The sequence below is a fragment of the Microbacterium sp. Y-01 genome, assembly GCF_003856715.1.
Lineage (GTDB): Bacteria > Actinomycetota > Actinomycetes > Actinomycetales > Microbacteriaceae > Microbacterium > Microbacterium algeriense.
In genome coordinates this window covers 1,591,187-1,702,672 of the sequence record NZ_CP024170.1, presented here as the reverse complement: position 1 = coordinate 1,702,672, position 111,486 = coordinate 1,591,187, and the positions used below count along the sequence as shown (strand labels likewise).

At 69.4% G+C, this 111,486-nt stretch carries 109 protein-coding genes, 3 tRNA genes and 1 other RNA gene (2 of these 113 only partly in view); 39 read left to right on the top strand and 74 right to left on the bottom strand.

Annotation, left to right across the window (positions count from 1 at the left end):
• The 4 genes from CSX12_RS07950 to leuC all read right to left on the bottom strand — a co-directional run.
• Window positions 1-373, bottom strand: partial view of a lysophospholipid acyltransferase family protein gene (locus CSX12_RS07950; RefSeq protein WP_124895439.1) — the start only. It extends 383 nt beyond the left edge of the window; the window shows 373 of its 756 coding nt (coding positions 1-373); it begins with the start codon at window positions 371-373; the stop codon falls past the left edge of the window.
• Between the two features lie 5 nt (window positions 374-378).
• Complete coding sequence (gene murA / locus CSX12_RS07945; RefSeq protein WP_124895438.1) at window positions 379-1,746, bottom strand: UDP-N-acetylglucosamine 1-carboxyvinyltransferase; 1,368 nt, start codon at window positions 1,744-1,746, stop codon at window positions 379-381.
• Between the two features lie 65 nt (window positions 1,747-1,811).
• A complete protein-coding gene (gene leuD, locus CSX12_RS07940) occupies window positions 1,812-2,408 on the bottom strand; it encodes a 3-isopropylmalate dehydratase small subunit (protein ID WP_124895437.1) in 597 nt (198 codons plus the stop codon).
• Window positions 2,409-2,410: 2 nt separating this feature from the next.
• Window positions 2,411-3,847, bottom strand: a complete 1,437-nt coding sequence (gene leuC / locus CSX12_RS07935) for a 3-isopropylmalate dehydratase large subunit (protein WP_124895436.1) — start codon at window positions 3,845-3,847, stop codon at window positions 2,411-2,413.
• Between the two features lie 187 nt (window positions 3,848-4,034).
• Here leuC and CSX12_RS07930 point away from each other — a divergent pair, with 187 nt between their 5' ends.
• The gene (locus CSX12_RS07930; protein WP_124895435.1) at window positions 4,035-5,330 is read left to right on the top strand and encodes a PLP-dependent transferase; all 1,296 of its coding nucleotides are present in this window, start codon (window positions 4,035-4,037) and stop codon (window positions 5,328-5,330) included.
• Complete coding sequence (locus tag CSX12_RS07925) at window positions 5,327-6,640, top strand: LLM class flavin-dependent oxidoreductase (protein ID WP_124895434.1); 1,314 nt, start codon at window positions 5,327-5,329, stop codon at window positions 6,638-6,640. Before CSX12_RS07930 ends, CSX12_RS07925 begins: the two co-directional genes overlap by 4 nt.
• Before the next feature lie 24 nt (window positions 6,641-6,664).
• On the opposite strand, the gene CSX12_RS07920 is transcribed toward CSX12_RS07925, so the two are convergent.
• Window positions 6,665-7,669 (bottom strand): TerC/Alx family metal homeostasis membrane protein, encoded by a 1,005-nt coding sequence (locus CSX12_RS07920; RefSeq protein WP_124895433.1) that lies wholly within the window; start codon window positions 7,667-7,669, stop codon window positions 6,665-6,667.
• A gap of 262 nt (window positions 7,670-7,931) precedes the next feature.
• Between CSX12_RS07920 and CSX12_RS07915 the strand changes: the two genes are divergently transcribed.
• From CSX12_RS07915 to CSX12_RS07900, 4 genes are all read left to right on the top strand, one after another.
• Window positions 7,932-8,489 carry an RNA polymerase sigma factor gene (locus tag CSX12_RS07915; protein WP_017204475.1) on the top strand — a complete coding sequence of 186 codons (558 nt, stop codon included), beginning with the start codon at window positions 7,932-7,934 and terminating at the stop codon, window positions 8,487-8,489.
• Window positions 8,486-9,622 carry a DUF4349 domain-containing protein gene (locus tag CSX12_RS07910; RefSeq protein WP_124895432.1) on the top strand — a complete coding sequence of 379 codons (1,137 nt, stop codon included), beginning with the start codon at window positions 8,486-8,488 and terminating at the stop codon, window positions 9,620-9,622. Before CSX12_RS07915 ends, CSX12_RS07910 begins: the two co-directional genes overlap by 4 nt.
• Before the next feature lie 116 nt (window positions 9,623-9,738).
• A complete protein-coding gene (locus tag CSX12_RS07905) occupies window positions 9,739-10,287 on the top strand; it encodes a helix-turn-helix domain-containing protein (RefSeq protein WP_124895431.1) in 549 nt (182 codons plus the stop codon).
• Window positions 10,287-11,528 carry an MFS transporter gene (locus CSX12_RS07900; RefSeq protein WP_124895430.1) on the top strand — a complete coding sequence of 414 codons (1,242 nt, stop codon included), beginning with the start codon at window positions 10,287-10,289 and terminating at the stop codon, window positions 11,526-11,528. The genes CSX12_RS07905 and CSX12_RS07900 overlap by 1 nt, the downstream gene beginning before the upstream one ends.
• Window positions 11,529-11,588: 60 nt before the next feature.
• Here CSX12_RS07900 and CSX12_RS07895 read toward each other — a convergent pair.
• Window positions 11,589-11,661 (bottom strand) — tRNA-Glu (locus CSX12_RS07895).
• 151 nt (window positions 11,662-11,812) lie between these two features.
• Between CSX12_RS07895 and CSX12_RS07890 the strand changes: the two genes are divergently transcribed.
• Both CSX12_RS07890 and CSX12_RS07885 read left to right on the top strand, forming a co-directional pair.
• Window positions 11,813-12,451, top strand: a complete 639-nt coding sequence (locus CSX12_RS07890; RefSeq protein WP_124895429.1) for an MBL fold metallo-hydrolase — start codon at window positions 11,813-11,815, stop codon at window positions 12,449-12,451.
• A 2-nt stretch (window positions 12,452-12,453) separates the two neighbouring features.
• The gene (locus tag CSX12_RS07885) at window positions 12,454-13,356 is read left to right on the top strand and encodes an aminoglycoside phosphotransferase family protein (RefSeq protein WP_124895428.1); all 903 of its coding nucleotides are present in this window, start codon (window positions 12,454-12,456) and stop codon (window positions 13,354-13,356) included.
• Here the strand turns inward: CSX12_RS07885 and pepN are convergent.
• Both pepN and CSX12_RS07875 read right to left on the bottom strand, forming a co-directional pair.
• Entirely contained in the window at window positions 13,328-15,814 is a 2,487-nt protein-coding gene (gene pepN, locus CSX12_RS07880) for an aminopeptidase N (RefSeq protein WP_124895427.1), read from the bottom strand. The genes CSX12_RS07885 and pepN overlap by 29 nt on opposite strands.
• 50 nt (window positions 15,815-15,864) lie before the next feature.
• The gene (locus CSX12_RS07875; RefSeq protein ID WP_124895426.1) at window positions 15,865-18,309 is read right to left on the bottom strand and encodes a tetratricopeptide repeat protein; all 2,445 of its coding nucleotides are present in this window, start codon (window positions 18,307-18,309) and stop codon (window positions 15,865-15,867) included.
• A 128-nt stretch (window positions 18,310-18,437) separates the two neighbouring features.
• Between CSX12_RS07875 and CSX12_RS07870 the strand changes: the two genes are divergently transcribed.
• Both CSX12_RS07870 and CSX12_RS07865 read left to right on the top strand, forming a co-directional pair.
• Window positions 18,438-18,935 carry a hypothetical protein gene (locus tag CSX12_RS07870; protein ID WP_124895425.1) on the top strand — a complete coding sequence of 166 codons (498 nt, stop codon included), beginning with the start codon at window positions 18,438-18,440 and terminating at the stop codon, window positions 18,933-18,935.
• 2 nt (window positions 18,936-18,937) lie between these two features.
• Window positions 18,938-19,942: a hypothetical protein gene (locus CSX12_RS07865; RefSeq protein WP_241160587.1), complete on the top strand. Its 1,005-nt coding sequence runs from the start codon at window positions 18,938-18,940 to the stop codon at window positions 19,940-19,942.
• Here the strand turns inward: CSX12_RS07865 and CSX12_RS07860 are convergent.
• The 3 genes from CSX12_RS07860 to CSX12_RS07850 all read right to left on the bottom strand — a co-directional run bounded on the left by CSX12_RS07860 (window position 19,908) and on the right by CSX12_RS07850 (window position 22,892).
• A complete protein-coding gene (locus CSX12_RS07860; RefSeq protein ID WP_017204462.1) occupies window positions 19,908-20,921 on the bottom strand; it encodes a DNA topoisomerase IB in 1,014 nt (337 codons plus the stop codon). The two genes, CSX12_RS07865 and CSX12_RS07860, sit on opposite strands and share 35 nt — an antisense overlap.
• Window positions 20,922-21,011: 90 nt before the next feature.
• A complete protein-coding gene (locus CSX12_RS07855) occupies window positions 21,012-21,503 on the bottom strand; it encodes a hypothetical protein (RefSeq protein WP_017204461.1) in 492 nt (163 codons plus the stop codon).
• 9 nt (window positions 21,504-21,512) lie between these two features.
• The gene (locus CSX12_RS07850) at window positions 21,513-22,892 is read right to left on the bottom strand and encodes an MFS transporter (RefSeq protein WP_346773347.1); all 1,380 of its coding nucleotides are present in this window, start codon (window positions 22,890-22,892) and stop codon (window positions 21,513-21,515) included.
• A gap of 18 nt (window positions 22,893-22,910) precedes the next feature.
• Between CSX12_RS07850 and CSX12_RS07845 the strand changes: the two genes are divergently transcribed.
• Both CSX12_RS07845 and CSX12_RS07840 read left to right on the top strand, forming a co-directional pair.
• Complete coding sequence (locus CSX12_RS07845; RefSeq protein ID WP_017204459.1) at window positions 22,911-23,195, top strand: metalloregulator ArsR/SmtB family transcription factor; 285 nt, start codon at window positions 22,911-22,913, stop codon at window positions 23,193-23,195.
• Window positions 23,192-23,584 carry a VOC family protein gene (locus tag CSX12_RS07840; protein WP_164479551.1) on the top strand — a complete coding sequence of 131 codons (393 nt, stop codon included), beginning with the start codon at window positions 23,192-23,194 and terminating at the stop codon, window positions 23,582-23,584. Before CSX12_RS07845 ends, CSX12_RS07840 begins: the two co-directional genes overlap by 4 nt.
• Window positions 23,585-23,645: 61 nt before the next feature.
• On the opposite strand, the gene CSX12_RS07835 is transcribed toward CSX12_RS07840, so the two are convergent.
• The 9 genes from CSX12_RS07835 to CSX12_RS07795 all read right to left on the bottom strand — a co-directional run bounded on the left by CSX12_RS07835 (window position 23,646) and on the right by CSX12_RS07795 (window position 33,382).
• A tRNA-Gln gene (locus tag CSX12_RS07835) sits at window positions 23,646-23,717 on the bottom strand.
• 99 nt (window positions 23,718-23,816) lie between these two features.
• Complete coding sequence (gene gltX, locus CSX12_RS07830; RefSeq protein WP_124895423.1) at window positions 23,817-25,322, bottom strand: glutamate--tRNA ligase; 1,506 nt, start codon at window positions 25,320-25,322, stop codon at window positions 23,817-23,819.
• Window positions 25,323-25,468: 146 nt separating this feature from the next.
• Window positions 25,469-26,233: a class I SAM-dependent methyltransferase gene (locus tag CSX12_RS07825; RefSeq protein WP_124895422.1), complete on the bottom strand. Its 765-nt coding sequence runs from the start codon at window positions 26,231-26,233 to the stop codon at window positions 25,469-25,471.
• Window positions 26,233-27,489: an MFS transporter gene (locus tag CSX12_RS07820; RefSeq protein WP_124895421.1), complete on the bottom strand. Its 1,257-nt coding sequence runs from the start codon at window positions 27,487-27,489 to the stop codon at window positions 26,233-26,235. The genes CSX12_RS07825 and CSX12_RS07820 overlap by 1 nt, the downstream gene beginning before the upstream one ends.
• Window positions 27,486-28,262: a fumarylacetoacetate hydrolase family protein gene (locus CSX12_RS07815; protein ID WP_124895420.1), complete on the bottom strand. Its 777-nt coding sequence runs from the start codon at window positions 28,260-28,262 to the stop codon at window positions 27,486-27,488. Before CSX12_RS07815 ends, CSX12_RS07820 begins: the two co-directional genes overlap by 4 nt.
• A gap of 125 nt (window positions 28,263-28,387) precedes the next feature.
• The gene (locus CSX12_RS07810; RefSeq protein WP_124895419.1) at window positions 28,388-29,368 is read right to left on the bottom strand and encodes a hypothetical protein; all 981 of its coding nucleotides are present in this window, start codon (window positions 29,366-29,368) and stop codon (window positions 28,388-28,390) included.
• A 190-nt stretch (window positions 29,369-29,558) separates the two neighbouring features.
• Window positions 29,559-30,659: a branched-chain amino acid aminotransferase gene (locus CSX12_RS07805; RefSeq protein ID WP_017204452.1), complete on the bottom strand. Its 1,101-nt coding sequence runs from the start codon at window positions 30,657-30,659 to the stop codon at window positions 29,559-29,561.
• A 62-nt stretch (window positions 30,660-30,721) separates the two neighbouring features.
• Complete coding sequence (locus tag CSX12_RS07800) at window positions 30,722-31,765, bottom strand: 3-isopropylmalate dehydrogenase (RefSeq protein WP_124895418.1); 1,044 nt, start codon at window positions 31,763-31,765, stop codon at window positions 30,722-30,724.
• 81 nt (window positions 31,766-31,846) lie between these two features.
• Window positions 31,847-33,382, bottom strand: a complete 1,536-nt coding sequence (locus tag CSX12_RS07795; protein WP_124895417.1) for an MFS transporter — start codon at window positions 33,380-33,382, stop codon at window positions 31,847-31,849.
• A 96-nt stretch (window positions 33,383-33,478) separates the two neighbouring features.
• Between CSX12_RS07795 and CSX12_RS07790 the strand changes: the two genes are divergently transcribed.
• A complete protein-coding gene (locus tag CSX12_RS07790; protein ID WP_124895416.1) occupies window positions 33,479-34,021 on the top strand; it encodes a TetR/AcrR family transcriptional regulator in 543 nt (180 codons plus the stop codon).
• 61 nt (window positions 34,022-34,082) lie between these two features.
• Here CSX12_RS07790 and serA read toward each other — a convergent pair whose 3' ends face one another.
• The 3 genes from serA to CSX12_RS07775 all read right to left on the bottom strand — a co-directional run bounded on the left by serA (window position 34,083) and on the right by CSX12_RS07775 (window position 36,625).
• Complete coding sequence (serA, locus tag CSX12_RS07785; RefSeq protein ID WP_124895415.1) at window positions 34,083-35,687, bottom strand: phosphoglycerate dehydrogenase; 1,605 nt, start codon at window positions 35,685-35,687, stop codon at window positions 34,083-34,085.
• 141 nt (window positions 35,688-35,828) lie between these two features.
• Entirely contained in the window at window positions 35,829-36,167 is a 339-nt protein-coding gene (locus CSX12_RS07780) for a hypothetical protein (protein ID WP_017204447.1), read from the bottom strand.
• Window positions 36,164-36,625 carry a hypothetical protein gene (locus CSX12_RS07775; RefSeq protein ID WP_017204446.1) on the bottom strand — a complete coding sequence of 154 codons (462 nt, stop codon included), beginning with the start codon at window positions 36,623-36,625 and terminating at the stop codon, window positions 36,164-36,166. The genes CSX12_RS07780 and CSX12_RS07775 overlap by 4 nt, the downstream gene beginning before the upstream one ends.
• Window positions 36,626-36,709: 84 nt before the next feature.
• Between CSX12_RS07775 and CSX12_RS07770 the strand changes: the two genes are divergently transcribed.
• Window positions 36,710-37,639 carry a hypothetical protein gene (locus tag CSX12_RS07770; RefSeq protein WP_017204445.1) on the top strand — a complete coding sequence of 310 codons (930 nt, stop codon included), beginning with the start codon at window positions 36,710-36,712 and terminating at the stop codon, window positions 37,637-37,639.
• A gap of 13 nt (window positions 37,640-37,652) precedes the next feature.
• Here CSX12_RS07770 and CSX12_RS07765 read toward each other — a convergent pair whose 3' ends face one another.
• A complete protein-coding gene (locus CSX12_RS07765; protein ID WP_124895414.1) occupies window positions 37,653-38,321 on the bottom strand; it encodes a GntR family transcriptional regulator in 669 nt (222 codons plus the stop codon).
• 72 nt (window positions 38,322-38,393) lie between these two features.
• On the opposite strand from CSX12_RS07765, the gene CSX12_RS07760 reads away from it, so the two are divergent.
• A complete protein-coding gene (locus CSX12_RS07760) occupies window positions 38,394-41,228 on the top strand; it encodes an FAD-binding and (Fe-S)-binding domain-containing protein (RefSeq protein WP_124895413.1) in 2,835 nt (944 codons plus the stop codon).
• 72 nt (window positions 41,229-41,300) lie between these two features.
• Here CSX12_RS07760 and CSX12_RS07755 read toward each other — a convergent pair whose 3' ends face one another.
• The 6 genes from CSX12_RS07755 to CSX12_RS07730 all read right to left on the bottom strand — a co-directional run bounded on the left by CSX12_RS07755 (window position 41,301) and on the right by CSX12_RS07730 (window position 48,345).
• Complete coding sequence (locus tag CSX12_RS07755) at window positions 41,301-42,641, bottom strand: alpha-L-fucosidase (protein WP_124895412.1); 1,341 nt, start codon at window positions 42,639-42,641, stop codon at window positions 41,301-41,303.
• Window positions 42,638-44,182: a M81 family metallopeptidase gene (locus CSX12_RS07750; RefSeq protein ID WP_346773349.1), complete on the bottom strand. Its 1,545-nt coding sequence runs from the start codon at window positions 44,180-44,182 to the stop codon at window positions 42,638-42,640. The genes CSX12_RS07755 and CSX12_RS07750 overlap by 4 nt, the downstream gene beginning before the upstream one ends.
• 80 nt (window positions 44,183-44,262) lie before the next feature.
• Entirely contained in the window at window positions 44,263-45,231 is a 969-nt protein-coding gene (locus CSX12_RS07745; protein WP_124895410.1) for an ROK family protein, read from the bottom strand.
• 2 nt (window positions 45,232-45,233) lie between these two features.
• Window positions 45,234-46,142: a carbohydrate ABC transporter permease gene (locus tag CSX12_RS07740; protein WP_017204438.1), complete on the bottom strand. Its 909-nt coding sequence runs from the start codon at window positions 46,140-46,142 to the stop codon at window positions 45,234-45,236.
• Complete coding sequence (locus CSX12_RS07735) at window positions 46,132-47,037, bottom strand: sugar ABC transporter permease (RefSeq protein ID WP_017204437.1); 906 nt, start codon at window positions 47,035-47,037, stop codon at window positions 46,132-46,134. Before CSX12_RS07735 ends, CSX12_RS07740 begins: the two co-directional genes overlap by 11 nt.
• Window positions 47,038-47,088: 51 nt before the next feature.
• Window positions 47,089-48,345, bottom strand: a complete 1,257-nt coding sequence (locus CSX12_RS07730) for an extracellular solute-binding protein (RefSeq protein ID WP_225855806.1) — start codon at window positions 48,343-48,345, stop codon at window positions 47,089-47,091.
• 200 nt (window positions 48,346-48,545) lie between these two features.
• Here CSX12_RS07730 and CSX12_RS07725 point away from each other — a divergent pair, with 200 nt between their 5' ends.
• Window positions 48,546-49,697, top strand: coding sequence for an ROK family transcriptional regulator (locus tag CSX12_RS07725; RefSeq protein WP_124895409.1), 1,152 nt, complete (start codon window positions 48,546-48,548; stop codon window positions 49,695-49,697).
• Window positions 49,698-49,716: 19 nt separating this feature from the next.
• Here CSX12_RS07725 and CSX12_RS07720 read toward each other — a convergent pair whose 3' ends face one another.
• The 8 genes from CSX12_RS07720 to CSX12_RS07685 form a co-directional block, all read right to left on the bottom strand.
• The gene (locus tag CSX12_RS07720; protein WP_124895408.1) at window positions 49,717-50,982 is read right to left on the bottom strand and encodes an alpha-L-fucosidase; all 1,266 of its coding nucleotides are present in this window, start codon (window positions 50,980-50,982) and stop codon (window positions 49,717-49,719) included.
• A 101-nt stretch (window positions 50,983-51,083) separates the two neighbouring features.
• The gene (gene ilvC, locus CSX12_RS07715; RefSeq protein WP_017204433.1) at window positions 51,084-52,112 is read right to left on the bottom strand and encodes a ketol-acid reductoisomerase; all 1,029 of its coding nucleotides are present in this window, start codon (window positions 52,110-52,112) and stop codon (window positions 51,084-51,086) included.
• Between the two features lie 60 nt (window positions 52,113-52,172).
• Window positions 52,173-52,682 carry an acetolactate synthase small subunit gene (gene ilvN, locus CSX12_RS07710; RefSeq protein ID WP_017204432.1) on the bottom strand — a complete coding sequence of 170 codons (510 nt, stop codon included), beginning with the start codon at window positions 52,680-52,682 and terminating at the stop codon, window positions 52,173-52,175.
• A 2-nt stretch (window positions 52,683-52,684) separates the two neighbouring features.
• Window positions 52,685-54,487: an acetolactate synthase large subunit gene (locus tag CSX12_RS07705; protein WP_017204431.1), complete on the bottom strand. Its 1,803-nt coding sequence runs from the start codon at window positions 54,485-54,487 to the stop codon at window positions 52,685-52,687.
• A gap of 71 nt (window positions 54,488-54,558) precedes the next feature.
• Window positions 54,559-56,277: a dihydroxy-acid dehydratase gene (ilvD, locus tag CSX12_RS07700; RefSeq protein WP_017204430.1), complete on the bottom strand. Its 1,719-nt coding sequence runs from the start codon at window positions 56,275-56,277 to the stop codon at window positions 54,559-54,561.
• 9 nt (window positions 56,278-56,286) lie between these two features.
• On the bottom strand, window positions 56,287-57,084 hold the full coding sequence (otsB, locus tag CSX12_RS07695; protein ID WP_124895407.1) for a trehalose-phosphatase: 798 nt from the start codon (window positions 57,082-57,084) through the stop codon (window positions 56,287-56,289).
• A 51-nt stretch (window positions 57,085-57,135) separates the two neighbouring features.
• Window positions 57,136-58,542: a trehalose-6-phosphate synthase gene (locus CSX12_RS07690; protein WP_124895406.1), complete on the bottom strand. Its 1,407-nt coding sequence runs from the start codon at window positions 58,540-58,542 to the stop codon at window positions 57,136-57,138.
• Between the two features lie 62 nt (window positions 58,543-58,604).
• Complete coding sequence (locus CSX12_RS07685) at window positions 58,605-59,870, bottom strand: MFS transporter (RefSeq protein WP_124895405.1); 1,266 nt, start codon at window positions 59,868-59,870, stop codon at window positions 58,605-58,607.
• Window positions 59,871-60,074: 204 nt separating this feature from the next.
• Here CSX12_RS07685 and CSX12_RS07680 point away from each other — a divergent pair, with 204 nt between their 5' ends.
• Together CSX12_RS07680 and CSX12_RS07675 are read left to right on the top strand one after the other, a co-directional pair.
• Entirely contained in the window at window positions 60,075-61,280 is a 1,206-nt protein-coding gene (locus CSX12_RS07680; protein ID WP_241160585.1) for a PLP-dependent aminotransferase family protein, read from the top strand.
• Between the two features lie 9 nt (window positions 61,281-61,289).
• Window positions 61,290-61,589, top strand: coding sequence for a hypothetical protein (locus CSX12_RS07675; protein WP_017204425.1), 300 nt, complete (start codon window positions 61,290-61,292; stop codon window positions 61,587-61,589).
• A 21-nt stretch (window positions 61,590-61,610) separates the two neighbouring features.
• On the opposite strand, the gene CSX12_RS07670 is transcribed toward CSX12_RS07675, so the two are convergent.
• From CSX12_RS07670 to CSX12_RS07660, 3 genes are read right to left on the bottom strand one after another with little or no spacing between them, the layout of a single operon-like run.
• Complete coding sequence (locus CSX12_RS07670) at window positions 61,611-62,795, bottom strand: acetyl-CoA C-acetyltransferase (RefSeq protein WP_124895404.1); 1,185 nt, start codon at window positions 62,793-62,795, stop codon at window positions 61,611-61,613.
• Window positions 62,788-63,456, bottom strand: coding sequence for a CoA transferase subunit B (locus CSX12_RS07665; RefSeq protein WP_124895403.1), 669 nt, complete (start codon window positions 63,454-63,456; stop codon window positions 62,788-62,790). Before CSX12_RS07665 ends, CSX12_RS07670 begins: the two co-directional genes overlap by 8 nt.
• Before the next feature lies 1 nt (window position 63,457).
• On the bottom strand, window positions 63,458-64,231 hold the full coding sequence (locus CSX12_RS07660; RefSeq protein WP_026049985.1) for a CoA transferase subunit A: 774 nt from the start codon (window positions 64,229-64,231) through the stop codon (window positions 63,458-63,460).
• A 104-nt stretch (window positions 64,232-64,335) separates the two neighbouring features.
• Here CSX12_RS07660 and CSX12_RS07655 point away from each other — a divergent pair, with 104 nt between their 5' ends.
• The 4 genes from CSX12_RS07655 to CSX12_RS07640 all read left to right on the top strand — a co-directional run bounded on the left by CSX12_RS07655 (window position 64,336) and on the right by CSX12_RS07640 (window position 67,385).
• Window positions 64,336-65,124: an IclR family transcriptional regulator gene (locus CSX12_RS07655; protein WP_124895402.1), complete on the top strand. Its 789-nt coding sequence runs from the start codon at window positions 64,336-64,338 to the stop codon at window positions 65,122-65,124.
• A gap of 35 nt (window positions 65,125-65,159) precedes the next feature.
• Window positions 65,160-65,597, top strand: a complete 438-nt coding sequence (locus CSX12_RS07650) for a MarR family transcriptional regulator (RefSeq protein WP_124895401.1) — start codon at window positions 65,160-65,162, stop codon at window positions 65,595-65,597.
• Entirely contained in the window at window positions 65,594-66,829 is a 1,236-nt protein-coding gene (locus tag CSX12_RS07645; protein ID WP_124895400.1) for an MFS transporter, read from the top strand. The genes CSX12_RS07650 and CSX12_RS07645 overlap by 4 nt, the downstream gene beginning before the upstream one ends.
• Before the next feature lie 73 nt (window positions 66,830-66,902).
• The gene (locus CSX12_RS07640) at window positions 66,903-67,385 is read left to right on the top strand and encodes a YbaK/EbsC family protein (RefSeq protein WP_206427147.1); all 483 of its coding nucleotides are present in this window, start codon (window positions 66,903-66,905) and stop codon (window positions 67,383-67,385) included.
• Between the two features lie 19 nt (window positions 67,386-67,404).
• Here CSX12_RS07640 and CSX12_RS07635 read toward each other — a convergent pair whose 3' ends face one another.
• Together CSX12_RS07635 and CSX12_RS07630 are read right to left on the bottom strand one after the other, a co-directional pair.
• Window positions 67,405-68,160, bottom strand: coding sequence for an alpha/beta hydrolase (locus CSX12_RS07635; RefSeq protein WP_124896836.1), 756 nt, complete (start codon window positions 68,158-68,160; stop codon window positions 67,405-67,407).
• A gap of 111 nt (window positions 68,161-68,271) precedes the next feature.
• Window positions 68,272-68,344, bottom strand: a tRNA-Lys gene (locus tag CSX12_RS07630).
• 155 nt (window positions 68,345-68,499) lie between these two features.
• Here CSX12_RS07630 and CSX12_RS07625 point away from each other — a divergent pair.
• Both CSX12_RS07625 and CSX12_RS07620 read left to right on the top strand, forming a co-directional pair.
• Window positions 68,500-69,297 carry an inositol monophosphatase family protein gene (locus CSX12_RS07625; protein WP_124895399.1) on the top strand — a complete coding sequence of 266 codons (798 nt, stop codon included), beginning with the start codon at window positions 68,500-68,502 and terminating at the stop codon, window positions 69,295-69,297.
• Between the two features lie 18 nt (window positions 69,298-69,315).
• Window positions 69,316-69,885, top strand: coding sequence for a hypothetical protein (locus CSX12_RS07620; RefSeq protein ID WP_124895398.1), 570 nt, complete (start codon window positions 69,316-69,318; stop codon window positions 69,883-69,885).
• Between the two features lie 13 nt (window positions 69,886-69,898).
• On the opposite strand, the gene CSX12_RS07615 is transcribed toward CSX12_RS07620, so the two are convergent.
• The 3 genes from CSX12_RS07615 to CSX12_RS07600 form a co-directional block, all read right to left on the bottom strand.
• Window positions 69,899-72,745 carry an HAD-IC family P-type ATPase gene (locus tag CSX12_RS07615; protein WP_124895397.1) on the bottom strand — a complete coding sequence of 949 codons (2,847 nt, stop codon included), beginning with the start codon at window positions 72,743-72,745 and terminating at the stop codon, window positions 69,899-69,901.
• A gap of 82 nt (window positions 72,746-72,827) precedes the next feature.
• A complete protein-coding gene (locus CSX12_RS07610; protein ID WP_241160584.1) occupies window positions 72,828-73,472 on the bottom strand; it encodes a VanZ family protein in 645 nt (214 codons plus the stop codon).
• A 139-nt stretch (window positions 73,473-73,611) separates the two neighbouring features.
• Window positions 73,612-74,076 (bottom strand): HIT family protein, encoded by a 465-nt coding sequence (locus tag CSX12_RS07600; RefSeq protein ID WP_124895394.1) that lies wholly within the window; start codon window positions 74,074-74,076, stop codon window positions 73,612-73,614.
• Between the two features lie 119 nt (window positions 74,077-74,195).
• Here CSX12_RS07600 and CSX12_RS07595 point away from each other — a divergent pair, with 119 nt between their 5' ends.
• The 3 genes from CSX12_RS07595 to CSX12_RS07585 all read left to right on the top strand — a co-directional run bounded on the left by CSX12_RS07595 (window position 74,196) and on the right by CSX12_RS07585 (window position 75,514).
• Complete coding sequence (locus CSX12_RS07595; RefSeq protein WP_017204413.1) at window positions 74,196-74,522, top strand: hypothetical protein; 327 nt, start codon at window positions 74,196-74,198, stop codon at window positions 74,520-74,522.
• Between the two features lie 43 nt (window positions 74,523-74,565).
• The gene (locus tag CSX12_RS07590) at window positions 74,566-75,018 is read left to right on the top strand and encodes an acetyltransferase (RefSeq protein ID WP_124895393.1); all 453 of its coding nucleotides are present in this window, start codon (window positions 74,566-74,568) and stop codon (window positions 75,016-75,018) included.
• Between the two features lie 73 nt (window positions 75,019-75,091).
• Window positions 75,092-75,514: a DUF732 domain-containing protein gene (locus CSX12_RS07585; RefSeq protein ID WP_124895392.1), complete on the top strand. Its 423-nt coding sequence runs from the start codon at window positions 75,092-75,094 to the stop codon at window positions 75,512-75,514.
• Between the two features lie 84 nt (window positions 75,515-75,598).
• Here CSX12_RS07585 and ssrA read toward each other — a convergent pair.
• Window positions 75,599-75,968, bottom strand: a transfer-messenger RNA (tmRNA) gene (gene ssrA / locus CSX12_RS07580).
• Window positions 75,969-76,109: 141 nt separating this feature from the next.
• Here ssrA and CSX12_RS07575 point away from each other — a divergent pair.
• A complete protein-coding gene (locus CSX12_RS07575) occupies window positions 76,110-76,775 on the top strand; it encodes an SIMPL domain-containing protein (RefSeq protein WP_124895391.1) in 666 nt (221 codons plus the stop codon).
• 6 nt (window positions 76,776-76,781) lie between these two features.
• Here CSX12_RS07575 and hflX read toward each other — a convergent pair whose 3' ends face one another.
• On the bottom strand, window positions 76,782-78,293 hold the full coding sequence (gene hflX / locus CSX12_RS07570; protein ID WP_124895390.1) for a GTPase HflX: 1,512 nt from the start codon (window positions 78,291-78,293) through the stop codon (window positions 76,782-76,784).
• Between the two features lie 68 nt (window positions 78,294-78,361).
• Between hflX and CSX12_RS07565 the strand changes: the two genes are divergently transcribed.
• Window positions 78,362-79,003, top strand: coding sequence for a methyltransferase (locus CSX12_RS07565; RefSeq protein ID WP_124895389.1), 642 nt, complete (start codon window positions 78,362-78,364; stop codon window positions 79,001-79,003).
• Window positions 79,004-79,025: 22 nt separating this feature from the next.
• Here CSX12_RS07565 and dapF read toward each other — a convergent pair whose 3' ends face one another.
• The 14 genes from dapF to dapA form a co-directional block, all read right to left on the bottom strand.
• A complete protein-coding gene (dapF, locus tag CSX12_RS07560; RefSeq protein WP_124895388.1) occupies window positions 79,026-79,898 on the bottom strand; it encodes a diaminopimelate epimerase in 873 nt (290 codons plus the stop codon).
• 9 nt (window positions 79,899-79,907) lie between these two features.
• Window positions 79,908-80,456: a dihydrofolate reductase family protein gene (locus tag CSX12_RS07555; protein ID WP_124895387.1), complete on the bottom strand. Its 549-nt coding sequence runs from the start codon at window positions 80,454-80,456 to the stop codon at window positions 79,908-79,910.
• A 36-nt stretch (window positions 80,457-80,492) separates the two neighbouring features.
• Entirely contained in the window at window positions 80,493-81,407 is a 915-nt protein-coding gene (gene miaA, locus CSX12_RS07550) for a tRNA (adenosine(37)-N6)-dimethylallyltransferase MiaA (RefSeq protein WP_124895386.1), read from the bottom strand.
• The gene (miaB, locus tag CSX12_RS07545; RefSeq protein WP_124895385.1) at window positions 81,404-82,951 is read right to left on the bottom strand and encodes a tRNA (N6-isopentenyl adenosine(37)-C2)-methylthiotransferase MiaB; all 1,548 of its coding nucleotides are present in this window, start codon (window positions 82,949-82,951) and stop codon (window positions 81,404-81,406) included. Before miaB ends, miaA begins: the two co-directional genes overlap by 4 nt.
• A gap of 48 nt (window positions 82,952-82,999) precedes the next feature.
• Window positions 83,000-83,425: a regulatory protein RecX gene (locus CSX12_RS18710; protein ID WP_225855803.1), complete on the bottom strand. Its 426-nt coding sequence runs from the start codon at window positions 83,423-83,425 to the stop codon at window positions 83,000-83,002.
• Between the two features lie 425 nt (window positions 83,426-83,850).
• Window positions 83,851-84,897, bottom strand: a complete 1,047-nt coding sequence (gene recA / locus CSX12_RS07535; RefSeq protein ID WP_124895383.1) for a recombinase RecA — start codon at window positions 84,895-84,897, stop codon at window positions 83,851-83,853.
• Window positions 84,898-85,166: 269 nt separating this feature from the next.
• Entirely contained in the window at window positions 85,167-85,391 is a 225-nt protein-coding gene (locus CSX12_RS07530; RefSeq protein ID WP_017204409.1) for a DUF3046 domain-containing protein, read from the bottom strand.
• An 18-nt stretch (window positions 85,392-85,409) separates the two neighbouring features.
• Window positions 85,410-85,718, bottom strand: a complete 309-nt coding sequence (locus tag CSX12_RS07525) for a helix-turn-helix transcriptional regulator (RefSeq protein ID WP_026049981.1) — start codon at window positions 85,716-85,718, stop codon at window positions 85,410-85,412.
• Between the two features lie 141 nt (window positions 85,719-85,859).
• Complete coding sequence (locus CSX12_RS07520; protein WP_124895382.1) at window positions 85,860-86,342, bottom strand: CinA family protein; 483 nt, start codon at window positions 86,340-86,342, stop codon at window positions 85,860-85,862.
• Window positions 86,339-86,914, bottom strand: coding sequence for a CDP-diacylglycerol--glycerol-3-phosphate 3-phosphatidyltransferase (gene pgsA / locus CSX12_RS07515; protein WP_017204406.1), 576 nt, complete (start codon window positions 86,912-86,914; stop codon window positions 86,339-86,341). Before pgsA ends, CSX12_RS07520 begins: the two co-directional genes overlap by 4 nt.
• Window positions 86,914-89,631 carry a DNA translocase FtsK gene (locus CSX12_RS07510; RefSeq protein WP_124895381.1) on the bottom strand — a complete coding sequence of 906 codons (2,718 nt, stop codon included), beginning with the start codon at window positions 89,629-89,631 and terminating at the stop codon, window positions 86,914-86,916. Before CSX12_RS07510 ends, pgsA begins: the two co-directional genes overlap by 1 nt.
• Before the next feature lie 73 nt (window positions 89,632-89,704).
• The gene (locus CSX12_RS07505) at window positions 89,705-90,199 is read right to left on the bottom strand and encodes a GNAT family N-acetyltransferase (RefSeq protein ID WP_017204404.1); all 495 of its coding nucleotides are present in this window, start codon (window positions 90,197-90,199) and stop codon (window positions 89,705-89,707) included.
• 73 nt (window positions 90,200-90,272) lie between these two features.
• On the bottom strand, window positions 90,273-91,949 hold the full coding sequence (locus CSX12_RS07500) for a ribonuclease J (RefSeq protein WP_124895380.1): 1,677 nt from the start codon (window positions 91,947-91,949) through the stop codon (window positions 90,273-90,275).
• Window positions 91,950-92,002: 53 nt separating this feature from the next.
• Entirely contained in the window at window positions 92,003-92,980 is a 978-nt protein-coding gene (dapA, locus tag CSX12_RS07495; protein WP_017204402.1) for a 4-hydroxy-tetrahydrodipicolinate synthase, read from the bottom strand.
• 64 nt (window positions 92,981-93,044) lie between these two features.
• Between dapA and CSX12_RS07490 the strand changes: the two genes are divergently transcribed.
• On the top strand, window positions 93,045-93,596 hold the full coding sequence (locus CSX12_RS07490) for an NUDIX hydrolase (protein WP_017204401.1): 552 nt from the start codon (window positions 93,045-93,047) through the stop codon (window positions 93,594-93,596).
• 9 nt (window positions 93,597-93,605) lie between these two features.
• Here the strand turns inward: CSX12_RS07490 and CSX12_RS07485 are convergent, their stop codons facing one another.
• Genes CSX12_RS07485 through CSX12_RS07475 form a run of 3 tightly spaced genes read right to left on the bottom strand, consistent with a single transcriptional unit; the run spans window position 93,606 to window position 95,649 of the window.
• Window positions 93,606-94,367 (bottom strand): SDR family oxidoreductase, encoded by a 762-nt coding sequence (locus CSX12_RS07485; protein ID WP_124895379.1) that lies wholly within the window; start codon window positions 94,365-94,367, stop codon window positions 93,606-93,608.
• Window positions 94,367-94,843 (bottom strand): dihydrofolate reductase, encoded by a 477-nt coding sequence (locus CSX12_RS07480; protein ID WP_017204399.1) that lies wholly within the window; start codon window positions 94,841-94,843, stop codon window positions 94,367-94,369. The genes CSX12_RS07485 and CSX12_RS07480 overlap by 1 nt, the downstream gene beginning before the upstream one ends.
• Complete coding sequence (locus tag CSX12_RS07475) at window positions 94,840-95,649, bottom strand: thymidylate synthase (protein ID WP_124895378.1); 810 nt, start codon at window positions 95,647-95,649, stop codon at window positions 94,840-94,842. Before CSX12_RS07475 ends, CSX12_RS07480 begins: the two co-directional genes overlap by 4 nt.
• A gap of 117 nt (window positions 95,650-95,766) precedes the next feature.
• Here CSX12_RS07475 and CSX12_RS07470 point away from each other — a divergent pair, with 117 nt between their 5' ends.
• The 3 genes from CSX12_RS07470 to CSX12_RS07460 all read left to right on the top strand — a co-directional run bounded on the left by CSX12_RS07470 (window position 95,767) and on the right by CSX12_RS07460 (window position 97,277).
• On the top strand, window positions 95,767-96,180 hold the full coding sequence (locus CSX12_RS07470) for a thioredoxin family protein (RefSeq protein ID WP_017204397.1): 414 nt from the start codon (window positions 95,767-95,769) through the stop codon (window positions 96,178-96,180).
• A gap of 21 nt (window positions 96,181-96,201) precedes the next feature.
• Window positions 96,202-96,768, top strand: coding sequence for a DUF4395 domain-containing protein (locus CSX12_RS07465; protein ID WP_124895377.1), 567 nt, complete (start codon window positions 96,202-96,204; stop codon window positions 96,766-96,768).
• Between the two features lie 83 nt (window positions 96,769-96,851).
• Complete coding sequence (locus tag CSX12_RS07460; RefSeq protein WP_124895376.1) at window positions 96,852-97,277, top strand: OsmC family peroxiredoxin; 426 nt, start codon at window positions 96,852-96,854, stop codon at window positions 97,275-97,277.
• A 29-nt stretch (window positions 97,278-97,306) separates the two neighbouring features.
• Here CSX12_RS07460 and CSX12_RS07455 read toward each other — a convergent pair whose 3' ends face one another.
• The 5 genes from CSX12_RS07455 to CSX12_RS07435 form a co-directional block, all read right to left on the bottom strand.
• Window positions 97,307-97,741 carry a hypothetical protein gene (locus CSX12_RS07455; protein WP_017204394.1) on the bottom strand — a complete coding sequence of 145 codons (435 nt, stop codon included), beginning with the start codon at window positions 97,739-97,741 and terminating at the stop codon, window positions 97,307-97,309.
• Entirely contained in the window at window positions 97,741-98,481 is a 741-nt protein-coding gene (gene dapB / locus CSX12_RS07450) for a 4-hydroxy-tetrahydrodipicolinate reductase (protein ID WP_017204393.1), read from the bottom strand. The genes CSX12_RS07455 and dapB overlap by 1 nt, the downstream gene beginning before the upstream one ends.
• Window positions 98,482-98,597: 116 nt before the next feature.
• The gene (locus CSX12_RS07445) at window positions 98,598-99,200 is read right to left on the bottom strand and encodes a histidine phosphatase family protein (RefSeq protein WP_017204392.1); all 603 of its coding nucleotides are present in this window, start codon (window positions 99,198-99,200) and stop codon (window positions 98,598-98,600) included.
• A 69-nt stretch (window positions 99,201-99,269) separates the two neighbouring features.
• A complete protein-coding gene (locus CSX12_RS07440; protein WP_017204391.1) occupies window positions 99,270-100,199 on the bottom strand; it encodes an aldo/keto reductase in 930 nt (309 codons plus the stop codon).
• A 316-nt stretch (window positions 100,200-100,515) separates the two neighbouring features.
• Window positions 100,516-102,792 carry a polyribonucleotide nucleotidyltransferase gene (locus CSX12_RS07435; protein WP_124895375.1) on the bottom strand — a complete coding sequence of 759 codons (2,277 nt, stop codon included), beginning with the start codon at window positions 102,790-102,792 and terminating at the stop codon, window positions 100,516-100,518.
• A 358-nt stretch (window positions 102,793-103,150) separates the two neighbouring features.
• Here CSX12_RS07435 and CSX12_RS07430 point away from each other — a divergent pair, with 358 nt between their 5' ends.
• Window positions 103,151-103,615, top strand: coding sequence for a hypothetical protein (locus tag CSX12_RS07430; RefSeq protein WP_124895374.1), 465 nt, complete (start codon window positions 103,151-103,153; stop codon window positions 103,613-103,615).
• Between the two features lie 12 nt (window positions 103,616-103,627).
• Here the strand turns inward: CSX12_RS07430 and CSX12_RS07425 are convergent, their stop codons facing one another.
• Window positions 103,628-105,568, bottom strand: coding sequence for a GDSL-type esterase/lipase family protein (locus CSX12_RS07425; RefSeq protein ID WP_124895373.1), 1,941 nt, complete (start codon window positions 105,566-105,568; stop codon window positions 103,628-103,630).
• 194 nt (window positions 105,569-105,762) lie between these two features.
• Here CSX12_RS07425 and CSX12_RS07420 point away from each other — a divergent pair, with 194 nt between their 5' ends.
• The 3 genes from CSX12_RS07420 to CSX12_RS07415 all read left to right on the top strand — a co-directional run bounded on the left by CSX12_RS07420 (window position 105,763) and on the right by CSX12_RS07415 (window position 107,239).
• Window positions 105,763-106,293 (top strand): VTT domain-containing protein, encoded by a 531-nt coding sequence (locus CSX12_RS07420; protein ID WP_241160583.1) that lies wholly within the window; start codon window positions 105,763-105,765, stop codon window positions 106,291-106,293.
• A gap of 31 nt (window positions 106,294-106,324) precedes the next feature.
• Complete coding sequence (locus CSX12_RS18480; RefSeq protein ID WP_017203061.1) at window positions 106,325-106,501, top strand: DUF5302 domain-containing protein; 177 nt, start codon at window positions 106,325-106,327, stop codon at window positions 106,499-106,501.
• A gap of 72 nt (window positions 106,502-106,573) precedes the next feature.
• On the top strand, window positions 106,574-107,239 hold the full coding sequence (locus CSX12_RS07415) for a phosphoribosyltransferase family protein (protein WP_124895371.1): 666 nt from the start codon (window positions 106,574-106,576) through the stop codon (window positions 107,237-107,239).
• Window positions 107,240-107,304: 65 nt separating this feature from the next.
• Here CSX12_RS07415 and CSX12_RS07410 read toward each other — a convergent pair whose 3' ends face one another.
• Together CSX12_RS07410 and CSX12_RS07405 are read right to left on the bottom strand one after the other, a co-directional pair.
• Window positions 107,305-107,949, bottom strand: a complete 645-nt coding sequence (locus tag CSX12_RS07410) for an FMN reductase (RefSeq protein WP_017203063.1) — start codon at window positions 107,947-107,949, stop codon at window positions 107,305-107,307.
• A gap of 1 nt (window position 107,950) precedes the next feature.
• The gene (locus CSX12_RS07405) at window positions 107,951-109,177 is read right to left on the bottom strand and encodes an LLM class flavin-dependent oxidoreductase (protein ID WP_017203064.1); all 1,227 of its coding nucleotides are present in this window, start codon (window positions 109,175-109,177) and stop codon (window positions 107,951-107,953) included.
• A gap of 113 nt (window positions 109,178-109,290) precedes the next feature.
• Between CSX12_RS07405 and CSX12_RS07400 the strand changes: the two genes are divergently transcribed.
• Together CSX12_RS07400 and CSX12_RS07395 are read left to right on the top strand one after the other, a co-directional pair.
• Window positions 109,291-110,439 carry an acyltransferase family protein gene (locus CSX12_RS07400; protein ID WP_124895370.1) on the top strand — a complete coding sequence of 383 codons (1,149 nt, stop codon included), beginning with the start codon at window positions 109,291-109,293 and terminating at the stop codon, window positions 110,437-110,439.
• Window positions 110,436-111,317: a serine hydrolase gene (locus tag CSX12_RS07395; RefSeq protein WP_124895369.1), complete on the top strand. Its 882-nt coding sequence runs from the start codon at window positions 110,436-110,438 to the stop codon at window positions 111,315-111,317. Before CSX12_RS07400 ends, CSX12_RS07395 begins: the two co-directional genes overlap by 4 nt.
• 3 nt (window positions 111,318-111,320) lie before the next feature.
• On the opposite strand, the gene efeB is transcribed toward CSX12_RS07395, so the two are convergent.
• Window positions 111,321-111,486, bottom strand: partial view of an iron uptake transporter deferrochelatase/peroxidase subunit gene (gene efeB, locus CSX12_RS07390; protein WP_192576744.1) — the final stretch only. 1,139 nt of this gene lie beyond the right edge of the window; 166 of the gene's 1,305 nt are visible here — the last part of the coding sequence; its start codon lies off the right edge, out of view; it ends in the stop codon at window positions 111,321-111,323.

Genomic DNA, 111,486 nt, shown 5'->3' with positions numbered 1-111,486 from the left:
CGATGACGCCGCGGCCGTGCTCGACGAGCTCCTCGGACTGCTTCATCGTCTGGCGCGCCGACGAGGCGGAGGAGGTGCGGGCCACGGGGATCATGCCGGTGCGGCGCAGGAACCAGCCCAGCACCGGAACACGGAACAGGCTCTCCTTGGCCATGAACCGCGGTGCACGCCCCATCCGCCACACGGCGACCGCGACGATCAGCGGATCGAACTCGGAGTAGTGGTTCGGCGCGAGGACGAAAGCCCCCTCTTTCGGCAGCTTCTCCGCACCCGTCACCCGGATCTTCGCGATCAGCGACATCGGCGGGATCACGAGCGCGGCGAGCGGCCAGAACACGCTCGGCCGCGTCGTCTCCGACGACCGCGATGACATCGGGGTCACCGGATGACGTCGAAGTCGGCGCCGAGGGCGTCGAGCTTGGCGAGGAACTTCTCGTAGCCGCGGCTGAGGATGTCCACTCCTGAGACCTTCGACTCGCCCGTGGCGGTGAGGGCCGCGATGATGTGGCTGTAGCCACCGCGGAGGTCGGGCACCACGATGTCTGCGCCGTGCAGCGGAGTCGGTCCGGTGATGACGGCGGCCTGCTCGAGATCGCGACGGGGAACCCGGCGAGGTCCGTCCTGGAGTCCGCGCGGGTGCACGACGATGTCGGCACCCATCTTGACCAGCGCCTCGGTGAAGCCCATCCGGTTCTCGTACACGGTCTCGTGGACCACCGATCGTCCGTGCGCCTGCGTCAGCGCGACCACGAGCGGCTGCTGCCAGTCGGTCATGAAGCCGGGGTGGACGTCGGTCTCGATCACGACCGGCTTGATGTCCCCGTCACGGCGGAAGAGGATCCCGTCCTCCTGGATGTCGAACCAGCCGCCCGCCTTGCGGAAGACGTTGAGGAAGGTGAGCATCTCCTGCTGCTTGGCGCCGCCGACGAAGATCTCGCCGTCGGTGGCCAGCGCGGCCGAGGCCCAGGATGCGGCCTCGTTGCGGTCGAAGATGGACCGGTGGTCGTAGCCGCGGAGCTTCTCGACGCCCTCGATCACGATGACGCGGTTGGGCTCGTAGGAGATGATCGCGCCCATCTTCTGCAGCACGGCGATCAGGTCCATGATCTCGGGCTCGATCGCGGCGTTGCGCAGCTCCGTGACGCCTTCGGCGCGGACGGCCGTGAGGAGCACCTGCTCGGTCGCGCCCACGCTCGGGTACGGCAGGTGGATGTTCGCCCCGTGCAGGCGGCTGCCCCCGGTGGACAGGCGGATGCCGCTCGGGAGCTTCTCGACGATCGCGCCGAACTTCCGCAGCGCGTCGAGGTGGAAGTCGATCGGGCGGTCGCCGATGCGGCAGCCGCCGAGGTCGGGGATGAAGGCCTGTCCGAGACGGTGCAGCAGCGGCCCGCAGAACAGGATCGGGATGCGCGAGGCGCCCGCGTGGGCGTCGATCTCCTCGAAGTGCGCGGATTCCACGTCGCTCGGGTCGAACACGACCGAGCCGGGCTCGTCGCCCTCCGAGACCCGGACGCCGTGCACCTCGAGCAGCGAGCGCACGACGGCCACATCGCTGATCGCCGGCACATCGCGCAGCGTGCTCACCGTCTCGCCGAGGAGCGAGGCGACCATCGCCTTGGTCGCGAGGTTCTTCGCGCCCTTGACGTCGACGCGACCGCGCAGCGGACGGCCGCCTCGAATGGCGAGGACGTCTCCGGTGAGTGCAGGGACTCCGCCCGGAAGAGCATCGCGCACAGGTGTCGTCATTCGGAGCCTCACTTCATCAACGGATTTCGGGGGCGGGTTGCCCCTGGCTCCCCCGCCCCCACCGTCTACTGAACGGGAAGGGTTCGGGGCCGCCACGACTCGCGACGGGCCTCGAACTGCGCGATCTTGTCTTCGTTGCGCAGCGTGAGCCCGATGTCATCGAGCCCTTCGAGGAGCCGCCATCTAGTGTAATCGTCGATACCGATCTCGGCCTGGATGTCGCCGATGACCGCCACCCGCGCCTCGAGGTCGACCGTCATGGAAACCCCGGGATTCCGCTCGATCTCGGCCCAGATCTGCTCGAGATCCTCTTCCGAGATCGTCGCGGCGAGCAGGCCCTGCTTGCCCGAGTTGCCACGGAAGATGTCCGCGAACCGGGGACTCAGGACGACCTTGAATCCGAAGTCGCGCAGCGCCCAGACGGCGTGCTCGCGGCTCGATCCGGTGCCGAAGTCGGGGCCGGCGACGAGGATCGACGCGCCCTGGTACGGCGCCTGGTTCAGGACGAACTCCGGGTCCTGACGCCAGCCGTGGAACAGCGCATCCTCGAAGCCGGTCTTGGTGACGCGCTTGAGGAACACCGCGGGGATGATCTGGTCGGTGTCGACGTTCGAGCGCTGCAGCGGCGCCGCGATGCCCGTGTGGGTGGTGAACTTCTCCATGGTCAGGCCTCCAGATCGCTCGGGCTGGACAGGGTTCCGCGGATGGCGGTCGCCGCGGCGACCAGGGGCGACACCAGGTGGGTGCGGCCGCCCTTGCCCTGCCTGCCCTCGAAGTTGCGGTTCGAGGTGGAGGCGCAGCGCTCCCCAGGGGCGAGCTGGTCGGGGTTCATCCCGAGGCACATCGAGCAGCCGGCGAACCGCCACTCCGCCCCGAAGTCCTTGATGACCTGGTCCAGTCCCTCCGCCTCGGCCTCCAGACGAACGCGCGCCGAGCCGGGGACGACCATGACGCGCACGCCGTCGGCCTTCTTCTTGCCCTGGATGATCGACGCGAAGGCACGGAGGTCCTCGATGCGGCTATTCGTGCACGAGCCCATGAACACCGCATCGACCGGCACCTCCTTGAGAGGCGTGCCAGGGGTGAGATCCATGTACTCCAGTGCGCGCTCGGCGGCGGCGCGCTCGTTCGGGTCGGTGATCTCGGCCGGGTTCGGCACCGCGGAGGAGAGCGAGCTGCCCTGGCCCGGGTTCGTGCCCCAGGTGACGAAGGGCTCCAGCTCGTCGGCGTCGATGAAGACCTCGGCGTCGAATGCCGCGCCCTCGTCGGTCGGCAGCGTGCGCCAGTAGGCGACGGCGTCGTCCCAGTCCTGCCCCTTCGGCGCGTGCGGACGGCCCTCGAGGTAGGCGAAGGTCGTCTCGTCCGGGGCGACCATGCCCGCGCGGGCGCCGGCCTCGATCGACATGTTGCAGATCGTCATGCGGCCCTCCATCGAGAGCGCGCGGATCGCGCTGCCGCGGTATTCGAGCACGTAGCCCTGGCCGCCGCCGGTGCCGATCTTGGCGATCACGGCGAGGATGATGTCCTTCGCGGTCACGCCCGGACGCAACGTGCCCTCGACGTTGATGGCCATGGTCTTGAAGGGCTTGAGGGGCAGCGTCTGGGTGGCCATGACGTGCTCGACCTCGCTCGTGCCGATGCCGAACGCCATCGCGCCGAACGCGCCGTGGGTCGACGTGTGCGAGTCGCCGCAGACCACCGTGATGCCGGGCATCGTGAGTCCGAGCTGAGGCCCGACGACGTGCACGATGCCCTGCTCCGCATCGCCCAGCGAGTGCAGGCGCACCCCGAACTCGGCGGCGTTGCGACGCAGCGTCTCGATCTGCGTGCGACTGGTGAGGTCGGCGATCGGCTTGTCGATCTCCCACGTCGGGGTGTTGTGGTCCTCGGTGGCGATGGTCAGGTCGAGCCGGCGGAGCGGGCGCCCCTCGCTGCGGAGGCCGTCGAAGGCCTGCGGGCTGGTGACCTCGTGCACGAGGTGCAGGTCGATGTAGATGAGGTCGGGCTGCCCGTCCTCGCCCTTGACGACGAGGTGGTCGTCCCAGACCTTCTCGGCGAGCGTCCTGGGGCGTGCGGAATCCGCACCGGCGGTGGTGGTCATGGCGTGTCTCCTGGGGATGGCGGTTCGGCCCACGATGGACTCCGCGACGAGGAGGGGCTCAGATCGAGGTCTCGCCGCGGCCGCTAAGAAGGAGCACGGTCCGCATGACGTCAGGTTACCACCGCTCGGACACGCCGAGACACGCCGTGACACTCTGTTGCTCACCCGACCGACCGAGAGGCTCCGCATGACCGTCGACACCGCCCGCTTCGCCACCCGCGCCGTCCACGCGGCGAGAAGCCGAGAGACGGCGGCGGCCCGCGCCACCCCGATCTACCTCACCGCCGGCTTCGAGTTCGACGACTTCGACCACGCCGCCGACCACTTCAGCACGGGCACCGGCTTCGGATACACGCGCACCGGGAACCCGACCGTGCGCGCGGTGGAGCGTCAGCTGGCGTCGCTCGAGTCGGGCGCGGACGCCGTGCTCGTCGCCAGCGGTCAGGCCGCGGTGTCCACCGCTCTCCTCTCGGTCGTGGGAGCCGGGGACCACATCGTCTCGTCCACGCACATCTACGAGGGCACGCGCGGCCTCTTCCTCGACAACCTCGCCCGGCTGGATATCGAGACGACGTTCGTCGAGGACATCGCCGATCCGGATGCGTGGCGAGCGGCGATCCGGCCGAACACGCGCGCCCTGTTCGCCGAGTCGCTCGCGAACGCGCGCAACGATGTGCTCGACGTCGCCGCCGTGAGCGCCATCGCCGATGAGGTCGCCGTCCCGCTGATCGTCGACAACACGCTCGCCACCCCGTCCCTGCTCCGGCCGATCGAGCACGGCGCCGCCGTCGTCGTCCACTCCGCCTCGAAATTCCTCGCCGGGCACGGATCCGTCCTCGGCGGCGTCATCGTCGACGACGGCCGCTTCGACGCGGAGCGCGCCGGTCACAACGCGCCGCACCTCGTCCTGCCGGGGAGAGGCGGCGCTCCCAGCGTCTTCTCCCGACACGGCGGCCGCGCCCGCATCGCCTACGCGCGCGAGTCGGTCGCGCCGCGCTTCGGCGCCTCCCCGTCGCCGCTGAACGCGTTCCTCATCGGCCAGGGCGCGGAGACGCTCTCGCTGCGCGTCGAGCGTCAGTCACGGAATGCGCTCGAGATCGCGCGCTGGCTCGAATCCCAGGACGCCGTCGAGAGTGTCGACTACGCCGGACTCCCCTCCCATCCGCATCACGAGACGGCCGTGCGCTACCTCGAAGGAGGCTTCGGCTCGATCTTCACGTTCACCCTCCGGGGCGGCCTGCCCGCCGCTCGGCGCTTCGTCGAGGACGTGCGCGTCTTCACGCACATGACCCACATCGGTGATGTGCGATCGCTCGCACTGCATCCGGGCACCACGAGCCACGCCCAGCGCACCGATGCGGAGCGCGCCGTGCTCGGCGTCGGCCCCGGCACGCTCCGCCTGTCGATCGGGATCGAAGACGTCGCCGACCTCATCGCGGACCTCAGCCGGGTGCTCGAGTCGGTGCGGGAGACGGTGGCATGACCCGGCTCCAGCATTTCGGGTGGTTCCTCGCGCGGGGATTCGGTCCGCAGGGCTGGGGGTACCCCTCGCTGGAGTGGGACTACGACTGGACGCGCCCCGAGATCTATCAGGAGGCGGCGCGCACCCTGGAGCAGGCCGGCTTCGATCTCGTCATCATCGAGGACGCGCCGTCGCTCGGGTCGCCCGCCACGATCGATCTCCGCGTCCGGCACGCCTTCGGCGGTCCCAAGCACGACCCGCTTCTGCTCGCGCCCTCGCTGTTCCACGCGACACGCCACCTCGGCGTCGTGCCGACCGTGAACCCGGCGGCGTACCTGCCTTACACCGCGGCGCGACAGTTCGCGACGCTGCAGCACCTGAGCGGACACCGCCTCGGCCTCAACGTCGTCACCGACACCGGCAGCGCCCGGCACTTCTCGGATGCGCCGCAGCTCGGCCACGACGAGGCCTATGACCGCGCCGAGGAGTGGCTCGCCGGCATCCGCGCGCTCTGGCACAGCTGGGACGACGGCGCGCTGGTCGAGGATCGCGAAACGGACGTGTACGCGGACGGCACCCGTATGCGCGCCGTCCGGCACCGCGGCGACCACTACCGCTTCGACGGCCCCCTCAACGCGCTCCCCTTCACGCAGGGCGAACCCGCGATCGTGTCGCCGGGCGGCTCCGGACGTGGACTCGGCTTCGCCGGCGCGAACTCCGACGTGCAGCTCGCCCTCGCCCCGCTCGACGAGGCCTCGGTGCGCGCGTACCGCGCGAAGGTGCACGAGGCCGCGATCACGAAGAGCCGGCGCCCCGAGGACGTCACGATCCTGTTCGCCATCCAGCCCGTCATCACCGCTTCCCCGGAAGAGGCCGACCGCATCGTCGCCGCCTCAGCCCACCCCGATGACGCCGCTCTGGTCCAGATCGCGCGGAAGCAGTCCAGCGACCTCGAGACCGACCTGACCGCGCTCGACCTGGATCGCCCGCTCGACCTCGAGGTCTTCGGTGCGCACGTGTCGCGCGGGAGCATCCAGAGACTCATCGGAGACCGCGGCGAGGACGCACCCCTGCGCGCGCATCTGTCCGCTCTCGCGCGCGCCGGTCGCATCTCCGATCGCAGCGGCTTCGTCGGCACCGCGGAGGAGTTCGCCGACCTGATCGAGGAACTCGGCGAGTGGGGCAACGACGGGGTGCTGCTGTGGGGCGACTTCCACCCGGTGACGCTGCACCGCACACTCGATGAGCTGGTGCCGGTCCTCCGGCGCCGTGGCATCCTCCGACGCGAGTACGCGGACGGCGGACTGCAGGCGAACCTGCGCGCGTTCTGAGTCGCACGCAGGCCGCCCGCCGGCTCACTCGCTGAGCGCCGACCTCTTCTCGGCGCGCTTCTCGCGGGAGGAGGCGATCAGGCTCGCCACCGTCGCCACGGTCATGGAGACGAGGATCACGCCGAGCGAGACCATGTTGTCGATGTCGGGGACCCACTCGATGTGCTGTCCGCCGTTGATGAACGGGAGCTCGTTGACGTGGAGCGCGTGCAGGATCAGCTTGATGCCGATGAAGCCGAGGATCACCGCGATGCCGTAGTGCAGGTAGCGGAGCCGGTCGAGGAGGTCGCCGAGGAGGAAGTACAGCTGACGCAGGCCCATCAGCGCGAAGATGTTCGCGGCGAAGACGAGGAATCCGTTCGTCGTGATCTCGAAGATCGCCGGGATCGAGTCGATCGCGAAGATGAGGTCGGTGACGCCGATCGTGATGAACACGATCACCATGGGGGTCCACATCCTCTTGCCGTCGACCGTCGTGCGGATCTTGGACCCGTCGTAGGTCTCGCTGATGTCGATGCGACGGCGCAGCAGGCGGACGATGAAGTTCTCGCGCTTCACCTCGTCGTCGATGTCCCCCTCCGGCATCGCCTGACGGATCGCCGTCCAGATGAGGAACGCCCCGAAGATGTAGAAGATCGGCGAGAAGTTCTCGATGATGGCGACGCCCACGAGGATGAACAGTCCGCGCAGCACCAGGGCGATGATGATGCCCACCATCAGCACCTGCTGCTGCAACCGCCGCGGCACGGCGAACTGCGCCATGATCAGTACGAAGACGAAGAGGTTGTCCACCGAGAGGCTGTATTCCAGCGCCCATCCGGTGATGAAGTCACCCGCGTTCTGCCATCCGCCGACATTGCCCAGCAGCACCGCGAACAGGAGCGCCAGCCCCACGTAGAACACGACCCAGAGCGTGGACTCCTTGGTCGACGGGATGTGGGGTCGCAGCCGGATGAGCAGCAGGTCGCCGATCAGGATGATCGTGAGGACGACCATCGAGGTGATCTCGAACCAGAGGGGGATATCCAAGGGCGCACTGCACCTTTCGCGAGGGGTCGGGAATGAGCCGAAAGTCTCTCCCCCGCACCGAAGTGCGTCGCGCGCCCGGAGCAGCGATGTCGATGCTCGTGATGACGTTACGCGCGGGTCCGGGATACTCCCTCTCGCCGGGGCAATGCTACCGGAGCACGGGGGCGGGATGAAGCGTCGGGAGCGAACGGATGCGGACGGATCTGAGACGATGGGGCATCCACCGACACTTCCCGGGTGAGAGACACCGAACGGAACCAGGATGCCCGTGCAGACGAGTGATCAGAAGTGGGCCGCGCAGGCCGCGGCGGGCGATGAGAGCGCCTTCCGGGAGCTGTACCGCGCCCACGTGCGCCCCGTCTACTGGATCGCGCAGGGGATCCTGGGTTCCGCTGCCGATGCGGAGGACGTGACGCAGGAGACGTTCGTCGTCGCATGGCGCAAGCTCCCCGGCCTCGAGCTGCAGGGAGAGTCCATCCTGCCGTGGCTGGCGACGATCTGCCGCTTCCAGGCGGCGAATCGGCTCCGGCGGCGCCGACGCGACGAGGCGCATACGACCGACGCCGTCGATGAGACGCTGGCGGATGCCGTGAGCGTCGAGGAGCAGGTCATCACCGCGGCCCTCGCAGCGAGGATCGCAGCGGAGGTGGGCGGTCTGAGCGAACTCGACCGCGAGATCTTCCGGCTGTGCGCGGCTGAGGGGTACGCCTATCAGGCGGCCGCAGAGGAGCTCGGCGTGACCCATGCCGTCGTCCGGAACCGTCTCTCGCGAGTGCGCACGCAGCTCCGGGGCGCCGTGAAGGAAGTGAGAGACGCATGAACGACCAGACGCCCGACGACGGCCTCCCGGAACTGTCCGGCGAGACGATCGCACGCATGGAGCGAGCGGTGTTCGCCGAGATCGCGCAGGACGGACGCCCCGCGCGGCCGGCGCGCACGACGGCACAGCGGCGGCGCCGCCGCTGGCTCACCGGCGGTGGGATCGCCGCAGCCTTCCTCGTCGGCGTCCTCGTGACCCCGCCGATCCTGAACGCGGTGGGCGGATCCGCGGTGTCCACGGCCGACGGGTGGAGCACGTCCGGCGGATCGGTGGCCGACACCTCGTCGTCGCTGCCGGAGCGCAGCGCGGAGCTCGCGCCCGGCGCGCAGCCGGGCGACCCAGCCACCGCCGAGTCCGGTGACGCGGCCCTGTCCGGCGCCGCCGCCGTCGAGGGCGACCGGGAGATCATCGCCACGGCTCAGGCCACGGTCCAGGTCAAGAGCATCCCGGATGCGGCCGCGCAGATCTCCGACCTGGCGTCGGAGCACGGCGGCTACGTCGAGAGCACGGAGGTCGGCAAGGCGCTCGGGGTCGAGGGCGAGAGCGACGCCGCGTCGGCGCCCGCCGACTCCGGATACGGCTCCATCACCATCCGAGTCCCCTCCGCCGACCTCACGGAGGTCATCGCAGCGCTCGACGACACCGGTGAGGTGATCTCCTCGTCGACCGCCAAACAGGACGTGACCGCGGTCGCGATCGATCTGCAGGCCAGGGTGGATTCCACGCGTGCCTCCGTCGAGCGCCTCACCCAGCTGATGGCGCAGTCCGGCAGCGTCTCGGAGCTGATCGAGGCGGAGGTCGCGTTGACCGATCGACAGGCGCAGCTGGAGTCCTACGAGCAGCAGCTGGCGGCGCTGGACGACCAGGTGGCGATGTCCTCCCTCCAGGTGCAGCTGACCCGTGCGGCCGCGCCGACGACGGCCGAGCCGTCCGGATTCGGCGACGGCCTGCTCGCCGGATGGAACGGGCTGGTGGTGTCGCTCAACGCACTCGTGATCGCGCTGGGCTTCCTGCTCCCCTGGCTCGCGGTGGCAGCCGTGGTGATCCTGGTCGTCTGGCTCATCCGTCGTGCGCGGCGCCGCGCACGACGGCGCGCCGACGCCGGCAAGAAGCGGATCGACCCGACCGTGTGAGCGGTCACCGCTCTCCTGGGGGTGTGATCGCCCGCGGAGAGACGGCTGAAACCCGCGTGTTTCCGCGGTATACAAGAAGCCTTGTGCATCACGGCAGCCGCGCATAGCCTTCCTGCGTGGAAGACATCTCCGCGGTCACGGCCGTTCATCACCCGCTCCGACGCCGCATCTACGACTACCTGCTGCTCTACGGCACCAGCCAGGTGACGACACTGGCACGGGCGCTCGAGAGCCAGGTGGGCAGCATCAGCCATCACCTGCGCATGCTCGAGCGAGCCGGAGTCGTCGAGCGTGCCGCCGACCCGTCCGGCGACCGGAGGACGAGCTGGTGGGCTCTCGCGCGGCGCGGCTTCACCTGGTCCGTCGACGACTATCTCGACACCCCCGCTGATGCGCTGCTGGCCAGGGAGGCGCAGCGACAGGGCATCCGGATGCAGATCGAACGGCTTCAGCGCTGGCACCGGCACCGCGACGACCCCGCATACGTCGGCTATGACGGCTCGAACACCGAGACGACGGCCTGGGCCTCCCCCGACGAGCTGCGCGATCTCTCGGAACGCCTGCTGCACACGATGCGCGAATGGCGCGAGGCGATCGACCTCGACGACGGCACCGAACGCCGGCCCGTCTTCGCGTTCGCTCACGCGTTCCCCACGGAACCCTGATGAGCGCCGTCACCGACCCGGTCCAGCTGGCCGAACCTCCGGCGTTCCGTCGCGACCGGCTGGTCCACGCCTGGATCGGCGTGAAGGCGCTGTCCGATGCGGGCGATGCCCTGTGGACGATCGCCCTGGCCTGGACGGCGGTGCAGATCGCCTCCCCCGCCGTGGCCGGGCTGATCGTCGCCGCCGGCACGGTTCCGCGGGCGGTGATCCTGCTGTTCGGCGGCGTCATCGCGGATCGCTCCGATGCCCGACGCGTGATGCTGCTGTTCAACGTCCTGCGCGTGGGCGTTCTGGTCGCCGTCGCCGCATGGGTGCTGGCGACGCCGCCCACCGTGGCCGTGCTGCTGTTCGCCGCGATCGCGTTCGGCGTGTGCGACGCGTTCTACGAGCCGTCGGCGGGAACCATCGCGCGGCAGCTCGTCCGCGCATCGGACCTGCCGTCGTACGGCGCGGCGGCGCAGACCGCTTCTCGCCTGGGAACCATGGCCGGAGCGGCGCTGGGCGGCGTGATCGTCGCGCACGCAGGTCTCGGGGGAAGCGCGGGCGTCAACGCCCTGACCTTCTCGCTGGTCGTCGCCTTCCTCGCGATCTGGCTGCGCCCGCGCTTCCGTCTGGCCCGGGCCGACCGCGAGTCCACGCTGCGCGGAATCGGTCGCGGCTTCGCCCACCTCGGTACGCACCCGACGACGCGCACCCTCGTGCTCGCCCTGTCCGGCCTGAACCTCGCGGTCGGACCGGCCGTCGGCATCGGCCTCGCCCTGCGCGCGCACGACGAGGGGTGGGGCGCCCAGGCGGTCGGGCTGTTCGAGGCCCTGCTCGGTCTGGGAGCGGCGCTCGGCGCCGTCTCGGTCGCGAGATGGCGCCCGCGGCACGAAGCGCTGTCCGGCTTCACGGCGCTCGTCGTCCAGGGTGCGGGGATCGCGGCGCTCGGGATCGGCCCGGTCTGGACGGTCGGCACGGCGGCCTTCGTGATCGGAGTCACGGCCGGTTACGCCTCGGTGCTGCTCAGTGCCACGTTCTCCGCCACGGTCGACACGGCCTACCTCGGCCGCATGGGATCCCTCACCCGCCTGGGCGACGACTGCCTGATGCCGCTCGCGATGGCCGGCTTCGGGATGCTGGCCTCGGCGACCGCGCTCTGGGTGCCCTTCGCGGTGTTCGGTGGGGCGATGATGGCGCTCATGCTCCTGCCGCTGAGCAATCGCACGTTCCGCACGATGTCCCTGCGCTCCCCGGCCTGATCGAGCACGTCCGGAGACGACGAAAGCCCCCGGGAGAACCGGGGGCTTTCGCGTGTTGTGTGACCCCAGCGGGATTCGAACCCGCGTTACCGCCGTGAGAGGGCGGCGTACTAGGCCGCTATACGATGGGGCCGTCTTGCGGAGCGTTTCCGTCCCGCGACAACCGTTCAAGTATGCCACGGCGATTCTCACTGCGCCAAATCGAGGCCGACCCCGGCGGACGCCCGGGCGTGGCGCACGGAATTCCGTTTGCCGTGCGGCACCGGAAGGAGTTGACTCGTGACATGCGCGTCACCAAGTTCGAACATGCCGCCCTCCGTCTCGACGCCGGGGGTCAGACCCTCCTGATCGATCCGGGCTCCTTCACCGCCCCGCTGAACGACCTCGCCGACGTGGTCGGCGTGGTGATCACCCACGAGCACCCCGACCACTGGACGACCGAGCACCTGGACCGCATCCTGCGCGCGGCGCCCGGTGTGCCGATCTTCGCGACCGCCGGAGTCGCGCGGGCGGCCGAAGGCTACGAGATCACGACCGTCGCTCCGGGTGACGCCGTCGAGGCCGGTGACTTCCGCCTGCGGTTCTTCGGCGGAGCGCACGAGGTGATCCACTCCTCCCTGCCGACCATCGAGAACGTGGGCGTGCTCGTCAACGACGAGTTCTACTACCCCGGCGACTCCTACGCCGTCCCGGCAGACGTGACGGTCGGCACTCTCGCCGCTCCTCTGGGCGCGCCCTGGCTGAAGATCGGCGAGGCCATGGACTACGTGCTCGCCGTCGCCCCGCGGCGCGCTTTCGGCACGCACGACATGACGCTGTCGGTGATCGGCAAGAACATGCACCGGCAGCGGCTGCAGTGGGCCACCGAGCAGAGCGGCGGCGAGTTCTTCGTGCTGGAGCCCGGCGAATCGCTCGACCTCTGACGATGGCGGACTCGCCGGCGGCGGAGCGCACACTCGCGGAGGACGAGGTGCGCGAGCTGGTGCGCACGGTCTCCCCCCGACTCGCTTCGCTCCCGCTGAGCCGCGTCGCAGAGGGCTGGGACAACGTCACCTGGCGCCTCGGCACGGACCTCGCCGTCCGCGTCCCGCGGCGCGAGCTCGCCGCGACGCTGATCCGGCATGAGCACCGCGCACTCCCCCAGCTCGCGATGCGCCTCGCCGCGGCAGGCGTGCGGGCGCCGCTGCCGGTTGTCGCCGGTGCTCCCACATCGACGTTCCCGTGGTCCTGGTCGATCGTGCCGTGGCTCCCCGGCGAGCACGTGCTGGGGCTCCCCCGTCACCGCAACACGGTGTGGGCCGGCCAGCTCGCGACCGTGCTGTCGGTGCTCCACCAGCCGGCTCCCGATGACGCACCGCACAACCCGGTGCGCGGGGTGCCGCTGCGGAGCAGAGACGACAGCATCCGCTCGCGTCTCGCCGAACTGCCCCCGCGGGTCGCCACTCCTCTCGCCGCACTCTGGGAAGCCGGACTCGACGCTGCCCCGGCCGCCGAATCCGTATGGATCCACGGCGACCTGCACCCGGGGAACATCCTGGCGGACGGGGACCGCCTCGTGGCCCTTGTCGACTTCGGCGATGTGACAGCGGGAGACCCCGCCTACGACCTCGCCGCGGGCTGGCTCGTCTTCGACGCGGAGGGGCGACACGTCTTCCGCCGCGCCACAGCCGACAGATACGACGAGGCCACGTGGCTCCGAGCCCGCGCATGGGCCGCCGCCGTCTCCGCCATCCTGTGCCACGCCAGCGACGACCGCGACGACCTCCGCGCCGTCGGATTCGACACCGCCGCCGAGCTCATCAGCGCGGCAGGATCCCCCGCACCCTGAGATCGCGCTGCAGGTGATCGCGCTGCTCGACGATGAGTCGACGAAGCGCGGCAGGCGCATCCGCATTCTCCGCGAGCCAGCTGTCGACGAGCTCCAGCGATTCCGTGGCGGGGAACAGTCCGAGGACGAGCCGCCTCGCGATCTCGATGCTGCGGTCGGCCCAGGCTGCTCCGATCCGATCGAAGTACTCGCCGTCGAAGCCCGCGATCAGGTCGCGGCGTCCGCCGGCGCGGAATCCGCTGATCTCGGCATCCAGGTGGTCGTTGCTCAGTGACCGGTCGGTCCAGGCCGCCTCCCACGCCGCGCGACGCACCTCCTGGTCCGGACGCGACGCGCGTGCCCGCCGCGCCGCCGTGCGCCCGTCGCCGGTGTCATCGCGTTCCAGCTCGGCCTCGACCTCGGCCTGATCGGCATGGCCGGTGGTCACGAGGGCGGTCAGAAGCTGCCAGCGCAGGTCGGGGTCGACCACGAGTCCATCCGGCACCTCGCCGTCGAGAAGCTCGCGCACCCGCTCGTGATGCAGGTCGTCGAAGCTCGACGCGGTCGCGAACGCCCGCGCCCAGGAGAGCTGCGCATCGCTGCCGGCCTCTGCGGCTTGCACCGCACTCCACACGGTGTCCGTCCAGGTGCGCTGCTCCTCGTCGCGGCGGACATCTCCGACGAAGTGGCGGAGCGTGTACACGGCGTTCGCAAGCACCCCGGTGAGCAGCCCGATGTTGGGCTCGGCAGGCGCGTGCGTCCGCACGATCGCGAGGTAGCGGCCCGGTTCGAGCTCGCCATCGCGGACGGCGTTCCACAGGGAGGACCACACGAGCGCGCGACCGAGGGGGTCGTCGATCGCGGAGAGGGACTCCTCGACGGTGCGCAGCGATCGTTCGTCGAGACGTGCTTTCACATAGGTGAGGTCGTCGTCGTTCAAGAGCGTCAGATCGGCATCCGGCAGCTCGACCTCTGTGCGCTCGCCGGTGACGTCGATCTCACGCTGCTCCCGACGGACGATGCGTCCGTCGACCCGATCGTAGGCTCCGATGCGGAGACGATGCGGGCGCGGATCGGTCTGGACGACGAAGCGCCGCCCGTCGGCGTCGGCCTCCATCCAGAGCGTCGACACGCCGGAGGTCTGCAGCCACGCCGCCGACCAGTCGCGCATGTCGCGGCCCGAGACCGCGCTCAGCTGCACGAGGAAGTCCTCGAGCGTCGTGTTCCCGAAGGCGTTGGCGGCGAAGTAGCGTCTGGCCCCCTCGAAGAACGCGTCGTCTCCGACGAACGCGACGAGCTGCTTGAGCACGGCGGCGCCCTTGGCGTACGTGATCCCGTCGAAGTTCAGCTTCGCGGCCTCGAGATCGGTGATGTCGGCCACGATCGGGTGCGTCGTCGGGAGCTGATCCTGCTGGTAGGCCCACGCCTTGCGGCTCGCCGCGAACTTGACCCAGGCGTCGTGATACCGCGTGGCGACCGCCGACGCGTGCGCTCCCATGTAGTCGGCGAACGATTCCTTGAGCCACAGGTCGTCCCACCAGGTCATGGTCACGAGATCGCCGAACCACATGTGCGCCATCTCGTGCAGGATCGTGTTGGCGCGAGCCGCCCGCTGCGCGTCCGTGGCCGCACCGCGCGACAGGTAGCCCTCCGTGAAGGTCACGAGCCCGGGGTTCTCCATCGCGCCGAGGTTGTACTCCGGCACGAAGAGCTGGTCGTACTTGCCCCAGGGATAGGGGTACGCGAAGGCGTCGTCGAAGAAGTCGAGCCCCTGCCGGGTGACGTCGAGGATCTCCTCGGCCTCGAGGTGCTCGGCGAGGGACTGCCGTACCAGCACGCCGAGCGCGACGTGCTGGTCGCCGCGCGCCCATTCTCCATCGACCCGGACATAGGGGCCGGCGGCGACCGCGGTGATGTAGCTCGAGATCGGCAGCGTGGGGGCGAAGGTGACCCGCTGCACGCCGACGCCGAGGTCCAGGTGGGCGGGTGACTGGTTCGAGAGCACCTGCCATCCGGACGGCGCGTCGACGACGAAGGTGTACTCGGCCTTCATATCGGGCTGCTCGAAGCACGCCATCACGCGTCGCGAGTCGGCGGGCTCGTACTGCGTGTACAGGTAGGTGCGCTCGTCCGCGGGGTCGTGGAAACGGTGCAGCCCTTCGCCGGAGCGGCTGTACACTCCCACGGCTTCGACGCGCACCACGTTCGATGCGGCCAGGTTCGTCAGCGCGATGCGAGCGCCGTCGTAGTCGACGGGCTGCTCCACGCCGTTCACCTCGACCCGCTGGACCTCTTCGCCGATGAAATCGATCCAGGTGCTGTCGCCGGTCGTGTCGAACTCGAGCGTCGTGACCGTGGGGAAACCGGTGCGGGCTCTTTCCGGGGCTCCGGTGAGGTCGAGTTCGACGCGGACGCGGTGGAGGGTGACGGCCGCGGATCGCGCCGCCGTCTCCTCCCGGGTCAGATTTGCGGTGTGCATCCCACCATCCTGGCATCTTCGGTGGAAAGGCTGGTGAACGGGACCACGCCTCAGACAGCAGCGAGACGATGGCCCATCGCGGCGTAGAGACGACGCGACGCAGCCCTCCGCGCCTCGGCCTCGTGTTTCTCACCCCGGGCGTCCGCGACGACGGCGAGCAGCGCATCGCTCCGCGCCACCTCCGCCCGGTCGCCCGTCGCCTCCGCGACGCTGCGTGCCTCACGCGCGTGCCGTTCCGCCTCGCGCCACCGCGTCGCATCCGCCGCGGCCCCGTCGACGAGGATCTCGGCGAGAGAGTTCGCGGCTTCCGTCGCGATGAGCGGGGATCCCGCCTGCTCCGCCTCCGCGAGCACCCGCTCGGCTGTCGCCCGCGCCGCGGCGGTAGCACCTCGGCGGCCGCGGATCCGCGCCGAGAGCAGGTCGAGATCTGCGGAGGTGCCGAACTCGCCCGCCACGCGCAGCGTCTCCTGGGCGTCCGCGCACCGACGCAGAGCGAGCTCATCGTCGCCGCGGGCCTCCGCGACGAGCGCCAGCGTCCTGCGCACGAAGGGAAGGGAGGCGACGCTCGACGACGCGAGAAGCTCCTCCAGCTCCGCCTCGGCCTCGGCCAACCGACCCCGCGCGAGCAGGAGCAGCGGACGGTTGCCCCGCACCACCGCGATGTTGAGGTCGTCGCCCTCTTCGAGGGCGATGCGCAGAGCCTGCGCGTATCCTTCCTCCGCCTGCGGATAGCGGGCGAGGATGCGCAGCGTATCGGCGTGGTTCCCCCTCGCCCGGCCCTCCACCACGCGGTCCCCCACCGCGCGAGCGATGTCGATGGCTCGGCGATACGACACGAGGGCCTCATCCAGGTGGCTCATCCAGCGCTGGACGTTGCCGATCTGGTTCCAGGTCCGCGCCGACGACACCCCCACGGCGATGCGTCGCACGCGATGCAGGGTGATGAGGGCCTCGTCCAGTCGGCCCAGCTTCTCGGCGCACTGCGCCACCCCGAGCGCGATCTCGGGGACGAGCTCCAGCCCCCGTCCTCGTGCGGCGAGATCGTGCAGCTGCAGCGATTCACTCCAGAGCGACCACCGTGCGAGATCGGGGTGCGCGTCCAGCGCCAGCCTCTCGACCGCCCCGTCCAGGTCGTGCTCGCGCGCGGCAGCGGCGACCGCGAGCACCGTGCCCACCTCGCGGGGGGCGTAGTCGGGATCTTCGGCGATGAGGGCCAGCACCGCATCCGCCGCACGCTGCACGAAACGCCGCCGCGTCGATGACGGACGCAGGGCGCGGGACCGTTCCGCCGCGAAGGCGAACACCGTGTCGTGCATCGTCACGCGGCCCGCGTGCCGTTCCAGCAGGTGCCGGGCCTCCAGCCTCCCCAGCGCCTCCTCGGCATGCGGGCCCACGGCGGCCCGGAGCACCGCCTCGTCCAGGTCGCGATCGAGCAGGGCAGCGTCGGCGAGCACCTCCGCGTCCGGCGAGGACAGGGACCGGGTCGCGGCCTCGAGGACCGGACGGATCCGGGCGTCGCGCGGCTCGTGCTCGAAGCGGGAGGCGAGGTCGTCGAAGGACCAGCGCGGGTGCTCCCGCACGATGCCGGCGAGCATCGCGATATCCAGGGGAAGGCCGCCGCCGACCGCGACGATCCGGCCGAGCGCCTCGTCGTCGATCCCGCCGCCCCGGTCGCCGGAAGCGGCACCGCGGGAGTCCGCGAGGAGCGCGGTCAGCAGCTTCCGCGCCTCCGCGTCCGCCATCGGCGGCACCACGACGCGAGCCACCGCGACGCCGCCGCCGGGAATCCGCAGCTCGAGATCGGCCGGGTCGCGCCGCGTCGTCACGAGGAAGCGGACGCCGGGGACGAGCAGTGCGCCGAGCCGCTCTGCATCACCGGCGTCCTCGATCACGACTCGCGTCCGGTGCGCGGCTCGAGACAGTTGCGCGCGTAATCGTGAGAGCTCGTAGGGAAGGGAGCGCACGCCGAGCGCGCTCAGCATGCGGCGGAGGATGTCCACGGGGTCTGCCAGCGGGCGGTCCGGATCCGACTCCCGCAGCTCCACCGTGAGCACGGGGTCTGGGCCGGCCAGCGCGGATGCCAGGGTCGTCTTGCCGACGCCGGGAAGGCCCGTCAGCACGACCACGTCCGCATCGGGGATCGTCGCCATCAGCGCCTCCCGCCCTGTCGCGGTTCCCGCTCTCTCCCGTGCCGCGAGCACCACCTCGACATGCACGCCGGACCGTTCGCCGTTGAGCGCTCGTGCCGCCGCGCGCCACGTCTCCGCGTGCTCCGGCGAGCCGCCCAGTGCGCGCACGATGTCCCCCACGAGCCGGACGTCGACCCGACGGCGCCCGGGACGGAAGCAGTCGTACACAGTGACCTTCGCGGGCTCGTCGCCGTCGCGGAGGTCGCCGATCCGACGCGCGATCTCCGCGTAGGAAGGGGTACCGGCCGCGACGCGCAGCCGCCCCAGCCCCGCACTGAGCTCGTCGAACGTGCGAGGGCCGGGCATGTCCTGAGCCTAGGGCAGAGCGTCGACGTACGGCCGTTCGGATTCGTTCGGGGTTCCACGGGAGGCTGTCCGCGCTCCGTACGCTCGGCTCCGGAGCGGGCACCCGCACGGACAAGGAGACAGACGACATGACCACACGCGCATCGATCGCCGCGAAGCTCGACGACTTCGCCTTCCAGAAGGTGAACTTCGGCGGCTTTCTGATGAACAAGCGCGCGAAGAACTCCCACGCCCTGTGGACCCGCGCCTCGGAGAAGGGCGTGACCGAACTCACGATCCTCGCCTCGCGCGACTTCGGCGAGGGCAACGTCTACGACGTCGCCGCGTTCACGCTGGACGGGAACGTGCCGGAGCATCTGCTCTCCGAGCTGCGGACCGAGGCGGACCGCCTGGCCGACAGGATCAACCTCCGCGAGCACGGCTACGTCTACACCTGCCTGGAGCCGTGGGACGGCGGTGGATCGATCTGGATCTCGAAGAAGCCGGAGTTCCGGGCGCTGAGCCGGCCCGACGAGGGCGTGTACGTCATCCCGATCCAGCGTCTGAGCGGTCTGGGCGAGCCGCGATGGCTGGCATGGGCCCGCGATGCCGGGCAGCTGAACATCGCGGTCGTCTACAAGCCCTGACGGTGGCCCGGCACGGACGCGCGGGAGCGGTGGGCGCACCGGGGGGCGCGCCCACCGTCCTGCTCCTCGGCGGGCTCTCCCTCGCCTACCTCGGCATCGCCGCGGCCGTCGCTCTGTACCTCCTCCCGGTCGGCTTCGGCCTGCAGGGGTCGGTGCGCCTGGCGACTCAGTTGGCCGTGCTGCTGGCCGGCGCGCTGCTCGTGGGCACCACAGCCGCGCGCATCCGTCGTCATCAGCGGCGTCAGGCGGTTCTCGCCGACCTCGCCTCAGGCTTCGGATGGACCTATCGCGTCGACGTCGGCGACCGCATGTGGGGCGGGTCTGTCGATGAGCAGATCGATCGCGGGAACCGAACCTCCACGGACCTCATCGACGCGCGAGACACCGAGGTGCCCTTCGATTCCGTGGAACGCACCTTCGTCGTCGGCGACGGGGAGGGGGCGACGATGCACACCGTCCGGGCAGTGCGGATCCCGCTGCCGAGCGAGGTGCCGCGCATCGCGCTGCGGTCTCGGCGCGGCGCCGGTGCGCTGAGCCTGCTCCCCCGTCGGCCTCGCGGCAGGACGGAGCTGCGCCTCGAGGGGAACTTCAGCGATGTGTTCGAGGTGTCCGTACCACCGGGATACGAGACGTCGGCGCTGTACGTGCTGACACCTGATCTGATGGCCGTGCTCCTCGACACCAGCGCCGACCTCGACCTCGAGGTCGTCGACAGCACTCTGCACGTGTACTTCCCCGCGCTCGACCTCACCCGCCCGGAGGAGCTCGGTCGGTTCCTGACGGCTATCGCGGTGCTGCACGACCGGTTCGGACGCCGCACCCTGCTCTATCGGGACGAGCACGCCGAGTCGCTGGATCCCGAAGCCGTGCGACGAGCAGGCGACACCCTCGCGCACCGTGCCAGGGAACTGGAGACCAGGGCGCGCTGGTGGCCGGTGCTCGTGGCCGTGCTCACCCCGCTCGTGCCCCTGGTCATCGCCGTCGCGTGGATCGCTCTCGCCGATTGACCTTCCGCGACGTCTCCGGTCCACCCAGCAGACGTCGGATCGCCGTCTCCGGGGTGACGTCGAGGTCGAGCGTCCTCCCCCGTCCGTACTGGCGGAACACCCGGGGGTCGATGTAGCTGTTGCGGGCGACGGCGGTCGTGTTGCCGAGGGCCGTCGCCGCCGCCTGGACGGCCAGGCGCTCCGCCTGGCCGCGCTGTCCTCGTCGATCCAACGGGCCGATCCGGGCGAGGGCGTCCGCCGCGATGATCGTGCCGTGCAGCGTCCGGAAGTCCTTGGCGGTGAACGTCGCCCCGAGAACGTCCTTCAGATACGCGTTGACCTCGGCGGGTGTGATCTTCACACGCCGACGCCCTCGGCGGTACGCCAGCAGGAACGCGTTGGAGGATCCGGCCGCGAAATCCGTGAGCGCATCGGCCAGGGACTCGTCGGTGATCTCGATCGACGCGGTGCGCCCGCTCTTCGCGGGGAACGACATCGCGACGTCACGCCCGTCGATGCGCACGTCGCGTCGTCGGAGCGTGGTCAGGCCCCGACTGCCGTGACGTGCGAGGTACCGTTCCGACCCGATGCGGAGCGCTGCGTCGTCGAGCAGTCGGAAGGCGATGGCCAGAGCCCGCTCCTTCGTCTGTCCCTCTTCGCGCAGCGCCTTCGTCACCTGCGCTCTGGCGCTGGGCAGAGCCGCGGCGAGGTCGAGCGCCCGCACGAACTTGCGCCGGTCGCGCGACACCCGCCAGAGCGGGTGGTACAGGTACTGCTTGCGTCCGGCCTGGTCGATGCCGACGGCCTGGATGTGCGCGAGCGGGTCGGCAGCGATCCACACCTCGCGCCAGGCCGGCGGGATCACCAGGTCGTTGATGCGCTCGCGGTCGGCCTCCGGTGCCGACGCACCGCTGGGATCCACGTAGCGGAATCCCGACCCGGAGCGCTGTCGACGGAATCCCGGATCCACACCGGGAACCACTCTGCTCAGTCGCGCCATCCCTCGCCTCTCCTCTTCGTCGCTGTCTCCACGACGATGGCGGATGCCGCCGCGACGGGAAAGGGAGTGGTCACGCCACCGTGCCGCGTGCTAGGCGGTCGGTGCGTCCTTCGCGAAGACGGCCCGCATGTGGTCGCTGGTGAGGAAATCGGCGATGCCGATCATGATGAGGCTGAACACGATCTGCTCCGTCACCATCCACACCGGATAGAGACCGGGGATGGCTGCCATGACGAGCGTGATGACAGGGAAGATCTGAGCGAAGAGACGCAGTCGCTGATACGCCCACCGCCACCCGCGCCGTGCCCGCCATGCGAAGTAGAACAGCGTCGCCGTCATGGCCAGCACGATCAGCGTGCGCATCCATACCGCGAAGGGCACGCTCTCACCGTCGACCGCGAGCAGCAGCGCGACGACGACCGCGCCGACACCGAGCACCAGTTCGGCGACGAGCAGCCAGAGGATCCAGGTGAACGCGCGGACCGTCCGGGGGTGGGTGCGACCGGCATCGCTGATCAGGACGCCGGCCTGCCGCCCGCCCGCGATGCGATCCAGTCGGAGGAACAGGGGTTCGAGGGCCATGCTCGGAGCCTAGACCGGCGGCGTCCGCTCGACATCGTCCGTTCGATGGACGTCGACGCTCCCGTTGGCCGATGTGGGAAGCACCCGCTCCAGCACGAACGCCAGCACACCGACGGCGAGGCTGCCGGCGACCATGAGCGCGATGAACCAGCCGCTCACTCCCGCGCCCAGGAGCACACCGGCGACAAGCGGGCCGAGGATCGCCCCGCCCTGGAACGCCGCCGAGTTCAGGGCGTTGTAGCGCCCGCGCGTGCGGTCGGTGGCCAGGTCGTTGTAGATGGCGGGGATCGTCGGCTGCATCATCGTCTCCCCGAAGGCGAACACGCCCATGAACGCGATCACCGCGATCGAGGCCGTGACCGAGTCGGGAAGCAGACCGGCGGCGCCGAGCATGACCCACGAGACCGCCCAGATGAGCGCCATGACCTGCATGACCCTCGTGCGCCGTCGACCGTTGATGAGGCGGAGGACGGCGAACTGCAGCAGCACGATGACCGCTGTGTTCACGGCGAACGAGATGCCGACCACGGCGGTCGACACCTGAGCGATCTGTCGGGCATAGGCAGGGAAGCCCGCCTCGATCTGCCCGTAGCCGATGAAGACGGAGAAGAACGTCAACAGCGTCATCCAGAGCACCGCAGGACGCCGGAGGATCTGGCGATAGCCGCCCTCGACGGCGACATCGGGGTCGGGATCCGGCTGCGTGCGCACGTGACGGAGCGGCCCGAGGAGCAGCGCGAGCGGGATCAGGCTCGTCGCCGCGTCGATGAGGAAGATCGTCGTGAAGGTCGAGGGATCCGTCACGTCGACGAAGAAGCCGCCGATGATGCCGCCGACGCCGATGCCGAGGTTGACCAGGGCGAAGTTCACGCCGAAGTACTGCTGGCGGACCTCGCCGTCGACCACCGAGGCGATCAGAGCGTTGAACCCGGGCCAGGACACCCCGAAGTTCACGCCGATGAGCACGACCGCCACGGTCGCGACGGCGGGATGCGTGGCGTAGGCCAGGAGCGTGCAGCCCGCGATCATCGACAGCAGACCCACGATCAGCACGCGGCGGGCGCCGAAGCGGTCGATGAGCGTGCCACCGGGTCCCGTGACGACGAGGCCCGTGATCGCGATGAGGCTCATCAGCGCCCCGGAGAACCCGAGGTCGAAGCCGCGGACCTCATGGAGGTAGATGATCGTGAACGGCAGCGTCATCCCGCGTCCGAGAGTCTGGATCGCCACGGTCGACAGCAGCCAGCGCCCCTCGGTGGGCAGGGCGCTCCAGAAGCTCTTCATTCCGATCACCTCGGTATTCTCGCGGATACCGCCGACGCCGCCGTCCACGAGCATGTCCGCCGACCGTCCTGCGTGTCCCCACACCCTTGACAGGCAAGCCTCCACTTGCCTATTCTGCGATGCATGACGGACGTGTACCGGGCTCTCGCCGACCCCACCCGTCGGGGCATCCTCGACCTCCTGGTGGAGCGCGACGGGATGACCCTGTTCGAGATCTGCGGTCGCCTCGCGACGGCAGGGACAGGGTCTTCGCGCCAGGCGATCTCCCAGCACCTCGCAGTCCTCGAGGAGTGCGGGCTCGTCCGCTCCGCCAGGGTGGGTCGCACCAAGGTGCACCACCTCCGCACCGAACCCCTGCGCGAGATCACGCGCCGGTGGCCCATCGATGGAGAGGAAGACCGAAGATGAGAGCACGACTGCACGTGATGAGCGTGTTCGTGGACGATCAGGCCAAGGCCCAGGAGTTCTACACGGACAAGCTCGGCTTCGTCACGAAGAGCGATGTCCCCGTCGGCGACTTCCGCTGGCTCACGGTCGTCGGCGCCGACGCGCCCGACGGCGTCGAGCTGCTGCTGGAGCCTGACGAGAATCCCGCCGCCAAGCAGTACACCCGAGCGCTCGCCGAGCAGGGCATTCCCGCGGCATCGTTCGAGGTCGATGACGTCGACGCAGCCTACCGAGAGCTCACCGGGCAGGGCGTGGTGTTCGTGCAGCCGCCGACCGATGGCGGCCCGGTGCGCATCGCCGTCCTCGATGACACCTGTGGCAATCTGATCCAGCTGGTCAGCCCGGTGTGAGCGGAGACGACAGAAGCCCGGAGATCCGATCTGCAGCGGATTTCCGGGCTTCTGTGAAGTGCTGGGGTACCTGGACTCGAACCAAGAACAACTGAACCAGAATCAGCCGTGTTGCCAATTACACCATACCCCAAGGGCGAAACCGGAGCCTCGCACCGAGAGTCAAGCTTACCCGAGCGGCGACCGATCGCCAAAACCACCGGCGTGTGCCGCCGCTCGGGCGCGTCGCGACTCAGCGCGCGAGGAACGCGGAGAGTCCGCGCAGCCGGCGCAGCGACTCCTCTTTGCCGAGCAGCTCCATGGACTCGAACAGCGGCGGCGACACCCGGCGGCCCGTGATCGCGACGCGCGGGGGCCCGTAGGCCACGCGCGGCTTCAGCTCAAGGTTCTCGACCAGCGCCGTGGACAGCGCGTCCTGGATGCTCTCCGGCGTGAAGTCGTCGACCGGCTCCAGCGCTGCGACGCAGGCGTCGAGCACGTCGGCGGCGTTGGCCGGCAGTCCCTTGAGGGCATCCTCGTCGTAGGAGACCTCGTCGCGGAACAGGAATCCGACCATCCCGGGCACGTCGCCCAGCAGCTGCACGCGCTCCTGCACGAGGGGCGCCGCGCGGAAGGCGAGCACGAGCTGCTCATGGGTCGGCTCATCGAACAGGCCGGCGGCAGCGAGGTAGGGCACCGTGCGCTCGGCGAAGTCCTTCACGTCGAGCATCCGGATGTGGTCGCCGTTGATCGACTCCGCCTTCTTCTGGTCGAAGCGCGCCGGGTTGGGGTTGACGTTCTCGATGTCGAACGCGGCGATGAACTCGTCGAGCGAGAACACGTCGCGGTCCGGACCGATCGACCAGCCCAGGAGCGCGAGGTAGTTCAGCAGTCCCTCGTGGATGAAGCCGCGCTCGCGGTGCAGGAACAGGTCGGCCTGCGGGTCGCGCTTGGAGAGCTTCTTGGTCCCGGTCTCCCCCAGTACGAGCGGCATGTGTGCGAAGCGGGGCACGAACGTCGTGACACCCGCGTCGATCAGGGCGGCGTAGAGCGAGAGCTGACGCGCGGTCGACGGCATGAGGTCCTCGCCGCGCAGCACGTGGGTGATGCCCATCAGCGCATCGTCGACGGGGTTCACGAAGGTGTACAGGGGCACACCGTTGGGGCGAACGACGACGAAGTCAGGGAAGGAGCCGGCGGGGAAGGTGACCTCGCCGCGGATGAGGTCGACGTAGGTCAGGTCCTCGTCGGGCACGCGAAGGCGGAGCGCGGGCTGACGACCCTCGGCGCGGAACGCCTGCTTCTGCTCGTCCGTGAGGTCACGGTCGAAGTTGTCGTAGCCGAGCTGCTTCGCTCGACCGTTCGCCTCATTGCGGGCGTCGATCTCCTCGGCCGTCGAGTAGCTCTCGTACAGCGCCCCCGAAGCGAGGAGCTTGTCGATGACCTCGCGGTAGATGTCGTGGCGCTCGGACTGCCGGTACGGCGCGTGCGGACCGCCGACCTCGACGCCCTCGTCCCAGTCGATCTCGAGCCAGGTCAGCGCATCGACGAGCTGGCGGAAGCTCTCCTCGCTGTCACGGGCGGCGTCGGTGTCCTCGATGCGGAACACCATCTTCCCGCCGTTGTGACGGGCGTACGCCCAGTTGTACAGAGCCGTGCGGACCATGCCGACGTGCGGCAGTCCGGTCGGCGAGGGGCAGAAGCGGACGCGGACGTCGGCACCACTGACGGTCGTGGTGAGGGGGTGAGGGGTAGCCATAGCCCTTCGATTCTACGGGGACCGGCCGCGCACCTGTCGGCCGGGAGCGCCGACGGCGACGGCGAGCACGGCACCTGCGGCGACTCGTCCGGCGAGAGCGGACATGGCTCGGACCGCAGCGCAGTGCGCACCGCGTCCACGGGAACTCAGGGCGACAGGTTCACGGCGACCGCCGCACGGTGTTCCAGGGGCAGGAAGCCGTCGACGCCGCGCTCGTCCGCGACGGCCTCGAACGCCGCACGGAACCGCCGACGCTCATCGGAGGCGAGCGCGGTGTAGAGAGCGCCGGCACCGGCCACGCCGCCCTCGACCGACCTCCAGAGCCTGTTCGGGTCGGCGTTCCAGGTCCAGCCGCGCTCGGTGACCACCGGGCGCTCCAGACCCGCGTCCCGCAGCATCCGCGCGAAGCCGTCGGGGGTCCGCTCGAAGTCCTCGTCGGCCGGGAGCTTCACCCCGACGAACGGCGCCACGCCCGCGCGTTCCGCAACGTCCACCCAGAGCCAGGAGGGCGAGAGCGTCCAGATCGTCGCGACCACGGCGCCACGGCTCACGCGCCGCAGTTCGGCCGCCGACCTGCGTGGCGAGTCGACATGGTTCAGCACGAAGTTCGCCACGACCACGTCGACGGCACCGTCGGGGAACGGCAGATCCGGCAGTCCCGCATCGATCATGTCGACCTGCGGACGGTCGCGATGCGCCACCGCCCGCATGGAGGCCTCCGGCTCGCACGCCTGGACGCGCCATCCCGCGTCGGCCCAGGCCGCAGCGAGCTTTCCGTCGCCGGCGCCGACGTCGAGCAGGCTGCGTCCGTGCGGTGCCCCGAGTGCGCGCTGCATCGCGGGCAGGGTCCCGGCACAGAGTGCGGCGTAGGAGGCGGAATACGCCTCGCCGACGCCGGCCCAGTCCTTCATCAGACGCGGGAACGCGCGAGCGGGGACAGCGCCACGATCGCGATGACCAGGATGAAAGCGGCCACGCCGAGCCCCGCGTACTGGAAGTTCGCCAGCACCACGCCGGCCAGCACCGACCCCGCCGCCGCGGACAAGCTCATCAGCGAATCGCTGCGGCCTTGCCTGCGAGTGCGGAGCTCGGGGGCGGACGCCTCGGTGAGAAGCGCGGCACCGGCCACCGTCGCCGCGCTCCATCCCAGGCCGAGCAGGATGAGCGCGACCATGACTCCCCACGCCTCCGTGCCGGTGAACACCGCGAACGCCAGGGCACCGGCGAGCAGCACCTGTCCGAGCAGCACCACCTGCAGCCTGCCCCAGCGGTCGGCCAGCACACCGAAGACGGGCGACAGCGCGTACATGCCGCCCACGTGCAACGCGATCGTGATCCCCACGAGCGCTGACACATCGGCGGGGGTCGCAGCCATGCCCCCGGCACCGTGCGCCATATGCGAGAGATGCACGGGCGTCATGGCCATGACCGAGGCCATGACCACATGGGATCCGGCGATCGCGAAGATCGCGTACCGGGCGACGCGCGGTCGATCGACGGCCACCGCACCGGCGGTCGCGGCGGACGCCTTCGCGAGCCGCTGCGCCGCGAGCAGCGGGTCCGGACGCAGAGCGACGACGTAGAGCACGAGCGCCGCGCACTGCGCCACGAACGAGAAGAGATACGAGCCCGTCTGCGGCGGCATCCCCACCGCCTGCCCGACGATCTCGCCCGGCCCGAGAAGGAGCGGACCGGCGACCCCGCCGATCGTGGTCGACCACACGACGATCGACAGATCCCGGCCGCGATGCTGCGGTGCCGCGAGGTCGGTCGCCGCGAATCGCGACTGCAGGTTCCCCGCGTTGCCTGCGCCGATCATCAGGATGCCGACGAGCAGCAGCGGGAAGATCCGCAGAGAAGCAGCGAGGATGACGACCGCGATGCCCACCAGGGCGAACAGGTTGCCGAGCGTGAGCGCACGACGACGCCCCACGCGAGCGGCGAGGCGGGCGAGCGGGATGGCGCACGCGGCCGCTCCCAGCGTCACCGAGGCCGTCGCCAGACCGGACAGCGCGTCGTTGCCGGAGATGTCCGCCGCCAGAAGCGCACCAAGCGAGACCGTGGCTCCGAAGGCGATCCCGCCGAGCACCTGCCCGAACGACAGCACCAGGACGGTCCGACGCTGGACCGTCGCCTGCTGCCTCGCCGTGAGGGCGATGTCGGTCATGTCGCGGGAACGGCGTCGCGCACCGTGTTGCGCAGGATGCCCAGCCCGGAGATCTCCACCTCGACCACGTCGCCCGCCTCGAAGGTGCCCACGCCCGCGGGAGTCCCCGTCATGATGACGTCGCCCGGCAGCAGTGTGAACACGGCGGAGGCGTACTCGATGATCGCCGGCACCGAGTGGATCATGTCGGTCAGCGGCGCGTGCTGGCGCACCTCGCCGTTGACCCGCGTCTCGATCGTGGCGTTGGCCGGATCGAAGTCCGTCTCGATCACGGGCCCGAGTGGGCAGAACGTGTCGAACCCCTTGGCCCGGGACCACTGTCCGTCCTTGCGCTGCAGATCACGGGCCGTCACGTCGTTGCCGATCGTGTAGCCGAGCACGTAGTCGAGCGCATTCTCGGACTTGACGTTCTTCGCGATCTTCCCGATCACGACGACGAGCTCGCCTTCGTACTCGGTGCGCTCGGAGAGCGTCGGGCGCACGATCGTGTCGCCCGGTCCGATGACGGCGGTGTTCGGCTTGAGGAACAGCAGAGGTTCCTCCGGCGCCACTCCCCCCATCTCGGCCGCGTGGTCGTGATAGTTCTTCCCCACGCAGACGACCTTCGACCGCGGGATGACCGGCGCGAGCAGAGCGGCATCCGCCAGCGGCACGCGTGCGCCCGTGGTCTCGTATCCGGCGAACATCGGATCCCCGGCCAGGACCACGAGCTCGCGCTCGTCGATGATCCCGTACATGATGGCTTCGTCGTGGCTGAACCGGGCGATCTTCATGCCCCCAGCCTAGATCCCCCGCGTCCCGTCCCCCACCCGTCGAAACCCCGGTTTGTCGCCCAGACCCCGGGCTGCTCGCGAAGGCAGGGCGGGGTCTCGCGGGGATTCCGGGGTCTCAGCGGGGCTCATCCGGGAGGACGGATGCCGAACGCGGCGAGCCGGCGCCCGAGGTCCTCCGGCGTGCGGATGTGTCGGGAGCCCCAGCGCACCACGCGCCATCCCGTGACCCCGCGGATCTCGTCCTCGCGGTGCTTCTCCGCCATCACCGCATCGGTCGCCGTGGCGGCTGTCCGCAGGTCCGCATCCCGGTACTTGTCCTCGCCGTCGAACTCGCCGAACGCCTGCGACCGCAGGAAACCGAAGTCGGCGAAATAGCGTGCGCCGTCGGAGCCCACGATCGGGATCTGCAGATCGACGTCCCGGAAGCCGAGCCGATGGAGCTGGAGGCGGCTCACACTCTCGCCCGGGAGCTGGGCCCGTCCGTCGGCGAAGGCAGCGATCCACCGCGCGCGCCGCACACCCCGGAGCCCTGCCGCGCACAGCCCCTCGACCTCGGCCCGCCACGCCGCGACGGCGTCGAGGTCGACCGCGTGCCCCTCGACCGAGATCAGGCGCAGGGCCGCGTCCCCCGCGGCGACGACGGCCTCCGGACGCAGCAGTCGGGCGAGGTCGAACACCGTGCGAGTCAGCGACGTACACCGGAGCCCGTGCCGCGAGACGATATCCGCCTCATCGAGCGCCAGCTGATGTCGGATGACCCCGGCTTCGGTCCTGGTGTGTCGACGACTGCGGATCGCCGTGTGCACGTCGTCCCGGATCGGCCCCACGAGCGGCAGCCCCCAGAGCGCCGCCGCGGAGAGATGCGAGAACACGGGACCTCCGCCGGGGCTTGCTCTGCGGACGGCGCAGACCCGGACGAGCTGCCGTCCCTCGGGCCACAGCTCGTCCCAGACCTCCGCGTCGACGTACGCCCCGCGGTGCACGCGCATCAACCTGCCGACTCCGACCGCCGCCGCCAGCTCCCGCTCCGTCAGCCCCGCGTAGAGGACATCCTCGCGCGACCGCACGAGATCCCAGGCTTCGGAGAACGAGAGGCGCCGCGACATCCCCTCACTCTCCCCCGCTCACCCTCTCCTCCCCCCGTTCTCCACACTCCCACCCCTCATCTCGCGCATCCACCTCCCCTGTGCAGGAACCATCCCAGCGCGCGAGACCCCGGGTACACGCCGAGACCCCGCCTTCCACGCGTCGACACGGCGGGGTGTCGGCGGGAAGGCGGGGTCTCGGGGAATGGAATCAGGCGTCGAGGCGGAGGAGCCAGCCGTGCTTGTCCTCGCGGCGGCCGTACTGGATGTCGGTGAGCTCCTCGCGGAGGGACAGCGCCAGCTCGCCCAGCGGCTGCGGCTCGTCGAAGCCGTCGCCCACGAGCGCGCCGATCGGGGTCACGACCGCGGCCGTGCCACAGGCGAACACCTCGACGATGTCGCCGGAGGCCACTCCCTCGCGCCACTCGTCGATCGAGATCGGACGCTTCTCGACCGTGTAGCCGCGGTCCTCGGCGAGCTGCAGCAGCGAGTCGCGCGTGATGCCCTCGAGGATGCTGTCGGACTCGGGTGTGACGACCCGGCCGTCCTTGAACACGAACACGACGTTCATGCCGCCGAGCTCCTCGACATCGCGGTTCTCGTTGAGGAACACCACCTGGTCGCAGCCCTTCGCGCTGGCCTCGGCCTGCGGCAGGAGGCTGGAGGCGTAGTTGCCCCCCGTCTTCGCCTTGCCGGTGCCGCCGCGGCCCGCGCGGGCGTAGTCCTCGGAGAGCCAGATCCGAACCGGCTTCACGCCGCCGGTGAAGTAAGCGCCGGCGGGGCTCGCGATCACGTAGTAGGCGACCTTCTGCGCGGCCCGCACGCCGAGGAAGGCCTCCTTGGCGAACATGAACGGCCGCAGGTACAGGCTCTGGTCGGCGCCGGAGGGCACCCAGCGGCCGTCGACCGCGATCAGCTCTCGCAACGACTGGATGAAGTACTCGGTCGGCAGCTCCGGCAGCGCGAGGCGGCGGGCGCTCGCCTGCATGCGCGCGGCGTTGCGGTCGGGACGGAAGGTGTGGATCGAGCCGTCGGCGTGCCGGTAGGCCTTGATGCCCTCGAAGATCTCCTGCGCGTAGTGCAGCACGGAGGCGGCGGGGTCGAGCGGGATCGGACCGTAGGGCTGCACGCGCGGACGGTGCCAGCCGCCCTTGGCCGACCAGCAGATGTCGACCATGTGGTCCGTGAAGACGACCCCGAACCCGGGGTTCTCCAGCACCTCGGCGAGGCGGGCCGGCGAGGCCGCGTTCAGGTTCTTCGTCACGGCGAACTCCAGGGGAGCCACGCTCGTCTCGGCGTCGATCGTCGTCATGTCATCATCCAATCCTCGTGGGGCGGGCGCATCCTCGCGCCCTGTCAGCCTACGCCCGCCGTTCAGAGACGGGCAGTGATCGCGGAGCCGATCTCCGCGGTGGTGCGGGCACCGCTGCGGGCGGCGATGTCCGCCTCGACCGCGGCGCTCACCCGCGCCGACTCGGCCGTCAGGCCGAGGTGGTCGAGCAGCAGCGCGATCGAGAGGATCGCGGCGGTCGGGTCGGCCTTCTGCTGACCCGCGATGTCCGGCGCCGAGCCGTGCACGGGCTCGAACATCGACGGGAAGTTGCCATCGGGATTGATGTTCCCGGAGGCGGCGAGGCCGATGCCGCCCGTGACGGCGCCGGCGAGGTCGGTGAGGATGTCACCGAAGAGGTTGTCGGTCACGATCACGTCGAAGCGCGAGGGATCGGTGACCAGGAAGATGGTGGCGGCGTCGACGTGCAGATAGTCGACGGCGACGTCGGGGTGCTCGGAGGCGACCTCGTTCACGACGCGCTGCCAGATGGCACCCGCATGCACGAGGACATTGGTCTTGTGCACGAGGGTCAGTTTCTTGCGCCGACGCTCCGCGAGGGCGAACGCATAGCGGACGACCCGCTCGACACCGAAGGCCGTGTTCACGGAGGTCTCGTTCGCCACCTCCTGCGGCGTCCCCTTCCGGATCGCCCCGCCGTTGCCGACGTAGGGGCCCTCCGTCCCCTCGCGGACGACGACGAAGTCGACCTCGCCCGGGTTCGACAGCGGACCGGGCGCCCCGGCGAAGAGCTTCGACGGACGCAGATTCACGTAGTGGTCGAGCGTGAAGCGGAGCTTGAGCAGCAGTCCGCGCTCGATGTTCGCATCCTTCAGCCGCGGGTCCCCCGGGGTGCCGCCGACCGCTCCGAGCAGGATCGCGTCGTGGGCGGAGATCGCGGCGAGGTCGTCGTCCGTGAGCGTGTCGCCGGTCTCGAGGAACCGGCCGGCACCGAGCGAGAAGCGGGTCTTGTCGAACGTCACGTCGCTGTCCGCGGTGACGGCGTCGAGCACCTTCTCCGCCTCGGCGATGACCTCGGGACCGATGCCGTCACCGGGGATGACGGCCAGCTTCACGACACGCGACATGAGACTCCTTGCGCACTGCACGGGGGTGGACCGGCTCCTGCCCGACCGGGAGCAGGCGAGCCGGTCCTCCCAGCGTACTGGTCAGTGCGTGGGTGCCTTGCGCAGTGTGACGGCGGCGATCACGCCCGCCGCGACCACGAGTACCGCGCCGATGAGCGAGGTCACCATGACTCCGGAGCCGAATGCCGCGGCCGCGGCATCCCACAGCGCCGCGCCCAGAGCGCCGGGCAGCTCCTGGGCGGCCGTGTACGCGCCGGCGAGGGTCTCCCCCGCCGCATGCGCGACATCCGCGGGCAGTCCATCCGGAAGCACGAGTGCACCACGGTAGAAGGCCGTGATGATGCCGCCGAGCACCGCGGTGCCCAGCACGGCGCCGAGCTCGTACGCGGTCTCGGACACTGCACTCGCCGCACCGGCCTTGGCCGCCGGGGCGCTCGAGAGGATCAGCTCGTTGGAGATGGTCTCGGCCGCGCCGATGCCGATACCCAGCACCACGAACGCGATCACGAGCGGCAGCACGCCGTGCTCGTGGGTGGTGAAGGCCACGATCAGGTAGCCGGCGACGGAGAAGGCCAGGGCCGCGGGGATCACGATGTGCGGCGGGACGCGCCGCGAGACCGGCACCACGGTGAGCCCGGCCACGATCATCGCGACCATTCCGGGCACGAGCGCGAGCCCTGCCACCATCGGCGACAGGCCCAGGACGAGCTGCAGATGCTGGGAGACGAAGTAGAGGAAGCCGACGAGCGCCACCACGCTGAGCAGGTTCACCAGGATCGCCCCGGAGAACGAGCCGCGCGTGAAGAGGGCCATGTCGAGCATCGGCGTCGTGGCTCGGAGCTGACGACGCACGAACAGGTAACCCATCCCGAAGCCGAGCAGCGCCCACGCAGCGGCCGTGAGGCTCGGACCGTCCACCGCCAGGGACTTGATCGCGTACACCACCGGGATCATGGTCGCCATGGACAGGAGGATGCTGAGGAGGTCGATGCGACCCGGGTTCGGGTCGCGGCTCTCCGGGACGAGGAGCGGTGCGGCGACCAGCAGCGGGATCAGGACCGGGACCGCGATGAGGAAGACCGAGCCCCAGGCGAAGTGCTCGAGCAGGAAACCGCCCACGATGGGGCCCAGGGCCGACCCCGCGGAGAACGCCGAGGCCCACACCGCGATCGCCATGCGGCGCTGGTCGCGGTTCTGGAAGATCGAGCGCAGGAGCGAGAGGGTCGACGGCATCAGCATGGCGCCGAAGAAGCCGAGCAGCGCCCGCGCCGCGATGAGCAGCCCGGCCGTCGGGGCGAACGCGGCGAGTGCCGAGACGGCGGCGAAGCCCGTCGCGCCGATGAGGAGCAGCTTGCGACGACCGAACCGGTCCCCGAGCGTGCCCATCGTCACGAGGAGTCCGGCGAGCACGAGGGGGTACACGTCGATGATCCACAGCTGCTCGGCCCCGGTCGGCGCGAGCGCGATGGAGATCTCCGGGAGCGCGAAGCTCAGCACCGTGTTGTCCACCGACACCAGCAGCACCGGCAGCATGAGGACGACGAGCGCCATCCAGCCGCGGACTCCGACGCGGGGAGCTTCCGTCTCTGTCGTCGGGACCGACGCAGTACGGGTCATGGAACACCTCTCAGATTCGTGATCACACGGTTAGTGAACCGTCCGGATGGTATAGTAACAGAATCCGGCCCGTCCCAGCTGTGCAGAGGATCCACGATGCCCCGACCTCCCCTCGCCCGCGAGAAGGTGCTCGACGCCTTCGAAGAGATCCTCATCATCGAGGGAGAGCGGGCCGCGACTCTCGAAGCGACGGCCAGAGCAGCGGGCGTCTCCAAGGGCGGGCTGCTGTATCACTTCGGCTCGAAGGAGGAGCTCGAGGGCGGACTCCTCGAGCGCCTCGATCACCTCACGACCTTGGACCTCGAGCGCATGACGGCCGCCGAGGAGGGTCCCGTCGCCTACTACGTGCGCACCTCCGTGATGGAGGACGATGCGCTCGACCGGGCGCTCATCGCCGCGACCCGGCTCGCCCAGGGCGGCTCCACCCGCGCGGGCGACATGCTCCGCGAGACCCGTCGGCGGTGGGCCGCGACCATCCGCCCGCACGTGCGCGACAACGCCAGCCTCGACCTCGTGATGCTGGTCAGCGACGGGCTCTACTTCAACAACTCGCTCGACGTGCACGGACCGGAGCGGCTGGTCCCCCGAAGCCACGAGCTCGCCGATCTGATCGCGCTGGTCCTGAAGGCGACCGCCTGACGCCGGCGGACACGGAAGGGGGCGGGAGCTTCGCGCTCCCGCCCCCGTGACGTGCTTCGGCTCAGATCTCGGTGATCTCGATCTGGCGGAACAGGTCGGCGTCGATCGCGTCGCGCACGTCGTCGAGCAGTTCGTCCGACACGGGCGAATCCAGCGTCAGCACGCTCAGCGCCTGTGCGCCAGCCGCCTGCCGGGCGATCTGCATCCCGGCGATGTTGATGCCGGCCTCGCCGAACTTCTGCCCGTAGACGGCCACGATGCCGGGACGATCGGTGTAGAGCATCACGACGTGGTGCTTCTCGATCGGCAGCTCGAGCGCGTGGTCGTTGATGCCGACCAGCTTCTCGGCCTGCTTCGGACCGGTCAGCGTCCCCGACACGGACAGCTGCGAGCCGTCGGACAGCGCACCCGTGAGCGTGATCACGTTGCGGTACTCGTCGCTCACGTCATCCTTGAGCAGCCGCACCGCGATGCCGCGCTGCTCGGCGAGGAGCGGCGCGTTCACGTACGACACGGTCTCGCTGACGATGTTGGTGAACACGCCCTTCAGCGCAGCGAGCTTCAGCACGCTCACGTCGTACTCGTTGAGCTCGCCGTGCACCTCCACGTCGAGGCTGGTGAGCGGCGAGGTCGCCAGGGCGGCGAAGATCTGGCCGAGCTTCTCGACCAGCGAGATACCGGGGCGCACATAGGGGTCGATCACACCGCCGGCGACGTTCACCGCGTCGGGCACCAGGTCACCGCCGAGGGCGAGGCGCACCGAGCGGGCGACCGAGACGCCGGCCTTCTCCTGCGCCTCCTCCGTGCTGGCGCCGAGGTGCGGTGTCACGACGACGTTCGGCAGGCCGAGCAGCGCGTGCGCCGTGCCGCCTTCGACGGGCGGTTCCGACGTGAAGACGTCGAGCCCGGCGCCGGCGATCTCGCCCGCGATCAGCGCTTCGCGCAGGGCCTCTTCATCGATCAGGCCGCCGCGTGCGACGTTCACGACGAAGGCGGTCGGCTTCATGGCCTTGAACTGCTGGGCACCGATCATGCCCGTGGTCTCGGGCGTCTTCGGCATGTGGATCGTGAGGAAGTCGGACTCCGCGACGAGCTCGTCCAGCGAGAGGAGCTGCACGCCGAGCTGCTGGGCGCGCGCGGAGGTGACGTAGGGGTCGTAAGCGACGACGCGCATGTCGAAGGCGGCCAGGCGGGCGGCGACGAGAGCACCGATCCGGCCGAGGCCGACGATGCCGACGGTCTTCTCGAACAGCTCGGCACCGGTGAACGAGCTGCGCTTCCACGCCCCCGCTGACAGCGAGGCGTGCGCGGCCGGGATGCGGCGGGCCAGGCTCAGGATGTGGCCCACCGTGAGCTCGGCGGCCGAGACGATGTTGGAGGTCGGCGCGTTGACGACCATGACACCGGCAGCCGTCGCGGCCTTGATGTCGACGTTGTCGAGACCGACGCCGGCTCGGGCGACGACCTTCAGCTTCGGGGCGTGCGTCAGCGCTTCCTCGTCGATGCGGGTGGCCGAGCGGACCAGGACGGCGTCCGCATCCGCCAGCGCGGCGAACAGCGCCTCGCGGTCGGTGCCGTCGACGTCACGGACGTCGAAATCGGGACCGAGGGCCTCGATCGTGGCGGGAGAGAGTACTTCGGCGATGAGCACGACGGGCTTCGGCACAGTGGATCCTTCGGGGCAGCGCGGCAGGCGGGAGGGGCCGATGCGCCGCACACCATGGGGGCGCGATCGCGTCAACTCTACCCGAGGGCCCATGCGGTCCCGTGCCGTGTGACACCCCGCGCAGGGCGGGATCGGCAGCGATCAGGCGCTGGGAAGAGTCAGGCTCAACGCGATCAGGCTCATCCAGAACACGGCGACGATGCCCAGACCGGCGAGGAACACCAGCGCGAGCTCCCCGACGCTGCGACGCCGACCGATGGCATAGGCGAAGGCGAAGACGATGGCCGGGAAGACGACGCCGAACAGCAGAGTCGCCCAGCCGCCCCCCGTCAGTCCCGTCTGCGCCATCGTGATCAGGTGGGCGACGGCGTTCCAGACCGCATACGCGTAGAAGAGTCCGGCGAGCCCGATGACGAGACCCACCAGCCAGCGAGGCGATCGGGCGACCGACGATCCGGTGTTCGAGGGGGAGGTCATCATCCGATCGCTCCTACGGTGACGAAGGGCCAGGGAACGAGCAGCACGACCCCGGCGAACAGCACCGCGATGCGTATCCACGCCGCCCGCCCTCGGGTGAGGACCCAGCTCGCGAGGAACCACAGCGCGGGTGCGGCGATCGCCAGCACGAACCACGGCAGGAACATGGCGTCCGAGACGAGGAACGACGCCAGCGGCTGCAGCCGCAGTCCGCCGATCAGCCAGCCGATCGTGTAGAGGAGGTAAATGCCGCCGACGACGCCCAGGATCAGCAGCATCGGAGTGCTCAACCCCACGGGTTCCTCTTCCTGCGGGGCGACGACGGTGCCGTCGTCCGCGAGGCGTCCGACCTCGTCGCTCCCCCTGCCGACGGCATTCCACCCTGGCGGGAGCGCTCCGTCCTTCGCGGGTGCCACCTCGTCGCCGTCCCAGCTCAGGGCGTCGTCGGAATCGGAAGTCATGTCCCCCAGCGTAGGACACCCGGTCCACTAGGATCGGGGTTGCCTTCAGCCGGAGCGGCGGGCAGCGGACGGAAAGGGAGCACCGTGGCCGAGAGCGACAGGACCGACGCCGGCATCGAGCATTCCCCGACGACAGAGCCGCCCGCAGGGTGGGTTCCGACTCCCGCGGCGAAGGCGAAGGCCACCCGTTTCCGGTGGATCGCCGGCGTGCTCTGGGCGCTCGCGATCGTCGGCGAGGGCGTCGGCATCTTCTGGCTCCTGCGTCAGCGGGTCTTCGTCGGCGAGGACGGCACGCTGGTGCGCGACCCCGACACGGGGCTGCTGGAGGAGCAGGGGGTCACGGCGACGTTCCCGCAGTGGGCGTTCATCACACTCCTCGTGCTGCTCGTCGTGATCGCCGCCCTGTCCATCACCGGTTCCGTGCTGTGGAAGAAGGCCAATCGCCTCGACCCTGCACGCCGATCGGACAAGACGCGGTTCTTCGTGCAGAACCAGCTCGGGGCCATCATCGCGGTGGTCGCCTTCCTCCCGCTCGTGATCCTGGTCTTCCTGAACAAGGACATGGACAAGGGACAGAAGGCCACGGCCGGGATCGTCGGCGTCGTGCTCGCAGCCCTCGCGGTCTTCATCGGCGCCGACTTCGACCCGCCGTCCGTCGAGCAGTACACCGCCGACCAGTCGGCCGTGATCCAGCTCCTCGGCAAGGACGAGGTCGTCTGGGTGGACGGAGGCAAGGTGTATCACGTCTGCGACGAGGTGCCCGCGATCCAGACCGGCAGCGAGATCCGCACGGGTACGACCGCGCAGGCCGTCGAGGCCGGCAAGATCCGTCTGACGCTGCAGTTCGCCTCGGAGCTGCGCACCTGCGGCCTCCCGGTCCCCGAGAACGACGAGGAGATCACGGAAGCGCTGCGGGCGATCCAGGCCGGCGAGGTCGACACCGTGCTGCCCGCTCCCGAGTGGGCTGACCCCGCCGAAGCCCCGATCCAGGTCGAGGACGCGCCCGCCGAATAGGCCGGCGACGCGGCTACTCCCCGGAGAGCGCCTCGACCAGGCGCTCCTCGGCGGAGGAGAGATGCGCCTCGAGGAGCGCTGCTGCGCGCTCCCCTTCCCCGGATGCGACCGCGTCGAGGATGTCGGCGTGCTGCGCGGCGATGTCTGCGGCGTCGAGCAGCTTCCTCCCTTGCACCTGCGCCATGCACAGCCGCACCTCGTCGAGGACGCTGCGATACATCCGGCCGGTGCGCTCGCTCGACAGCGCGTCGATCAGAGCCGTGTGGAAGCGCAGGTCGGGATCCACGGTCGCCGGGTCGGGCCCTGCCGGCATCGCGAGAAGCTCGGCGTTCGCATCGACCGCGGCCCCGGGGACGGCACGCCGTGCGGAGAGCTCGCGCAGCGCTGCACTCTCCAACCGCGTCCTGGTGCGGTAGACGTCGCGCACCGTCTCGGGGTCGATGCCGACCACGCGAGCACTGCGATGCGCGGTGCGCACCAGCAGCCCGCTGGCGACGAGCTGCTCGATCGCCGCCTTCGCGCTCGGTCTGGCCACCCCGTACGTCTGCGAGACGGCCGCTTCGGTGAGGGGCGCGCCGGAGCGGATGGCACCGCTCAGGATGCGCTCCCGCAGCTGGGCGGTCACCGCGTCCACGACGCCGACGATCCCGAGGGGCGCGGGCGGGGTCTCGGTCGTGCTCATCGCCCCAGCCTAATGAAGGACCGCGGCTCGGTACACTTGTCTGACAATCTTTCGACGGAGCAGAGGAGCACCGTGCCGACCACACTCGCCGAACCGCTGGACCCCGCCCTGCTGGGCTCGACGACCCGGGTTCACTCGCGCTCCATCGACCGCTTCTCCCGCGCGCACGATGCCTCTCACTATCTGCTGATCCCCGATGCCGTCCTCTCCCCCGCCGACGTCGAGGGTGTGGCGCGTGCTTTCGGCGCCGTCCGTGCCGCCGGGCGCACGCTCACCTTCCGGTCCGGGGGCACCAGCCTCTCCGGTCAGAGCGTCAGCGGCGACATCCTGGTCGACACGCGCAGCGGCTTCCGTGACATCCGCGTCGAGGACGACGGGGCGACGGTTCGGGTCGGTCCCGGGGCCACCGTGCGCCAGGTCAACACCCGTCTCGCCCGTCACCGCCGCAAGCTCGGCCCGGATCCCGCGAGCGAGATCGCGTGCACGATCGGCGGCGTCGTCGCGAACAACTCCAGCGGCATGGCGTGCGGCATCACGGAGAACTCGTATCAGACCATCGAGTCGATGACGATCGTCCTCCCCAGCGGCACGATCCTCGACACCGGGCGCCCCGACGCCGACGAGGTGCTGCGCGCGGCGGAGCCCGCGATCGCCGATGGCCTGCTCGCCCTGCGCGCCCGTCTGCTCTCCTCTCCGGAGCACGTGGCCTTCCTCCGCCAGCAGTTCTCGATGAAGAACACCATGGGCTACGGGTTGAACGCGCTGCTCGACTTCGAGGACCCCGTGCGCATCCTCGAGCACCTGATCATCGGCTCCGAGGGGACGCTCGCCTTCGTCGCGGAGGCCCGCTTCCGGACGATCGCGGTACGACCCGCCATCGCCACCGGCCTCCTGGTCTTCGAGACGCTGTCCGACGCGATGACGGCTCTCCCCGACCTGACACGACTCGGTCTGGCCACGATCGAACTCCTGGACGCGGCGTCGCTGCGCGTGGCACAGGGCCTCAGCGACGTGCCGGCGGCGATCGCCGAGATCGTCGTCGCCGGGCACGCCGCGCTCCTCGTCGAGGTCCACGCCGAGAGCGCCGAGGCCCTCGCGGACGCGAGCGCGTCCGCTCAGGCGCACTTCGAGGCGCTGCCGTTGGCGGTGCCTCCGCGTCTCACCATCGATGCGGCGGAACGTGCCGCTCTCTGGCACGTCCGCAAGGGGCTCTACACCGCTGTCGCCGGCGCGCGTCCATCCGGCACGACCGCTCTGCTCGAGGACATCGTGGTCCCCGTTCCCCGGCTGCTGCACACCTGCGAACGGCTCATCGAGCTGTTCGCCGCGCACGGCTACGAGGGTTCCGTCATCTTCGGGCATGCGAAGGACGGCAACGTGCACTTCCTTCTGAACGAGCGCTTCGACGACGCCGACAGCGTCGCCCGCTACCGGCGCTTCACCGACGACCTCGTGGAACTCGTGCTGTCGCAGCAGGGGTCGCTGAAGGCGGAGCACGGCACCGGCCGCATCATGGCGCCGTTCGTCCGTCGCCAATACGGAGACGCCCTCACCGACATGATGTGGGAGATCAAGGCGCTGCTCGACCCCGACGGCATCCTCAATCCCGGCGTCGTGCTCTCCGACGACCCCGAGTCGTACCTCAAGGACCTCAAGCGCGTGCCGACGGTCGAGCACGAGGTCGACCGCTGCGTCGAGTGCGGCTACTGCGAGCCGACCTGTCCGAGCAAGAGCATCACGCTCACGCCTCGACAGCGCATCGTGATCCGGCGCGATATGGCGTGGGCCGAGGAGCAGGGCGACACCGATCTGCTGCGCGACCTGCAGAAGGACTACGACTACGACGGCGTCCAGACCTGCGCGGTGGACGGCATGTGCGGCGTCGCCTGCCCTGTCGACATCAACACGGGCGACCTCGTCCGCCGTCTCCGGGCCGAGCAGTCCAACGCGGTCGAGGGTGCCGTGTGGGGCACCGCCGCCAAGCACTGGGGTACTGTCACCCGCGCCGGCGGTGTCGCGCTCACCGTCGCGGACGCTCTCCCTGCACCCCTGGTCCGCGGGGTCACGCACCTCGGCCGCGCGGTTCTGGGCACCGACACCGTGCCGCTCTACGACCGCGGGCTCCCCGGCGGCGGGTCGAAGCCGCCGCGCCCGGAGGCGCCGTCCGACGCGCAGGCCGTGTTCTTCGGCGCCTGCATCGGCACGATGTTCGGGGCCGAGGGCGAGGGCCAGGGATCGCGGGATGCCCTGCGCGAGCTGCTCGACCGCGCCGGGATCCCTGTCGTCATCCCGGAGGAGAACGGCGGCCTCTGCTGCGGCACGCCCTGGAAGTCGAAGGGACATCTCGACGGCTATGCGCTCATGGCCGACCGCGTGCTGGACTCGCTCTGGGAGGCCAGCAGGCACGGCGAGCTTCCCGTGGTGTGCGACGCGGCCTCCTGCACCGAGGGTCTGGACGTGATGCTCGCGCAGGCCGTGGCGAAGAATCCGCAATACACCGGGCTGCGCATCGAGGATGCGACCACCTTCGTGGCGCGCGAAGTGCTGCCGAGGCTGAGCGTTCCCGCGAAGCTGCCCACTGTCGCCGTGCATCCGACGTGCTCGACCACCGCGCTCGGAGCGACGGGAGCGCTGACCACGATCGCCGCGGCCGTCGCCGACGACGTGTTCGTGCCCGACGGATGGGGCTGCTGCGCCTTCGCGGGCGACCGCGGCATGCTGCACCCGGAACTGACCGCCAGCGCCACCGCGCAGGAATCCGCGGAGATCGCCGCGGCCGACGTCGAACGCGGCGGTTTCGATGCCTTCGTGTCGGCGAACCGCACCTGCGAGATCGGCATGACGCGCGCGACCGGCCGACCGTACCGCCACGTGATCGAACTGCTCGCCGAGCTCACGCGCCCCTGATCCTCGCGAGACGGCGTGGGCTCTCCCGGATGATCCAGGGAGAGCCCATGCCTCGTCGCGATCCGATCCGTCTCAGCCTGCGGACAGGACCGCGACAGCCTCGCCGCGCAGCCGCTCGGGGATCACCACGACCGCACGATCGCCGTCGGCCCTCTCCACCACGCTGCCGTCCGCCCACCGCAGGTCGGACTGCAGGAGTTCGTCCGGGAGGTCGAGCGTGCCGACTCCCGGGTCGAGAGCGTGCACGTGCACGGTTTCTCCGGTGGTCGTGTAGCGCCGCGGGGCACCGGTGCGCTCCCCCATCCGGATCCACGGGCGGGTGCCGTAGATCGCCGCGCCGTTGGTCTGCAGCCACGCGCCGAGCTCTCGCATCGCGCGACGCTGCAGTTCCGGGATGGAGCCGTCTGCGGCCGGTCCGACGTTGATCAGCAGGTTGCCGTTCTTCGCCACGACGTCGACGAGCAGGCGGATCAGGGCCGCCCCCGAGAGCGAATGCCGTTCGTCCTCGGCCTGGTTGAAGCCGAAGGAGTAGCCGAGGCCGCGCGTCGACTCCCACGGCTCCGGGATGATCTCCGGGATGTCCGTGTACTCGCGGGTGAGGAAGCCGTGGTACGGAACGCCCCAGCGGTCGTTGACGACGCCGTCGGGTACGGCGTCGAAGTACCGCTCCAGGAGCGCGGCGACCGCGTACTCGTCCCGCCCCTTGCCGCCGTCGGGCCACTCGATGTCGTTCCAGAGCACGTCCGGGGAGAAGCGCGCCACGAGCTCGTCCAACTGCGCGGCCGAGTAGCGCGCGAAGTGCTCATCGTTGCGGCGGTACCGGAAGAGGTCCGTGTCGGACTCGATGGGCGGGAAGTCGCTCACGTGCCAGTCGAGCGCCCCGGAGTAGTAGACGCCGAACTTGGCGCCCGCTCGACGCGTCGCGTCGTGGAACTCGGCGATCAGGTCGCGGCGCGGACCCCGTGCGGCCGTGTTGAAGCCGGTCGTGGCGGTGTCCCACAGGCAGAAGCCCTCGTGGTGCTTCGTCGTCGGCACGATGTACTTCGCCCCCGCTCCGATGAGCTCACCCACGAACGCATCCGCGTCGAAGGCGGAGGCATCCCACAGATCCGCCAGGTCCTCGTACGAGGTCCCCGGGCCGTACTGTCGCTGGTGCCGCTCCCACGTCGGGCTGCCGGCGATGCGCACGGTGTTGCCGTACCATTCCGCATACTGGTGCCAGGCGTAGGCGTCTTCGGTGGGGATGTTCACCCCTTCCCCGTGCTGCACCGCCCACGCCGGCACCGAGTACAGGCCCCAGTGCACGAAGAAGCCGAGCTTCGCGTCGCGGTACCACTCGGGCACGCCCTGCGTCGGATACACGGGGGCGTTCGCCCCGAGATCGGGGCCGGTGCGCTTCTCGAAGTTCATCATGCGTTCTGCTCCTCGGCGGCTCCGCGGCGGACGACCACCGCTGTCAGGTCGGGGCGCCCGTCCGGGTCGAAGGGATAGACGCCGGGCTGGAGGCGGTGATGCCCGAGCCGCAGCAGGTCCTGATCGACGCCGCCGGGTGTCAGGGCGAGGGTCCAGCCCTCGGCGAGTTCGTACAGCTCGGGCTCGAGGTAGCCGATCTTCACCACGACGATGTCGGCGGTGGTGGGCTCGAGGCCCAGCATCCGGAAGTCCGAGAGGTGGTGGAACGGCTTGCGGCGCTCGGTGATGATGGCGTGCAGTCCGCCCACCGCGATCACGACCTGGGTGCCGGCGTCGGCGTCTCCGTCCGTGATCGAGAAGACGGTGCCCGTGATGCGCACGGGGCCGCTCGGCCCCGCATCCACCCGGGCACCCGCATCGAGCGTCACCGGGGATCCGACACCCGCCGCCACAGCGTGCGCGACGGCTTCCCTGTCGAACACCGAGGCCACGAGGGTCGTCCGACTGCCGTCGGTGAGCTCCGACCGTGCGAGCAGATGCGCGAGCGTCCACGTCACATCACCGGCGCCGCCCGCGGTCGGGTTGTCTCCCGAGTCGGAGATCAGATACGGATGGGGAGCGCCGGGGGCGAGGGCTCTTTCCAGCGCTTCATCGAGTGAGCCGGTCTCGGCCACGAAGACGAAGTCCTCGCGGGCGTCCCAGAACATGCCGGCGACACGCTCCGCTTCGCGGGCGATCAGCTCCTCGTCGTCACCGGTCACGACCACGTACGCCTGGCACCGCGGCTCGTCCGCCCATGCATAGCCGATCCAGACCGAGGCGTCGACGACACCGGGGAGCGCCTCGATCTCGGGAAGCTGCGCGTAGATGCTGCGCGCGGGCTCCAGCCGGGTGCTGGTCTTCTCGCCCGGCAGTAGCACCGGAACCGGCACCCACGCCGTGTACGGCCGGCGGCGCAGGGGGTCGCTGCCGTGCGGCCCCCGCAGGCGGGCGAGCAGGTTCCACACCGCCCGCTCCTTCGTGTTCAACCAGTCCTCATGCGGCGCCATCCGGTAGCACGTGAGCAGGTCGACGGCATCGCGCAGCACCTCCGAGACGTTGCCGTGCAGGTCCATCGAGGTCGACACGAGCGTGTCGGGACCGAGCGCCGCGCGTACCGCGAGCGCGAGATCGCCTTCGGCGTCGTCCATGCCGACCACGCTCATCGCACCGTGGATGTCGAAGAAGAACCCGTCGAAGGGGCCCTGCTCGCGGATACCGGCGACGATCGCATCCTTCATCCGCCGATACGTCTCCGGAGCCACGGCGCCGCCGGGCAGCGAACGACCGTGCGTCAGCGGCACCCATTCGGCCGCCGCAGCCAGTTCTCGCCCGCGGTCCAGGAACGGGTAGTAGCTCCGCAGCGTCTCTCCCGTGCGCACGGTGAACGCCTCGTCGCCGGAGATGTGCGGGGAGAACGTGCTCGACTCGATGGAGATCCCGGCGATGCCGATCCGGGGCTTCGGGAGTCCCCCGTCGGCGACGGGCGGAAGGGCGCCCATCCAGATCTCGTGGGCTTCGGGACGTGCGGTCACGGGGTGCGCTCCTTGTCGGTGCCGGATTCGTCGGAAGAGGTTCGGACTCAGTGTGCGCCCGCCGGCACGAGCGCACGGCGAGCGGTCTCGATCGCGCCGAGCGCGACCGCGTCGGAGCCGAGGACCGCGGGGATGATGCGCAGCGGGATGCCGGACACCGGGGAGTCGGTCCGCAGGGTGAGGGCGATCGCGGGCTCCAGGAGGTCCCAGGCGGCGGCGACGCCTCCCCCGACGATCGCGCAGGGCAGGTCCAGGATCGTCGCCGCGCTCGCGCAGGCGAGCGCGACGGCCCGACCGGCCGCGTCGAACACGGCGACCGCATCGGCGTCACCGTCGCGAGCGCGATCCGCGACCGCGCGGGCGTCGAGCAGAGCACCGCCCGTCCGCTCCTGATAGCGCAGCGAGATCGACGTGCCGGATGCCAGCGTCTCCAGGTGCCCGGTCTGGCCGCACGTGCACACCAGGTCGCTGTAGCCGGGGGTGTGGCCGATCTCCCCCGCGGCGCCGTGCGGTCCGTGGTGGAGCTCGCCGTCGATGAGGAGGGCGCCGCCGACGCCGGTGCCGAGCATGACGCCGAGCACATCGACTTCGACGCGACCCTCGGCGGCCGCCTCGCCGAGCAGGAAGGCGTTCACGTCGTTCTCGACCCGCACCGGCACGCCGAGTCGAACCTCCAGCTCGTCCGCGAGCGGGAACCCTGCCCAGCCTACGAACGTCGCGGAGGCGGCCCGGATCGTGCCGGTGTCGTGGTCGATGACGCCGGCCGCGCCGACCCCTGCCGCCGCGATGTCCGCACCGGCCTCCGCCGCGAGCCTTCGGGCGAGATGGGCGGCGGCATCCGCCATCGCTCCTCCCCCGGCGGCCGCCGGCGCGGGCACGCTTCCCCTCGCGAGGACCGTTCCGTCGCCGCTGACGAGGAGGGCGGCGATCTTCGTGCCTCCGATGTCGATGCCCACCAGAGCGGCGCCGCTGGTGCTGTCGCCGGGCATGGTGATCCCCTGCTCCTGACCGATCATGTTCAGCGCCCGCCCAGTCCGGCCATCGCGATGCCCTTGACGAGGTGCTTCTGCAGCACGATCACGAGAATCGTCGTCGGCACCATCGAGATGATCGCGGCGGCCATCTGCAGATCCCAGCGTGTGCCGGTGAGCCCGGCGAAGCTCGCCAGACCCACGGGCAGCGTGCCGTGGGCGTTGTAGTCGACCGTCACGATGAGCGGCCACAGGTAGCTGTTCCAGAAGGACAGGAACGTGAAGACCGCGAGCACCGCGACCGCCGACTTCGACAACGGCAGGATGATCTGCAGGAACGACCGCACCGGGCCCGCGCCGTCCACGCGGGCGGCTTCCTCCAGCTCGTACGGGATACCGCGGAAGAACTGCCGCATCAGGAACGTCCCGAAGGCCCCGAAGGCGAACGGGAGCACCAGCGCCTGGTACGTGTCGACCCAGTTGAACCACTGCATGACCTGGAACATCGGGATGACGAGCACCTCCGCCGGCACCATGAGGGTCGCGAGGAACAGCACGAAGACGGCGTCCCTCCCCTTCCAGCGCAGGCGTCCGAACGCGTATCCCGCGGTCGTGGAGACGATCAGCACGACGAGGGTGCCGAGGATGGCGACGATGAACGAGTTCGCGATGTAGGTCACGAACGGGCCGTAGGCGAACACGTCGACGAAGTTGCTCCACCGCAGCTCCGAGCCGACCAGAGTCGGAGGCATCGAGAACATCTCGGAGTTGGGCTTGAGAGCCGAGAAGAACGCGTAGACCAGGGGCGAGATGAAGATGAGGGCCGCGACGTAGATCGCGACGTGCGCCAGGATCAGACGGGCGCGGGCGGCGGGCGTGGTCGCGGCTCCGCGTGCGCGCTCGCGATCGGTCCGGGTCCGACGACCCGTGGGGCGGATGAGGGTCTCAGTGCTCATAGTGCACCCACTTCTTCTGCGCGGCGAACTGGAGACCGGTGATGGCGATGATGATCGCGAAGAGGATCCACGCGGCCGCGGCAGCCAGGCCGAGGTCTCCGAAGGTGAAGCCCTGCTCCCAGATGTACATGACGAGTGGCTTCGTGGCGTTGCCGGGGCCGCCGCCGGTGAGCATCTGCGGCTGGACGAACACCTGCAGGGAGGTGATCATGGTCATGATCGTTGCGAAGAAGATCGACGGCGAGATCATCGGGATGATGATGCTCCACACCCGCCGGAGCCCTTGGGCGCCGTCGATGCTCGCGGCCTCCAGCACGCTCTCGGGCAGCTGCTCGAGAGCGGCGGAGAAGATCAGCATGTTGTAGCCGAGTCCCTGCCAGACGCTCATCACGACGACCATGATCATCGCCCAGGACGGATCGGCGAGGAAGTTGGGCAGCTCGATGCCGAACCAGCTCACGGACAGGCCGTTGAAGAGTCCCTGCGGCTGCAGCATCATCTTCCAGACCAGCACGTTGGCGACCATCGGCGTCACGACAGGGATGAAGAACAGCACCCGCAGCGCGCCGCGGCCGCGGATCCGCGAGTTGAGGCCGAGGGCGAGCACGAGCGAGAGAGCGACGCTCAGCGGCACGTACAGCAGGGTGTACACCGCCGAGTTGCGCAGCGCCGGCCAGAAGTCGGGGCTGCTGGTGAACAGCTTGACGTAGTTGTCCACGCCGTTGAAGGTCCGCTCGCCGAAGGTCGGCCAGTCGAAGACGCTCATCACGATGGACAGCCCGACGGGCACGATCGTGAACAGGGCGAGCCCGATCAGGGCTGGGCTTGCGAATCCCAGCGCCTGACCGGCCTCCACCTTGGCGAGCGATCGTCGACGTCTCGTCGTGATCGTCATCTCAGTTTCTTTCTCTGTTACTGCACTGCTGCTGCGGTGGCCGGAGCCGGGTCACTCGCCGAACTGCGCCTGCGCGTTCGACAGCAGCTCTTCCATCGTCATCTGCCCGTTGTAGACGCTGACGAGGTTGGGCTGGATGTAGCTGTCGAGCTTCTGCCAGTTCTTCGTCATGTAGAGCGGGACGGTGTCGCCGAACGCTGCCTCGAAGACGGACTGCACCTGGTCGCGGTACTGCTCGTCGATGGACTCGAAGTACAGCGGCTGCGACGAGATGCGCGCCGGGTACGACCGTCCGGACGAGGCGATGTAGTCCTGCGCGTCCTCACCGAGCAGCGATCCCATGACCTTGAGCGCGGCCTCCGGGTTCTTGCAGTTGGCGGAGATGCCATAGCCGGAGCCGAGGATCGGACCGGGGTTGCCGTCCACGCCGGCGGGCAGCGGCACCATGCCGGCGGCGAATCCGGACTCGTTGTTCAGGTAGCTGACCGCGTTCCAGGTGCCGTCGACGGCCATCGCCGCGTTGGCGCCGGTGTACTGGTTCTCGCCCCAGCCAGTGTCGGAGGCCGAAGCCACGGGAGCGGCGACCTTCTTCTCAGTGACCAGTCCGGCGTACCAGGAGGCCGCGTCGACGAAGTCCTCGTCGTCGATGTGCAGCGTTCCGTCCTCGGAGGCCGGCTGGGTCGCGGAGTACGCGATCGGCATCGACATCCACTGGTACCCGCCCATGCCCATGCCGAAGCCGTACTTGCCGTCCTTCGTGGCGTCGGCGGCGATGGCGTCGAAGTCGTCGAACGTCCAGCCGATCTCCGGGGTCGCCGCACCGGCCGCAGTCAGCAGGTCCTGGTTGTAGTACACGAGCATCGTCGCGACGTCGAACGGGACGCCGTAGACCTTGCCCTCGAAGCTCAGGATGCCGTCGGCACTCGGGTTGAACTCATCCCAGTCGATGCCGGCCGTCTTGAGGTCGTCCTCGCTGAGCTCGCGGAAACCGCCCGTGTACCCGCCCAGCTGGGCGCCGCTCATCCCGGTGACGCAGGCCATGTTGCCGCTGGCCATGTTCGTGGTCAGCTTCGTGAAGAAGTCGCTCCACGGCGACGTCTGGAGCTTGATGGTGATGTCGGGGTTCTGCTCCTGCGCGAACGCGACCTGGGCCTCGAGGGCGTCCACGTCCGACTCGCTGCCGGCCCACATGTCGACGACGATGGTGTCGCCGTCGGCGGACCCGCCGCTGTTGCTGCTCGCGCAGCCGGTCATCGCGACTGCGACGCCGGTGACGGCGACCACAGCCCCTACACGCAACTTCTTCATTGAATGCCTCCTGGAAGGGAACTGGTTATTTCGAGAGCCGAAGCAACCTAGTAGGATTTCGTATGAAGTTACCGTTTCATAGTTCGCAACGGGCCGCAAGCTGAACATCCGATGTTTATCGGACCTTGATAATTCGTAACTCCCGGGAAACATGACCATCCCCCGCTACGCTGACGATGCTCCGACAGGAAAGTGCTCCCATGACGAACACCGCTGACACCACCGTCGACGATCCCCATACGCGGCGGATCCTCGACCTCGTCGCGCGCGGCGAGGCGCAGTCCCGTTCGGAGCTCGCCTCCCGGCTCGGCGTTGCGGCATCGACGGTCGGGCTCCGGGTGCAGTCCCTGCTCGACGCCGGCGTCCTCCGAGAAGCAGGAGACGGCACATCCCGAGGCGGTCGGCGGCCGCGGGTACTGCGGATAGCCGCGGACGGCTTCGTCCTCACGGCCGACCTCGGCGGCGGCCATGCCCGCATCGGCCGACACTCCCTCAGCGGCACGCTGCTGGGCAGCGAGTCGATCTCCGTCGACGTGACCGAGGGCCCTGAGGCGACCCTCGACCGTCTCGCCGTCGTCTTCGACCGCCTCGGCACCGGGGGCAGGGTCCATGCGATCGGCATCAGCCTCCCCGGCCCCGTCGACATCGCCACCGGGTCCGTCGACCAGCCCTCACGGATGCCCGGATGGCCCGGATTCCGCGTCGGCGAGCACCTCTCCGCGCGCTACGGCGTCCCCGTCGCGGTCGACAACGACGCCAATCTCGCCGCGCTCGGCGAGCACCGCGAACGCTTCGGACACACCGGCCACAGCATCACCGTCAAGGCGGGGACGGCGATCGGCAGCGGCATCATCGTCGACGGACACGTCCACCGCGGCGCGACGTCCGCAGCCGGAGACATCACCCACACCCGCATCGACGGCAGCGGCGACATCCCCTGCTCCTGCGGCAACACGGGGTGTCTCGAGACGGTCGCGAGCGGGGCGAGCCTCGTCCGGCAGATGCGCGAGCGCGGCAACGAGAGCGTGCGGGCGACCACCGACGTGCTCGCCCTCGCGCGCGACGCGGATCCCCTCGCGACCACCCTCGTCCGGACCGCCGGGACCCACCTCGGACAGGCGCTGTCCGGCGTCGTGAACTTCTTCAACCCGCACGCCGTGTTCCTCACCGGCAGCATGAGCGCGTCGGAGCCGTTCATCGCGGCCGTCCGCAGCCGCGTCTACGAGGCGTGCCACCCGCTCGCGACCCAGCGGCTGCGCATCGAATCGGCGGCCACGGGAGCCGACGCGATCCTCTTCGGGGCGGCTCGACTCGCCCTGGAGGGCATGGAGATCCCGGTGGCGACGGCCTGAGCCGCCGCCACCGCCGGCGTCACTCCCTGGTGAGCGTCAGCTCGATCACGGGGACGAGCACGTCCGGGCGCCGCACCGGCAGGTGCACGGTCAAGGTGCCCTCCGCCTCCCCCGCCGGCGTCATCAGATCGGCTTCGCGATCCGGATCGGACACGCTCGTGCGCAGCCACGATCCGTCGTTCAGCAGCCGGGCGTACGACACCCTGCCGGCGAGTCCCGGAAGGTGCACGAACCCCATCGGCCAGCTGAACAGGCTCAAGTAGAGGCGGTCGCCGCGCCGCGTGTACACGCCTTCGCGCGGAGGGGTGAACGGCGCATGCCCCGCCCCGACCACGGCGTCGCGGTGCAGGCGCATCCACTCGCCGATCTCCGCGAGCGTGCCCGCATCGCGGGGCGCGATCGCACCGCGCCCGTCCGGCCCGATGTTCAGCAGCATGTTGCCGTCCATGGAGACCGAATCGACGAGCATCTGGACGAGGAGCGTGGACGACTTCTGGTCCGTGTTGTCGCGGTCGTAGCCCCAGGAGCCGTTCAGCGTCTGGCAGGCCTCCCACGTCAGCGGAGCACCGTCCCTGGTGAGGGGCGACGTCGGCTGATACTGCTCCGGCGTGACGAAGTCGGCGGGGATCCCCAGCCGATCGTTCACCAGCATGGCGGGCTGCAGTTCGCGGCACAGCGCGAGGAGCGCCGTCGCATCCCAGTCCTCGGGTCCCTTGCCCGCCCAGCCGTCCTTCTCCTCCGGATAGGTGAAGTCGAAGAACAGGTAGTCGATCTCGCCGTACTGGGTGAGCAGCTCCCGCACCTGGCCGTGCAGGTAGGCGCGGTAGCGCGACATGTCGCGGCCCTCGTTGAGCGCCTGCGCGTTCTCGTCGTCGCGACGTGGGTGGTTCCAGTCGATCGTGAAGTCCGGGTGATGCCAGTCGATCACCGAGTGGTAGAGCCCGACCTTGAGCCCTTCCGCGCGGAGAGCGTCCACGTACTCGCGCACGAGGTCGCGCCCGACGTTGGACACGGAGGTGAAGTCGGTCAGCTTCGAGTCCCACAGGCAGAAGCCCTCGTGGTGCTTCGTCGTGAGCACGACGTAGCCCATCCCGGTCTCCTTCGCCGTGCGCGCGAGAGCGGCGGCGTCGAAGAGATCGGGGTCGAAGTGCTCGAAGTACGGCCGGTAGTCCTCGTCGGTGAGGCGCTCGTAGTTCTGCACCCATTCGTGCCGGGCAGCGCCGCTGTAGAGCCCGAAGTGGACGAACATGCCGAACCGAGCCCGGTCAAACCATTCCTGTTGCATGCGTCCATCCTGGCATAGACATCGGATGTCTGCGGAGGAGTTCGAGCGGAGAACGCCGAAAGGGCGCCCCCGAAGGGACGCCCGTTCGTTCGAGGATCGAATCAGCGCGCGGCGCTGCCGTCGACGTAGTCCTCGTCCTGCTGCTTCCAGGCGAAGAGCGAACGCAGCTCCTTGCCGGTGACCTCGATCGGGTGCTGCTCCTCCTTGGCGCGCAGCGCGAGGAACTCCTCGGCCCCGTTGTCCTGGTCGTCGATGAAGCGCTTGGCGAAGGCGCCGGACTGGATGTCGGCGAGCACGCCCTTCATGCTCTCCTTGACACGCTCGTCGATGACGCGCGGGCCCGAGACGTAGTCGCCGAACTCGGCGGTGTCGGAGATCGACCAGCGCTGCTTGGCGATGCCGCCCTCCCACATCAGGTCCACGATGAGCTTGAGCTCGTGCAGCACCTCGAAGTACGCGATCTGCGGCTGGTAGCCCGCCTCGGTCAGCGTCTCGAAACCGGCCTGGACGAGGTGGCTGACGCCACCGCAGAGCACGGCCTGCTCGCCGAACAGATCGGTCTCGGTCTCCTCGGTGAAGGTCGTCTTGATGACGCCGGCCCGGGTGCCGCCGATCGCCTTCGCGTAGGACAGCGCCAGGTCCCAGGCCTTGCCCGAGGCGTCGCGCTCGACGGCGATGATGTCCGGGATGCCGCGGCCGGCGACGAACTCGCGACGGACCGTGTGACCGGGAGCCTTGGGGGCGACCAGGATCACGTCGACGCCCTCAGGAGCGTCGATGTAGCCGAAGCGGATGTTGAAGCCGTGCGCGAACGCGAGCGTCTTGCCTGCCGTGAGGTTCGGCGCGATGGACTCGCTGTAGATGGTGCGCTGGTGCTGGTCCGGCGCGAGGATCATGATGACGTCGGCCCACTCGGTGGCCTCGGCGACGGTCTTGACCGGGAAGCCGGCCTCCTCGGCCTTGGCGGCCGACTTGGAGCCCTCCTTGAGGGCGATCGCGACCTCGACACCCGAGTCGCGCAGGTTCTGCGCGTGGGCGTGGCCCTGCGAGCCGTAGCCGACGATCGCGACCTTCTTGCTCTGGATCAGGGACAGGTCCGCGTCGGCGTCGTAGAAGATCTCGGTGCTCACGATGTGTTTCTCCTTGGTTGTGGTTGTTCGGGACACCTGGTCCCTGAGCTTTTCGAAGGGTCAGCCGCGCAGGACGCGTTCGGTGATGCTCTTGCCGCCGCGACCGATCGCGAGAAGACCCGACTGCGCGATCTCCTTGATCCCGAACGGCTCGAGCGCCCGCAGCATCGCGTCGACCTTGCCTTTGTCTCCCGTGACCTCGATGACCAGGGCGTCGGCGGCATAGTCCACGACGGAAGCGCGGAAGAGGTTCACGACCTCGATCACGTTCGAGCGGGTGGCGTTGTCGGTGCGGACCTTCACGAGCATGTGCTCGCGCTGCACCGACGTGGCGAAGTCGAGCTCGACGATCTTGATCACGTTGATCAGCTTGTTGAGCTGCTTCGTCACCTGCTCGAGCGGGAGCTCGTCGACGTCAACGACGACGGTGATGCGCGAGATGCCGGGCACCTCGGTCACGCCGACGGCGAGGGAGTCGATGTTGAAGCCGCGGCGGGCGAACAGGCCGGCGACGCGGGTGAGGAGGCCGGGGGTGTTCTCCACCAGCAGGCTCAGCACGTGGGTCGACATGGTCAGTCCTCCTCGTCGAATGCGGGCGCGTGGTCGCGGGCGTACTGGACGTAGCTGTTGCTCACGCCCTGCGGCACCATCGGCCACACCATGGAGTCGGCGCTCACGACGAAGTCGATCACCACGGGGCGGTCGTTCGTCTCGAGTGCGAGCTTGATGGCGGCGTCGACCTCGTCCTCCTTCTCCACGCGGATCGCGAGGCAGCCGTAGGCTTCGGCCAGCTTCACGAAGTCAGGGATGCGGATCGTGCCGTGGCCCGTGTTCAGGTCGGTGTTCGAGTGGCGGCCGTCGTAGAACAGCGTCTGCCACTGGCGCACCATGCCCAGCGAGGAGTTGTTGATGATCGCGACCTTGATCGGGATGTTGTTGATCGTGCAGGTCGCGAGCTCCTGATTGGTCATCTGGAAGCAGCCGTCGCCGTCGATCGCCCAGACCGGACGATCCGGCTCGGCGACCTTGGCGCCCATGGCTGCGGGCACCGAGTACCCCATGGTGCCGGCGCCGCCCGAGTTCAGCCAGGCGTTCGGACGCTCGTACTTGATAAACTGCGCCGCCCACATCTGATGCTGCCCGACACCCGAGGCGAAGATGCCCTCGGGTCCGGTGAGCTCGCCGATGCGCTGGATCACGTACTGCGGGGCCAGCAGGCCGTCGGTGGTCGGGGCGTATCCGAGCGGGAACTCGGTGCGCAGTCCGTCGAGGTACGACCACCACTCGTCGATGTCGGGCTTTCCCCCGGCGGTCGCTCCGCGGAATGCCGCGTCGAGGTCGATGAGCACATCGCGCACGTCGCCGACGATCGGGACGTCCGCCGTCCGGATCTTGGAGATCTCGGCCGGGTCGATGTCGACGTGCACGACCTTCGCGTTCGGCGCGAAGAGCGCGGCCTTGCCGGTCACCCGATCGTCGAAGCGAGCACCGAGGGAGACCAGGAGGTCGGCCTCCTGCAGCGCGAGCACGGCGGGAACCGTACCGTGCATGCCCGGCATGCCGAGGTGCTGCGGGTGCGAGTCAGGGAAGGCACCGCGCGCCATGAGAGTCGTCACCACGGGCGCGCCGGTCGACTCCGCCAGCTCGAGGAGCTCGGCCGCAGCGCGACCGCGGATCACCCCGCCGCCGACGTACAGCACCGGCTTCTTGGCTTCGGCGAGCAGCGCTGCCGCAGCCTGGATCTGCTTGCCGTGGGCCTTCGTCACCGGGCGGTATCCGGGCAGGTCGATCTTCGGCGGCCACACGAACGGCGCGGTCGCCTGCTGCGCGTCCTTCGTGATGTCCACGAGCACGGGCCCGGGACGACCGGTGCCGGCGATCTCGTAGGCGGCCGCGATCGCGCCGGGGATGTCCGCGGCGTCCTTCACCAGGAAGGAGTGCTTGGTGATCGGCATCGTGATGCCCACGATGTCGGCCTCCTGGAACGCGTCCGTCCCCATCAGGGTGGAGAAGACCTGGCCGGTGATCGCCAGCAGCGGCACCGAGTCCATGTACGCGTCCGCGATCGCCGTGACGAGGTTGGTCGCGCCGGGGCCGGACGTCGCGATGCAGACGCCGACCTTGCCGGAAGCGGAGGCGTAGCCCTCTGCCGCGTGACCGGCACCCTGCTCGTGCCGCACCAGGATGTGGCGCAGCTCGGAGGCGTCCATGAGCGGGTCGTACACCGGGAGGATCGCGCCGCCGGGAAGACCGAAGACGTCGGTGACCCCGAGGAGTTCCAGTGAGCGGACGACGGCCTCGGCACCCGTGATCTCCGGGGCAGAGGGTTGACGGGCGGGCGGCCTCGGCACGGCCGAGACGGAGTCAGCAGTCATGACTTTCCTTCTGATGAACGGTGCAGGAAGGCGGAGGCCCGAGGGGACGGGATCCTGAGCCTGTCGATGGATCAGCCTGTGGTCGCTCCCTCGGCGGCGGACCGCACGAGGCGCGAGTACTTGGCGAGAACGCCTCGGGTGTAGCGCGGGGGAAGCGGCTCCCAGCCAGAGCGGCGGGAGGCGAGCTCTGCGTCGTCGACGAGTAGGTCGAGAGAGCGAGCTGCGATATCGACCCGTATCAGATCACCATCGCGCACGAAGGCGATAGGACCTGCGTCCACCGCTTCGGGTGCTATGTGGCCGATGCACAGGCCGGTTGTGCCGCCTGAGAATCGTCCGTCCGTCAAGAGTAGTACATCTTTTCCGAGCCCCGCGCCCTTGATGGCCGCGGTGATCGCCAGCATCTCGCGCATACCCGGTCCGCCCTTGGGTCCTTCGTAGCGGATGACGATGACGGTGCCGGGCTCGATCGTGCCCTCGGCCACGGCGTCCATCGCGGCGCGCTCCCGCTCGAAGACGCGGGCGGGTCCCTCGAACACCGCGGCATCGAAGCCAGCGGTCTTCACGACGGCGCCCTCGGGAGCGAGCGAGCCGTGCAGGATCGTCAGACCGCCGGTGGCGTGGATCGGGTTGTCGAACGTGTGGATGACCTCGCCGTCGATGGGCTGCGGGTCGAGCTCGGCGAGGTTCTCGGCGAGGGTCTTGCCGGTGACGGTGAGCGCGTCGCCGTGCAGCAGGCCTTCGTCGAGCATGGCCTTCATGATGACGGGGATGCCGCCGTGACGGTCGACGTCGTTCATGACGTACTTGCCGAAGGGCTTCATGTCCGCCACGTGCGGGACCTTGTCGCCGATGCGGTTGAAGTCGTGGAGGTTCAGCTCGACCTCGGCCTCGCGCGCGATGGCGAGCAGGTGGAGGACGACGTTCGTGGAGCCGCCGAGCGCCATCGCCAGCGCGATCGCGTTCTCGAACGCCTCCGGGGTGAGGATGTCGCGCGTCGTGATGCCCTGGCGCAGGAGGTTCACCACGGCCTCGCCCGAGCGGTGGGCGAAGTAATCGCGGCGACGGTCGGCCGCGGGCGGAGCAGCTGAGCCGGGAAGGCTCAGGCCGAGCGCCTCCGCGACCGAGGCCATCGTGTTGGCGGTGTACATGCCGCCGCACGCCCCCTCGCCCGGGGCGATAGCGCATTCGATGCGCTTGAGGTCCTCTTCGCTCATGAGCCCGGCGCGGCAGGCGCCGACCGCCTCGAACGAGTCGATGATCGTGACGTCCTTCTCGGTGCCGTCGGAGAGCTTGACCCAGCCGGGTGCGATCGATCCGGCGTAGAGGAACACGCTCGACAGGTCGAGGCGCGCGCTGGCCATGAGCATGCCGGGGATGGACTTGTCGCAGCCGGCGAGCAGCACCGAGCCGTCGAGGCGCTCCGCCATCATCACGGTCTCGACCGAGTCGGCGATGACCTCACGCGAGACCAGCGAGAAGTGCATCCCCTCGTGGCCCATCGAGATGCCGTCCGAGACGGAGATCGTGCCGAACTGCAGCGGGTAGCCGCCCCCCGAGTGCACGCCCTCCTTCGCCCCCTGCGCGAGCCGATCCAGGCTCAGGTTGCAGGGCGTGATCTCGTTCCAGCTGGAGGCGATGCCGATCTGGGGCTTGTCCCAGTCCGCGTCTCCCATGCCGACGGCACGCAGCATGCCTCGGGAGGTCGTGGCCTCGATGCCGTCGGTGACGACGCGGCTGCGGGGCTTGATGTCGATGGGCGCGCTGGAGGAGGGATCATGCGAGGACATGACGAGAGTCTATTCCTGCGCGGCGGCCCGTTCGTCCGCCAGCGTCTCCAGAAGCGCGGCGATCTGTTGTGGAGAGTCCACACGCAGTGCGGCAGCGCTCTCCCCCGGTCCCACACGGACCCCCAGGTCTCCGGGGCCGAGCACGCGCATCGCATCCTCATCCGTGACGTCATCGCCCGCGAACAGGATGCCCGTCGCCGCGAAGCGCTCTCGGAGCGTCGTCATCGCGGCGTCCTTGCCCTCGGCACGCGAGGAGAACTCGAGCACGCGGTGCCCCGCTCGCCGACGCCAGTGCGGGAAGCGCTCGGCGACGAGGGCGTCGATCTCGGCGAACACCTGCTGCTCGGTCTCGCGGTCGGCACGACGCGTGTGCACGCCCATCCCGAAGGTCTTGGGCTCGAACTCCGCGCCCTCGTAGCGGGCGATGATGGGCTGAGCCGCTGCCCACAGCTCCTCGCGCGCTCCATCCTCGGTGGCCTCGCCCGGGGCATCGGCAGCGCCCGCGCCGGGGAACCAGTACTGCGCGCCGTGAGACCCGGCCAGAGCGATCGCGGAGTCATCGTCGTGCTCGGTGATCACGCGGAGGTCGTGCATGCTGCGCCCGGAGACGTAGGCGACCACCGTGTCCGGCAGGGCGGCGAGGCGCGCGACCTGGGCCGCGACCTCCGGAAGCGCGCGCGCCGCCATCGGATCGGCGACCAGCGGGGAAGCCGTGCCGTCGAAGTCGAGGGCCACGACGAGCCGGGGCGTCGCCGCCAGGGCGCTCAGCTCGGCGTCGGGTGTTCCGGGAATCCAGGCGCGCGTCACAGGTGCTCCAATCAGAGAGGGGATGATCCCAGTATCGCGGAGACGCGTGCGTCAGCGACGGCGCACGTCGGCCAGCGCCGCCAGGAACGACGACGACCAGGCGTTGACGTCGTTGTCGAGGACGCGGCGTCGCAGCGAGCGCATGCGCCGGGCCTGCTCCGCCGGCGGCATCTCGATCGCCGTCATGATCGCGTCCTTCAGGCCGGCGATGTCATGCGGGTTCACCCGAACCGCCTGACGCAGTTCATCCGCTGCGCCCGTGAACTCGCTGAGCACCAGCACTCCCCTGTTGTCGGCGCGGGTCGCGATGTACTCCTTGGCGACGAGGTTCATCCCGTCGCGCAACGCCGTGACCAGCATCACGTCGGCCGCGAGATAGAGCGCGACCATCTCCTCGCGCGGGTAGCCCTGGTGGAGGTAGCGGATGGCCGAGTGCCCCACGGTGTCGTGGTCGCCGTTGATGCGGCTCACGGCCAGCTCGATCTCGTCGCGCAGGTGGGCGTACGCGTCGACGCGCTCCCGGCTCGGGCTCGCGACCTGGATGAGGGTGACGTCCTCGGGGTCGAGCCGGCCGTCCTCGAGGAGCTCGCCGTACGCCTTGATCCGGTGCCCGATGCCCTTGGTGTAGTCGAGGCGGTCGACGCCGAGCAGGATGCGCTTCGGGTTGCCGAGGCTGGCGCGGATCTCGGCGGCACGCGCCTGCACGTCCTCCCGCGCCGCGAGCTCCAGGTAGGGCTCGGTGTCGATGGAGATCGGGAACGCCCTGGCGAGCGCGGTACGGGTGGTGTCGCCCTCGGGGACAGCGATGTTCGAGCCCTTGACCTCGTAGCGCAGTCGACGGCGCACAGCCGTGAGGAAGTACGTGGCATCCTGCGCGCGCTGGAAGCCGATGACATCGGCACCCAGGAGTCCGCGGAGCACCTGGTCGCGCCAGGGAAGCTGGGCGTAGAGGCCGTGCGCGGGGAACGGGATGTGGTGGAAGTAGCCGATCGTGACGTCGGGGCGCAGGTCACGGACCATCTGCGGGACGAGCTGCAGCTGATAGTCGTGCACCCAGACCGTGCCGTTCTCGGCGACGGCCGCGGCAGCGGCTTCGGCGAACCGCTGGTTCACGATCACGTATGCCTCCCACCACTCGCGGTGGTACTGCGGAGGGGCGATGACGTCGTGGTACAGCGGCCAGATCGTGTCGTTCGCGAAGCCCTCGTAGTAGTCGGCGACCTCCTCCGCGCTGAGCGGCACGGGGATGAGGTGGATGCCATCGGCGTCGAACGGCTCGAGCTCCACGTCGGCCTGCCCCGGCCAGCCGACCCAGGCCCCGTGCACACTGCGCATCATGGGCTCGAGCGCGGCGACCAGGCCGCCGGGTGAAGTGCGCCAGATCTCCTCGCCGTCGGGCCCCTCCACCCGGTCGACAGGCAGCCGGTTTGCGACGACGACGAAATCTGCAGCGGTCACGTATGACTCCTCACGGTTGATTCCAACCTACCCAGGTTCCGCGATCGGCGCCGGAGTGCGGGTCATCCCTTGACAGACGCCCGACGAGGGTGCTCTCGACTCAGGAACCAGTTCGCGACACCGGCCGCGAACGCGATGGCGGCGGCGACCATCGGCAGCACCAGAGCCGCCGACGTGCCGACGCTCTCGGCGATCTCGCCCGCCACGGCCGCACCGAGGGACTGCCCCACGACGACACCGGATCCGAGCATCGTCATGACGGTGGCCGAGCGTCCGCGCGGACTGCGCGCGGCACCGAAGCTGTACTGCGTGACCAGGGTCGGGCCGATGCCGATCCCCATGATCGCAAGGGCCACCATCATGGTCGCCGGGGAGTCCACGAAACCGAGCAGGAGCGTCCCGGCCAGCAGGATCCCGGAGAAGACGAGCCAGCGCGCGCGGAGCGAGAACGCCGCGGGCAGCCAGGCGACGCCCAGGGCGAGCGCGGCGGAGCCCACCCCCATCACGCCGTAGAGGAGTCCGGCCTGCTCTGCAGCGCCGCGGTCGGCCATGAAGGACGTGAGCGAGGTCAGCATGGTGCCGAAGAAGATGCCGACGCCGAGAATGCCGAGGACCACGATGAGCAGCTGCGGACGGAACAGGTCCGACACCGCTGAGGGCGCCCTTCCCGCGGCGTCGCGGTCCGCGGAGACATGGCGCCCGCTGGGGTGCAACGCGAACGCACCGACAAAGAGCACGGTGAGGACGGCTGCTCCCACCAGCGGGGCCCAGGGAGCGATCGCCGATGCCAAGATCCCGACCAGGAACGGGCCGAACACGAAGACCGTCTCGTCCGCCGCCGACTCGTACGCCATCGTGCCCGACACGGTCCTGGCTCGGCGGGACTCCGGCATCCGCTCGCCGATGATCGTCACGAGCCGCGAACGCGAGAGCGGAGCGACCTGCGGTGCGGTGGCGCCGATGCCGACGGCGGCCAGGAGGACGAAGCCGTCGGGAGCCGTGCCGTAGACCACCAGCGTGAACAGCAGCAGCATCGCCCCGTTCGCGAGCGCGAGGACGACCAGCACGGCGCGTTGCCCGAAGCGGTCGGCCGCCGCGCCGAGGAGGGGGCCGAAACAGGCCGTGCCCAGGCCGACGGCCGCCGAGGTGAGCCCGCCCAGGGAGAGGGAGCCGCGCGCCGCGACCACGACGGTCAGGACGCCGACGACCATCATGGCGAACGGCAGCCGTGCGATGAAGGCGATCAGGAAGTACGGGAAGCCTGCGATGCGGAGAAGGCTCGGCTCGTGGAGCTGCTCATCCGAGGCATGTGTCGATACGTGTGTCATGGCTCTCGCGCGTCGGAGACGCGGTGTCGGGTGCCGCCGCTGTCCGTCGGAGCGCCGACGGCCGGTAGATACACGGTTGTGCGGCCGCGGACATGCCGCGACGGCATCCATGATACCGGGCGTGCTCGGGTGACTGCCGTGAGCGCGCGAGGACTAGTCTGGCGACACCTGTCAGGCTCTGCGCCCAGCTCGAGGAGAGATCCATTGCCGAACGTCCCCCAGGTCAGCGCCGCCCGCACCGCCCTTCCACTGCGCTCGCGGAGGGTCGGCGAGACCAGGACATCGCCCGTGCGCGACCTGCTCGCCCTCACCGAACGGCCGGAGGTGATCTCGTTCGCGGGCGGTCTTCCTGCACCGGAGCTGTTCGACCTCGAGGGCATCCGTGCCGCGTTCGACGCGGTGCTCACCTCCCCCGCCGTGCTGCAGTACTCCACGTCGGAGGGCAACCGCGTCCTGCGCGAGGAGGTGGCCGGTCGATACAGCGCCGACGGACTCCCGACGACCGCCGCCGACGTGCTCATCACCACCGGTTCCCAGCAGGGCCTCGGGCTGCTCGCGACGGCGCTCGTCGACCCTGGCGACACGGTGCTGGTCGAGGAGCCCTGCTACCTCGCTGCGTTGCAGACGTTCGCGCTGGCCGGCGCCCGCGTCATCGGTGTGCCGTATGCGGAGGACGAGCTCCAACTGGACGAGCTGGACCGCCTCGCCGCCGCGCACGCCCCGAAGTTCTTCTACACGGTGCCGACCTTCCAGAACCCCACCGGCCGCACACACGGACTCGAGGCGCGACGCCGGATCGCCGAGATCGCCGAGCGCCGCGGATTCCGCATCATCGAGGACGAGCCGTACCGTCAGCTGCGCTACTCGGGCGCGGCGCTGCCCTCGTTGGCGGCGTCAGCGCCGGACCACGTGATCAGCCTGGGCAGCTTCTCCAAGGTGATCGCGCCCGGTCTGCGCATCGGCTGGATCCGGATGAGCGCGGACGTGCGTCCGTCCGTGACGATCGCCAAGCAGGCCGCAGACCTTCACACCTCGACGATCGATCAGGCGGCGGCGGCACACTATCTGCTCTCCGGCCGCGGCGAACCAGCCCTCGCACGCATCCGGGAGGCTTACAGGGAGCGCCGCGATGCGATGCTCGCGGCTCTGCCCGCGGCTCTCCCGCAGGACAGCACCTGGAATCGGCCGGAGGGCGGAATGTTCGTCTGGGCGCGGCTCCCGCAGGGCATGGACGCCTCCGCAGCCCTCGGCCGGGCGCTCCGACACGACGTCGCGTTCGTCCCCGGCGCCTCCTTCTTCTCCGGAACCCCCGATGTGCGCACCCTCCGCCTCTCGTTCACGACCTACTCCCCTGCCAGGATCGAGGAGGGCTTGTCAAGGCTCGGTGCGAGCTGGGGTGCGGGCGGGTAGCGTAAGGACATGCGCTACCTCTTCAGCACCGGACTCGTCGCTGCGATCTCCGCAGGAATCTCGCTGTTGCGCGGCACCCGCGAGCAGCCCATCACCTGGCGCGCCGTGCTGTCCTGGGTGAGCTGGGGCATCACGATGGCCCTGGCCGTCGGCGCCGTGATCGACATGAACCGCGAGCGACGCGGCGTGCTGGTCGACGCCGACTCGCCCCAGTCGGTCAAGAAGGCGAAGAAGGCGCAGCGCCTGCAGTTCCGCTCGCAGAAGGCCCTGGCCGACACGCAGGACCACGCCAAGGACGAGCGCTCCTGAGCGGGGCGGCGAACCGCGCGCTCACCGGGTGAGGATGAGCGCTTCGCCCTGACCGCCGCCGCCGCACAGTCCCACGGCAGCCGTCCCACTCCCGCGGCGGACCAGTTCGTGTGCGATGTGCACGACGAGGCGATTGCCGGACGCCCCGATGGGGTGACCGATCGCGATGCCGCCGCCGTGGATGTTCACGATCTCGTCGTCCAGTCCGAGCTCGACCTCCGAGCGCGCGACGACCGCGCCGAACGCCTCGTTGATCTCCACGAGGTCCAGGTCCGACGGCGAGATGCCCTGCTTCTCGCAGGCCCGTTCGATAGCCCGCGCCGGCTGCGCCTGCAGCGAGTTGTCCGGACCGGCGGTCTGCCCGCTCGCACCGACCGTGACGAGCACCGGCCACCCCTTCGCCTCGGCGATGCCGCGCGTCGTGACGACCACGGCGGACGCGCCGTCCGAGATCTGGGAGGAGTTCCCCGCCGTGATGGAGCCGCCCTCGGCGAAGGCGGGGCGCAGTCCTGCGAGCGTCTCGACCGTCGTCTCGGGACGGACGCCCTCGTCCTTCGTCACTTGCACGGGTTCGCCCCGGCGCTGCGGGACCTCGACGGCGACGATCTCGGCGTCGAACACCCCGGCCTCCTGCGCCGCGGCGGCGCGCTGGTGCGACAGCGCGGCCACGCGGTCCTGGGCCTCGCGGGTGAGCTCGTAGCGGGCGTTGTGACGTTCGGTCGATGCCCCCATGCTCTCCCTGTCGTAGGCGTCGGTGAGACCGTCGTAGGCCATGTGGTCGAGCACCTCGACGCTGCCGTACGTCCACCCCTCGCGAGAGCCCATCAGCAGGTGCGGTGCGCGGGTCATGGACTCCATGCCCGCCGCGACCACGACCTCGGCGTCGCCGGTGCGGATCATCCGGGCCGCGTCGATGATCGCCGTCAGGCCGGACAGGCACACCTTGTTCACGGAGTGGGCGGGGACATCCCAGCCGATACCTGCTCCGATGGCGGCCTGTCGGGCGGCGTTCTGCCCTGAGCCCGCGGCGAGCACCTGCCCCACGATCACCGCATCGATCGTCTCGGGGTCGATGGCGGCCTGCTCGAGCGCACCGCGGATCGCGAAGGACCCGAGTTGCGGCGCGGTGAAGGCGGCGAGCTGTCCTTTCAGCCGTCCCTGCGGGGTGCGGGCAGCGGCGACGATGACGACATCGTTCTCAGTCATGGTCCTTGGTCCTTCCGGTGAGCAGTTCGGGGGCCACGGTGAGCGGCGGTTCCGTGGCGGCGATGACGTCCTCGACGGCGACGCCGGGGGCCGTCTCGACGAGGATGAGTCCGGCTTCCGTGACGTCGATCACGGCCAGATCGGTGATGATGCGATCGACGACTCCGCGTCCGGTCAGCGGGAGCGTGCACGAATCCACGATCTTCGCGGATCCGTCCTTCGCCACGTGCTCCATGAGCACGATCACCCGCCCGGCACCGTGCACGAGGTCCATGGCGCCGCCGGGGCCCTTCACCATCTTGCCGGGGATCATCCAGTTCGCGAGATCGCCGGACGCGGAGACCTGCATCGCGCCGAGGATCGCCGCGTCGATCTTCCCTCCGCGGATCATCCCGAAGCTGGTCGCGGAGTCGAAGAAGGTGGCTCCCGGCAAGGTCGTCACCGTCTCCTTGCCCGCATTGATGAGGTCCGGGTCGACGGCGTCCTCCGTGGGATACGGCCCGACCCCGAGGATGCCGTTCTCGGACTGCAGCACCACCGTGATGTCCGGCGGCACGTGGTTCGGTACCAGCGTGGGAAGGCCGATGCCGAGATTGACGTAGGCGCCGTCCTCGAGCTCCGCCGCCGCGCGGGCGGCCACCTGGTCGCGCGTGAGCGCCATCTCAGGCTCCTTCCGCGGCGACGGTGCGCCGTTCGATGCGTTTCGGGATGTCGACGCCGACCTCGATGATGCGATGCACGAAGACACCGGGAAGATGCACCGCGTCCGGGTCGAGCTCGCCGGGTTCGACCAGTTCCTCGACCTGCGCGATGCAGATGCGACCGGCCATCGCGGCGAGCGGGTTGAAGTTGCGCGCGGCCTTGTTGAACACGAGGTTGCCGTGCCGGTCACCGCGCGCGGCGTGCACCAGCGAGAAGTCGGTGGTGATGGCTTCTTCGAGCACGAACTCGCGCTCTTCGCCGTCGACGAGGAAGGAACGGACGTCCTTGACCGGCGACGCCACGGCGATGCTGCCGTCGGCACCGTAGCGACGAGGGAGGCCGCCCTCGGCGACCTGGGTGCCCACGCCCGTCTGGGTGTAGAAGGCGGCGATGCCCGACCCGCCGGCGCGGAGCTTCTCCGCCAGAGTCCCCTGGGGCGTCAGCTCCAGCTCGAGCTCGCCGCTGAGGAACTGCCGCTCGAACTCCTTGTTCTCCCCCACGTAGGACGAGGTCATCTTGCGGATGCGCTGGGCCGCGAGCAGGACGCCCAGGCCCCAGTCGTCCACGCCGCAGTTGTTGCTCACGACACGGAGATCCCTGGTGCCCTGCGCGAGCAGAGCCTCGATCAGGGCGATCGGGTTGCCGGACAGGCCGAATCCGCCGACCGCGAGCGAGGATCCGTCCTCGATGTCCGCGACGGCGTGCGCCGCGGACTCCCATTGCTTGTCGATCACGTCAGCTCCTTCGATTCCGTGCTCCCTCCAGCATCCGCCCGTGACCGGGATCGGCGGAACCAGCATCTTGCGATGTGGCCGAATCGAGCGGTAGCGTCCACATTATGGAACAGGTGGCCACTCCCGTCGCCGGAGCCCAGGCGATCGCGCGGGCGGCTCGCCTGCTGCGACTCGTCACCGCAGGAGGGGCGGAGGGCGTCCCCCTGCAGGAGCTCGCCGAGGCCGCTCAGCTCTCGCGCTCGACGGCTCACCGTCTCCTCAGCGCCCTGAAGGCCGAAGGGCTCGTCGACCGCGACGAGGAGAGCGCTCGGTGGATGCCCGGCCCCGAGCTCTTCCTGATGGGATCGGTCGCGGCGGCTCGGTACGACGTGACCGCCCTCGCCAGGGACATCGTCCGCTCGCTCGCCGTCAAGACCGAGGAGAGCGCGTTCTTCTCGGTTCGCCGGGCGGACGAGACCGTGTGCCTTCTTCGCGAAGAGGGATCCTTCCCGATCCGCTCCTTCGTCCTCAGCGAGGGCGTGCGGTTCCCCCTCGGTGTCGCCAGTGCCGGCCTGGCCATCCTCGCCTTCCTCCCTGACCACGATGTGGATGCCTACCTCGAACGCCATCCCGAGCTCGAGACCGGCTGGGGCCGTGCGCACGGTGTCCGGCCCCTTCGCACGCGCCTCGCCGAGACGAAGGAACGCGGCTATGCCGTCAACCCCGGCTTGATCGTCGAGGGCAGCTGGGGGCTGGGCGCGGCCGTCTTCGACCGGGCAGGACGACCGGAGTGGGCGCTGAGCCTGACGGGGGTCGAGTTCCGGTTCGGGCCGGAGCGTCGTGCGGAGCTCGGGCGCATCCTCCTGGCGCATGCGCACCAGCTCTCCGCGCGGATCGCCAACGCCAGGCGGTAAGACACATACATACCAACAGGTATATACTTCTTGGTATGAATCGTTCGGAGGTCATCCCCTCACTCGTCCTCTCGGGCTACGCGCTCGGGAGGATCGCCGCGCAGGACGCCGGAAACGAGGCACCCGCCGCGCAGTGGCGCGTTCTGAGCCTCCTGGATCAGAACGGGCCCCGGCGCGTCGGAGAACTCGCCGCAGCCGCGCGGACCACACAGCCGGGCATGACGCGACTGATCGGCGGCCTGGAGCGGGACGGACTCGTTCACCGCTCCCCCGACCCCGATGACTCCCGAGCCATCGTCGTCGGCATCACGCCCGACGGCTCGGACGCGCTCAGCGCCTGGCGCACGGAGTTCCGCGACACGATCGCCCCACGATTCATCGACCTGAGCGACGACGACTGGGCTGCCCTCACCCGGGCGGCGGAGATCCTCGCCGCTCGTACCATCGCCGACCGGACAGGAGAATCCCGGTGAACTCATCCGCCCCCACCACGCCATCGGTGTGGAAGCAGCCCGCACAGGTCTGGGCCGTCGCCTTCGCGTGCGTCGTCGCCTTCATGGGCATCGGGCTCGTCGACCCGATCCTCCCCGCGATCGCCGAGTCCCTCGAGGCGACGCCCGTCGAGACCGAGCTGCTGTTCACCAGCTACCTGCTCGTGACCGGCCTGGCGATGCTCGTCACGAGCTGGATCTCGAGCCGCATCGGCGCGAAGGCAACCCTGCTCATCGGCCTCGCGCTGATCGTCTGCTTCTCGCTCCTGTGCGCGCTGAGCGGCAGCGTCGACGCCGTCATCGGGTTCCGTGCCGGATGGGGCCTCGGAAACGCACTGTTCATCTCGACAGCACTCGCCACGATCGTCGGAGCCGCCTCCGGCGGCAGCAGCGCGGCGATCATCCTGTACGAGGCCGCGCTCGGCCTCGGCATCGCGATCGGCCCGCTTCTCGGCGGCATCCTCGGCGAGCAGAGCTGGCGCGGACCGTTCTTCGGCGTCGTCGCCCTCATGTCCATCGCCTTCGTCGCCGTCCTCGTCCTGCTGCGCGGCCCCGGCGAGAAGCGGGTGCCGGTGCCGTTCTCCGCACCGTTCACAGCGCTGCGTCGTCCGGCCCTCGCGATCCTCGCCGTCGCCGCCCTGTTCTACAACATCGGGTTCTTCGTGCTCCTGGCCTTCTCGCCGTTCCCCCTCGGATTCGGTGCACTCGGCATCGGCTTCACCTTCTTCGGCTGGGGTGTCGCCCTCGCCGTCACGAGCGTCTGGGTCGCACCCGTCCTGATGCGTCGGATGCCGCGCACGCGCATCATCCTGATCGTGCTGCCTCTGCTCGCCGTCGACCTCGTCGCGGCCGGACTCGTCGTCGGCAGCGCGGCCGCGCTGGTGGTCTGCATCGTCATCGGCGGACTCCTGCTCGGCGTGATGAACACCGTCCTCACGGAAGCGGTGATGGAGGCAACGGATCTTCCCCGGTCCGTCGCGTCGTCCGCGTACTCCGCGGTGCGCTTCCTCGGCGGCGCGATGGCTCCCCCGCTCGCCGCTCTGCTGTGGCACGCGTTCAACGCGACGGTTCCGTATGTCTTCGCCGCCGTGTCGGTGCTGCTCGCCGCGCTCACCGTCTTCCTCGGACGCCGCGTGCTGGCCCACATCGACGATGAGCCGACGGACGCCGTGACCGAGGACGCCGAGGCGATCCTCTTGGGCGACGCCGCCTGAGCTGAGGACTGCGGCGCCCGGCGGGTCAGTGAGGACCGGCCGGGCGCCGCTGCCAGGTGGATATCGTGGGGTGATGAGCATCGATGCGCCCCTTCCCGAACGCAGCCGCCCCGTGCAGGACCAGCTGACCGCGGCCGGTGTCGAGACCACGATCCGAGTCCTGCCCGACTCCGCCCGCACGGCGGCGGAGGCGGCGGCGGCCATCGGATGCGACGTCGCCGCCATCGCGAACAGCCTGGTGTTCGTCGCGGACGGCGAGCCGGTGCTGGTCATGACCAGCGGCGGTCATCGCGTCGAGCTCGCTGTCCTGACGCGGAACATCGGAGCGGAGGAGGTGACGATGGCGCCGGCACCCGTCGTGCGGTCGGCCACCGGTCAGGCGATCGGCGGCGTCGCACCCGTCGGCCACCCCGCACCGCTGCGCACGTTCATCGACGAAGCGCTGCAGGAGCACGACGAGCTGTGGGCGGCAGCGGGACACCCGCACACCGTGATGCCGCTGACCTTCGCACAGTTGCGAGAGCTCACCGACGGCTCTGTGATCGCCGTCGCCTGATCGCGACTCCGGGTCCCCGTCACCCTTCGGGCGCGCCGAGGTGGCGGGAGAAGAAGCGGGCCGCGTCCTCACCCACGAACCGCGGAACACCGGTGTGGCCGCCCATGTTGGCGTAGAGCGTCTTCTCCTCTGACCCGAAGGCGTCGAACAGCTCCAGCGCCATCCCTCGGTCGTTGCCTTCGTCGTCCCACTGCAGGAGGACGTGCAGCGGGATCGTGAGGCGGCGCGCCTCGTCCATCGTCACGCGCGGCACGTAGCTGCCGGCGAAGAGTCCCGCAGCCCGGATGCGCGAGTCGACGACGGCGAGGCGCGTCGCGACGGCGATCACGCCTCCGGAGAATCCGACGCGATCATCGATCTCCGGAAGCTCGAGAACCGCGTCGAGGGTGCGCTGCCACTCCGGCACCGCCTGCTCGACGAGAGGGAGGATCAACCGGTCGATGAGGTCGTCGGATGGTCGCTCGCCGGCACCGAGAACGCGGCGGAGGTCCGCGCGCACCTGCTCTGCTCCGGGAAGCGGTGGACGCTCCCCCGCCCCGGGGGCTTCGATGGCGACGGAGGCGAATCCCTGCGCGGCGGAGCTCTGCGCACGGGACGCCAGACGAGGATGCATCCGTCGGAGGCCGATACCGCCCGGCTGGCCCATCAGGATCAGCGGAACGGGAGCAGCCGGGGACGCTGCGGGCGGTGTCCAGAGGATGCCGGGAAAGTCGTCGAGAAGGAACTCCCGCTCGACGACACCGCCGTCGAGGATCCGTTCCGAGAGAAACTGCATGGGGTGCCTTCCGAGTGCGAGCGCCATCCGGCACTCCTGCACAAAAAATAGCGCCCGTTCGCGGATGCGAAAAAGCCCCGGAATCTGGCGAGAGATTCCGAGGCTGATCCGTGCACCCCCAGGGACTTGAACCCTGAACCCACTGATTAAGAGTCAGTTGCTCTGCCGATTGAGCTAGAGGTGCGTGGCCCGGGATAACCCCGACCGAGGAATTACATTACCAGCCGACCGGCCCCACGCGAAATCGAGCTCGGCCCGGGCGTGGCCCTCCGTCGACGCGGGGGGAAACATGGCCATCGGTCCCTCTGGGGCGCCGGATCCGCCGACTATTCTGAGAGCGTGACCGCCTCCCCCCGCGCCGATGACCTGTCCAGCGATCTCGAACTCGCGCTCCGCCTCGCCGATGCCGCAGACGCCGAATCCCTCCCCCGTTTCGACGCCGCCGACCTCGAGATCTCGACCAAGGCCGACAATTCGCATGTCACGGATGCTGACCTCGCGACGGAGCGCGCGATCCGCGCGATCCTGGCGCAGGAACGCCCGGAGGACGGCATCTTCGGCGAGGAGTTCGGCGCAGAGGGCAGCACCCACCGGCAGTGGATCATCGACCCGATCGACGGCACCGCGAATTTTCTCCGCGGCGTCCCGCTGTGGGGCACGATGATCGCCCTTGCGATCGACGGCGTCCCTCAGGTCGGAGTCGTGAGCATGCCCGCTCTCGGACGACGCTGGTGGGGGTCCGCCGGCGCGGGCTCGTGGACCGCCGCCGAAGGCGAGATCCGCCGCCTGCAGACCTCCTCGGTGTCGACCCTCGATGATGCCAGCGTCAGTTTCCAGAGCATCGCGCAATGGTCGGAGGCGGGCCGCCTGGACTCCCTGCTCGCGCTGGCCGAGCGCGTCTGGCGCGACCGGGCGTACGGCGACGTCTACGCCTACATGCTGCTCGCCGAGGGGCGAATCGACATGGTCGCGGAGTTCGGCGTCAAGGAGTACGACATCGCCGCCGCCGTGGCGATCGTGCGCGAGGCCGGCGGAAGGATGACCGCGATCGACGGGGCCGAGACGATCTCCGCGCGATCCACGCTCGCCACCAACGGCGTGCTCCACGACGACTTCCTGGCACTCCTGCAGGACTGAACAACCCCGAGGCCTGCGATGATCCCCCGCATCACTGCCGCGACCGCGGGCACGCTGCTTCTGCTCGCCGCCCTCACCGCGTGCGCGGCACCCGCGGAACCTGCGCCCGCGCCGACGCCGAACGTCATCACGCCGACCCCGTCATCCGGGGGCGACACCGCTGCGTCGCCGGAGCCGAGTGCCACCGCCACGGAGCTCACCTGCGAGTCGATGATCTCGGCGGGCACCGTCGCGGCCCTCACCGAGGCCGGGTGGACTGCGAAGCCGAAGGAGTTCGTCGCGGGAGGCGTCGAGCTCACGGAAGGGCTCCTGTGCTTCTGGGCGGATTACTCGGTCGCCTCGGACCACGGGCAGCTCTACGGGTGGGCCGCGCTGGGCGCAGAAGCGGCAGCCGAGGCGCAAGCGGGTCTGCTCGCTGAAGGCTGGAAGCGCGAAGACGGCCCCGACGGGACGTACATCACCGAAGACCCCCGCTACTCGATGGGTACGGATGAGGAGGGCTACGGCATGACCTACCTCTTCGGAGACGGCTGGGTCCGCTTCGCCGACACCCGTCAGGGACTGATCCTCATCGAATGGGCCGGCTGAGCCCCTTCGCACCTCACGTCCGCGCCGTACCCATCGAACTCTCGCGGATCGGTCCGAATCCACGCGTGACCGGCGGCGTCCACAGCAGGGTGATCACCCCGGCCGCTCCCGCCATCGCGACGGCCGCTCCCCAGTCCCAGCGGTCGCCGAAGATCAGCACGCTCGCGCTCACGGCGATGAGCAGTCCGAGGAAGATCGTGATCATGAGTCGCGAGAGCCCGCTGCCGCGACGGACGCCCGCGGCGACGGCCAGCACGAGCAGCCCGAACAGCGCGATGGCGGCTCCGGACAGCGAGAACGCCGACGTGCTGACGTCCGGATCGTACCGGCCGAGGAAGACCACGATGCCGAAGCCCGTCGCCAGCACTCCGGAGACGTAGGCGAGCGCCGCGACGGCCGTCGTGACGATCGAGACGATACGCGGGGTCGATGCCGCCGAGATGCGCGGATTCGTCTGCCGCGCACCGTCGTGGAGCACGAACCGGCGATGCACTGATCGCACGACCTCGATCGCGACCACCATGAGGACCGTGATGCCGGTGAGCGCGACCGCCAGCTCCTCACCGGGGTCGACGAGGACGAAAAACCGGCGGGCGAGCGGAATCGAGAACACGGCGATGAGCAGGACGAACATCGCGCCGACGACGAGCACCTTGAACCGGTTGAGGGGGCGGGCGAGGACGGCCAGCACCCAGATGCCGACCACGGCCAGGATCACGGTCGCTCCGGTGCGCAGCTGGTCCTGATGTGCTCCGAGACCCCGCGCGACGAAGGAGTACCACGTCAGGCCGAGCGCGACGACGATGCCCGAGGGCACGGCGAAGCTCAACGATCGGCGGAGGAAGCCGGGAACGTACCGCGCGGCGTTCGGCATGAGCGCCAGGAAGAACGCGGGAATGCCGATCGTGAGCCCATCGGTGATGGACAGCTGACGCGGCAGGAACGGGAACTCGAGCACGAGCACCCCGAAGATGATCGCGAGAAGCGTCGCGTACACCGTCTTGTTGAGGAACAGCATCGAGACCCGCTCGATGTTCGCGATGACCTGACGCCCCTCCGCGACGACATCCGGCAGATGCGAGAACTGTCCGTCGAGAAGGACCAGCCGCGCGACGGCTTTCGTGGCCGGCGAGCCCGAGTTCATCGCGATGCCGATGTCCGCCGCCTTGATGGCGAGAGCGTCGTTCACCCCGTCGCCCGTCATGGCGACGGTGTGTCCGTGGCTCTGCAGAGCCGTGACCATGCGCTTCTTCTGCTCGGGTGTCACGCGGCCGAACACGGCGTGCCGGTCGAGCACATCGGCGAGTTCGGCGTCGTCCTCCGGAAGCGAACGGGCGTCGAAGCCCTCGGCGACGTCGAGTCCGACCTCGCGGGCGATCGCCGCGACCGTGCGCGGGTTGTCGCCGGAGATGATGCGGATGCCGACATCCTGGCGGGCGAAGTACTCCAAGGTCTGCGCGGCGTCCGCCCGCACCTGCTCCCGGAACGTGAGCACGAGGACGGGCGAGACGCCGACGGGAAGCCGCTCGGCCTCGATGTCCTCCGCGGTCAACGGCTGCTCCGAACGGCCGAGCACCAGCGTGCGGCGACCGGACTCCGCGAGGGCCGTGACCGTGCGGCCGAGCGCCTCCCCCGTATCCGTCGCCCTGTCGCCGAAGACCATCTCCGGCGCCCCCATCACCCAGGTCCCGGCGGGCTCGGCGAACGACACCGCGCTCCACTTCCGTGCCGAGGAGAATGGGACGTACCCTGCCACGACGAGCGGCTCCCCGACCGGGTACTCGACCGCCATCGATCGCGCGGTCGCGTTCGCATCGGGCGAGGCCGCGGACCAGGCGAGGACCACAGCCGCGTCCTGCGCGGCGGGTTCAGCCCCGGGAAGGGTGTGGGCGGCGTCGAACGCGATCTCCCCCACCGTCAGGGTGCCGGTCTTGTCGAGGCAGACGACGTCGACCCGCGCGAGCCCTTCGACCGCGGGGAGCTCGTTCACGAGCACCTGCCGCCGGGCCAATCGGGAGGCGCCGACCGCGAAGGCGATGCTCGTCATGAGCACGAGCCCGAGCGGGATCATCGCGGTCAGCGCCGCGATCGTGTTGACGACCGCCTGCACCCAGGCCCCGCTCGAGAACACCGTGCTGTAGCCGCCGGTGACGATGATCTGGGCGTTGAGCACGAGGAGTCCCACCGGACCGATGATCCAGCTCACCCACTTCAGCACCCGATCGACCGAGGAGCGGAGCTCGCTGCTGACGAGCGAGAATCGACGCGCCTCTCCGGCGAAGCGATTCGCATACGAGTCGGCGCCGACGCGCGCGGCCCGCGCCATGCCCTCGCCCGCGACGACGATCGCTCCCGACAGCGCGTCATCTCCGGGCAGCTTCTCGACAGGGTCTGACTCCCCGGTGAGCATCGACTCGTCGATCTGCAAGCCGTGCGCTGTCAGGATCACCGCGTCCGCGGGGACCTGCTCACCGGCGCGCAGGACGAGGACGTCGTCGAGCACGACGTCAGCGGATGCGACCTCGTCCTCGGATCCCTCTCGGAACACGAGAGCGCGGGGGACGTTCATCAGCGCCAGTCGGTCGAGCGCACGTTTCGCCCGGAACTCCTGGACGCAGCCGATGATCGCGTTGGCGAACGCCGCCAGCCCGAAGAGCGCGTCCTGCCAGCGGCCGACGAGGAACAGCACGAAGAAGCAGGCGAACACGATCCCGTTGAACAGCGTGAACACGTTCGCACGGACGATGCTCCAGGCACTTCGGCTCGTATCCGGTGCGAAGGCGTTCGTGGTTCCGGCCGCGACGCGGTCTGCGACCTCCGCGGACGTGAGGCCGGTCGCGACCGCTGCGGTGGTGTCCACAGACTTCAATATAGGTGGCACCGGCCACTGCCCTAGGGTCGTGCGGCCGCCCATACCGGGGAAGACCCGCCACGAGGCCGGCTCAGATCGAGGGCGCTGCGTCCCGATCCGACACCGCGGACCCGGCTGCCGGGGTGGCCCGTCCGGCCGTGTCCCGCGGTTCAGCGGGGGCTCCTCCGCCGGTTCGCCAGCGGAACCGCTCGAGGAAGCGTCCGAGAGGCGGGATGCGTGACAGGAGCACGAACAGACCGTAGCCCACCGCCCCTCCTGCCACGTTCGACAGGAAGTCGTTGATGTCCGCGATGTGGCCGCCCGAGAAGAAGTCCTGCGCCGCCAGCTGGGCGAGCTCGATGCCCAGGCTCGTCCCCGCAGCCACCGCGATGACCTTGACTGCTGTGGGCCGTGCCATCAACAAGGCGATGAGCACACCGAGGGGCACGAAGACCAGCAGGTTCGTCACCGCGTCTTCGATCTCGTAGTCGGCGAACGGGATCAGCGCGACCGCGGGGATCCACGGTTCGCCCGTCTGCGGCGCGTCGAGGTAGATCGGGAAGACGGTGTTCCCGACGATGCCCGCTGCATAGACGGCCATCGCGGCGGCGACCGACGCCCGCGGCACGGAGAAGAGACGCCGGGCATGCAGACGCCACAGCAGCACGATGAAGACCACGAGGGCGAGAGGGACGACGACCGGGAGGACCGGCACCTCTCCGAAGGGATTGCTCACCGTCCCCACGCTATCGCGCAGTGCCGAGTCCTCGGCGTCTCCGCCCAGCTCGAGACAGCCGCGGTCCTCCTCGGACGCAGTCCGCAGAGTATCGCGGACGAGCTGGGGGCAGCAGAGTGCGGACGGCGATGGGCATGGACTACACGTCCGTCTGAAGAGTGGAAGCGAGCGTTCTTGCGTACCTCTTCCTGGCCTCGGCGTCCGACGGCGCACCCGGGGTGAAGGGCAGCTCCATCCTGTCCTTGCGCCTGTCGATGTAGCGCGGGATCACGTGCAGGTGGAAGTGGAAGACCGTCTGCCAGCCGGCGGTGCCGCAGCAGTTGAGGAGGTTCACGCCGTCTGCTCCGAGCCCGGAGTACATGGCTTTGGCGATCCGCTGGGCGAGCACCGTCGTCGCCACGAGATCGTCCGTCGGGACGCTGAGCAGGTCGGCACTGTGCCGTTTCGGGATGACGAGGAGGTGCCCGTCCGCGCCCGGGTCGATGTCCATGAACGCCAGCGTCTCTGCGTCTTCCGCGACCTTGTCACTGGGGACCCGCCCCGCGACGATCTCGCAGAAGACGCAGATCCCGTTCGTCGCTCCGCCGGATCCAGCGTTGATCATGCGCTACATCATGCCCTAACCCGGGGAAAGACCCTCGGCTGCTGCTGCGACACCGGCGTCGACGTCGGAGGCCTCGACGTAGAATCGATCTCTCGGCCGGAGGAAGGAACACACCGGCAATGGGGACCCCTGGGGCGACGCTCTCCGCGTACCGCGACAAGCAGTCGCAGGCCCGATCGATTCTCGAGGCTGCGAAGCGCGGCCCGCTGCAGTCGCTCACCGATCGCGAGCTCGACGTGCGCGAACAGCCGTTGACGATCCATCCGCGACCGAAGTCCGTGCGAGCGTGGGTGCGCTTCGGGCCTGAGGCGATCCGAGTGGATGCGAGACTCGTCCGCTCCTCTCCCCTCGCCGCCGGAATCGAGTTCCGCGCGGGCGATCGGACGTTCCGCTGCTGGGTGTGGGGGAACGCCGTCACGCTCGACGACGTCGACAGCCGGGCATAGGCTCTGAGAGGACGATGTCTATGTCCGCCAGGAAGGACCCCTCATGACCGCCTTGAGCATTCGATCGTCCCTTGGCGCGGAGGAGTATCCGGCACTCGTTGCGATCTGGCGCAGCGCTGTGGACGCGACTCACGGCTTCCTCGCGGAAGCTCACCGCGCCGAGATCGAGAGCCACCTGCAGTCGGACTACTTCCCTGCCGTGACTCTCTCGGTCGCTGATCTCGATGGTCGCCCGGTGGGATTCTCCGGCGTTCTCGACGGCAATCTGGAGATGCTGTTCGTGGATGCGGCGCAGCGCGGCGGAGGAATCGGCACCGCTCTCCTGAGCCATGCGATCACGGAGCACGGTGTCACCGCGGTGGATGTCAACGAGCAGAACGATTCCGCTGCGGGCTTCTACGCGCACCGCGGGTTCGAGGTCGTCAGCCGCAGCGAGACCGATGAAGCGGGTCGGCCGTACCCACTGCTCCACATGAAGCTCAGCGAGCACGGCTGACCAGCAGAACCTGCGACCACCTCCCTCACCAGCCGTCGCTGATGAGGGTCAGACGCCGATCGGGAGGATCGAGATGCCCAAAGTGACAGCCACCACCATCGCGGTGACGGCCCTGCTTCTCGTCGGACTCACCGGGTGCACCGGGACGACGCCGAGCGCGGGGAACGAGAGCACAGCGCCAGCAGCGAGCGAACCGGCGCCACCCCATGTGACGGAATCGCCGACCGCTGAGCCGGAGGCGTCCGACGCTGAAGCGGCGTTCCTCGCCCTCGTCGGCGAAAGCCTGCCCGTGGAGACGATCATCCCTGACGTCACCGATGCACAACTCCTGGCAGCAGGTCAGGAAGCATGCGACCGGCTCCGCGCTGGAGAAGTGCCAGACACCATGTCTCTGATCGAAGGTGAGCAGAAGAACGATGCCGACATCTACGCCGACAGCAGCGCCATCATCTCGTCCGCGCGTCTCACTCTCTGCACCGACCAGCTCAGCGGATGACGCGGGAGCCTGTCCCGATTCCAGAAAGGCCCGCCTCCCTGATGATCATCAGGGAGGCGGGCCTTCATGCTTGTGACAGCGACCTGGTGGAGCTGGGGGGAATCGAACCCCCGTCCAACGCTGAGTCTCCACGCCTTCTCCGGGCGCAGTCTGTGAAGACGTTCTACTCGGCTCCGACCTTTGTCACAGACACCTAAGTCGACGAGCCCAGCCTGGGAAGAGTCCCACGTGACGTCCAGACGCCGTCACGCAGCAAGATTCCTAGATGACGCCAGGATCCGTACCGGAATCACATACGGCCTGACGGACTATCGGGCTCGCTTATGCAGCGAGGGCGAAGTCGTTGCGCTTGGTTTCGGCAACTATTTTTTTGCAGAGAGCGTTTACGAGATAACTCTGCATCCTCGGCCCGCTTCTCGTGGATTCACAGGCGCTGTCGAAACCGATCAGCCCCGTGGTCCTTCTCTCGAAGGAGCCGCTGTCACACTGTGGAATTACCAACTCGGATGACGAACACCCGAGCATCACAGACTACAACGTTCGCGCCGGCTCCGCCATTCCGCGCCCGCCGAGACTGCTGGCGTAGAGTCGCCGCATGAGCGAAGTCACCGTCACCGTCCGCGGCGAGCATGAGGCGCGCGTCGCGCCCGAGCGCGCCACCATCCGCGTCGGCGTCCGCGCCGAGGGACCGGATCGCGCTGCCGTCGTCGACACGGCCATGCGGCTCGCGGAGCCGGTGCGGCGGAGCATCACGGAACGCGCAGACGCGGGGACCGTCGTGGACTGGACCAGCAAGCGACTCGCCGTCCGCGCCGAGCGCCCTTGGAACAGCGAAGGCAAGCGCCTCGCCCCGGTCTACTACGCCAGCATCGACTTCACGGCGACGTTCTCGGAAGCCTCCGAGCTGTCCCTCTGGGTGTCCGACATCTCACCCTGGGACGGCGTCGAGGTCGGCTGGGTCGACTGGCACCTCACGCCGGAGACGCGTGCGGATCTCGAGCGTGACGTCGCAGCCCGGGCCGTGGGTGTCGCCGTGACCCGGGCGCAGGCGTACGCGAGCGCGCTCGGTCTCGACGAGGTCACGCCTCTCGAGATCGCCGACGTCGGGTTGATCTCCCCCGGTCCCTCGGCCCCGGGCGCCCCGCTGATGAAGGCCCGCGATGCGGTGGCTTTCGCGGCCGAATCCGGCCCCGCGATGGAATACGAGCCGGAGGAGATCACCGTCTCCGCCACCGTGGAGGCCCGATTCCTCGCGCGCTGACGCCGGTCAGTCCCGACCGGTGAACGGAGCGAGATCCGCCGCGAGGCGTTCGGAGACCCGAGCGTGCACCGCCGTGCCTTCCTCCCGGTGCTCCACGGACAGCAGCATGCCGCTCTCATGGATCGCCGCCACCAGGTCTCCGCGGTCGTACGGCACCACGGCGTGGATCTCGACGGCGGGCTTCGGCAGCGCCGCTTCGATGGCCGCCCGGAGTTCGTCGATGCCCTCCCCGGAGCGCGACGAGACGAAGTGGGCCTTCGGCTGCAGCCCGCGCAGCACCAGTCTCTCGTCATCGTCGATCAGGTCCGCCTTGTTGAAGACGACGATCTCCGGCAGGTCACGCACTCCGACGTCGCCGAGGACATCGCGCACCGTCTGCAGCTGGCCCGCGGGGTCGGGGTGGGAGCCGTCGACGACGTGCAGCACGACGTCGGCCTCGCCGACCTCTTCCAGCGTGGAGCGGAACGCCTCGACGAGCTGGTGCGGCAGGTTGCGGACGAAGCCGACCGTATCGGTCAGCGTGTACACACGACCGTCTTCCGTCTCCGCTCGACGCACGGTCGCGTCGAGCGTGGCGAACAGCGCGTTCTCGACGAGCACTCCGGCGCTGGTGAGCGCATTCAGCAGGCTCGACTTGCCGGCGTTCGTGTAGCCGGCGATCGCCACCGAAGGGATCGTGTTGCGCTTGCGCTCGGCGCGCTTCGCCTCCCGAGCCGGACCGAAGTCGCGGATCTGCCGACGCAGCAGGGCCATCTTGGTGCGGATGCGTCGCCGGTCGAGCTCGATCTTCGTCTCACCGGGACCACGCGAGCCCATGCCCGCCCCGCCGGCGCCCACCTGGCCACCGGCCTGCCGGCTCATCGACTCACCCCATCCACGCAGACGCGGGAGCAGGTACTCGAGCTGAGCGAGCTCGACCTGAGCCTTGCCCTCGCGGCTCTTCGCGTGCTGGCTGAAGATGTCGAGGATGACGGTCGTCCGGTCGATGACCTTGACCTTGACGACGTCTTCCAGAGCGCGCCGCTGACTGGGCGCGAGCTCGGTGTCGGCGATGACCGTGTCGGCGCCGACGGCGGCGACGATGTCCTTGAGCTCCTGCGCCTTGCCGCGGCCGAGATAGGTGGCCGCATCCGGGTGCGGGCGTCGCTGAAGCACGCCGTCCAGCACCACGGCGCCCGCGGTCTCTGCCAGCGCGGCGAGTTCGCGGAGCGAGTTCTCTGCGTCCTCCTGAGCGCCCTGCGGGTACACCCCGACGAGAACGACGTTCTCCAGACGGAGCTGCCGGTACTCGACCTCGGTGACGTCTTCGAGCTCGGTCGAGAGACCTCCGACCCGGCGCAGCGCGTGCCGGTCCTCGAGGTCCCATTGCGCTCCGTCGGTGGTGGCGTGCGCCGCGGTCGATTCGTCCTGCAAGGCCTGGGCCGCGCCGAAGACGTGCACCTCGGAGCGCTTCTCTGCGTTCGCGAGCACGCGCTCGACTGCCTGGTCATCCGTGGAGGGTGTCGTGGTCTCCGTCATCCGTTCCTGATCTCTGGGATTCATAGCGAGCCTTAACCTTAGCCCGCGCTGTCCGGTACGCTCACCGTATGGGGTCCGATCACTACTTCACTGCGGCCCCGGCAAGCCCCGAGAACCTGCGTAAGATCCGCGTATCGCTCGCAGGCCGCGAGCTGGAAGTCACCACCGCCGGTGGAGTCTTCAGCCCGGACCGTCTGGATGCCGGCACTGCAGTGCTCCTCGCCAACATGCCCCCGGTCCCCCCGGGCGGCGATCTTCTCGACCTCGGAAGCGGCTGGGGCCCCATCAGTCTGGCGATGGCCCTGGCCTCTCCTCACGCGACGGTGTGGGCGGTGGACGTGAACGAGCGTGCGCTCGATCTCGTCCGACGCAATGCTGCGGCTCTCGGTCTCACCAATGTCAACGCATCACTGCCCGACGATGTTCCCGAGCACGTGTCCTTCCGCACGATCCGCTCCAATCCGCCGATCCGGGTCGGCAAGAATGAGCTCCACGGCCTCCTGGAGCGGTGGATCCCCCGGCTCGACGAGCGCAGCGATGCCTGGCTCGTCGTCCAGCGCAACCTCGGCGCCGACTCGCTCCAGCGGTGGATCGGCTCGACCTTCCACCCCGGTTACAGCGTGTTCCGCACCGCGACGGGCAAGGGCTACCGGATCCTCAAGGTCCGCAAGCACGGGAACCCGCCGACCGAACCGATCACCCTGAGCTGACGCCGAGCGGCGGGCGCGACGCTCAGAGGAGGTCGACCTCACCCTGGTAGACGAGCTGCGCAGGGCCGGAGAGCGCGACGTGCTCGCCGTCTTCCGCAGGGAACATCCGCACGCCGAGAGTTCCGCCGGGAACCTCGACCTGCCAGTTGTCGGGGGCATCGGCGCCTGCCCAGTAGCGCACGGCGAGAGCAGTCGCGGCCACTCCGGTGCCGCAGCTCAGCGTCTCGCCGACGCCGCGCTCGTGCACGCGCATGCGCACGTGACCGATGCCGTTGCGCACCAGCGGCTCCTCCGGCACGACGAACTCGATGTTCGCCCCGGCGGGGAGCATCGGCTCCAGCCCGGGCGCGCGATGCAGCTCGAGAGCCGCGAGCTCGCTCTCGGACGCGAGCGCGACCACCACGTGCGGGTTCCCCACGTCGATACCGAGCCCCGGACGCGTGACGGACAGGCCATCGACGCGCACGAGGGGATCGTCACCGGAGAGCTTCCACCGCCCCAGGTCGACCTGGTAGCCGGTCGCGCCGGCCGTCACATCGCGCACGCCGGCCCGCGTGCCGATCGGCAGCGTCGAGCCGGGCTCGATGACGGCGAGGCCGGACCGGACGAGGTAATGCGCGAAAACGCGGATGCCGTTTCCGCACATCTCCGCGATCGACCCGTCGGCGTTGCGGTAGTCCATGAACCACTCGGCGTCCGCCTCTTCCTGGAGCGCGGACGCGCCCTCGGGGATCGCGGAGGAACGGACGACGCGCAGGACGCCGTCAGCGCCGATGCCGAAGTGTCGATCGCACAGCACCGCGACCTGCTCCGAGGTCAGCTCGAGCCGTCCGTCGGGGTCGGCGATGATGATGAAATCGTTGCCCGTGCCGTGCCCCTTGGTGAATGCGACCATGGTCCCAGTCTAGAGATCCCCGCCAGGGGTTCCGTCCCGGATGACGCGGTACCGGCCGCACAGGAAGCTGCGGTTGCGCGCCACATCCAGGAGCTCGAGATCGAGACGGCGAGGCAGGAGCGGTGCTCCGGCGCCGAGCGTCACCGGTGCGTACTGCACCCACACCTCGTCGAGTAGACCCGCGTCCGCGAACTGGCCCGCCAGATCGCCGCCGCCCACGACCCAGATGTCGCGCTCCCCTGCCGCCGCGACCATCTCGGCATGCACCGACCGGACGTCGTCCCTGGTCAGCCGGACGTCCGCGTCGGCGGGCAGCGCCAGCTCCCTGTGGGTGAAGACCCAGGTCGGCTGCGCGTAACCCCAGACGCCCTCTTCGTGGCGCATCACCCATTCGTACGTCGATGCGCCCATCGCAAGCGCCCCGATGTTCTTCTCGAACCCCGGGTACGCCATCGGGCCGTCCTCGTCGATGTCCTGTTTCAGCAGCCAGTCCAGTGAATGCTCCTCGGTGGCGATGAACCCGTCGAGACTGGACGCGGTGTAGAAGTGGGTCGTCATGCCGCCAGCGTGCCACGAGCCGCCGACACTGGTTCGTCAGCTCTGGAGGACCGCGTCCGCGTCGGCAGGAGCATCCCACCACTCGATCTCGGGATAGCGCTTGAACCAGGACACCTGGCGGCGCGCGTAGCGGCGGGTGAGCGCCTGCGTCTGCGCGATGGCCTCGTCTTCCGAGAGAGCTCCGTCGAGCTGGGCGAGCGCCTGCGCATAGCCGATCGCCCGCGGGGCGGTGACCCCGCGCTCGAGTCCGTTCCGACGAAGCCCGGAGACCTCATCGAGCAGGCCGTCCTCCCACATTCTCCGCACGCGGGCGTCGAGCCGCTTTACGAGCTGCTCGCGTTCGACACGCAGGCCGATCACGCGCGTGTGCGGCAGCCAGAGCGTCGGCTTCTCGGGAAGCGCGGCACCGTGGGTCGCACTCCCCTGCTCGCGGACCTCGAGCGCGCGGATGATCCGCCGGGGGTTGCGGGGATCGACACGGGAAGCGGCGTCGGGGTCGAGCGCTCGCAACCGCTCCAGCAGGGGTGCGGAGCCCTTCGATTCGAACTCGCGCTCGAGCCGGTCGCGGAGCGCGGCATCTCGCGGCGGGAACCGGAAGTCGTAGATCACACTCGAGACGTAGAGGCCCGATCCGCCGACGAGGATCGCGTCGCCGCCACGCCGCTGGATGTCCTCCACAGCCTCTCGCGCTCTCGGCTGGTACCAGGCGACGGCGGCATCCTCGTGGACCTCGCGGACGTCGAAGAGGTGATGCGGGATTCCGCGCCGCTCCTCGTGGGGCACCTTCGCCGTGCCGATGTCCATGCCGCGATACAGCTGCATGGCATCCGCATTGACGATCTCTGCGGGGTTCCCCCGGGCGCGCAGTCGCTCGGCGAGGCCGATCGCGAGATCGCTCTTGCCGGTGCCGGTGGCGCCGACCACGGCCCAGAGGGTCGGTCCTGCGGTCACACGCCCACGCGCAGCGTCGGCAGGCCCAGGGAGACGGCGCGCGGTGCACCGTCGCTGCTCGCCGTCGGCACAGCGCACGACTCGGACTGGCTGCGGTCCCAGGCGTCGCCACCGCGGGTGCGACGGATGCGCAGCGGTCGTCCCGTCGGATCGTCCGCGAGCAGGTGGAAAGGGGCCGCATGCGTGATGACGACGGTGACCACGTCTCCCGGTCGAGGAAGATCCGAACCGGGGGTCACTTCGAAGTGCACGAGACGGTTGTCTTCGGCGCGGCCGGTGAGACGGTGGGTCTCCGCGTCCTTCTTGCCTTCTCCGGTCGAGACGAGGAGTTCGACCTCGCGGCCGACCTGCTTCTGGTTCTCCTCGAGAGAGATGCGCTCCTGCAGGGCGATCAGGCGGTTGTATCGAGCCTGAACGACGTCCTTCGGAACCTGGTTCTCCATCGTCGCGGCGGGAGTGCCCTCACGGATCGAGTACTGGAAGGTGAACGCTCCGGAGAAGCGCGCCTGTTCGACGACGCGCATGGTGTCCTCGAAGTCCTCCTCGGTCTCGCCGGGGAAGCCGACGATGATGTCGGTCGTGATGGCGGCGTTCGGGATGCGGGCACGGACGCGCTCGAGGATCCCGAGGAAGCGCTCGCTCCGGTAGGACCGCCGCATGGCCTTCAGGATGCGGTCGCTTCCCGACTGCAGCGGCATGTGCAGCTGCGGCATCACGCTGGGCGTCTCGGCCATCGCGTCGATCACGTCATCCGTGAAGGCGGCGGGATGCGGACTGGTGAAACGGATCCGCTCGAGGCCCTCGATCTCGCCTGCCGCACGCAGCAGCTTCCCGAAAGCCTGCCGGTCTCCGAATTCGACGCCGTAGGAGTTCACGTTCTGTCCGAGCAGGGTGACCTCGATCGCGCCGTCCTCGACGAGGAGACGGATCTCGTTCAGGATGTCGCCGGGGCGACGGTCCTTCTCCTTGCCCCGCAGGCTCGGGACGATGCAGAACGTGCAGGTGTTGTTGCAGCCGACGGAGATCGACACCCAGCCGCTGTGGGCAGAGTCGCGCTTGGTCGGGAGGGTCGAGGGGAAGACCTCGAGGGATTCGAGGATCTCGAGCTCGGCGTCGCCGTTGTGACGAGCGCGCTCGAGCAGACCGGGCAGGGAGCCCATGTTGTGCGTGCCGAAGACGACGTCCACCCAGGGCGCCTTGTCGAGGACGGCCTGCTTGTCCATCTGCGCCAGGCATCCGCCGACCGCGATCTGCATCCCCTCTTTGCGGCGCTTGACGGCGGCGAGGTGCCCGAGCGTGCCGTACAACTTGCCCGCGGCGTTGTCGCGCACGGCGCAGGTGTTGATGATGACGACGTCGGCCTCGGCGCCATCTGCGGCCCGGACATAGCCGGCACTCTCCAGCGATCCGGAGAGCCGCTCGGAGTCGTGCACGTTCATCTGGCACCCGAAGGTGCGCACTTCATATGATCGCTGTCGCCCGTCGTCGTCGACGGCCGCCGACGACGCGCTGATGATCGTCGGTTCACTGCGCGGGATAGTCATGATGATCCCATTGTACGAGCCGTTGCGCGGCCGGAGCGGCGGCCCGACTCAGTCGGAATCGACGAAACGCACCCCGGACGTCGTCGAGCCGAACGTCGTCTCGCGCAGCGCCGTCTTCGCGGCCTTCATCGCGACGGCGCCGTTGTAGCCGCGTCGGGCGAGCTGCCCCACCAGGCGACGCAGCGCGGTGTCGGGGTCGAGCCGACTCAGTGATCGAGCCTTCGTCCGGGCGAAGTCGAGGGCTCGCTCGTCGTCGTCATCGGGCAGTTCGTCCAGCGCGCGATCGATCACTTCGCGGGGGATGCCGCGCTGCGAGAGGGAACGGGAGAGCGCGACGCGCCCCTGTCCCTTGCGCTCCACGCCCGACGTCACGAGCGCTGAAGCGAGAGCGTCGTCGTCGAGGTATCCGCGGCGGCAGAAGTCGTCGATCACGTCGTCGACCGCGCCCGCGTCGAGTTCGTGTCCGCGCAACACGGTCCGAGCCTCCGACACGGAGAGCGAGCGGGCGCGGAGCTTTCGGACCAGCGCTTCCTCGGCGGTCGCGCGACGGTCGTCCGCGGCATCGACGTCGGCTGTCTCCGTCCCGGTATCCGGCAGGGCGCGCAACCGCGGTATGGCCGGGGCGGACGGCGATCTCTCCGACGCCGTGCGCGCGGAGGCCCCTCTGGCGGGGTGTCTCTCGCTCGGCGTGCCGTCGCTCCGATCGGCACCCGCGGCCGAGGCTGGCGGCTCATCCCAGGTCGAACGCCAGAGCTCGGCGCCTGCCCGATGTGCGGGCTTCTCCCCCGCGGAGTCCTCACCTGAACGCGGTGCGACGTCGCCGGACTTTCGCGAGGAATCGCCGAACAGAGGAATGATGGGGGCGATCCGCTCGGAATCGCCCCCACGGGTGTCACTCATCAGGCCGGACGACGCTCAGCGAGCTCGTCTGCGGCTGGAGCGGCCGTCGGGCCGCCGATGCCGAGCTTCTGCTTGATCTGCGTCTCGATGGCCAGGGCGATGTCGGGGTTGTTGAGCAGGAACGTGCGAGCGTTCTCCTTGCCCTGGCCCAGCTGATCGCCGTCGTAGGTGTACCACGAACCCGACTTCTTGACGATCGCGTGCTCGACGCCGAAGTCGATCAGGCTGCCTTCCCGCGAGATGCCGACGCCGTAGAGGATGTCGAACTCCGCCTGCTTGAACGGCGGAGCCATCTTGTTCTTGACCACCTTGACGCGCGTGCGGTTTCCGACGGCGTCGGTTCCGTCCTTGAGCGTCTCGATGCGGCGGATGTCCATGCGGACCGAGGCGTAGAACTTCAGCGCCTTACCACCGGCCGTGGTCTCCGGCGAGCCGAAGAAGACACCGATCTTCTCGCGCAGCTGGTTGATGAAGATCATCGTGGTGTTCGTCTGGTTCAGACCACCGGTGAGCTTCCGCAGCGCCTGCGACATGAGGCGGGCCTGCAGACCCACATGCGAGTCACCCATCTCGCCCTCGATCTCGGCGCGCGGCACCAGAGCCGCGACCGAGTCGATGACGATGAGGTCGATGGCGCCGGACCGCACGAGCATGTCGGCGATCTCGAGCGCCTGCTCTCCGGTGTCGGGCTGGGAGACCAGCAGGGCGTCGATGTCGACGCCGAGCTTGGCTGCGTAATCGGGGTCGAGCGCGTGCTCGGCGTCGATGAAGGCGGCGATTCCACCTGCACGCTGCGCGTTCGCGATCGCGTGCAGGGTCAGCGTCGTCTTACCGGAGGATTCCGGGCCGTAGATCTCGACGATACGACCACGCGGGAGACCTCCGACGCCGAGCGCGACGTCGAGGGCGATGGAGCCGGTCGGGATGACGGCCACAGGGGCGCGCTCATCGCTGCCCAGCCGCATGACCGAGCCCTTCCCGAACTGGCGGTCGATCTGGGCGAGGGCGGTCTCGAGGGACTTCTCGCGGTCGGCGGGTGATGGCATGATGTGCTCCTTCTGCGCGCGTGGTGCCGCCTGTAGGCTGTCGCGGCGCTCCCGGCTGGGAGATACTCTCCGACAAGGCGTATGGCTCTTGGCTTGTTCTCCACCGTAGGAGGGGCCACCGACATCGCGTCGGCGATCTCACCTGATGTGCAGATCGGCTTCTCTGAACCACTTGTGCAGAAGACTACGCCCGTTTCGAACACATCTTCGACGACACGCCGAATATCGTCACCCATGTCCCGTACGTTCCGGACACACGGCGCACGCGCTCAGCGCCCGCGGGGCTCCTGCCGACCGACGCCGTAGCGCCGGCTCTCGGGAACGTCCATCTCGGAGCACAGGGCCAGCCAGATGTCGCGCGGCGGCGTGCCGTCGGCCAGCGCCTCCACGGCCGTGCGTCCGCGAAGCGCCGTCAGCCCGAGGTCGTTGACGAGAGAAGTCGCACGCGCCTGGAACTCCGTGTCCACGGCGCGAAGGAACTCGCTGCGACGCATCGCTTCGCGGTCCGCGCGTCAGTGCAGCGAGAGCTGCGGCTCGACCGACGCGACGAGGTCGTCCGGAACGACATCCGGGAACACCTGGATGCCTTCGAGCACGGAGATGCGATCTCCTACCTCGCGCATGATCGTCGAGATGGGCACGTCGAGGGCATCAGCGACCGAAGCGAGGATCTCGCTCGATGCTTCCTTCTGCCCGCGCTCGACCTCACTGAGGTAGCCGAGCGCGACCGACGCCTTGCTTGCGACCTGCCGGAGCGTACGCCCCTTCTGCAGGCGGAAGTCCCTCAGCACATCGCCGATTTCCTGTCGTACAAGAATCATCGGAACCTCCTCCCCGTGTGTTCGGTCGAGGTCTCCCCCGAAGAGACAGCCAGTCTAGTACTGCTGACCTGCACAGAATCTACCCCTGCACTCTGTGGTTTGAATGTGAGCACATCAGAGATAACCCGCGGGACCCCGGCGCTATTCCTGGAGCGTGTCGAGCAGCTGCCCGATGGCGGCATCGACCGTCTGCCGACGGATCGAGGCGCGGTCGCCCGCGAAGTGAAAGGCGGCCGTCCGCGATGCCGTCGGAGTCACGATCCCGATGTGGACCGTGCCGACCGGCTGCCCGTCCGGCGAATCGGGACCGGCGATCCCTGTGGTGGACATGCCGACGTCCGCCGGGCGTCCTGCCACGCTCACGGCGCGCCGCACCCCGTCGGCCATCTGGGTCGCGACGAGAGGATGCACCGGGCCGTGTGCAGCGAGGAGATCGGCGTCGACACCCAGCAGGGACGCCTTGACGGGAGTCGCATACGCCACGACGGCGCCGAACAGCACCGCCGAGGCCCCGGGGACGGAGACGAGCTCCGCACACAGCGCGCCTCCGGTGAGCGACTCCGCGACGCCCAGGGTCCATCCGCGCCGCTGCAACTCCGCCAGTGCGGGCGCCGCACCGGTCATGGCTTCCGTCGCGAGCCGCGGACCTGCGCCACGATGTAGTCGATCCCGCTGGCGACGGTGAGGACGAGCACGATGAGCATGAGGATGAAGGTGATGAGCGTCCACGCATCCAGCCCGATGAGGTAATGCAGCGGAAGCAGCGCCCAGCCGAGGGCCACCCCCTGGAACGCGGTCTTGATCTTGCCCATCCAGGCTGCCGCGACGACATGCTCACTAGCGACCATCAGTCGATGGATCGTGATCCCCCATTCGCGGACGAGGATGATCGCGACGATCCACCAGTTCACCTCGCCGAGGATGGCGAGCCCGACGAATCCCGCTCCGGTGAGCAGCTTGTCGGCGATCGGATCCCACAGCTTGCCGAAGTCGCTGACGATGTCGTACCTGCGGGCGAGGTAACCGTCGACCCAGTCGGTCGAGATGCCGACGATGAAGAGGATCGCCGCCGTCCAGCGCAGCGCCGGCTCCAGGTCGCCGTACGTGCCGCCGAGCAGCAGCAGCACGAAGAAGACGACCGCGAGCGGGATGCGCGCGACGGTGATGGCGTTGGGCAGCTGCCGTGGGATCGCCATCAGTCGCGTCCCGTCAGGCCCCAGGCGTCTTCGTCGCCCTCTGCTTCGACCTCGGGGAGTCCCTCGTACTGCGCGGCGATCGGATCGTGCTGCGCCGGCAGCGGCGGGACGGGAGGAGCGGCCGGAGCGGCGGACGGAGCAGAGGCCGACGGCACGTCCTCGCCCCGCAGCTTCGCCATCACCTGCGGCAGCTGCTCCGCCGTCGCGAGCACGTCACGGGCCTTCGACCCCTCGGACGGACCGACGATCTCCCGGGACTCGAGCAGATCCATCAGCCGACCCGCCTTCGCGAAGCCGACGCGCAGTTTGCGCTGCAGCATCGACGTCGATCCGAACTGAGACGAGACGATGAGCTCGGCGGCCGCCAGCAGCAGCTCGAGGTCGTCGCCGATGTCCTCGTCGACTTCCTTCTTCTTGGACGGCTCGAGAGCCTCCTGGACGTCGGGCCGGTAGTCCGGACGCGCCTGACGGGTCACATGCTTGACGACCGCGTCGATCTCCTTCTCGTCGACCCAGGCGCCCTGCAGACGGAACGGCTTCGACGAGCCCATCGGCGAGAACAGCGCGTCACCCTGTCCGATGAGCTTGTCCGCGCCCGGCGCGTCGAGGATCACGCGGCTGTCGGTGACGCTGGTGACGGCGAACGCCAGCCGAGACGGCACGTTCGCCTTGATCAGACCGGTGACGACGTCGACGCTGGGTCGCTGCGTGGCCAGGACCAGGTGGATCCCGGAGGCGCGCGCGAGCTGCGTGATGCGAACGATCGAGTCCTCGACGTCGCGCGGGGCCACCATCATGAGGTCAGCGAGCTCATCGACCACGACGAGGAGGTACGGGTAGGGCTTGAGCACCCGCTCGCTGCCGACGGGCACCTCGACCTCTCCGGCACGGACGGCGCGGTTGAAGTCGTCGATATGGCGGAACCCGAACGACGCAAGGTCGTCGTACCGCATGTCCATCTCCTTCACTACCCACTGCAGCGCCTCGGCGGCCTTCTTCGGGTTCGTGATGATGGGCGTGATCAGATGCGGGACGCCGGCGTAGCTGGTGAGCTCCACGCGCTTCGGGTCGATCAGCACCATGCGCACGTCGGACGGGCGTGCTCGCATCAGCAGGCTGGTGATCATGGAGTTCACGAAGCTGGACTTACCGGAACCCGTGGATCCCGCGACCAGAAGGTGGGGCATCTTGGCGAGGTTCGCGATCACGATGTTGCCCCCGACGTCCTTGCCCACCCCGATGGTCATGGGGTGGGTGCTCTTCTGCGCGGCCGGAGACCGGAGCACATCGCCGAGCGCGACCATCTCCTTGTCGGCGTTCGGGATCTCGATGCCGATCGCGCTCTTGCCGGGGATCGGCGACAGGATGCGCACATCGTTCGACGCCACCGCGTAGGCGAAGTTGTTGCTCAGCTGGAGGATCTTCTCGACCTTGACGCCATGTCCGACCTCGACCTCGTACTGCGTGACCGTCGGTCCGCGGGAGAACCCGGTCACCTTCGCATCGACCTTGAACTGCGTCAGGACGCTGGTGATCTGCTCGATCACCTTGTCGGTGGCCTCCGAACGCAGAACGGGCGGCGGTCCTTCGACGAGCAGTCCGGGTGACGGGAGGATGTACGGCGCGACCGGGGCCTGCGGACCTCGGTCGCCGGGCCCATCGGTGCCGAATCCATCCAGGCCGGGAAGCTCTGGCACCTCCCCCGTCTCCGAGGAGTCGTCGAGCAGCGCGGTCGTCTGCTGCTCGGCGAGCGAGTCGGCGACCGACCTGACCTCGGACAGCACCTCGGTGGCCGCATCGTACGGGTTCTCGACGACCACGGCCTGGTCGTAGGCCGGCGTCGGGTCAGAGGTCGTCAGGAGCGCGGTGATGTCGTCGGAGCCGAGCGTGCCCTCGTCCGGGTCTTCCTCACGGCCTGTCTTGTTGCGTCGCCACCACGGCAGCACGTCGGGGTCGTCGACCTTGTCGGCTTCGTCGATCGTGGCGGCATCCTTGGCGGGCTTCTCGGGACGCTCGGCGTCGAACATCCACGCGTACAGGTCGCCGAGACGCGCGCCGATGCGGTTCGGCGGCGTCTTGGTGAGGATCAGGATGCTGAGTGCCGCGAGGAGCGACAGCACGATGTAGGCGGGGATGTCGGTGAGGTACGTCAGCGGCTGACCGACGAGCCAGCCCAGCAGTCCGCCCGATTCACTGAGGGCCGGCATGCCCTGGTTGGGATGAGGTCGCGGGCCGGCGACATGGAAGATGCCCGCGAGTGCGAGCACGAACATGCCGAAACCGATCCCGATGCGCCCGTTGTCATGCACCGAGGAGGGATGGCGGAACAGCCACCCGGCGAGGAGCAGAAGCAGCACCGGCATGATGAAGGCGACGCGGCCGACGAAGAGTCCGACGGAGTAGGCGCTGATGTTCGCGGCGACCTCGTTGCCGATGAAGAACCACTCGTTGACCGCACCGAGCACGGCGAGCAGCACGAGCAGGAAGGGGAAGCCGTCGCGACGGTCGTCCTTCTCAAGTGTCTCGGGCCCGAACGCGCGGAAGAGCCCGCCGACCCCGTGCGCCAGCCCGACCCAGGCGCGCACGATCACGGGAGGCTTGTCGGCCTCGTCGATGTACTTCTTGGGCGCGGGCTGGGCCTTGGGAGCCGTCTGCCGCTTGGGGCGCGACGGTGCGCTCGTCGACGCGCGCTCAGTCTTCGTGGTGCTCCTGGCCATGCTCCCACGCTACGACCAACAGCCGACATCTCCGCGTAATGACGCGGCTTTCCACGGATCCGAAGCCACTCGGCTACGCCGTGCGACGCACCATCGTGTCACGCGCGAGCCCCTCGGCGACGACAGCGAAACCCTCCGCCCGGTAGAGATTGCGCGCGAAGTTGTCGCGCTCGACGCTGAGGCTGATCCGAGCGTGCCCCTGCGTTCCCGCCAGCTCGATGAGACCACGCAGCAGAGCTCGGCCGACTCCTCGAGCCCGCCAGAGAGGATGCACGCCGAGGATCAGCTCCGGGACTGCGACGCCGACGAAGCCGAGTCCCGGCGCATCCTGTGGAAGCATGCGATACCACGCGGCGCCGACGGGAACACCGTCGGCACCGGTCGCGACGAGGCCCTCGTCGGCGGCGCGCTTCCACCCCGCCAGGTATCTCCGATGGTCCGGGGACATCAGCACCTCGTGCCGCGGACGCATTCCCCCGGCGCGCCAGTTCGCCGCCTCGACGAGCATGTCACCGAGGAACACGGCATCCGTCTGCGCGGCCCTCCGGAGGGCGAACCCGCTGTCCATGACGCGAGCATAGGACCGAGGTGTTACGTCGCGATGTCGAGCAGCCGTGAGTGCCGGCGCCGCTCCCCCGCCCTCACGCCTCGATGACGAGCGGCACGATCATGGGACGACGACGCAGACGCTGGTTGACCCAGCGGCCGATGGTCCGGCGCACGATCTGCGACAGGGCATGCGTGTCGCGCACGCCGTTGCCGGAGGCCTCCTTGAGGGCTGCCACGATCTTCGGCGTCACGTCGTCGAACACCGAGTCGTCCTCTGCCACGCCGCGGGCGTGGATCTCGGGACCGGAGATGATGCGTCCCGTCGCAGCGTCGACGACCACGATCACGGAGATGAACCCCTCCTCGCCGAGGATCCGGCGGTCCTTGAGGTCGGCATCGGTGATCTCGCCGACGGTCGAGCCGTCGACGTACACGAATCCGAGGTCGAGCTGGCCGGCGACCTTCGCGACGCCGTCCTTCAGGTCGATCACGGTGCCGTTCGAGGCGATGATCGTGTTGTCCTCGGAGATGCCCGTGTCCTGCGCGAGCTTCGCGTTCGCGATCAGGTGACGGTACTCGCCGTGCACGGGAAGGACGTTCTTCGGCTTCAGGATGTTGTAGCAGTACAGCAGTTCGCCGGCGGCCGCGTGCCCCGAGACGTGCACCCGGGCGTTGGCCTTGTGCACCACATTCGCACCGAGCTTGGTGAGGCCGTCGATCACGCGGTAGACCGCGTTCTCGTTGCCGGGAATGAGGCTGGACGCGAGGATCACGGTGTCGCCCTCGCTGACCTCGATCGCGTGGTCCATGTTGGCCATGCGGCTGAGCACCGCCATCGGCTCGCCCTGCGATCCGGTCGACATGTAGACGATCTGCTCGTCGGGGAGATCGCGCGCCTTCTTGAAGTCGATGAGCACGCCGTCCGGCACCTTCAGGTAGCCCAGCTGCTCCGCGATCGTCATGTTGCGCACCATGCTGCGGCCGAGGAAGGCCACGCGGCGGCCGTGGGCGGCTGCGGCGTCGATCACCTGCTGGACACGGTGGACGTGACTGGAGAAGCTCGCGACGATGACGCGACGGGGCGCCTTGCCGATCACCTGATCGAGTACCGGGCCGATCGAACGCTCGGTCGGGGTGAAGCCGGGGACGTCGGCGTTGGTCGAGTCGACGAGGAAGAGGTCGACGCCCTCTTCGCCGAGCCGCGAGAACGCACGCAGATCGGTGATCCGACCGTCCAGCGGCAGCTGGTCCATCTTGAAGTCGCCGGTCGCGAGCACCATGCCGGCAGGCGTGCGGATCGCCACGGCGAGGGCGTCCGGGATCGAGTGGTTGACTGCGACGAACTCCAGGTCGAACGGGCCGACCTTCTCCTGCTGGCCTTCCTTCACGGTGAGGGTGAAGGCCTTGATGCGGTGCTCCTTGAGCTTCGCCTCGACCAGCGCGAGCGTGAGCCCCGATCCGATGAGGGGGATGTCGCTCTTCAGGCGCAGCAGGTAGGGCACCGCGCCGATGTGGTCCTCATGTCCGTGCGTCAGCACGACGCCGACGATGTCGTCGAGCCGGTCACGGATCGGCTCGAAGTCGGGCAGGATCAGGTCGACGCCGGGCTGGTGCTCCTCGGGGAAGAGCACGCCGCAGTCCACGATCAGGATCTTGCCGTCGTACTCGAACATGGTCATGTTCCGGCCGATCTCGCCGAGACCGCCGATCGGGATGACCCGCAGCGTCCCCTCGTCGAGAGCGGTCGGTGCTACCAGGGGAATGGACATGCTGTCTCCTCAGTCGGACACTCCGCGCGTCCGTTCGTTCATGGGGACGCGGCTCAGCGCGTCGTGCCGTGCACCTTGGGCAGGGCACCACCCGCAGCCGCGTTGCGGTCGGGTCGGAAGTTCGAGAAGTCGGCGCCCGGGACGTTCTTGACGAGGTCGAGCTCATCCTCGATGAGCGCGGCCTCCCATTCCTCGGGGCCGACCAGGGGCAGGCGGACACGCGGGCTCGTGATGCGCCCGAGGCCGTGCAGGATGTACTTCGCGGCGACCGTGCCCGGCACGTGCGTCATCACCGCACGGACGAGCGGCTCGAGGCGCTTGTGCTCGGCGGTCGCGGTGGCCAGGTCCCCCGCGTTGACCGCGTCGATGATCGTGCGGTACGGCGCGGCCGCGACGTTCGCCGTGACGCCGATGAGGCCGGTGGCGCCGATCGCGAGGTGCGGCAGCACGTTCGCGTCGTCGCCGGAGAAGTACATGAGGTCGGTCTGGTTGAGCACGCGGCTCACCTCGGAGAAGTCGCCCTTGGCGTCCTTGACCGCGAGGATGTTCGGGTGCTTCGCAAGACGCAGGATCGTCTCGTACTTGATCGGCACGCCCGTGCGGCCGGGGATGTCGTAGAGGATCACCGGAAGGTCGGTCGCATCGGCGACGAGCCGGAAATGCGTCAGGATGCCGGCCTGGGTCGGCTTGTTGTAGTACGGCGTGACGATCATGATGCCGTCGGCGCCGGCCTTCTCGCTCGCCTTGTACAGCTCGATCGCGTGGGCGGTCTCGTTGGAACCGCCGCCGGTGATGATCTTGGCGCGACCCGCCGAGACGGACTTGCCCACCTCGACGAGCTTGAGCTTCTCGGGGTCCGTCAGGGTCGAGGTCTCGCCGGTCGTTCCCGTCACGACGATGCCGTCCGCTCCTGCGGTGATCACGTCATCGATGTGCTTCTCGACGGCGGGCCAGTCGACTTCGCCGTCGGCCGTCATCGGAGTGACGAGCGCGACGAGAACCTGTCCGAAAGGGTTGCCCGAGTGCGTCATGCGTCCAGCGTATCGGTTCGAATGGTGCTGCTGCAGACGCGGTGACGCACTCTACGCTCGAGAGATGGGTTGGGTGACACGCGAGTCGGAGACCGCATACGAGAATGCCTGGATCCGCGTGCGCGAGGACCGCGTCACCGGACCGAACGGACACGAGGGCATCTACGGCGTCGTCACGATGCGGCATCCGGCGGTGTTCGTCGTCGCCGTGGATGATGATGAGCGCGTGTGTCTCGTCACGATCGACCGCTACACCGTCGGCATGACGACGGAGATCCCTGCCGGCGGAAGCGACGGAGAGGACCCGCTGGTGGCGGCCCAGCGCGAGTTGCTCGAGGAGACCGGCTACGCGGCCGACGTCTGGACTCCGCTGGGCAGGATGAACGCTCTCAACGGCATCGCCGAGGCGCCGGAGCACGTCTTCCTGGCTCGCGGCCTCCGACCCGTCTCGTCCGCGCACGAGGCGGCCGAGAGTCAGGCGGAGGAGGGCATCGAGGCGGTGTCGTGGGTTCCGTTCCCGGAGGTGCTGGCCATGATCGGCCGAGGCGGGATCACGGACGGAGAGACGATCGCGGCCATCGCCAAGGCGGGGATCGCGCTCGGAAGGTTCCGCTGAGCCGCGGGCTCAGACCCGTCCGCGACGCGCCACGCGGGACGTGAGGGCGCTGGGCAGGAAGCGGGAGGTCCCCACGATCAGCTTGTATCGCAGCGACGGCACCGAGACCGACCGGCCGAGCGCGGCGTCCCGCAGGCCCGCGCGCACGACATCGCGGGCGTTCAGCCACAGGAAGCCGGGGACACCCTCGTCGCCGACGGCCAGGCCCATGCGCTCGTGGAAGGACGTGTGCGTGAAGCCGGGGCACAGGGCGGTGACGGTGACCCCGTCGCTCGCGTACTCGGCGTTGGCCCACCGGCTGAATCCGATCAGCCACGACTTGCAGGCGGAATAGGTCGACCGCGAGATGAACCCGGCGACGGAGGCCACGTTGATGATGCGTCCACCGCGTCCTCGCATGGACTGCAGGGCCGCGTGCATGAGCCGCATGGGTGCCTCGACGTGCACGCGGAGGTGACGGACCTCGTCGTCGATGTCGTTGTCGGCGAACTGCAGCGGAAGACCGAAACCGGCGTTGTTGACCAGCAGGTCGATGGGATCGGTCGTGTCACGCAGCCGCTCGGCGACCTTCTCCACCCCCGACTCGTCCGCCAGATCCGCGGCGAGGACCTCGACGGCCACGCCGTATTCGCTGCGCAGCTCCGCCCCCAGTGCGTTCAGTGCGTCCTCGGTTCGCGCGACGAGGACGAGATCGGCGCGGCGTCGAGCCAGCTGACGGGCGAACTCGGCACCCAGGCCGGCACTGGCACCGGTGATCAGCGCGGTGGGCATCAGCGCTCGTATCCGAGGAAGCGGTAGCGGACTCCGGAGCGGGAGGTCTGCCACTCGCCCTCGTCGATCAGGCGCCATCCGGACTTGGAGGGGGCGTAGGCATCGCCGTCGACGTCGAGGTCGAGCTCCGTGACCTCCAGGCGGTCGGCATCGCCGATCACCTGACGGAAGATCTCCGCCCCGCCGATGATCCAGACCCGGTCGAGACCCCGCACGGCTTCCGCGACCGTCGCGGCGCGCCGAGCGCCCTCCGCCGCCCAGTCCTGCTGCCGCGTCACCACGATGTTCTCGCGGCCGGCGAGGGGACGGAACCGCTCGGGCAGGGAGTCCCAGGTCTTGCGCCCCATCACGACGGGTGCGCCGAGGGTGGTCTCCTTGAAGTGGGCGAGATCCTCCGGAACGTGCCAGGGCATGCCGCCCTCGGCACCGATCACGCCGCCGTGCGCCTCGGCCCAGATCAGGCCGACCCAGGTCATACCGCCACCGCCGCGCGGATCGGGGCGTGGTGCTGGTAGCCCTCGACCACGAGATCGTCGTACGTGTAGTCGAGGATGGATTCCGGCTTTCGGGCGAAGCGCAGCGTCGGGTAGGGGTAGGGGTCCCGCGACAGCTGCTCGCGCACCTGCTCGACGTGGTTGTCGTAGATATGGCAGTCGCCGCCCGTCCAGACGAAGTCTCCGGGCTCCAGGCCCACCTGCTGGGCGATCATCATCGTGAGCAGCGCGTACGAGGCGATGTTGAACGGCACGCCGAGGAACATGTCGGCGCTGCGCTGATAGAGCTGGCACGAGAGCCGTCCGTCTGCGACGTAGAACTGGAAGAGCGCGTGGCAGGGAGCGAGCGCCATGTCCGGGATGTCGGCGGGGTTCCAGGCCGAGACGATCAGTCTGCGCGAGTCCGGAGAGCGGCGGATCTGCTCGATCACCTCGGAGAGCTGGTCGATGCTCCCCCCGTCCGGGGTCGGCCAGGAGCGCCACTGCACGCCGTACACCGGACCGAGGTCACCGGACTCATCGGCCCACTCATCCCAGATCGAGACGCCGTTCTCCTGGAGCCAGCGGACGTTGGAGTCGCCCTGCAGGAACCAGAGCAGTTCGTACGCGATCGACTTGAAGTGCACGCGCTTGGTGGTGATCAGCGGGAAGCCCTTCGACAGGTCGAAGCGGATCTGCCTGCCGAAGACGCTCGTGGTCCCGGTGCCGGTCCGGTCCGACTTATGCGTGCCCGTCTCCAGCACGTCACGGAGCAGGTCTTCATAGGGAGTCGGAACGGCTGCGCTCATGAGAGCCACGATACCTTCCCGCTCCTCCTCTCGGGCGGATCCCCGGCACGCAGCGGCCGCACGTCACGGTCTGAAACATCGGCTCCGGCGGGTGACGAGGCCCCGTACGCTCGAGCCATGTCTCCCGTGCTCGCCCTGGGGATCGCCGCAGCCCTTCTCGCGCTCGCGACGGTCGCGGGAATCGTGCTGCGCCGCCGTGACGGGCGGCGGCGCGACGGCGGTGCGCTGCGCTTCGATCCCGCCGATGCCGCGGCGACCGAGCTCGGCGCTCGGGCGACGCTGGTGCAGTTCAGCACGGAGATGTGCGCGAGGTGCCCGCAGGTGCGTCGACTTCTCGGTGCATACGCGTCCGAGCACGACGGGCTCCGCCATCTGGAGGTGGACCTGACGCACCGTCCCGATCTCTCGACGCGCTACCGGGTGCTGCAGACGCCGACGACCTTCGTGGTCGACGGCTCCGGCGCCGTCCGTGCGCGATTCCACGGAGTGCCGCGGCCACAGGCCCTGGCCGAGGCCCTCGCCGCCGTCTGAGGCACGAACACAGGAGCAGAGATGACCACACCCGCCGGCATCGACCCGCGAGGCCCCCGCTTCGCCGCGACCATCACCGCCGTCCTCCTTCTGGTCGCCACGTTCCTGGCGTTGATCGGCATCTCGACGGCACGGTCCACCTGGGTGGCGACCGCTCCCTTGTCGGGAGATGTCTTCCCCCCGGGTGGGACCTGGGCGATCTCGTCCGCATCGCTCGCACAGCGCGCGCTGGACCCCGGGTTCCTGCTGGCCCTCGTGATCGCGCTGCTCTTCCTCTGGGGCGTGCTCTCCCCGCGTAGCGCACCGTGGAGCGCGCTGTTCCGCTCGGTGGTCCGTCCTCGTCTCGCGCCGCCGACCGAGCTCGAGGATCCCCGCCCGCCCCGCTTCGCGCAGGGCGTCGGACTCCTCGTCGTCGGGATCGGCCTCGTGCTGCACCTCCTCGGTGTGCCGTGGGCACTGCCGATCGCGACGGCCGCCGCCTTCATCGCCGCCTTCCTCAACGCCGCCTTCGCGTTCTGCCTCGGCTGCCAGATCTATCTGCTGCTGCAGCGCTCCGGGGTCGTCGGACGCGAGGCCTCCGCCTCCTGAGAGCGGTTCCGCCCGGTCGAGGCTCTCGCTAGGCTGACCACGAGTCGACGCTGCAGTCGCGCAGCGCGAGAACCGGAGGAATCATGCCCGTCACCAGCGAAGCCACCAGCACGTGGACAGGATCGCTCCTGGAGGGATCCGGCACGGTCGCGTTCTCGTCGTCCCACCTCGGCACCTTCCCCATCGACTGGAAGGCGCGCAGCGAGGGCAGCGACACCACCACGACCCCCGAGGAACTCATCGCCGCGGCGCACGCCTCCTGCTTCAGCATGGCGCTGTCGAACGCACTGGCGGAGAACGGCACGCCACCGGAGCGCGTCAACACCACCGCGTCCGTCACCTTCAAGCCCGGCGTGGGGATCACCGGCAGTCACCTCAATGTGAACGCCGCCGTCCCCGGTCTCACCCCCGAGGCGTTCCAGGAGATCGCGAACGGAGCCAAGACCGGCTGCCCCGTGTCGCAGGCCCTGGCCGGCATCGAGATCACTCTCGAAGCCACTCTCGCCTGAACCCGGGCCGGCAGGGTCGGCGGGAGCCGTCAGCGCCGAGAGAGACGGATGGCTTCCCGGATGCTGGCCCTGGCGTCCTTCCGGCGGCCCGCGGCGTCCTGGACGACACCGAGGCGGTACCGCGCGCGCCAGTCGTCGGCGGCCGCATCCGCTGCGGACGCGTACCGCGCGATCAGCGGGTCGGCGTCGGCACGGGCGATGCGGCCGCTCGGTGTCAGCTCCGTCTCGACCGGCGGCATCCCGCCCTCGGCGTCGAGGATGCGTCCGAGACGATCCGCGCCGAAGCCGAACATCATCTCGCGGACGAGCGCCCAGGCGCCGATCGGCGCCAGCACCAGGAGCGTGATGCCCATGCCGATGGAGACGGGAGTGCCGACCGAGATGAACATGACGGCGAGCCAGATCGCGACCGCGAGGTAGACCAGCAGCGCCGCCGCCATCAGCCCGACGCCGATGCGGGACATCACGAGCGGATGCCGATGTCGATCATGTGCTCGAGCCCGACGACCACCCCGGTGGCCGAGAGCGCGTAGGGAACGGCGAGCCGGATGCCCGGCGCGTACGCGAGTGCCGAGTCCGTCGTGTCATGCGTGAACGTGAGGGACTCGCCGGGGCCGGAGAGGATGACCTCCTGCTTCGCGACGACGCCGGGACGCCGCAGCGAGTGGATGGGCACGCTGCCCACCTGCTGTCCCCGCGCGCGCTGATCCGCGTGGGGCGCGCTCACCGGGCCCTGCTCCGCACGTGCCGCGGCGATGAGCTCGGCGGTGCGCACCGCCGTCCCACTGGGCGAGTCGATCTTGGTCTCCCGATGCGCCTCGACGATCTCCGCGGATCCGAAGAACGGCGCCGCCGCCGCGGCCAGTGCCGAGCCGAGCACGGATCCGAGGGAGAAGTTCGGGATGAACACCGCTCCGGTGCCTGCGGCCTCGACGAGCGGACGCACCAGTGCGATCCGCTCGGAGGACCAGCCCGACGTGGCGACCAGGACGTTGATCCCCCGGTCGACGGCCGCGCGGACCACTTCGATGCTCACCTGCGGGGTCGACGCGTCGACGACCAGGTCGGCGCCGTCCACCTCCGACAGATCGCTGGACGACGTCAGCACCCGGCTCACTTCGAAGCCCTCGAGCTCGTCGATCACCCCGTTGATGATGGTGCCGAGCTTCCCGGTTCCGCCGACGAGTGCCACCTGGTAGGTCATGTGTCCAGTCTATTTCGCGGGCCGCGGGGTCCGGTCGGGGGCGCGCGGGCCGAGGGAGCGAAACAATCGTGCCGCCGTCGTTCGGGCGGACCTCCTCGCGCCCCGTCGCGTCGCGATCAGACCAGCAGCGCGTCGGGGATGCCCGTGCGGAGCTCGACCGGCAGGTGACCGGTGTCGTTGTGCGTCAGGAGCGTCCACGGCCGTCCCTGCTTCTGCGCGATGACCGTCAGACCGCAGTGCGACTGGTTGAGCGTCATCCACCGCCATTCGGGCGCGGCGAGCACCTCGCGCACGAACCAGGAGATGACGAAGTTGTGCGTGATGAGCACCTCGTGCACGTCGCCCGTCTTGCGCACCAGGAACTCGTTGACGGCGTCGGCCATCTGCGCGCGCCCCGCCTCGATCTCCGCCTCGGTCACCGACCCGAAGAACGGCTCGAAGACCGCGGGGGTCTCCTCGGTCATCCCGGTGGGCACGCAGTCGAACAGCAGGGCGGTGGGCTCGGGGTCCACCGAGGGCAGGCGAGCGGCGATCGCGCGCGCCGTCTCGTTCGCACGGAGCAGCGGCGAATGCCAGACGGCGTCGAGCGGCAGGCCCGAGAGCCGGTCCGCGATCAGCTCCGCCTGACGCTGACCCCGCGGGGAGAGGGGGCCGTCTGCGAGTCCATGCTCTGCATCCTGATGTTCACCATGTCTGACCAGATATATGTAGTGCGTCACAACTCGCTCGCTTCATCGCCAGCATCCGCCGGTCTTCTCTTCCACCCTACGTCACGGGCGGGACTGTCCTCAGTTGCCTGCCCGGGTGAGCTCGGCGACCTGGCTCCGCGACAGGGAGACGCCTGCTCCCTGCATCAGCTCGTCGACGTGATCGGCCGCGAAGGCGTTCACGATCGGCGCGGCGACCGTGCGCTGCGCGAGCAACCACGCGATCGAGACGGCCGCCACCGGCACGCCGAGCTCCTCGGCCACCTGGTCGAGGGCCCGGAGGATCTTGATGCCCCGTCGATTGAGGTGACCTCGCAGCTGCTCCCCCCGCACGCCGCGCGAGGTGAGCGCCTTGTTGCGGTGCCTGCCGGAGAGGAACCCGTGCTCGAGGGCGTGGGATGGCGTCACCGCGAGGTTCTGCGCACCGGCGACGAGCCGGAGATCGCCCTCGAACGGCTGTCGTCTGACGAGGTTGTACGGCGCATCGATCACATGGATGCGCGGGTAGCCCGCAGCGGCGAGGATGCGCGCCTCGACCAGACGCTCCGGAGCGAAGCCGTAGGCGCCGAGCGCGCCGATCTTGCCGGCCTCCGCCAGCCATTCGACCGTGGCGAGGGTGTCCTCGAGGTTCGTGGTGGCATCGAGCGTGGCATCGAGGTAGACGACGTCGATGCGCTCGACGCCCAGGCGCGTCAGAGAACCCTCGACGGCACGGACCAGATTGACCGACCCTAGGCCGGGGTTGTCCGCATGCGCGCCGATGCGCACGCTGAGAAGAGTGCGATCCCGGCGACCCCTCGATCGCAGCCACTGTCCGATGATGTGCTCGCTGCGCCCTCCGGAGAACCCGTCGGCCGTGTGGATCGCGTTTCCGCCGAACTCCATGTAGCGGTCGAGAAGGCCGTGGCTGGTCTCGAGATCGACGTTCCAGCCGAATTCCGCGGCGCCGAGGATCAGCGGGAACGCTTCATACCCCGTCTCGCCCAGCGGCACGCGGATGGTCTCCCCCACGCCAGGGCCCACGATCGGGATCGGGGCAGACGGGTGCTCCGAAGCCTCGTTCAGGGCAGTGTCTGCGGACGCCCCTGCGCCTACGCCGAACAACCGCATACTCTCTCACCCCCGCCTCGGTCGGTGCGTGCCGACCTGCGTACCTGCTGACTCTGCACCCCCCGGTGCGTACTTCGAGGGTAAGCGACTTCGTCGAACGTCCCGACCAATCCGGGGAACGGCGCGGAAACGTCCGATAACGATTCGGTCACACCGAAGACGACGGAACCCGGGTCCATCCGCGAGGACGGGCCCGGGTTCCGGATCCGGGAGACGATTACTCGGCGGCGGCGTCCTCCGCCGGAGCCGCGTCCGCAGCGGGCGCATCGTCGAGCACGGGCTCGAGCGACAGCTTGCCGCGGTCGTCGATCTTCGTGATCTTCACGAGGATCTTCTGGCCGACCGAGAGGACGTCATCGACGTTCTCGACGCGCTTGCCACCGGCGAGCTTGCGCACCTCGGTGACGTGGAGCAGGCCGTCCTTGCCCGGCAGGAGCGAGACGAACGCACCGAAGGTGGCGATCTTCACGACGGTGCCGAGGAACTGCTCCCCGACCTCCGGGTTGGTGGGGTTGGCGATCGCGTTGACCTGGGCACGGGCGGCCTCGGCCGAGGGGCCGTCGGTCGCGCCGATGTAGACGGTGCCGTCCTCCTCGATGGAGATCTGCGCGCCGGTCTCGTCCTGGATCGCGTTGATCGTCTTGCCCTTCGGGCCGATCAGCTCGCCGATCTTGTCGACCGGGATCTGCACGCTGATGACGCGCGGCGCGGTCGGCGCCATCTCGTCGGGAGCGTCGATCGCCGCGTTCAGGACGTTGAGGATCGTCAGACGAGCCTCCTTGGCCTGGGTCAGCGCACCCGCGAGCACCGACGACGGGATGCCGTCGAGCTTCGTGTCGAGCTGGATGGCGGTGACGAACTCGCTGGTACCGGCGACCTTGAAGTCCATGTCGCCGAGCGCGTCCTCCGCACCCAGGATGTCGGTCAGCGCCGCGTAGCGGGTCTCACCGTCGACCTCGTCGGAGACGAGACCCATCGCGATGCCGGCGACGGGAGCGCGCAGCGGCACACCCGCGTTCAGCAGCGACAGCGTCGATGCGCAGACGGAGCCCATCGACGTGGAGCCGTTGGAGCTGAGCGCCTCGGACACCTGACGGATCGCGTAGGGGAACTCCTCGCGGCTCGGCAGCACCGGCACGAGGGCGCGCTCGGCGAGGAAGCCGTGCCCGATCTCGCGACGCTTCGGCGAACCGACACGGCCGGTCTCACCGGTCGAGTAGGGCGGGAAGTTGTAGTGGTGCATGTAGCGCTTGCTCGTCGTGGGCGACAGCGAGTCGATCTGCTGCTCCATCTTGAGCATGTTCAGCGTCGTGATGCCCAGGATCTGGGTCTCGCCGCGCTGGAAGATCGCGGAGCCGTGCACGCGCGGGATGACCTGCACCTCGGCGTCGAGCGGACGGATGTCCGCCAGGCCACGACCATCGATGCGAGCGCCCTCGGTGAGGATGCGACCGCGCACGATCTTCTTCGTGACGGACTTGTACGCGGCGGAGAACTCGAGCGGAGCCGCGGCCGGGAGCGAACCCGCCTCGGTGGCCTCGATCAGCTCGGCCTTGACGCGGTCCTTGATCGCGTCGTCGGCCGTCTGACGCTCGGTCTTGTCGGCGATCTGGTACACGTCGCTGAGCTCGGCGAACGCGCGCTCGGAGACGAAGTCGTAGACCTCGTCGCTGTACGCGGGGAAGACCGGGTAGACGCCCGGCTCCTTCGATGCGGTCGAGGCGAGCTCGGCCTGAGCCTTGACGAGCTGGGCGATGAACGGCTTCGAGGCCTCGAGGCCCTGGGCCACGATCTCTTCGCTCGGCTTGGTGGCGCCGGCCTTGATCAGGTTCCAGCTGCCCTCGGTCGCCTCGGCCTCCACCATCATGATGGCGACGTCTTCCGAGCCGTCGGCCTTGGTGACGACGCGACCGGCGACGATCAGGTCGAACACGGCCTCGGAGACCTGCTCCGCGGTCGGGAACGCGACCCACTGGTCCTCGTGCTGGCCGTGACCCGGGATGAACGCGAGGCGCACGCCGGCGACGGGGCCCGAGAACGGCAGACCGGAGATCTGCGTCGATGCCGAGGCGGCGTTGATCGCGAGCGCGTCGTAGAACTCGCCCGGAGCGATCGAGAGGACGGTGATGACGATCTGGACCTCGTTGCGGAGCCCGTCGACGAACGACGGACGCAGCGGACGGTCGATCAGACGGCAGACGAGGATCGCCTCGGTCGAGGGACGACCCTCACGGCGGAAGAACGAGCCGGGGATCTTGCCCGCGGCGTACGAGCGCTCCTCGACGTCGACCGTCAGCGGGAAGAAGTCGAAGCCCTCGCGCGGGTGCTTGCCGGCGCTGGTGGCCGAGAGGAGCATGGTCTCGCCGTCGAGGTACGCGGCGACGGCGCCCTGAGCCTGCTGCGCGAGGCGGCCGGTCTCGAAGCGGATGGTGCGGGTGCCGAAGCGGCCGTTGTCGAGAACGGCCTCGGTGGCGGTGATTTCAGGACCTTCCAAGAGGTCTCTCCTTCTTTGTTTAGACTCGCGAGTCCGTATGACGCGCGAGCGTGTTCAAAGGAGCGGAACGGAAGGGTTCGGGCGCGCGGGCACTCCCGCGAATCTCGCCTGCGCTGGCCACCAGTAGAAAGCCACCCGACACCTGCCGAGGAACCCACCACAGGGGACCAGCTTCTCCGCCGATCGCTCCATGAGTCGATATGAAGTTGTGGAGTCGACGCAGGTCGACCCCGTCCACCCTACCAGCGCCCACCTGGAATCCGACTCCCGACGCGGATCACCGAGCCGACAGACCGCGGCAACGCGCCGTTCACCCTGCGGATGCCGCGGCGTGACGCTCATCCGCTGTGCTGGGCCGATGCGAACGTCAACGATCGACTCCGCGGACCTCGACCCGACCGGCCTCCGACAGCGGGACGACGTCGTCCGGCTCGCCGCCGACGCCCTCGGCGGACGCATCTTCGGACGACGGATCGCCGTCCTCGCGCAGGGTCACGCGTCCGATGACCCAGCTCATCCCCTCGGCAGCGAGGTGGCGACGCGCCTCCGCGGGCTGGGAGCCGACGTGGCCGTGTACGGCGCTGTCGTCGATGCCCCGGCCACCGGGGGCGCGAGATCCGTCGCTGCGCGCGATCGCGATGAGGCCCTGCGCGAGGCGGACGCCCTCGTCGTCACCGCGTGGGACCACGACGGCTCTCCCCTGTCGCCGGAACGAGCGGGCGGACTCGTGCGAGGGCGCATCGTCGTCGACGTCTCCGGGGCTCTCGATGCGGCGGCGTGGCGCGCTGCGGGGTGGCAGCACGTCGGCGCGGGATCGCACTGACGACGGCGCGGCTCAGCGGACGACCGCGCCCCGCGGCGCCGCGGATCGGCCCAGGTACACGTAATCGTCGTGCTTCGCGTTCCGTCCGTCTCCGGCCGTGCGACCGTGCAGCCGCCGCCACACCCACGGCAGAGCGTGCCGGCGCCACCACACCCCGGCGCCGACGGGCTCGTGCTCGTGCAGCGCGGCGTCGAGCACTCCGAGGGCGTCGGCGTCCGGCACGCCGAGCAGCTCGCCCGCGCGGTACGCGAGGAAACGGTGGCCGCGGCTGCTGAGGTGCACCAGGTCCTCACCCCAGTTCGGTCGATCCGCCAGCTCCGGATGCAGGTCGGTGTCGATCAGGATCGCTCCCGTGCGTGCGGCGACGCCGGCGAGAGCGGTGGCGAACGCGGCGAACCGGCGCGTGTAGATCGACGCCGCCCGCCGCCCGGGGAGGAACGGCGTGACGAGGAGGACGTCGGCGCCGGTGCCCCGGAGCCTCCGGACGGCATCCTCCACCTCCGCGGCGAGCGCCGCGATGTCGACGCGGTGCTTCACGAGGTCGTTGGCTCCGATCAGGATCGAGACCAGGTCGGGGCGGAGCTCCAGCGCCCGTTCGAGCTGGACACCGCAGAGGTCTCGCACACGCTTCGACCGGATGGCGAGGTTCGCGTAGTGCAGCCCGCCTCGGGCGGCGAGGAGCAGCGCGAGACGGTCGGCCCAGCCGCGCAGCGCGCCATCGGGTGCCGGGTCGCACAGTCCCTCGGTGAGGGAGTCCCCCAGGGCGACATAGCGATGCCAGCGCCGCGGTGCGACCGGGAGTGGCGGCTCGGGTCGCACGATGCGGCGAGCGCGGGCGCGCACGTCCGACAGGTGCAGGGTCCGTGCCTCGTCGAAGTGCTCCAGGAGCTGATCGCAGACACTCGCCCAGCTGCGGTGCTGGACGCCCTCGCGACCGGCTTCCCCGAAGGCGCGACGTTTGCGCTGATCGCCGGCGAGGTCGGCCACGCGCAGACGCAGGTCCTCGAGGTCGCCCGGGCGGTACAGCCAGCCGTCGATCCCCATCCGCACGAGGTCCAACGGGCCGCCGCGCCCTGTGGCGACCACGGGCACTCCGCTGGCGTGCGCCTCCTGCAGCGTCTGCCCGAAGGTCTCGCTCTCCCCCGGGTGCACGAACAGATCGAACGAGGCCATCGCTGTGGCGAGCTCCGCTCCCTCGAGGTGACCGAGGAAGAGGGCGTCGGGCAGCAGCCGCTCCAGGCGGGGCCTGCTCGGACCGTCGCCGACGATGACGAGCCGGCTCCCCGGGATGTCTCGCAGCGCGGCCAGATCCTCGACCTGCTTCTCGGGCGCGAGCCTTCCCACGTAGCCGACCACGATCTCGGCACCCCAACCGGCCCGGAGGGGGAGGGAACGGTGCGAGGGGTGGAAGCGCTCGGCGTCCACTCCTCTGCCCCAGCGTCTGACCCGGTCGACCCCGAGCTCCGCGAGCTGTCCCGCCGACTCCGCGGACGGCGCCAGGGTGAGGGTCGCCCGCCGGTGCAGCCGGGCGATGTGGGTCTGCGCCAGCCCGGTGGTCGCCGCGATCCGGTAGCGCTCGGTGTAGGCCGCCACATCGGTCTGGTACGCGGCCACGGAGGCGACGGAGAGGGAGTCGGCCGCCAGGACACCGCGCCACCCCAGGGCGAACGGTGAGGCGAGGTGCACGACGTCCGGGTCGAACCGGCGCAGGGACGCGGCGATGCGGGAGGAGCTCGAGGTGCCGACCCGGACGTGGCGGTACCCGGGAAGCGGGAGGCTGGGGATCGCCTCGATCCGAGCGCCGGAGACCTGGTCAGGGGCGCCGAGCGCGGAGGGGGCGATGACGTGAGCCTCGTGTCCGAGATGTTCGAGGTGGCGGAGGATCTGCAGCACCGAGCCGGTGACGCCGTTCATGTGCGGAAGGAAGGACTCCGTGACGATCGCTACTCTCACAGCCCCAGGATGACGGCGATCGGCGGTGCCTCCGCCCGGAAACGACGCTGGGCACCGGATGTTCACCCGATGCTGGGCAGCAGGTCACCGGCTATCCCGTCGTTGGTTGCCGTTCACCCTCGGCGGGCACAGTGGACCGCGTGCCGACGGACCTGCTGACCGACCTGCTCACGTCTCCATGGAGTCTGGGTCTGATGAGCCTTCTCGTCGTCGGGGACGCCTTCTTCGTGGTCGTGCCCGGCGAGATCGCGGTGACGGCGCTCGGAGCGCTCGCCGTGACGTCCGGATCGCCGCCGTTGTGGAGCGTCGTGATGTGCGCGGCGCTGGCCGCGTCCGTCGGCGACGCGTGCTGCTACGTCATCGGACGACGGGTCGGCCTCGAGCGCTGGCGGTGGATGCGGACCCCGCGGGTGCGGCAGGCCCTCGGCTGGGCGGCGAAGCGGCTGGACGGCGGGACGGCCACGGTGCTGTTCACCGCCCGTTTCGTTCCGTTCGCGCGGCTGGCCATCAATCTCGTCGCTGGCGCCTCACGCATCCACCCGCCGCGCTACCTCGGACTCGTCGCGCTCGCCGCGACCGGCTGGGCGCTGTACCAGGCGGCCGTGGGCGCGGTCGTCGCGAGTGTCGTCCCCGGAGGTCCGCTGGTCGCCGTGCCCGTGTCGATCGTGTGCGCTGTCGGCCTGGGCCTGCTGATCGACCTGTGCGTGCGCCGCAGGAGAGGGTGACCAGCCGCAACGCGTGCTCTAGGCTCGGGGCATGAGCACCGAAGAAGGCGCCAGCTCCTCCGAGGAGATGAAGCGCAAGTTCAAGGAAGCGCTCGAGAAGAAGAACGCGCACCACCGGCAGGGCGAAGCCCACCTCGACGGCGACTCCGCCGTGCACGGTGCGGCCGCTCCGCAGACGCGGCGCGAGTTCCGACGCAAGAGCGGTTGACCACTCGGATGCGGGAGCCCGCTTCTTCGGGCTCCCGCATCCCCCTCCGTCATCCGACGACACGACGCAGCGATGACCACGAGGCCTGAAGCGGTCTTCGAGGACCGCGACGACGCGGCGGCACAGCTCGCAGAGCTGCTGTCCGGCTCCGTCCTGCCGGAACCCGTGGTCCTCGGGCTCCCGCGCGGTGGCGTGCCTGTCGCGGCCGTGATCGCCCGGCGCCTCGGTGCGCCCCTCGACGTCATCGTCGTCCGCAAGCTCGGCGTTCCGTGGCAGCCGGAGGTGGCCATGGGTGCGATCGGCGAAGCGGGGGTCCGCATCCTCGACGATCGCCTGGTCCACTCCCTGCGCATCCCCGCCTCCGAGGTCGCCGCCGTGGAGGAGCGGGAGCGTGCCCTGCTCGACGCCCGAGTGCGGATGCTCCGACGCGGCCACGCGCTCCGGCCCCTGGGCGGACGCACCGCGTTGATCGTGGATGACGGCATCGCGACGGGAGCGACCGCGCAGGCGGCGTGCCTCGTCGCCCGAGCCCTCGGCGCCGGCACGGTCGTCGTCGCGGCGCCCGTCGGTGCCCCGGATGCGGCATCACGGATCACGGCGGCGGACTCGGTCGTGTGCGTGCGGCAGCCCGCCGGTTTCGTCGCGGTGGGGCAGTACTACCGGCGCTTCGACGAGGTCCCGGACGACGAGGTCACGACCGCACTCGCCGGTGGAGCCGCCGCGGGTGACGACGCCTGACCGCGAGACGACGAAGTGCCCCGCTCCGGGTCAGGAGCGGGGCACTTCCGGTCGTGCTGCGCGGGTCACTCCCCCGCGAGGCCACCCAGCATGTGGCCGAAGGATCGCCCTTCGCCGAGGTAGGTCGCCGGGTCGTACGGATCGGCGACGGCGGTGACCTCCCGGCGGGCGATCGCGTCCGCCAGCTCCCTGGCGCCCTTCTCCACGCGCTTGGCGAGCGGGGCGACGTCGTCTCCGGAGCCTCCCCAGTCGCTGGAGGCCGCGAACACACCGGTCGAGACGGCCTCCGCGTGCAGGTAGGCGAACAGGGGCCGGATCGCATAGTCGATGGCGAGCGAGTGCCGAGCCGTCCCCGCGTTCGCACCGATGAGCACGGGCTTGCCGGTGAGGGCGTCGGGGTCGAGCACGTCGATGAACGACTTGAACAGTCCCGAGTAGCTCGTCGAGAAGATCGGCGTCACGGCGATGAGGGCGTCGGCCGAGACCACCGTGTTGATCGCGGTCTCCAGCGCCGGCGGCGCGAAACCGGTCAGCATGTTGTTCGTGATGTCGTGCGCGTAGTCGCGCAGTTCGATCACGTCGACGGTGGCCTCGATGTCGTGTTCGCCGAGCGCCTTGACGGTCTCCGCGGCGAGCCGATCCGCGAGCATCCTCGTGGATGAGGGGTTCGACAGTCCCGCCGCGACGACGGCGATGCGACGCGTGGTCATCTCAGGCCTCCTTCCGGCCGAGTCCGAATGCGGCGCCCGCCGGTGCTGGCGTGTCCTGGTACGGCGAGTCGCCGGTCAGGTTGTCGCCCCGGTTCGCACCGGGACGCGCCTGACGGGTGGGCCCGTCGCCGTACTGGGCCTTGACGCGCGACGCGTGGGTCGGGGCATCCGGCACGGCGGCCGGCCGGTCCTTCGCGAGCTCCTTGCGCAGCACGGGCACCACCTCGGAGCCGAGGATGTCGAGCTGCTCGAGCACGGTCTTCAGCGGCAGCCCGGCGTGGTCGATGAGGAACAGCTGGCGCTGGTAGTCGCCGTAGTGCTCGCGCATCGCGGCGTACCGGTCGATGACCTGCTGCGGCGAGCCCACCGTCAGCGGGGTCATCTCGGTGAAGTCCTCCATGCTCGGACCGTGACCGTAGACGGGCGCGTTGTCGAAGTACGGGCGGAACTGGTTCACGGCGTCCTGCGACTTCGCGGCCATGAACACCTGGCCGCCGAGGCCGACGATCGCCTGCTCGCGGGTGCCGTGCCCGTAGTGCTCGAAGCGCTGCCGGTACAGCTCGATCAGGCGCTGGTAGTGCTCCTTCGGCCAGAAGATGTTGTTCGCGAAGAACCCGTCACCGTAGTAGGCCGCCTGCTCGGCGATCTCGGGCGTGCGGATGGAGCCGTGCCACACGAACGGCGCGATGCCGTCGAGCGGACGCGGGGTCGAGGTGAAGCCCTGGAGCGGGGTGCGGAACTTGCCCTCCCAGTCCACGACGTCTTCGCGCCACAGCTTGTGCAGGAGCGCGTAGTTCTCGATCGCCAGCGGAAGCCCCTGGCGGATGTCCTGGCCGAACCACGGGTAGACGGGGCCGGTGTTGCCGCGGCCGAGCATGAGGTCCATGCGTCCGTCGGAGACGTGCTGCAGCATCGCGTACTCCTCGGCGATGCGCACGGGGTCGTTCGTCGTGATGAGGGTGGTCGACGTGGAGACGATGAGACGCTCGGTCTGGGCCGCGAGGGCGGCGAGGAAGGTCGTGGGGCTCGAGGACCAGAAGGGCGGGTTGTGGTGCTCGCCGATCGCGAAGACGTCGAGGCCGACCTCCTCCGCGTGCACGGCGATGGCCGTCGTCGCCTTGATGCGCTCCTGCTCGCTGGGGGTGATCCCCGTCGTGGGGTCGCGGGTGATGTCGCTGACCGACATGATGCCGAACTGCATCGCCTGCGCGCTGGACTGCTCGCTCATGATTGCTCCGTGTTTCTCCGAACCGGATGACTCGGCATCCGTTTCTATTCATTTGAATGTATATGGGTCAACGCGCTCAGAGCAACTTTATTCCCGGCCTGTAATCTCGAACGATGAGCAGTGCCGGGGCGGACATCGCAGGGCCCACGACAGGATCCGTTCAGCGCAGGCGACGACGCGTGCCCTTCTGGGACAACGCCCGCTACGCGTGCATCGTGCTGGTGGTCCTCGGCCATGCGATCCAGCGCCTCATCTACGACTCGGACATCGCGTTCGCGTTCTACCTGGCGCTGTACGCCTTCCACATGCCGGCATTCGCGATCATCTCCGGATACTTCTCGAAATCCGGCTCGCCCACACGCACCCAGATGGCGCGGGTCATCACCGACATCATCCTCCCCTACGTGATCTTCGAGACGCTGTGGACCCTCACGAAGTGGCTCGTCGAGGGAGAAGCCACACCCAACTTCACCCAGCCCAGCTGGACGCTGTGGTTCCTGCTCGCCCTCGGCATCTTCCGGCTCGTCCTGCCCTATCTCGCGCTGCTGCGCTGGCCGCTGCTGTGGACCGTGATCATCTCGATCGGATCCGGGTACCTCCCCAACGTCGACAGCACCTTCTCGCTCTCCCGCACGCTCGGCCTGCTGCCGTTCTTCGCCCTCGGCTGGTGGCTGCGCGAGCGGGGCATCGTCGACCGGCTGAGGCTGCTGGACTTCCGTCCGTGGTGGATCCGCGCGTGCGCGCTCGCCGTCTTCGCCGCGACCGGCTGGGCGGCGTGGAACTGGCTGCCGGTATGGCAGGCCGTCGATCTGCGGCACTGGCTCTTCTATGAGGACTCCTACTCCGACCTGGTCGGCGAGCAGTGGTGGGCGGGAGCGATCCGTGTCGCGCTGATGCTGCTCGCCGTGGTGCTGTGCGCCGCGTTCTTCGCGCTGATCCCCCGCGGCTCGTACTGGTGGACCACGTTCGGCCAGTACACGATGTACGTCTATCTCCTGCACTCCTTCGTGCTGTACCCGTTCCGGGAGAGCGGCGTTCTGCGGGACCTCGAACCCACCTGGATCTGGCTCCCCCTGGTGACCCTCCTGTCCGTCGTCGTCGCCCTGCTGCTCGCGACGAAGCCCGTGCGGTGGCTCTTCCGGCCGCTCGTCGAGCCGCGACCGCGGTGGCTGTTCCGGGACCCGGAGCTCGCGTCGCGCGAGGGGCGCCGGAACGATCCGACCGGTTCGCGCCGTCCGCGACCGGAATCGCGTGCGTCGTGAACGCGGCCGAGGCCGTGCGCGATCGCATCGTCAGCACCGTGGCCGCTTCGGGATTCGACGCCCACGGACTGCACGTGCGCATCGGCGCCGACGAGGCCGAGCACCGCTGGGCTCCGGATGTGCGCGAGGATGTGCACTCGGTCGCGAAGGGCGTGTGCGTGCTGGCCGCAGCCATCGCCGCGGATGAGGGTGCGATCTCGTTCGACGATCCGGTGATCTCCTCGCTTCCCGCTGTCGCGTACGGCGAGGGGGTCGACGAGGTGACGCTGCGCCATCTGCTGACGATGTCCAGCGGCATCGACCTGCCGTGGTCGGAGACGCTCATGACCGACTGGCCCGACCTCGCTGTCGAGTTCCTGCGCCGCCCGTCCAGGGGGCGGGTCTTCCAGTACTCGAACGCGAGCACCTACACGGCCATGACGGCCCTCGCGGCGCACGTGGGCGACGTCGGCGACTATGTCGAGCGCCGTCTCTTCCGACCGCTCGGCATCGACGGGGCGCACTGGGAACGCTGCCCCCTCGGGCGCATCGAGGCAGGCGGCGGACTGCATCTCCGCACCACCGAGATCGCGCGCATCGGACTCCTCCTCCGAGACCGAGGGATGTGGGAAGGTCGACAGCTCGTGTCGCCAGAGTGGATCGACGGCATGCACCGGAACGGCGTGATCGCCGGAGAGAACCCCGGCTACTCCCGGTATGCGCTCGCAGGCTGGGGCGGCCCCGGGCGCGCCTGGCGACTGCACGGAGCACACGGCCAGCTGCTGATCCTCCTCGACGACGCCGTGGTGACCGTCACCGCGGCCGACCACTTCGGCGCCGACGCCTTCGCCGCCGCGGTCGTCGACATCCTCGAAGACGCCGACGAGACGGCCGCCTGACGGTCAGGCGAAGAGTTCCGCTCCCACATACGACCCGGGGGCGGCTCCGGCGGGGATCGCCCAGATCCCGGATCCGACATGCCGGATGTACTCGTTCATGCGGTCCGTCGACAGGCGTCGCTGCAGCGCGATGAACTGCGCGGGGTCGCGCTGATAGGACAGGAAGAAC

Coding starts and splice junctions, on each gene's coding strand:
- CSX12_RS07420 (WP_241160583.1), top strand. CDS start 105,763: ATGAGCCTTCTCGTCGTCGGGGACGCCTTCTTCGTGGTCGTGCCCGGC.
- CSX12_RS07725 (WP_124895409.1), top strand. CDS start 48,546: ATGACGAACACCGCTGACACCACCGTCGACGATCCCCATACGCGGCGG.
- CSX12_RS07705 (WP_017204431.1), bottom strand. CDS start 54,487: ATGACTGCTGACTCCGTCTCGGCCGTGCCGAGGCCGCCCGCCCGTCAA.
- CSX12_RS07400 (WP_124895370.1), top strand. CDS start 109,291: ATGAGCAGTGCCGGGGCGGACATCGCAGGGCCCACGACAGGATCCGTT.
- CSX12_RS07525 (WP_026049981.1), bottom strand. CDS start 85,718: ATGATTCTTGTACGACAGGAAATCGGCGATGTGCTGAGGGACTTCCGC.
- CSX12_RS07675 (WP_017204425.1), top strand. CDS start 61,290: ATGCGCTACCTCTTCAGCACCGGACTCGTCGCTGCGATCTCCGCAGGA.
- dapB (WP_017204393.1), bottom strand. CDS start 98,481: ATGACCTACCAGGTGGCACTCGTCGGCGGAACCGGGAAGCTCGGCACC.
- CSX12_RS07890 (WP_124895429.1), top strand. CDS start 11,813: ATGCGCGTCACCAAGTTCGAACATGCCGCCCTCCGTCTCGACGCCGGG.
- CSX12_RS07455 (WP_017204394.1), bottom strand. CDS start 97,741: ATGTCCCGCATCGGCGTCGGGCTGATGGCGGCGGCGCTGCTGGTCTAC.
- recA (WP_124895383.1), bottom strand. CDS start 84,897: ATGCCATCACCCGCCGACCGCGAGAAGTCCCTCGAGACCGCCCTCGCC.
- pepN (WP_124895427.1), bottom strand. CDS start 15,814: ATGCACACCGCAAATCTGACCCGGGAGGAGACGGCGGCGCGATCCGCG.
- miaB (WP_124895385.1), bottom strand. CDS start 82,951: ATGACTATCCCGCGCAGTGAACCGACGATCATCAGCGCGTCGTCGGCG.
- CSX12_RS07405 (WP_017203064.1), bottom strand. CDS start 109,177: ATGAGCGAGCAGTCCAGCGCGCAGGCGATGCAGTTCGGCATCATGTCG.
- CSX12_RS07475 (WP_124895378.1), bottom strand. CDS start 95,649: ATGAGCGCAGCCGTTCCGACTCCCTATGAAGACCTGCTCCGTGACGTG.
- CSX12_RS07815 (WP_124895420.1), bottom strand. CDS start 28,262: ATGAAGATCGCCCGGTTCAGCCACGACGAAGCCATCATGTACGGGATC.
- CSX12_RS07565 (WP_124895389.1), top strand. CDS start 78,362: ATGGGGTCCGATCACTACTTCACTGCGGCCCCGGCAAGCCCCGAGAAC.
- CSX12_RS07510 (WP_124895381.1), bottom strand. CDS start 89,631: ATGGCCAGGAGCACCACGAAGACTGAGCGCGCGTCGACGAGCGCACCG.
- CSX12_RS07885 (WP_124895428.1), top strand. CDS start 12,454: ATGGCGGACTCGCCGGCGGCGGAGCGCACACTCGCGGAGGACGAGGTG.
- CSX12_RS07805 (WP_017204452.1), bottom strand. CDS start 30,659: ATGACGACGATCGACGCCGAGACGAGCGTGGCTCCCCTGGAGTTCGCC.
- CSX12_RS07800 (WP_124895418.1), bottom strand. CDS start 31,765: ATGTCGCGTGTCGTGAAGCTGGCCGTCATCCCCGGTGACGGCATCGGT.
- CSX12_RS07635 (WP_124896836.1), bottom strand. CDS start 68,160: ATGCAGTTTCTCTCGGAACGGATCCTCGACGGCGGTGTCGTCGAGCGG.
- CSX12_RS07490 (WP_017204401.1), top strand. CDS start 93,045: ATGGGTTGGGTGACACGCGAGTCGGAGACCGCATACGAGAATGCCTGG.
- CSX12_RS07755 (WP_124895412.1), bottom strand. CDS start 42,641: ATGATGAACTTCGAGAAGCGCACCGGCCCCGATCTCGGGGCGAACGCC.
- CSX12_RS07480 (WP_017204399.1), bottom strand. CDS start 94,843: ATGACCTGGGTCGGCCTGATCTGGGCCGAGGCGCACGGCGGCGTGATC.
- CSX12_RS07500 (WP_124895380.1), bottom strand. CDS start 91,949: ATGTCCATTCCCCTGGTAGCACCGACCGCTCTCGACGAGGGGACGCTG.
- CSX12_RS07780 (WP_017204447.1), bottom strand. CDS start 36,167: ATGATGACCTCCCCCTCGAACACCGGATCGTCGGTCGCCCGATCGCCT.
- ilvD (WP_017204430.1), bottom strand. CDS start 56,277: ATGTCCTCGCATGATCCCTCCTCCAGCGCGCCCATCGACATCAAGCCC.
- CSX12_RS07825 (WP_124895422.1), bottom strand. CDS start 26,233: ATGAAGGACTGGGCCGGCGTCGGCGAGGCGTATTCCGCCTCCTACGCC.
- CSX12_RS07735 (WP_017204437.1), bottom strand. CDS start 47,037: ATGACGATCACGACGAGACGTCGACGATCGCTCGCCAAGGTGGAGGCC.
- CSX12_RS07840 (WP_164479551.1), top strand. CDS start 23,192: ATGAGAGCACGACTGCACGTGATGAGCGTGTTCGTGGACGATCAGGCC.
- CSX12_RS07810 (WP_124895419.1), bottom strand. CDS start 29,368: ATGTCGCGGCGCCTCTCGTTCTCCGAAGCCTGGGATCTCGTGCGGTCG.
- CSX12_RS07485 (WP_124895379.1), bottom strand. CDS start 94,367: ATGCCCACCGCGCTGATCACCGGTGCCAGTGCCGGCCTGGGTGCCGAG.
- CSX12_RS07855 (WP_017204461.1), bottom strand. CDS start 21,503: ATGGCCCTCGAACCCCTGTTCCTCCGACTGGATCGCATCGCGGGCGGG.
- CSX12_RS07740 (WP_017204438.1), bottom strand. CDS start 46,142: ATGAGCACTGAGACCCTCATCCGCCCCACGGGTCGTCGGACCCGGACC.
- pgsA (WP_017204406.1), bottom strand. CDS start 86,914: ATGGCGATCCCACGGCAGCTGCCCAACGCCATCACCGTCGCGCGCATC.
- CSX12_RS07555 (WP_124895387.1), bottom strand. CDS start 80,456: ATGACGACCCACTTCTACACCGCGTCCAGTCTCGACGGGTTCATCGCC.
- CSX12_RS07790 (WP_124895416.1), top strand. CDS start 33,479: ATGCCCCGACCTCCCCTCGCCCGCGAGAAGGTGCTCGACGCCTTCGAA.
- CSX12_RS07655 (WP_124895402.1), top strand. CDS start 64,336: ATGGAACAGGTGGCCACTCCCGTCGCCGGAGCCCAGGCGATCGCGCGG.
- leuC (WP_124895436.1), bottom strand. CDS start 3,847: ATGACCACCACCGCCGGTGCGGATTCCGCACGCCCCAGGACGCTCGCC.
- CSX12_RS07795 (WP_124895417.1), bottom strand. CDS start 33,382: ATGACCCGTACTGCGTCGGTCCCGACGACAGAGACGGAAGCTCCCCGC.
- CSX12_RS07930 (WP_124895435.1), top strand. CDS start 4,035: ATGACCGTCGACACCGCCCGCTTCGCCACCCGCGCCGTCCACGCGGCG.
- CSX12_RS07765 (WP_124895414.1), bottom strand. CDS start 38,321: ATGAGCACGACCGAGACCCCGCCCGCGCCCCTCGGGATCGTCGGCGTC.
- CSX12_RS07595 (WP_017204413.1), top strand. CDS start 74,196: ATGGGGACCCCTGGGGCGACGCTCTCCGCGTACCGCGACAAGCAGTCG.
- dapA (WP_017204402.1), bottom strand. CDS start 92,980: ATGACGCACTCGGGCAACCCTTTCGGACAGGTTCTCGTCGCGCTCGTC.
- CSX12_RS07685 (WP_124895405.1), bottom strand. CDS start 59,870: ATGACACACGTATCGACACATGCCTCGGATGAGCAGCTCCACGAGCCG.
- CSX12_RS07620 (WP_124895398.1), top strand. CDS start 69,316: ATGATCCCCCGCATCACTGCCGCGACCGCGGGCACGCTGCTTCTGCTC.
- CSX12_RS07860 (WP_017204462.1), bottom strand. CDS start 20,921: ATGGCGCGACTGAGCAGAGTGGTTCCCGGTGTGGATCCGGGATTCCGT.
- CSX12_RS07465 (WP_124895377.1), top strand. CDS start 96,202: ATGACCACACCCGCCGGCATCGACCCGCGAGGCCCCCGCTTCGCCGCG.
- gltX (WP_124895423.1), bottom strand. CDS start 25,322: ATGGCTACCCCTCACCCCCTCACCACGACCGTCAGTGGTGCCGACGTC.
- CSX12_RS07665 (WP_124895403.1), bottom strand. CDS start 63,456: ATGGCGCTCACGCGCGACCAGGTGGCCGCCCGCGCGGCGGCGGAGCTC.
- ilvN (WP_017204432.1), bottom strand. CDS start 52,682: ATGTCGACCCACGTGCTGAGCCTGCTGGTGGAGAACACCCCCGGCCTC.
- CSX12_RS07640 (WP_206427147.1), top strand. CDS start 66,903: ATGAGCATCGATGCGCCCCTTCCCGAACGCAGCCGCCCCGTGCAGGAC.
- CSX12_RS07410 (WP_017203063.1), bottom strand. CDS start 107,949: ATGACCACGCGTCGCATCGCCGTCGTCGCGGCGGGACTGTCGAACCCC.
- CSX12_RS07670 (WP_124895404.1), bottom strand. CDS start 62,795: ATGACTGAGAACGATGTCGTCATCGTCGCCGCTGCCCGCACCCCGCAG.
- murA (WP_124895438.1), bottom strand. CDS start 1,746: ATGACGACACCTGTGCGCGATGCTCTTCCGGGCGGAGTCCCTGCACTC.
- CSX12_RS07730 (WP_225855806.1), bottom strand. CDS start 48,345: ATGAAGAAGTTGCGTGTAGGGGCTGTGGTCGCCGTCACCGGCGTCGCA.
- CSX12_RS07745 (WP_124895410.1), bottom strand. CDS start 45,231: ATGATCGGTCAGGAGCAGGGGATCACCATGCCCGGCGACAGCACCAGC.
- CSX12_RS07585 (WP_124895392.1), top strand. CDS start 75,092: ATGCCCAAAGTGACAGCCACCACCATCGCGGTGACGGCCCTGCTTCTC.
- CSX12_RS07430 (WP_124895374.1), top strand. CDS start 103,151: ATGCGAACGTCAACGATCGACTCCGCGGACCTCGACCCGACCGGCCTC.
- CSX12_RS07415 (WP_124895371.1), top strand. CDS start 106,574: ATGACCACGAGGCCTGAAGCGGTCTTCGAGGACCGCGACGACGCGGCG.
- CSX12_RS07520 (WP_124895382.1), bottom strand. CDS start 86,342: ATGACCGGTGCGGCGCCCGCACTGGCGGAGTTGCAGCGGCGCGGATGG.
- CSX12_RS07650 (WP_124895401.1), top strand. CDS start 65,160: ATGAATCGTTCGGAGGTCATCCCCTCACTCGTCCTCTCGGGCTACGCG.
- CSX12_RS07720 (WP_124895408.1), bottom strand. CDS start 50,982: ATGCAACAGGAATGGTTTGACCGGGCTCGGTTCGGCATGTTCGTCCAC.
- CSX12_RS07870 (WP_124895425.1), top strand. CDS start 18,438: ATGACCACACGCGCATCGATCGCCGCGAAGCTCGACGACTTCGCCTTC.
- hflX (WP_124895390.1), bottom strand. CDS start 78,293: ATGACGGAGACCACGACACCCTCCACGGATGACCAGGCAGTCGAGCGC.
- CSX12_RS07910 (WP_124895432.1), top strand. CDS start 8,486: ATGAACGACCAGACGCCCGACGACGGCCTCCCGGAACTGTCCGGCGAG.
- CSX12_RS07460 (WP_124895376.1), top strand. CDS start 96,852: ATGCCCGTCACCAGCGAAGCCACCAGCACGTGGACAGGATCGCTCCTG.
- CSX12_RS07775 (WP_017204446.1), bottom strand. CDS start 36,625: ATGACTTCCGATTCCGACGACGCCCTGAGCTGGGACGGCGACGAGGTG.
- dapF (WP_124895388.1), bottom strand. CDS start 79,898: ATGGTCGCATTCACCAAGGGGCACGGCACGGGCAACGATTTCATCATC.
- CSX12_RS07470 (WP_017204397.1), top strand. CDS start 95,767: ATGTCTCCCGTGCTCGCCCTGGGGATCGCCGCAGCCCTTCTCGCGCTC.
- CSX12_RS07530 (WP_017204409.1), bottom strand. CDS start 85,391: ATGCGTCGCAGCGAGTTCCTTCGCGCCGTGGACACGGAGTTCCAGGCG.
- CSX12_RS07590 (WP_124895393.1), top strand. CDS start 74,566: ATGACCGCCTTGAGCATTCGATCGTCCCTTGGCGCGGAGGAGTATCCG.
- CSX12_RS07575 (WP_124895391.1), top strand. CDS start 76,110: ATGAGCGAAGTCACCGTCACCGTCCGCGGCGAGCATGAGGCGCGCGTC.
- CSX12_RS07915 (WP_017204475.1), top strand. CDS start 7,932: ATGCCCGTGCAGACGAGTGATCAGAAGTGGGCCGCGCAGGCCGCGGCG.
- leuD (WP_124895437.1), bottom strand. CDS start 2,408: ATGGAGAAGTTCACCACCCACACGGGCATCGCGGCGCCGCTGCAGCGC.
- CSX12_RS07820 (WP_124895421.1), bottom strand. CDS start 27,489: ATGACCGACATCGCCCTCACGGCGAGGCAGCAGGCGACGGTCCAGCGT.
- CSX12_RS07900 (WP_124895430.1), top strand. CDS start 10,287: ATGAGCGCCGTCACCGACCCGGTCCAGCTGGCCGAACCTCCGGCGTTC.
- CSX12_RS07845 (WP_017204459.1), top strand. CDS start 22,911: ATGACGGACGTGTACCGGGCTCTCGCCGACCCCACCCGTCGGGGCATC.
- CSX12_RS07925 (WP_124895434.1), top strand. CDS start 5,327: ATGACCCGGCTCCAGCATTTCGGGTGGTTCCTCGCGCGGGGATTCGGT.
- CSX12_RS07505 (WP_017204404.1), bottom strand. CDS start 90,199: ATGGACAGCGGGTTCGCCCTCCGGAGGGCCGCGCAGACGGATGCCGTG.
- CSX12_RS07875 (WP_124895426.1), bottom strand. CDS start 18,309: ATGCCCGGCCCTCGCACGTTCGACGAGCTCAGTGCGGGGCTGGGGCGG.
- CSX12_RS18480 (WP_017203061.1), top strand. CDS start 106,325: ATGAGCACCGAAGAAGGCGCCAGCTCCTCCGAGGAGATGAAGCGCAAG.
- CSX12_RS07750 (WP_346773349.1), bottom strand. CDS start 44,182: ATGGGCGCCCTTCCGCCCGTCGCCGACGGGGGACTCCCGAAGCCCCGG.
- CSX12_RS07600 (WP_124895394.1), bottom strand. CDS start 74,076: ATGATCAACGCTGGATCCGGCGGAGCGACGAACGGGATCTGCGTCTTC.